Source organism: Endozoicomonas elysicola (assembly GCF_000710775.1).
GTDB lineage: Bacteria > Pseudomonadota > Gammaproteobacteria > Pseudomonadales > Endozoicomonadaceae > Endozoicomonas > Endozoicomonas elysicola.
Genome location: NZ_JOJP01000001.1, coordinates 4,221,153 through 4,336,495 on the forward strand (window position 1 = coordinate 4,221,153; position 115,343 = coordinate 4,336,495).

Here is a 115,343-nt window from a genome sequence, read left to right on the forward strand (position 1 = left end):
ATTTGTTTGCGTTGGAGAAAGCCTCTCAGAACCATCCCTTGCTGCTTGAAGCTCTGTCACTAGGTGGGCAATTGCCTCATCGTGATCTTTTTTCAATCGATCAACTAGAGATTTATTCTCCAGGTCCCGGAGCATTAGATTCTGACATTCGTTCGTTAATTCACTGACTCTTGCCCTGAGCTCTTCGATCTGCCTCCCAGAACCATCTCTTTCTGCTTGAAGCTCTGCCACCAGGCGGGCAATTGCCACTTCGTGATCTTTTTTCAATCGATCAACTACTTCTTTAGTCTCCGGGTTCCGGAGCATTAGATTATTACAATCTTTTGTTAATTCACTGACTTTTGCATTGAGCTCTCCGATCTTCCTATCATTACCAGCGCACTCTTTTACATATTTAGACAGCGTACCCTTGGCTACTTCTTCGCTCTTTTCATGCTCCGCACACTTAGCCTTGATTTTTTCCAGCTCAGCGCGCTCCTTTACCTGAATCTCATCCAGCCGCTGAATAAGGCGATCTTTGTCCTTTAACTGCGCCATGAATTGAGATTTCTGGCTTTCGAGCTTATGCTTCTGCTCCTCTACCAAGTGTTCAATTCGAGCTTGTTTGTTCTTTTCACCCTCTACCGTTGCAGCAAGCTGTGCCTCGACTTGCGCTTTTTCCTGTTGTTCTTTTTTCTGCGCCTCTACCAGATGTTGAATTCGAACCAGTTTATTTTTGTCACCCTCCGCCATTAATGCAAGCTGTGCTTTCAGGGACTCAACTTCAGATGATACTGGTGATGCAGGAGTTTGCGACACGCTCGCTGGAGCCGTCTGAGGCTGAGCTGGAGCTTGACCGTTCGCTACTGGTGCCTGGTTCTGAGCTGGCGCCTGACCGTTTGCTGCTGGCATTTGGTTCTGAACAGGAGCTTGCGGTTGGGTAACCGTCCTTGCCAACAACCCCTTGCCAGTGAAATAAGAATAAGCTCGTGCAGGTAAATAAGACACTGCCGCAGCTATAGTACAAACTGTACGCTTAAAAAAGCCGGCATCTTTACCAAAAAAACTGTTTTTCCAGATTGTCCAGGTCGATTCACTCTTTTGAGCTACCGGGGTCTGGGTCTGTGCCTGCGATACAGGGTTAGCACCAGGCACTGCAGCGCCTGTGCTAATAGGAGTTGATCCTGTCATTGTAACTTCCTCTATTTTTTGTTTGAGTATTTATAAATTGAACTGATGTCTTAGAGAGGAAAGTTATTAGTTGGTTCAATGGCCAAATATTATTATTAGAAATAAAAAAACCTAATAATATAAAAATTATGAAATTACGAACCACTTAGAGTGAATCAACACCATATAGAAGTCCTTTTTACGGAAAAATTACCCCAGAGCTGCCTCAAAAGCGCCAGAACGTATGAATAGCCGCAATTCCCTGGGCACCCCGCTGTTGAGCTATGTCAAGATCATCCAGTCCCATCCCGCCCAACCAGAATACAGGCACTTTTGCTGCCTCGGTCAATGCTAACGCTTTCACCAACCCCAACGGCTTGGTTTCAGGGTGAGACTGTGTTTTTTTGACAGGTGATAGCGTAATAAAGTCAACAGCCATTGCTTCAGCATCTTGAATCTGCTGTTCATCGTGACATGAGGCGACCAATAGCTGATCAGGATGCCGCTTCTCTGGCTTAACAGCTAAACCCAGCTGGGGAGATGTCAAATGAAGCCCATGGCACCATGGCTCTAATAGAAGAGAAAAATCCCCTTTGATGATCAGCATCCCACCTGCAGCCTTAACGAAACCTGACAGTTCCTGTGCCAATCGGAGGTATTCACTTTCCTCAAGCCAATGAGCCCGAAATTGAATCAGGCGAATACCGTTATCCAATGCGGCTGAAACTCTATTGAAGAGTGTTTCTTTTTCCTCAAAATGACCGGTAATCATATAACGATCAGGGAGTTGCAGCGCCCGGAGAATGACCTTATTGGCTTCAGGAAATTCATAATCATTAAGGCAATCTTTTTCAACCCACTGAATCAACTGACCTTCATTGCCTTTTGGCTCGCCCTGAATACCACTGACAACCCAGGTATCGAGCAATACGGACTTGTCAGGATAGTCATGGCGAATTTTGATCAGCGGGGCAAATGCTGAAACTTCAATATCCAGCTCTTCACGGAGCTCCCGGTTCAACGCAAGCTTGATATCCTCCCCTGCCTCGACTTTCCCGCCGGGAAACTCCCATAAACCACCCATGTGTTTATCTTCAGGACGCTTGGCCAGCAAAACCCGTCCATCATCCCCAAGAATCACAGCAACCGCCACATGAACAACTTTTCTTTTTTCGACCATAGTTTTATCAATCAATTCAGGTACGATATTCGGCGTTGATCTTTACGTACTCATGAGACAAATCAGTAGTCCAGATCTCTTCACTGCAACTGCCAGCTCCCAGGGAGATTCTTATAAGGATTTCTTCCTGATTCATCACCTGTTGGCCGGCTTCTTCTGTATAACCCACTGCGGGCTGCCCACAGTCAACAATGGCAGTATCACACAGCCAGATGGATACACAATCAATCAAGAGCTCAGGTATATCAGCCCGGCCAACCGCTGCCAGAATTCTCCCCCAGTTCGGGTCGCTGGCAAACAGGGCCGTTTTAACGAGTGGTGAATGGGCTACGGTATAAGCCACTTCCAACGCATCCTGATGAGACGCTGCATCTTCCACTCTTACGGTGACAAACTTGGTTGCCCCCTCACCATCTCTGACAATCGCCTGAGCGAGCTCAACAGCCACCTCTCGAAGGTTGCGTATCAGCTCCTCTGCCAATGCTGAATCACGGGAAGTAATAGCGTCATTGCCTGCAGCCCCTGTGGCAACCACCATAAAACTGTCATTGGTTGACGTATCACCATCAATAGTAATCCGGTTAAAAGATTGATTGGTTATATCCAGCAGCAGGTTTTGCAAAAACGATTGTTCAACCGCTGCATCCGTTGCGATATAAGCCAGCATGGTACCCATATTGGGCTTGATCATTCCGGCACCTTTACTGATTCCAGAGACCGTATAGGCTTTACCCTCATGCTCAAACTGCCGACTACTGCCCTTAGGGCGGGAGTCCGTTGTCATGATACCTTCAGCAGCATGAAACCAGTTATCTTCTGTCATATCAGACAGTGCTGCCGGTATCGCATCACAGAGAGTGTTGACCGGAAGCTGTTCACCAATCACACCAGTGGAAAAAGGCAAGACCTGCAACTCATCAACGCCAGACAACTTCGCCAGCTCGGATGAAGTCTTTCTGGCCGCCGCCATTCCCTGCGCACCGGTTCCTGCGTTGGCATTGCCGGTGTTAATCAGAAAGTAGCGGGGATCATCGATTAAGCGCTCACGACTTAAATGGACAGGTGCCGCACAGAAGCGATTAAGGGTAAAAACCCCTGCCACTGAGCTTCTCTTATCCCAGTTCATTACCACAAGATCCCGGCGGCCGGCTTTTCTGATACCCGCCATTGCGGTTCCCAGGCGGAAGCCCTTGACCGGTTTCACTGCAGCCCACTCCCCAGAACCCGTTGCCATGATTGACTCCATTAGTGATGTCATTACTTATTCTTGACTGTAACGCGGTGATGATTTCGCCTTTTCCCGTTTCCAGCAGATGTTGATAAATCAGGCCTAAAGGTCACTTCCTGACCACTTCAGGCTCTGTTGATATAATACCAATTGCATTTTCTAAATCCCTATTGCGCTGCCGAACTGAACAGAAATTCTGCATTGAAGCTCCTCGCCATAGCTAATACCCATAGGGCATAAAGGCTATGACCCGTCACTTAGACTTGACTTTCTGTCCAGCTCACCATGCTCATAACGGGGTTAGAAAACTTAATTGGTATAAGACGAATGCACAAATAAAAACGGGTCAGCCCGTTTGGGCTGACCCGCAGTTTAAGTTACCTGCTGTGATCAGGCAATTTTACCATGACACTGCTTGTACTTCTTACCAGAGCCACATGGACATGGATCATTACGTCCAACCTTACGGCCTTCACGAACGAATGGCTGGTGAGCTTCTTCAGAGACTTCCTGCTCCGCAGGTTCTGACTCTACACCCTGAGCCTGAGCATGCTCAAACTGCATTCTGCGAGCCATCTCCTCACGACGCTGGCGCTCCATCTCAGCCGTACGATCATCTTCCTGAACCTGAACATGGGAGATAATACGAATAGTGTCGTATTTAATATCCTCAAGCATCTGCTGGAACAACTCAAAAGCTTCACGCTTGTATTCCTGCTTGGGGTTCTTCTGAGCATAACCACGGAGGTGAATACCCTGACGAAGATGATCCATAGTGGCAAGGTGCTCTTTCCACTTGTCATCCAGAATCCGCAGCAGAATGTGCTTCTCAAAGTTACGCAGTACTTCCGCACCCGCCAGCTCTTCTTTCTTGCGGTAGGAATCAATAACACCCTGCTGAATGCGCTCACGAAGCGCTTCTTCATCCAGACGGTCATCGTCATCCAGCCATTGCTGAACCGGCATGCGCTCATTCAGCTCACTGACCAGCTTCTCTTCCAGCCCTTTAACATCCCACTGCTCTTCAAGGCTCTGAGGTGGAATATGTTGACTGATCAGCCCATTAACTACATCTTCACGCAGCGCTTCAATGCTTCCGGACACATCGTCTGCAGTCAGAAGCTCATCACGCTGGTTGTAGATAACCTTACGCTGATCATTGGCAACATCATCGTATTCCAGCAGCTGCTTACGAATATCGAAGTTACGGCCTTCAACTTTACGCTGAGCCTTTTCGATAGCATTGGTAACCATCCGGTGCTCAATGGCTTCACCCTTCTCCATACCCAGGGCTTTCATGAAGTTTTTAACGCGCTCAGATGCAAAAATTCGCATCAGGCTGTCTTCAAGCGAGAGATAAAATCTGGAAGAACCCGGATCACCCTGACGCCCTGAACGACCTCGCAGCTGGTTATCGATACGGCGTGACTCATGACGCTCAGTACCAATAATATGAAGACCACCTGCCTCCAGCACACCCATGTGGCGCTTCTGCCAGTCTGCCTTGATCTGGTCAATTTGCTCCTGAGATGGGTCATCCAGCTCAGCAACTTCCGCCTTCCAGTTGCCGCCCAGCATGATATCAGTACCACGGCCCGCCATATTGGTAGCGATGGTGACTGCACCCGGACGACCTGCCTGGGCAATGATATCCGCTTCTTTTTCGTGGAACTTGGCGTTCAGTACCTGATGGGGAATACCCGCTTTATCCAGTGCTTTGGAAAGGTGCTCGGAAGAGTCGATTGATGCCGTGCCCACCAGAATAGGTCTTTTGGCCGCAGCAGTTTCTTTTATATCATCAATAATTGCGTCGTATTTTTCCGCAATTGTCAGATAGACAAGGTCATTGCCATCCTGTCGAACCATATCTTTGTGCGTAGGAATAACGATAACATCCAGGCCATAGATCTGACGAAACTCGAACGCTTCCGTATCAGCTGTACCGGTCATACCGGACAGTTTGTCGTAATTACGGAAATAATTCTGGAACGTTGTCGATGCCAGTGTCTGGCTTTCAGCCTGAATTCGAAGCTCTTCTTTCGCCTCAATAGCCTGATGAAGACCCTCAGAAAGTCGACGGCCTGGCATAGTACGCCCAGTATGTTCATCCACCAGCAATACTTCATTGTTCTGTACAATGTACTCAACATTGCGGGTAAACAGCACATGAGCCTTCAAGGCTGAATTAACATGGTGCAAAAGGTTCAGGTTATTAGAAGCATAAAGGCTCTCACCTTCAGGCAGCAGGCCTTCTTTCTGCAGCAGCTCTTCAATAAACTGGTGTCCCAGTTCATTCAACTCAACCTGACGGGTTTTCTCATCAACAGAGTAATGCCCAGTGAGCTCAACTTCATTAGGGTCCTGATCTTCCGGAAGCGGCTCCTGCTTCTGTAACAGTGGCACCAGCTGATTCATCTTCTTATACAGTTCAGATGAATCCTCGGCCGGGCCGGAAATAATCAGTGGCGTTCTTGCTTCATCAATGAGGATCGAGTCAACCTCATCCACAACAGAGAAGAAGAGATCTCGCTGGAAACGGTCTTCTTTTCTGAAGGCCATGTTGTCCCGCAGGTAATCAAACCCAAATTCGTTGTTGGTACCATAAGTAATATCTGACTGGTACGCCTGACGCTTTTCTTCAGGATCCTGCTGTGGAACAACAATACCGACACTCATATCCAGAAATTCATAGAGTGGCCGCATCCAGTTCGCATCACGACGAGCCAGATAGTCATTCACAGTAACAACATGAACACCTTTCCCAGGAATAGCGTTCAAATAAACAGGTAGCGTTGCTACCAGTGTTTTACCTTCACCGGTGCGCATTTCCGCAATACGACCTTCATGAAGCGTCATACCACCAATAAGCTGGACATCAAAATGACGCATACCCATAACGCGCTTGCCTGCCTCGCGGACAACGGCAAATGCCTCTGGTAACAGGTCATCCAGGGTCTCACCCTTATTAAAGCGTTCACGAAACTCGGCAGTCTTTGCCTTCAGCTCGTCATCACTCAGGGCTGCCAGACTTTCTTCCAGGGCATTAATTGACTTAACAATCTTACCCATCCGTTTCAGCTGGCGATCATTCCGGCTACCAATAACTTTCTTAATTAAAGAAGCAAACATAAGTTGTTAACAGTCTCACACTCTGTTTCCGGAGCTGTCCTCCTACCAACAAATCCGGGCTGGAGCAGACAAGCGCACAATAGTCCAACATTCTATGACAATCACGGCAAAGTCTCATCTATATTAGCCGTATTTCTGTACTGTCAATTGAGCTGAGTCGGAAAAACAAAAAAACCAGCCCTAAAGGACAGTAACTGAGGAAGAAGACACTCCCCAACTTAGTTTTTCATCAGCAGATGTATATCACCTGCCATACAAGATTGGGTCGTCGAAACTAAATTCAAGTGGGGGTAGCGACAAATCAGTCAAACTTGGCAGAGAGAGTCATATTTATTACCAAACATAGCTAATTCTCTATTAGCCTGTGCATGACTTATCCTATAAAAGCGTTACAAGCCTCTATTTTCAAACCTTAATGATTCTTTAATTGCAAGCTGAAGTTTATCTTCATACGACCCTTCAACGTCATATTTTCCCAGGGGCATACATCCTCCAGCGGCTCCTTCATCATTAAAGCCTGGTGCATTCGCTCCCGCAGACAAAGGCGCTTCGTATTTTTCATTTAAGATAGCTGGCCACTCTGGCACAACGACCACTTTAATCATCAAAGCTCCCAAGCTCGAACCTGGGCTTTTTTGATCTTGTACTGCCTTAAGAATATTCCTCACATCCAAGGGAACTCTTTCACTGTGTAAGAGCATTTTTTACATCTCAGGGTCAGCATCAGCCAGTCTATAATAGACTTTCAGATTATCTCGTCCTTCATGAATACGAATATAAAAGCGATAACGACCATCACACTGAACAACACCAGCTCATACTTCATCTGAGGCATACTCTAAGAGTAACTTTCTTGAAAGTGGCTCTTGTGTCACTTCATTGATGTAGCTATGTACAGCTTCTCAATCATTAAGATCCGGTATCTTTTCCTTAGCTGGACTGAGCAAAGATCTAAACAGTGAAGCCACTTTTGCTACTTTGCCCACCACGCCCTGCGTTTCTCCAGATTTGCAACCATGATACTTACGCCCACATTCAGCCATTCCCCCCGCCTTAACATAAGTTTATGCTGGGGAGTGCTTTCTAATTGCACCACCAGTTTGGTCATTAACAGGAGTTTCTTCCACAATATTGCATACTACACAAAAAATTCACCACAACCTGTTCATACATTAAGTTAATCAGCAACGGTACAAGCACAATAAACATCATAGCCAGTCGGCAATAAAGAATAGACACCTGACATACAAACTTAGATCACAAACAAGCAATAAAGAAGAAAAGAAATCTTCCGGTGCTATTTGAATAATGGCGAAATCAAATTAGAGATGGGAAGCTGGACAGAAAGAACCAAAAAAAGCCAGTAATTACTTACTGGCTCTATAAATATACCTCGAAGGATCCTGAGGCTTACCATTTTTCAACACCTCAAAATGAACATGAGGCCCTGTTGATCGCCCTGAACTGCCCATTTTTGCAATAGCCTGCCCTCTGGTGACAATATCACCGACCTTGACCATACTTTCATCATTATGGGCATAACGTGTCAGATAGCCATTTCCATGGTTAACCTCGACCAGAAGCCCAAAGCCTGAGCGGGTCCCTGACCAGACAACAACACCGGCAGCAACTGAAATAATGTCTGAGCCGCGCTTACCCGCAAAATCAACACCATTATGCCAAGCTGCTTTACCAGTAAACGGATCTGTACGACGCCCATAGCGTGAAGACAGCCAGCCTTTTCTGACAGGAAGACCTGCTAGAAAAGCATCATCGTGAAGTGTTCTGTTAGAGATGAGGTTATCCAGTAGATCCAGCTGCTGCTCACGATTGTCAATCTGGTCTGCTAATTGATCAATGGCATCAAGTAACGTTACATTACTGTATGCATGGTCAGTTTCAGACAGCTCCTGGGGACCACCCAGTGCAGGAACTTCACTGAAATCAAATTCTCCATCGTCCAGCTTTGCTTTGGTAGTGAGACGCTCTCCAAGCGCATCAAGCCGGGTCATACGCCCCTGAAGCTCAGAGAGTCTTAGCATCAAGGCATCAAGCTGGTACTGTGTCTGCTGACGGACAAGCCCGAGATCCTGCTGCTGGGCATCTAACGCCTGTTTCCAGTTCTTCAGCCCTTCCCTTGTCAGCATCTGCTCCTGGTTACTGGTAAGCCAGCCATAGGTAACACCGGCACCTATGGCCATGGATAACAAGAAGGCACAGCACACCAGAAACCCGACTCCCTTGCCACTACCAGAGTAGGTTCGAGTTCGAGAGTGATCCTGATTAACAACAATGATTTTCATTAGCAGCCCTTAATGCCATACCAATAGCACATCCCCACTATTATATTTTAGGCACTTTACATAACAACGAAGCCAAGAGCGGATTGTACCTTTAAGGAATAATTCTCATCTACATTCTGCTTGCGATAAAGAGAAAACTCCTAATACTAATTTTATCGTTATAAAACAATATTTTTGAATACTATTAAAGCTATCCAGCATAACGTCAAAAAAACACCACTAAAAGACAAATGTACGAACACAGCTAAAACGCGAAAATTAAGATGCCCTACTTTCTGCGCCCATAAAAAAAGCCACTATAAAGTGGCTTAATTCAAGGCTAAAAAAACACCTAGCCTCATAAAAAAACGTCTCAGATCAGCGTTTACTCAACAGCAGCCGTCAAGCAGGAACCGCAACAGGCTTCTGATAGGAAATTGGAGATACCTCCGCATTTTCGAAAGTTACAATCTCCCACAGCTTCTCATTAGCCAACAAGGTTCTAACCAGCTTATTGTTAAGCTCATGTCCGGATTTGTGACCAATAAACTGACCAATCAGACTGTGCCCCAACAAGTAGAGGTCACCAATTGCATCCAGCATTTTATGCTTAACAAATTCATCATGATAACGAAGGCCGTCTTCATTGAGAATTCTGTAATCATCAACAACAACTACATTGTCAACACTGCCGCCAAGAGCAAGATTCTGAGAGCGGAGATACTCTACATCACTCATAAAACCAAAAGTACGTGCCCGGCTGACTTCCTTCACAAATGAAGTACTGGAGAAGTCGATTGATGCTGTTTGAGAGCGACTTTTGAAAACAGGGTGATCAAAGTCAATGGTGAAACTTACTTTAAACCCGTTGTACGGTTTGAAGGTTGCAGTTTTGTCGCCATCAGTAACCGTCACATCTTCTTTGATGCGGATAAATTTCTTAGGCGCATTCTGTTCCTGAATCCCTGCAGATTGCAACAGGAATACAAATGGACCAGCACTGCCATCCATAATCGGAACTTCATGAGCACTGACTTCAACGTAGGCATTATCAATACCCAGTCCAGCCAAAGCAGAGAGCAAGTGCTCAACGGTGTCAATACGCGTCCCATCTTTATGCAAAGAAGTACAAAGCGTCGTTTGCCCAACATTCAGGGCATGCGCTGGAATTTCTACCACTGGATCAAGGTCTGTTCGACAGAAAATGATGCCGGTATCTACAGGTGCAGGCTTGAGAGTGAGGTAAACCTTTTCACCGGAGTGAAGGCCCACACCTGTAGCACGAATAATATTTTTCAGTGTACGCTGTCTGATCATGATAACGCTGTTCCGCGACCTGTAAGGTCCCTATTATTTGGATGCAACGTCACATTGTAACAAAAGTAACAATTGAGACAAGTTCGCATTTCTACGCCCTGATTAATCAGCCTGACGCCTCAGGAATGCTGGAATATCAAGATAATCCACATTATCACCTGACGCTGCCGACCTTCTAGGTTCTGACCTGGGTTCTACTTCATCTTCATTTCGGCGAGGATTACGCAAAACCGGTGAAATCTCCAACCCTTCATAATTGGGAGTGCCATCTTTATTTTTTGGTGGCGACTTCTCAACAACTTTTAAGTGCTCTTTAGGGGCACTACCTGCACCAATACCGGTAGCCACAACCGTAACTCTGAGCTCATCAGTCAACTCCGGATCAATAACAGTACCAATAACAACAGTAGCATCATTGGAAGCAAACTGACTAACTACGTCGCCTACCTGATTGTATTCCCCAACAGTAAAGTCGAGGCCTGCAGTGATATTGACCAGTACACCTTTCGCCCCCTGAAGATCCACATCTTCCAATAGCGGGCTTCGAATAGCTTTCTCAGCGGCTTCTGCAGCACGTCCACTACCGGTGGCAACACCTGTACCCATCATCGCCATGCCCATTTCCGACATCACGGTACGAACGTCTGCAAAGTCAACATTAATGAGACCGTCACGAGTAATCAATTCAGAAATCCCCTGAACCGCACCAAGCAGAACATCATTGGCGGCACCAAAAGCATTTAACAGACTGACATCACTGCCCAGTACCGGCAACAACTTCTCATTGGGGATGGTGATCAGAGAGTCTACATGCTCCTGAAGCTCTTTCAGGCCTTCTTCAGCAATCGACATTCTGCGCTTGCCTTCAAAACCAAAAGGCTTGGTTACCACCGCGACTGTCAAGGCCCCCAGCTCTCTAGCCACTTGAGCGACAACAGGAGCAGCACCGGTTCCGGTCCCACCACCCATGCCAGCAGCAATGAAGACCATATCTGCACCCTTGAGCAACTCAGCAATGCGCTCACGATCCTCCATAGCAGCCTCACGGCCAACATTTGGATTGGCACCCGCGCCTAGCCCTCGTGTAATAGAGGCTCCCAGCTGCAAGTGTGTATGGGCCTGCACATGCTGCTTTTTCAGTGCCTGGGCATCGGTATTGGCACAAACAAACTCAACACCTTCCAGCTGACTTTTCAGCATATGGCAAACTGCATTGCCACCGCCGCCACCGACGCCGATGACTTTGATGACCGCTTCCTGCGGTACGTTATCCACCAGTTCAAACATGGCCATCTCCTTTTTATCACCCTCAATCTAACAAATTCTTACCAATACCGTTACTGAATTTTTCCTGCCACTCTCGTCAACTAATGCATCAACAAAAGCATCAAAAGTTCTGAAACCAACTCTTCATCCTGTCAATCAGCCCGGTATCCTGAGACTTACTGGTAACCGTTTTTTTCAATCCGTCTTTCTGCATCTTCTGACCGTAATGAAGCAGGCCAACCCCTGTCGAATAAATGGGGTTATTGACCACATCACTGAGTCCTTTTACAGCCTGGGGTACCCCGAGGCGAACAGGCATATGGAAAATTTCCTCCGCCAGCTCTATCGCACCCTCAATTTTCGAGGTCCCCCCCGTCAGTACAATACCTGCCGGGATAAGATCATCAAAACCACTGCGCCTGATTTCAGCATTTATCAACGTAAACAGTTCGTCATAACGAGGTTCGACAACCTCTGCCAGAGCCTGTCTGGATAGTTCTCTGGGCGCCCGATCTCCCACACTGGGAACCTTAATGGTTTCATCGGCACCCGCCAGCTGCGCCAGAGCACAGGCGTACTTAATCTTTATGTCTTCAGCATTTTGCGTAGGCGTTCGTAGTGCCATGGCGATATCATTCGTCACCTGATCACCTGCAATGGGGATTACAGCCGTATGACGAATAGCCCCATCGGTAAAGATGGCGATATCTGTAGTGCCACCACCAATATCAACCATGCAAACGCCCAGCTCCTTCTCATCTTCCGAGAGCACTGAATAACTGGAGGCCAGTTGTTCAAGAATAATGTCGTCCACCTCAAGACCGCAGCGACGGATACAGTTTTCAATATTCTGTGCAGCATTCACGGCACAAGTCACCAAATGGACTTTAGCCTCAAGCCTGACGCCAGACATACCATGAGGCTCTTTAATCCCCTCCTGGTTATCAATGGCATATTCCTGTGGAAGGATATGAAGAATGCGTTGATCAGCGGGAATAGCAACTGCTTGGGCAGCATCAATCACACGATCAATATCTGCACCATTCACTTCCCGCTCACGTATTGCAACGATGCCATGGGAGTTTAGGCTCTTAATATGATTACCAGCAATGCCTGCGTAAACCGAATGAATCTGGCAGCCAGCCATAAGCTCGGCCTCTTCGACAGCTCGCTTAATGGCATGGACTGTAGAATCTATATTTACGACGACGCCACGTTTGAGCCCACGTGAAATATGCGAGCCAATGCCGATGACCTCAATGTCACCCTCAGCGTTGAGTTCTCCAACAATAGCCACCACTTTTGAAGTGCCTATGTCCAACCCAACGATCAATCTTCCATTATCTGCCGCTGTCATGGCATCAATCTTCCCAAACTTCTCTATCCATTATGAATCCGAGCCTGCCTGACTGCTCTGACCCCAGGCAACCGAAGCACCATTCAAATACCGTAAATCCACCCGCTCTACCTGCTGCCAACGAGGCTCCAGCTTTGCATGGTAAAGCCGAACAAAACGCTGCAACCTTTCCATTCTTCGGTCTCGGCCAATATTGACCTCAACATGCCCGACGGTAAAGCGCCATGAGCCACTTTCACTTCGTTTCAGCGTTTTAAGTCTAAGACCCATGGGTCTTAGCAACTGGCTAATGGCCAGATATTGCTGCATGACCTCAGCTGCGGACTCTTCTGAACCTGCAAGAACCGGCATCCCGGAAAAGTCAGCAATATCCTTCGGGGCAAACACCTCACCCTCATTGCTGATAAGGTGAGTACGCCCCCATCTGGCTACCGGCTGCTGCTCCTCAAGGCTCAACTGAACACTATCGGGCCAGTGCCGCCGAACAGAGGCCTCTTTTACCCAAGGCATTTCCAGAAGTACCGCTTGCATCTGTTTCAGGTCCAGAGAAAAAAAACGCACCTGCAAAAGCGGCTGCAACTCTTTCTCAACGTCTTCTCTGGACAAATGCTCAAAAGCAGAATGCACTTCCACCCGTGCTATCGGCTGGTTCAACCAGTTCATCAGCCAGGGCGCTGAAGCTACCAATCCCGCCAACAGAAAAAGAGAACACAGAATTTGCAGTACTCTTTTCCACGGCAGCTGCCTTCTTCCTTTTCTTCCATCCTCCAGTCGCCCCCCTTTTCGAGAAGCACCACGCACCTCTCCAGGACGACTGGCAGAAATGGAAAATCCTGCTCTATCTGACATTCGCAGCTTTCAATATCTCAATGACCAGCTCATCGAAAGATAACCCTGCATCAGCAGCAGCCATAGGCATCAGACTGTGATCTGTCATTCCCGGAATTGTATTGACTTCCAGCAACCAGAACCGTCCCTGCTGATCCTGCATAAAATCAACACGCCCCCAGCCCGAACATCCCAGAGTTTCAAATGCCGTCAGAGCGACAGCCTGAAGCTCCTGCTCCTTAATAGAAGTCAGCCCACAGGGAATTGAGTAGCGGGTATTATCAGACAGATACTTGGCTTCGTAATCATAAAACTCACCCTCTGCCTCAATCCTGATGACAGGCAGTGCCTGATCATTGAGGATACCCACCGTAAACTCAGGGCCGTCGATAAACGACTCCACCAATACCGGGCCTTTGTGCTCACCTGCGCGTTGACAAGCAGCCTCCAGATCTTCTCTTCGATCTACTCTTGCCACACCAACACTGGAACCTTCCATACTCGGTTTCACAAAAGCCGGCAGTAAAGACTCCGCATGCCCAAGGTTATCTGCCCCCATTACCAGGGCAAATTCAGGAGTCGGCAGACCAATGGATTGCCACAGCAGTTTGCAACGGTACTTATCCATCGCCAGTGCCGATGCCATTACACCACTACCAGAGTATGGGATCCCCATGGTTTCCAGCAGCCCCTGCATGGTGCCATCCTCACCACCCCGACCATGCAAGGCAATAAAGGCATAATCAGGACCATATGCCTGCAGCTGTTCAACTGCATTTTCGCAGGTATCAATTAACTGGCACTTTACACCCTGCCGGGTCAGCGAAGCATAAATCCGCTCGCCACTGGTCAAACTCACTTCCCTTTCTGCGGAGTTACCACCAAAAAGTACAGCGACCTTTCCAAAAGCCTTTGGATCAAAGTGATCACAACTCCGGTCGTACTTCATGCACTGTATCCCTTTTCTAATCAATTCGTAGCTACGTTTTCAGCGCCCTTACCGTTCAGCAAGCAACCCCAGCTCACTCTGAGCAAGCCTGAGTGCCAGAGCACCAATATCTCCAGCCCCTTGAGCCAGAAGCAGGTCACCATCCTGCAGCACATCCGCCAATACCGATTCCACTTCGTCAGGCCGGGCAATAAAAATCGGGTCAACCAGTCCACGCTGACGAATACTCCGACACAGGGATCGGCTGTCAGCACCTGCAATTGGCTCTTCCCCGGCAGGGTACACTTCCATCAACAGAAGAACATCAACCCTAGAGAGAACATTAACAAAGTCTTCGTACAGGTCACGGGTTCGCGAAAATCGATGCGGTTGATAAATCATAACCAGTCGTTTATCACCCCATCCGTCACGAACCGCTTTAATCGTTGCATCCACTTCAGTGGGATGGTGACCATAGTCATCCACCAGCATCACTTCACCAGCACCGGTATTAAAGTCCCCCAACACTTGGAAGCGACGGCCAACACCGTCAAACAGGCTCAAGCCTTCAGCAATTACCTGATCCGGCACCCCCTCATCCGAGGCAGCGGCAAATGTTGCAAGCGCATTCAACACATTGTGGCGGCCCGGTATCGCAAGCTCAATAGCAACAGGGGCTTCTTCAGCATCCGTCGTAGCTCGACGAACCAGGTCAAATTTGGTTTTCATGCCCTGCTGACGAACATTCACAGCCTGGTAGTCTGCATCTTCACTGAAGCCATAGGTGATCACCTGTCGCTTAATTTCCGGTAACAATTCCCGAACCACAGGGCAGTCGATACAGACAATAGCGACACCATAAAAAGGCAGATTATGTAAAAAGTCGATAAACGTCTTTTTCAGCTTGCCAAAGTCACCATCGTAGGTGGACATATGGTCGGCATCGATGTTGGTGACAATTGAGACCATCGGTTGCAAGTGAAGAAAAGATGCATCCGACTCATCCGCCTCAGCGACCAGATAACGGCTTCCGCCCAACTTCGCATTGGTACCCGCTGAATTAAGTCTTCCACCAATAACAAAGGTTGGATCCATACCACTGAATCCCAGTACTGACGCAAGCAGGCTGGTCGTGGTGGTTTTACCATGCGTTCCTGCCACCGCAATACCATGTCGATAACGCATCAATTCCGCCAGCATCTGGGCACGAGGTACGATAGGCAAACGACGACTTTCGGCTTCAACGACTTCAGGGTTACTCCCTGCAACAGCAGTCGAGGTAACAACCACATCCGCACTGGTTACATTCTCAGCCTGATGCCCAATAAAAACCTCAACACCCAACTGCTCCAGGCGCTCGGTTACTGCCGATGCACGAATATCTGAACCAGAGATTTCATACCCCTGGTTCAGAAGCACCTCAGCGATACCACACATTCCAGAACCACCAATACCCACAAAATGAATTTTGCGGATTCGTCTCATCTCCGGTACTGCCACAACAGGAATACGACTCTTTAAATTAGGCATAGGAGACCTCCTGACCAGCCGCTTCAAGGCAGTGTCGAACCACATCACCTGTCGCCTGTGGCAGACTGGCGGCTTTTGCCGATGAGGCCATTACTTCAAGCCGGTCCGGATTATCCGCCAGCTCCAGAATCATTTTTGTCAAACCGTCTACATCCAAATCTTTTTGCTGAACCATCAGGGCAGCACCTCTGTCCACCAGATAATGCCCATTAACTGTCTGATGATCATCTACCGCATGGGGAAATGGTATCAGGATTCCAGCTTTTCCTGCCGCGGCCAGCTCAGCGATGGTTAATGCACCAGACCGGCAGAGTACCAGATCAGCCCACTCATAAGCCTGAGCCATATCATCAATAAAAGGCTCTACCCGACCAGAAACACCCAGCTGCTGGTAACCGGTTTGGCACTGTTCAAAATTTACCTTACCCGTTTGATGCCAGACCTCTACCCGGCCATCACATTTTTTCAGAACCTGTGGAACCCGTTCATTAATAGCCAGGGCACCGCGGCTACCACCAACCACCAGCAAGCGCAAAGGCGAGTGGGGTTTACAGGCAGGAACCGTCACTATATCCGACCGCACCGGATTCCCGGTCAACAGCACTTTTCTGGCCACCCCCGAAGAGACTCTGGCAAACGTTCCCGGAAATGCCTCAAGCACACGAGAGGCAATTCTTGCCAACAGTTTATTCGTCAAACCAGCAACAGCATTCTGCTCATGAACCACCAGAGGAATACCTAACAACCTGGCCGCAACACCACCCGGCCCTGTCACATACCCCCCCATACCAACAACACATACGGGTTTATGAGCTCTCAATACCCGAATCGCTTTAATCAGTGAAACCATCAGGCGCCAGGGGGCTTTCAATAAAAAGCTCAACCCTTTTCCTCGCAGCCCTGTCACCGGGATAAAACTAATATCAATCCCGTGCCTCGGAACCAGGTCAGCCTCCATGCTTCCGGGAGTACCCAGCCAATGAACACGGTACCCCTGCTTTATCAAACCATCTGCAGTAGCCAGACCGGGGAAGATATGTCCACCGGTGCCACCTGCCATAATAACCACCAGAGGTGCCTGCTCAGCCATGAATACTTCCTCCAGCAGTTCCGCTCGATTTTCTTTCCAATGTTTTCTCAGTAGCCTTTCGGCCTGCTACAGGCTTAACCTCAACCGCCTTGGCCTGTCGCCGCTCAAAATCAATGCGCAACAAAATACCAAATGCCAGGCAGTTCACAATCAAACTACTGCCTCCATAGCTGATCAGCGGTAAAGCCAAACCCTTAGTGGGGAGCAAGCCAGTATTCACGCCAATATTGATCAAAGCCTGACTGGCAAACAACAGAGCTATTCCATAGGCAACAAATCCATGGAACAACAGCCCTTTATCTTCAGATCTCGAACCTAGCTGAAGTGAGCGCCAGGCAACAAATAGAAATAAAGCAAGCAATAATAACGAACCTACAACACCGAATTCTTCCGCTAAAACAGCAAAAACAAAATCCGTATGAGCCTCAGGCAAGTAAAAAAGTTTCTGAATACTATTCCCCAGCCCTTCGCCCAGCCAAGCTCCACGACCAAAAGCAATTAATGCCTGCGTCAATTGATAACCACTGCCAAAAGCATGAGCCCAGGGATCCATATACGATGTAATACGGGCCATCCGATAAGGTTCCATCCAAATCATCAGACCAATCAGGATAATAACCCCGGCAATCATAACGAGAAACTGATGAAACCGGGCGCCAGCCATAAAGATCATACCCATTACAGCAACCGTCAGAACAACCAGCGCCCCCAAATCAGGCTCCGCAAGTAGAAGCAAGGCTAATCCGGCCATAACAAGCATTGGTTTGATAAAGCCGCTCCACTGGGTACGCACCTCTTCCAGGTGACGGACCAGATAACCCGCCAGATAAATAACCACACAAAGTTTGGCAACTTCCGAAGCCTGAAGATTGAAGAAGCCGAGTGGAATCCAACGGACACTGCCATTGATTTCCCGACCAACAATCAGTACAACCACCAGCAGGAAAAAAGCGAGTAAAAGCCCCAACCAACTCATCTGTTGCATCCGACTGATGGGCAAAAGCATCATCAGCCCCATAGCAAACAGTCCAACCCCCATAAACAGAAACTGTTTAAGGACAACTCTCAACGGATCACCAAAGGTGGCACTGGAAACATCCATGGATGCCGAACCTACCATGACCAAACCAATAGCAAGCAGAGCCAGCACAGCACCCAACAGAACCATATCAATGCGCATGGACATCGATACATCCTGTTCTGAGGCTTCTTTCTCACGAAGAAAGCTTTGGCGGACCCGTTTCAGCATAAAATCAAACCATTGACCAGCTCAGCAAATCGGTCGCCCCGATGCTCAAAGCTGTTGAACATATCAAAGCTGGCACAGGCAGGTGCCAGCAACACAGCATCTCCTTCTTCAGCCAACTCAGCAGAAATACTTACTGCCTCTTCCAGACTGCTCGCGTTATGAATCGCGACACTTCCTTTAACCGCTTGTTCGATAGCCGGCCCATCTCTTCCAATCAAAACAAGATGACTGACATATCGGTCTACTGCCGGCTTTAATTCGGTAAAATCAGCCCCCTTTCCATCGCCACCGGCAATCAAAATAATGCGGCCCTCAAGCCCTTCACCAAGACCATCAATCGCTGCAACAGAGGCTCCGACATTAGTGGCTTTAGAGTCATTAAACCAGGTAACACCCTCATACTCGCCCAGCCATTGACAACGATGTTTCAATCCAGGAAATGACACGAGTGCTTCAAACATGGCATTGGAATCAAGGCCTATCGCCTCCCCCAGAGCTAATGCAGCAAGGGCATTCAAATAATTGTGATGCCCTTTGAGTTTCATCTGCCGCGTATTCATCTGCTTTTCCAGCCCCTTACACAGCCAGATACCTTCATCATCTGGAAGAAGTCCCATCTGCCCCAGGTCCGGAGCTCCCCTGGTAAAGGTCACTGCTCCAGAAGTTACCGGTAATAAAGGCGAGGTGAGAGGGTCATCCCTGTTAAATACTGCGGTTCCACACCCTCTGTAAATGCGTTGTTTTGCCTGATGATATTCAGCCAGTGTCGGATAACGATCCATATGATCAGGGCTGAGGTTCAAAACCGTCGCTGCCGTTGCACGAAGGCTGTGAGTGGTTTCCAACTGAAAGCTGGAAAGCTCCAGAACATAAACATCGATGCTGTCATCACCCAACAAGTCAAGAACAGGAGTTCCAATATTGCCTCCTACCCCCGGATTAAGTCCGGACTGCCTGACCATTTCTCCAACCAGAGTCGTCACCGTACTTTTGCCATTGGAACCGGTAATTGCCACGATAGGCTTGTTCAACGAGCAAGTATTCACCGCCCGACAAAACAGCTCAATGTCGCCAATAGCTGTAGCCCCATTTTCAATGGCTCTGGAAATAGACGGTTCGTTCAGGGCAACACCCGGACTAACCACTAACTCATCAGCAGCCATTAACCACTGCTCATTAAAGCCACCCGTATGAAGTGGAGCATCAGGAAATAACTGACGGCACTCCTCTTCCCCGGGAGGGTTTTCTCTAGTGTCAATAACTTTGAAAGGCAACCCTTGACTATGAAGATAACGGGCACAGGACAACCCGGTCTTGCCAAGACCGATAATGACCCGGTTACAGCTGGAGCCAATCAATCCCATTGGCTCTCTTTCAACAACGCTGCTCGTCACAATCCCATTACCCATATACGCACTTAACGAATTTTCAAAGACGCCAGTCCAATCAAAACCAGCACGATAGTAATAATCCAAAAACGCACGATGACTCGCGGTTCAGGCCATCCTTTCAACTCAAAATGATGATGCAGCGGCGCCATACGAAATATACGACGACCGGTCAACTTATAGGATCCGACCTGCAAGATTACAGAGACCGTTTCCATTACAAAAACACCGCCCATGATTATCAGGACAATTTCCTGACGAACAATAACGGCAATGACACCCAGTGCAGCACCAAGGGCCAAGGCGCCCACATCACCCATAAAAACCTGAGCCGGGTAGGTATTGAACCAGAGGAAACCGAGGCCCGCGCCAGCAATGGCAGCACAAAACACCACAAGCTCTCCGGCGCCAGGAACCGCAGGAATCAACAAATACTGGGCAAATGTCGCATGTCCACTAAGGTAGGCAAAAATAGCCAGTGCTGAAGCCACCATAACGGTTGGCAAAATGGCCAGGCCATCCAGCCCATCCGTCAGATTCACCGCATTACTGGAACCCACAATGGTCAAATAGGCCAGGATTATGAAAAAAGGCCCAAGCTGAAGCGTCACATTCTTGAAGAATGGAATAATCAAAGTCGTTTCTGTGGCCGAGGGGGCTGTAAAGAACAGAAAGAATGCAGCTCCAAGCCCCGCAACTGATTGCCAGAAAAGCTTCCAGCGAGCAGGTAGCCCCCGAGAGTTTTTCTCCACCACTTTCCGGTAATCATCCACCCAGCCAACGGCACCAAAAATGCCGGTAACGGCCAATACGACCCAGACGTAACGGTTATTCAGATCGGCCCAGAGCAGTGTACTGATGGCAATACAGATAAGAATCAGGGCACCACCCATGGTGGGAGTACCGGCCTTGCTCAAATGACTTTGAGGGCCATCATCACGCACGGCCTGGCCAATCTGATAAAAACTCAGCTTCCGGATAAAATGAGGCCCCAGCCACAGACTCATGGTCAGAGCGGTTAAAACCCCAAAAATACCTCTCAACGTGAGGTATTTAAAAACCAGAAATCCATGGTAATACTGGGATAAATAATCTGCCAGCCAGACCAGCATCAGGCATCTCCCTTATAATCAGCCCCTGCCAGAGCCTGGATAATATCCAACATTTTCATCCCCTTTGATCCTTTCACCATTACTGCAACCTTTTCATCGAGGCTGCTCTGAAGTTGCGCATCCAGCCAGGCAATCAGCTCACTCTTTTCTTCGAAATGCAGCCCTGCACCAAAAGCTTCACTAGCCAAACGCGCAGAAGGACCATAACTCAATAACTGATCAATTCCCTGCTCTCTGGCGTAGCGCCCAATATCCTGATGGCGTTCATCCGATATCTCGCCAAGGTCCAGCATGTCACCGAAGACCATGATTTTTTTCCCACCACAGTCCACCAGCTGGTCAATAGCAGCCAATGTTGCTTTCGGGTTGGCATTGTATGTCTCATCAATTAAGACCGCACCGCTGGCATGAGTAAAACGCTGACCACGCCGCTGATAAGGCCGGGCATTTTCCAACCCACAAGCAATAATGTCCAGAGGCAGGCCGCTGGCTGCTGCAACGGCAGCAGCACAACAGGCATTCGCTACTTGATAGCGCCCCCAGAATGAAAGCTGGATCGATACCTGCTCTACTTTTTCTGACTCAGACTGCTTATTATTCCCACGAATATTGAGCGTGAACCGTGTGCCGACCTGGTTTGGTTCAACATCACTGGCAAAACAGTCTGCCTCAGTATTTTGGTTACTGAAGCTGACGACCCGCCGATCAGTTTCCTTTAGAACACGATCAAACCACTCACGGTAAAAGCGATCATCCAGATTCAATACAGCAATACCGTTGGCTGGAAGCGCATCCAGAATAAAGCCTTTTTCCCAGGCCACTCCCTCAACAGTTTTCAGGTCAGCCAGATGGGTTTCAGCAGCATTCGTGATCAACGAAATATCCGGACGCCCCATATTGGCAATGTATTCAATTTCACCGGGCGCACTGGTTCCCATTTCAACCACTGCAAATTGATGATCAGCGTTTATTTTCAATAACGTTAACGGGGTACCCAGGGCATTATTCAGATTACCTTCTGTTGCCAGTGTTGGGCCCGCTTCAGAAAAGATAGCCATCAGCATCTCTTTAACCGAAGTCTTCCCACAGGAACCGGTCACACCCACCAGACAGCCACTAAAGCTATTGCGATTAGCTGCGCCCAGCAGCCCCAATGCCTTTTCTGTGTTTTCAACAACGATCTGAGGTAATGGCGCATCAGTAACAAAATGCTCTGTCAGTGCAGCGACAGCACCAGCAGAGTGAGCCTGCCTCAAATAGGCATGCCCATCAAAGCGAGGGCCTTTAATGGCAATAAACAGGTCACCTGATTTGAGAGTTCGAGTATCAATACTGACACCGGTTACCGATGGCTGATCCAATAAGTGATCATGCAACTGCCCATGAACAATTTCGGCAAGCCTGGAAAGAGATATTGATTCAATCATGCCTGGCCCCTTTCTTGAACCGTTTCTTGGACAACGTTGCAGTACTGAGACTGTAAGGATGACTGAACCTGTTCTGCATCATCAAAGTGATGTCGAACACCATTAATTTCCTGATAGTTCTCATGACCCTTGCCAGCAATCACGATAATGTCGCCAGCACTGGCCGCAGTGATTGCTGAATGAATTGCTTCCGATCGGTCAGCAATCACACTCATTCGCTGACGATCCTGATTAGAAACACCTTCCAGGGCATCGGTAAAAATCTGCTCAGGATCTTCCGTTCTCGGGTTATCACTGGTGAGCACTATTTTATCCGCCCCATTAAGTGCAGCAGCCGTCATCAAGGGGCGCTTACCCCGATCCCTGTCACCACCACAGCCATATACACAGACAATATTACTGACGCCTTGTTCGCACTCTTTTATGGAACGCTTTATTAAAGAACAATGCTCTCTCAGTGATGAGAGCACACTCTCAATAGCATCAGGCGTATGAGCGTAATCCACCAGAACAAGAGGCTGACTGCCTCCACCAAACTGCTGCATTCTGCCAGGAGGTGTAGAAATTAGGGGAATTGCAGCTAAAAGGCTATCGAGCGAGTATCCCTGAACCCCCAGAGCGGCGATAACTGCCAGAAGATTTTCCAGATTGAAACGCCCCAGCAGAGCAGTGTTCAAATCACCACTTCCCCAAGGCGAATGAACGCTTGCCCTGAACCCCTGGGGAAGCGTTTGAATATCACTCAGATAGACATCTGCAGAGGCGTCCTGCAGTGACCAGGTTATTCTATTCGTCCCCTGAGGACAGGATGAAAGCATCAGCTCTGAGAAAGCATCATCTTTGCCAATAACGGCATAGCGATAACTGCAGTGTGAGAATAGTTTGGCTTTAGCTGCTGCGTACTCTTCCAGAGAGCCGTGGTAGTCCAGATGGTCTCGACTGATATGGGTAAAGAGAGCAACTTCAAAAGAAACGCCGGACACCCGTCCCTGGTCGAGTCCATGGGATGAAACTTCCATCGCCAGCGCCGGAACGCCATCAGCAACCAGGTGGTCAAGGTATTGGTGCAAAGAGACAACATCACTGGTTGTATTTAATGAAGCCTCCATCTGGCCAGGTAAACCTCGACCAACCGTCCCCATCAAAGCGCATGGCTTCCCCTGCTGCTTAAGAATTTCAGAGATAAACCAGCAGCAGGAAGTTTTGCCATTGGTTCCTGTCACGCCAATGATCTTAAGCTGTTCAGAAGGGTGCCGATAAAAGCGATTAGCAAGAGATCCAACTTTTTCCCGTAACCTTGGCACCACAAAAACAGACTCATGACCAGCAACAGAAAGCGGGTCAAAATCTTCATCGTCATCGACCAGTACTGCTGCAGCACCTTTTGACAGAGCATCTGCAATATATTTCCTGCCATCAGACTGAGCACCTGGAATCGCAATAAACAACTCGCCCCCGGTGATCTTGCGACTATCGAGGGTCAGATGATTCAACTCCTTGTCTACCGCCACAGGAGGTAACTGTAGCCCGGCGAGTACGCCATTCAGAGTATTCTCTTTCTCAGCTGTCATTGCCTTTTCGCTTCAACCTTCTTTAAACGTAGAGACAGAAGAGGCACCCGCACCTTCTGTTATTTCTTCCAACTGCAGTGCATAGGGAATAAATGCCATGCGATGACTAGAGCTTGCAGCTACCGAATCTACCGGCTCAACACCCAACAGGCGAAGTGCTCCAGCCGCTACCTTGGAAAATACCGGCGCAGCAGTCAGGCCTCCGTAATAGGTTTTTCCAGAGGGGTCATCAATAATCACAACCATTGCGAGCCGTGGATTATCAATAGGCGCCAAACCGGCAAACATGCCTATATAGCGATCTTTGATATAACCGTTAGGCCCAACCTTTCTGGCTGTTCCGGTTTTCCCTCCAACTTCAAACGCATCGATCATGGCTCGACCACCGGTGCCACCATGAACGACCTCGCGAAGCATTTTTTTCAGATCATCAGCAACCTGCTGATCCATTACCCGAACACCATCGGGTATCACATCACGCTTGATCAGGGATACCGGGCGCATAATCCCGCCAGCACCAAGCACCATGTAGGCCTGGGCCAGCTGCAAAGGAGTGACGGTCAAGCCATAGCCAAATGACAATGTTGCTATCTCAATATCACTCCAGCGATCCCGGTACGGCAAATAGCCAGGGTTCTCGCCAGGAAACCCTGTCCCGGAACTTTGACCCAACCCAACTCTCTGCAGCAGATCAAGCACTTTGTCCGGACCAATAGCCAGTGCCATTTTTGAAACCCCGACATTACTGGACTTTCTCAGTACTGTGGTCACATCAATGGCGCCATAATTCCTGAAATCCTTTACCTGATCCCTACCAAGGCGCATATATCCAGGCGTCGTATTAATTACCGAATTCTTGTAAAACTGGCCAGACTCCAAAGCGGCTGCAACGGTAAACGGCTTCAGCGTTGACCCAGGCTCAACCATATCGGTAACCACCCGATTACGCATTTTATGTGCCTGCATGCCGGCACGGTTGTTGGGGTTGTATGCCGGCTGATTAACCATCGCCAGTACTTCACCGGTCCTGACATCAAGCATGACCAGGGAACCTGCCTTGGCTTTATAGAGCTCAACCGCTTTTTTCAACTCGCGGTAGGCCATATATTGCAGCCTCAGATCAATACTGAGCATTAACTCTTTGCCAGGGCTGGCACTTTTCATCAGTTCTGCCTGACGCGCAAGCTGGCCTTTTCGGTCCTTTAATACTCTTCGCTTACCTGGCTCTCCGGACAGCCATTCATTGTAGGCTAACTCCAGCCCCTCCTGCCCGGACTCATCAATATTGGTAAAGCCAACCAAATGAGCAGCGACTTCAGCCGCAGGATAGTAACGCCGATGCTCATTGATCGATTGCACCCCTGGCACCTTCAACGCCATCACCTTTGCACCCTGTTCGGGTGTCAGCTGCCGCTTGAGGTAAATAAAGTCTCGCTTTTTGGCCACCTCAACACGGTCGGACAGCCATTTTAGAGAAACACCAAGCTCTCGAGCCAATGCCTGCCAGTGCTCACTGGCACCGTAAAGTTCTTCCGGATCTGCCCATATAGTAACGACAGGCGTACTGACAGCCAGAGGGTCACCATTACGATCAAAAATAACCCCTCGATGGGCAGCTACCGACTCATAACGGACAGAACGTTTATCACCTTCATTTTGTAAAAAATGTCGATCCAACAGCTGTAAATCAACAATACGATAACCAATTGCCAATCCGGCAACCAACAAAACACTCTGGACTACTTTCAGGCGCCACTTTTTCTTTAAAGTGTCGACAGAACCGCGCAGCCAGCCTGCCTTCTCTGAAGCAGACCGATTTTTCTGAGATACTTTCCGCCCCTGACTCATGGCAGAACCATTTCTATCTGATCAGTTTTTGGCACATCCATGCCCAGTTTCTCCCTGGCAACCTTTTCAATCCTTCCCGGAGATGTCAGCGTACTGTGCTCCAGAAGAAGTTTGCCCCACTCAACCTGAGCGCTGTTTCTGTTTTCAAGCTCCTGTTGAATCCGGTTATGGAGGCGTCGATTCTCGTAGGATACATATCCGACGGATAAACCAGACAACACCACCAAAACCAGCAGCAGGAGAGTTAGCCCATAAGAATGGATAACTTTCATCCTGAGCAGGCGACTATCCATAAACAACGCCACCATCAGACCAGCTTTTCTGCCACACGCATTACAGCACTTCTGGATCGGACATTTTCAGCCACTTCCTGCTTCGAAGGTTTTATGGCTTTACCCAAACTCTTAAGACGACGATTCAACTGGTCCTCTCTAACAGGCAGCCAACTGGGGTGTTCATCACCTTTCTGGTGCTTACGAATAAAGCGTTTAGCAATCCGGTCTTCCAAAGAGTGAAAGCTGATCACCACCAATCGCCCACCTGGCTTAAGCTTCTCCAATGCGCGATCAAGACAAAGCACAAGATCTTCAAGTTCACGATTAACATGAATTCTGATTGCCTGAAACGCACGGGTAGCGGGGTGCTTACCTTTTTCTTTGGTTGGACAGGCAGCAGCAATTATGCTTGCCAGACGCTTAGTGGTCAGGATCGGCTCAAACTCTCTCTCCCTGACGATAGCTCTGGCCATTCTGCGCGAAAACCGGTCTTCACCGTACTCCCAGATAACCCGGCTGATTTCCTGCTCTTCTGCCCTGGCCAGCCATTCGGCGGCACTTTCACCTTCCTGATGATTCATGCGCATATCCAGTGGGCCTTCCTGCATGAAGCTAAAGCCTCTTTCAGGATCATCCAGCTGAGGAGAAGAAACCCCGAGATCCAGTAAAATACCATCTACCTGCTGCTCGCCATTCACTGAATCAACATCGGTAAATGAACCATGATGAATCGAAAACCGGGAGTCCTGCTGCCCCAGTTCATGCCCTGTCGCAATCGCAGCAGGGTCCTTATCAATCCCGATCAGTCGCCCCTGTTCTGTCAGGGAACTCAAAATCAATCGACTGTGCCCGCCTCTGCCAAAAGTACCATCGACATAAACACCAGAAGGATCAGTCAGCAACGCCTCAACAGCCTCATAAAGCAACACAGTCTTATGAGCATGGGCTTTATGCATAGGGTCAGCCACCTCTTCTTCCCGGGCCTCGCCACTGCTTTCAATACGATCTAACGATTTCATATACTTTTCACAAAAACTGACGATTGCGGCCCTTCATAAAGAGAGCGTTACAAAGAAAGCGACTGCAGCTCTACCGGTATTTCTTCCGATTCACTGGCTTCTTTCAGGTATTGGTCACGGCGTTCGTTCCAGCAATGTTCATCCCAAAGCTCGAACTTCTTGCCCTGCCCCAGCAAAATACTTCGTTTTTCAAGACCTGCGTAATCACGCAACAGAGGAGGGATAAGAATTCGCCCATTACCATCCAAATCAACATCGGTGGCATGGCCAATTAAAAGCCTCTGAATCCGGCGGGTCATTGGATGAAAGCTGGGGAGCGCTTCAATCTTCTGCTGAATAAGCTCCCACTCATCCAACGGATAGATCAGCAAACAGGGCTCATCGGTATCTATCGTTGCCACCAAAGCGCCATCACAGCGATCCCGCAACACCTGCCTGTAACGGGTAGGTATAGCAAGACGCCCTTTGGCATCAAGATTAATGGCATTTACACCGCGAAACACGTCGCCTTCTCCTTGGTTCCTGCATTAGGAAACCTTACGGCACCCGTCACTTATACAACCCTTTTGAAAGCTGACTCCATCCTGCCCCACATTAGTCCACTTTGCACCACTAAAGCACACTATAGGAATCTGGAAAACCCACGTCAAGCGGGGGATCTACCTCACCTACCCGCAGCAAGAAAATGGAATGAACGTACCGTTTCTAAGTTCAGCAGCAATAAACCCCAAATATACTGACTGTATTCAAAACAGGAACAGCACAAATAAATCGAAATCACCACTGTAATTAGGAAATAAGCGTTTTGGGATTAACTGGCGTTATCGCAAAGAAACCTAGCAAGGAATAAATCTGAAAAACTTAAACTGGAAAGCAATGACCCATGGCACAAAGAAAAGCATACCTGATCACTGGAGGATGATCGGAAAATCAGAAACCAGCGCACTACTCGAAAGCAGCTTTAAAAGAAAAAAGACGCGAGCCAGCCTGTAAGCCGGGTTCTGTCCAGCCTGCCAAAGCAGGCCTGAGCAGTCATTCATCTGGGATGCCTGTCACCAGACACCTCAAGCAACCTACCCGAATCCAGTGCGGGACACACCTATAGGATTCCTATTTGGTCTTGCTCCAGGCGGGGTTTACCGTGCCATGGACTGTTACCAGCCATGCGGTGCGCTCTTACCGCACCCTTTCACCCTTACCGGCCTGCTTCTTTTCCAACAAGCGTCAAAAAAGAATACTGACTTAGGCGGTCTACTCTCTGCTGCACTTTCCGTAGGCTTTCGCCCCCCAGGCGTTACCTGGCGCCCTACCCTCTGGAGCCCGGACTTTCCTCCCTCCACTCTGATTAAACAACCAGAATGAACAGCGACTGCCCGGCCAGCTCGCGGCGGCGAATATTACTGGTAGAGCTTCAGTTAATCAACTGTATCTAACTATTTTTTGCCGGATTTTATTCTCCGGCCTTTATACTCAAACCAAGTTCATAAAGGTCTTTTTTGCGTAACCCGGTCAAATCCGCAACAACCGCAGCAGCCTTCTTAATAGGCAAATCGACCATTAAACGCTGCAACATCTTTTCAATGTCACGGCCTATCTCAGAGTCTTTCTTCTCTTTATGACCCTCAACCAGCACAACAAATTCTCCTCGCTGCTGATTAGAATCCGACTCCAAAATAGCTTGTACCTCAGAAACAGTGCCCGCCAGAATAGTCTCAAACGTTTTGGTAATCTCCCGAGCCAGGGCAATATATCTTTCACTGCCAAGCACAGTTACCAGATCATCAAGCAGCTCCATGATACGGTGTGGAGATTCATAAACACCCCAGGTGTTAGAAAAAGCAGCCAGTGACTCTATCCGCTTGCGACGACCCGCTCCTTTAGCTGGCAGGAAACCTTCGAAATAGAACCTGTCGGTCGGCAAACCACTGACCGACAGCGCGGCAATAAATGCACAGGCCCCAGGCACTGGAACCACCCGAAAGCCAGCCTCTCTCACCGACCTGACCAGATAAAAACCAGGGTCAGAAATCAATGGAGTGCCGGCATCACTGATCAACGCCACTGTTTCCCCTGCCTGCATACGACGGATAATCATCTCTGCCTGGTGACGTTCATTGTGGTCGTGACAGGGAGTCAACGGGGTATCAATACCAAAGTGATTCATCAATCGTTTGCTGTGCCGGGTATCTTCCGCCGCTATAATGTCAACCTGACGAAGTACCTCTATGGCTCTTGGGGTCATATCCCCCAGGTTACCAATCGGTGTAGAAACAATGTAAAGAAGAGAGTCAGACATGACAGAAAAGGACCGATGTAATTTCTCAGGCCGTATCCTAACACTTTTTGATTATTCCAAGACGGCAAAACAGAGCTGATAACATATTTATTGGTATCAGGAAGACCTTTCAAGGTATTTGAAAAGGTAAAACAAGGCGAAACAGCGCTAAAACAAGAGATGAACAAATGACCTGATATTATCAGTTACCCACTAGAAAAAGCACCAGCTACTTCTGATACACGGCTGACACTGAGCTTAGCACAGGGTGCTTTTGCATAAGACTGCCTATCACTAACCAATATATAAATACCATTCGGCTTCATTTCAGAGCTTGCAGAATAAGCTTCAACAGAAATGTATTTTTTCCCGTCATAAGGGTCATAGCAACTCCCATCAGGCCTCTGCATAATATAATGATGACGTTTGACACCCTGACTATTGAAAATAAAACTTCCCAAAGAATCATTAGAAACAAGAACAATCAGCCGCTCATTATTGCAAAGCTGTGGCGGGGAAGAGCGATGCACTGAACAGCGGCTTTTAATCTCTTTCCAGCGTGAAGGATCACTCTGCCGCAAGTGCCAGTCAGTCATTCTTGAAGAACAATATAGACGACTATCCAACCCAAGTATCACAGCCGCATTATTGATACCAATAGGGTCTGAGCCACCTCCATCATCCAGCCTCGTCTTCAAGCTGCCTCTTTCATCAACAAGCCTCCCAGCGACACCATAAATCGCCGCTTCAGTACTATCATCCTCAATGGACTGCCCATCAAACTTATAAAACCTGTTTTTTGGAAGAGTTTTTATTCCAAGCTCATAAGCAATTTGCCGCAAGCATTGCGCACCACAACTATTCACATACCGCTGCTTTGACAGTGCTCGATAGCGACATGAGCCAGCTAACGTTATTTTCCTGCTTTTCAGGTAAGACTTAATAAAATCTGCATCCCGCATTGGCCAGATACACTTAACTAAAGCGCTCTCCGGAACAGTCACTTTCCAGCGAAAAAGCCAATAAACAGCACCAACGAATCTACTCAACCCTTTTCTGGTATTGAAAAAAAAGGATGCCACATCACGCCCGGAAATCTGCACAGATCCATTGCCAGTAACACTCATACTCTCTTCCCTGAAAGACTATCGAAGCCCAACTCCTGTTGAGCACACTCAAGGAATCCTATACAGCATTAAAAATCAAAAACATAACCAATCAGCAAGTACTACTGACAAACCTGTTATCACACCTGCTACACCACCTTCCTATCTCTGAAAGTCAGGCTAAAACACGCTAAACTCAGCGCTACAGTCGAAAATACAATAGCTATAACCTATAGTGTCGATTCCATGCCCTGTGTACAATCAAAGCAATTAACGAAGACATTCCCAGAAGAGCTGGCCCACGACTTCAAATGATGACCCATATTACCGCTCTGCGAAATACTCTACCTAAAAAGCTGCCAGCCATCGCCATGGCAGCGCTTATTCCGGTTTTTATTACTGCCTGCTCGTCACAGCCAAAGGCAACACTTCCTCCGATGGTTTCTTCCATTAAGGGTATTGACCAACAACTGACTGAGGCTGAAAAACTCAGTTATCCAGAGCGGGCCAGCCTGACTTTGGAAATCACCAGAGAGTTGATTAAAAAAGATCCGGCCCGCACCCAAAAAATTCTGAAACAGATGCCCTATGAGCAACTGCCAAAGCGGATCCAGGCAGAGCTAGCTGTTCAGCAGGCCCAGATTGCCCAGATCAATCATCAGGACTGGGCTATCTTTGAGTGGCTCGACCGCGAAGCGGTCATCATCAGTAACGATACCTACATTAACGCCCAGACCCATATTCTGAAAGCACTGGCCTATTCAAGATTTGGTGAATATCAGGCCTCATTGGATGAGTGGCTGCTGGCTGGCCCCTATCTGACCGAAGCAGAGCGAGAACCTCATTACGATAGCTTCTGGCAGACGCTCCTGCATGTTCCTGCGGAGCGGCTGAATAACCTTTATAAGCAGGAAAAGTCACAAAAGCTTAAAGGCTGGCTGGCTCTTGCATTAATTTATCAGAGCGGTCGCAGTCTGGACCAGCAACTCACCGGACTTGAACAATGGAAGCGGGACTGGGCATACCACCCTGCGCACCAATACCTGCCCGGAGATTTTGAGGCACTGAAGAGCAGCTCCACAGAGCGCCCTGACAAAATTGCCGTATTACTGCCACTATCTGGAAGACTGGGCAAAGTAGGAGAAGCTGTTCGTGATGGCATGCTCGCTTCCCATTATGAAGCCATGAGCAGGGATGAGCCTCTTCCTGAACTCCAGTTTTATAACACCCAGAACGGCAACATTAATGACCTGGCCTCCAAAGCTATCGATGAAGGCGCACAACTGATTATTGGCCCACTGAACAAAAGCCGAGTAAAAGAGTTAAATACTGATATTACCAATCGCATCCCAGTTTTGGCGCTGAATTACCTGAATGACGTACCTAACCAGCCTTCACCTGCCGGAACCCCCATACCACTTAGCAGCTACCGAACAGGCCTTTACCAATTCGGACTCTCTGCAGAAGATGAAGCCATTATGGCAGCAGAGCGAGGACGGCTGGATGGGCACAAAACCGCAATCATCATAACCCCCAATACGGAGTGGGGTAAAAAAATTAACACCACCTTCAAGTCCAAATGGCAGGAACTGGGTGGTGAAATTGTCGGCTCTGGTGAATTTGATGCAAAAACCCAGTTCAGCAGCCTTGCTGGCTGGTTACTTCACACAGACCAGAGCGAAGCCAGACACAGACAACTTAACCGTTTACTTGGAGAAAAGCTTGGATTCCAGGCTCGGCGCCGCCAGGATGTCGATATGGTATTGATTGGTGCCAACCCACAGGAAGCCAGACAACTTAAACCAGCCCTGGCCTATCAATACGCTGGCAATGTGCCGGTGTACGCAACATCCAGTGCGTTCTCAGGCACCACTAACACCAATCAGGACCAGGATATGGACGGCATTCGGGCTCCCATTATGCCATGGCTGATTCCCGGAACCTCTAGCCAGCTGGAACAACAGATCAACACACTCTGGAAACAATCCAGAGGCCAGCTTGGAACGCTTTACGCCCTGGGCGCTGACGCCTACAAGCTCTACCCAAGACTCCAGCAGCTTTCAAGCTTACAGGGTAGTCAGCTGCAAGGACTAACAGGCTCCCTGAGCATTACTCCGAATGGAAAAGTCCATCGCGAGCTTTCCTGGCAGATATTTAGAAATGGCCGGCTTACCCCGCTCCCCATCGTTAAACCAAAAATACCCGAGAGCCAGCTCTCTGGAAAAAACAGAGCGATCAACCCAACCCTCACCAACAATCCTGCTCTCTATGTCCTGGACGCTCAATCTCAACAATAGGAAAGGAGTCCTGGCAGAAAAAAGCGCCTTGCTGTATTTAAAACAGCAAGGCCTTGTGCTTCTGCACACTAACTTTGCCTGCAAATCAGGTGAAGTAGACCTGATCATGCTGGATCAATCCACCCTGGTTTTTATTGAAGTTCGCTCTCGAGGCAGTTCACGGTTCGGTAATGCGGCCAGCACAATTAATCATATTAAGCAGCAGAAAATCCGAAAGACGGCAGCCGTTTATTTAAAGAAATATCGTCAGCACAACCACAGGATTTGTCGATTTGATGCAATATCCATTGACAATCATGACGCCAAAGGGCAAAACAGCTTAGAATGGATCAAAAGTGCTTTTTAAAAACCTTCTGATTACTATTCAGAAGCGCGCTTTTTAGAAGAGCATTATTCTAGAAAAGCGATTCAGAAGGAGCAAAGTGAAAATCCTTTGTGATTTTCATTTCAAGGTTTCAGGCATGCATGAACGTATAACGCAACATTTTTCCGACAGCATCGACGCAAAAATTCGCTCGGCAGATGCACTCCCACCGCTGATCGCCGACGCTGCAGAAATGATGGTACAGACCCTGTTAAACGAAGGGAAAATCATGGCCTGTGGCAACGGGGGGGCAGCTGGCGATGCCCAGCACTTCGTTTCCGAGTTACTCAATCGTTTTGATCGCGAGCGTCCGGCTCTGCCAGCCCTCTCACTTTGCGCCGACAGCCTGACGATGAGCTCTATCGCCAACGATTCAAGCTTCAACGAAGTGTTTTCCAAACAGATAAGAGCCCTGGGTCAGGAAGGCGATATACTGCTGGCTATCTCTGCCCATGGTAATTGCGCCAACATGGTTCAAGCCATTCAGGCAGCCCATGATCGAAATATTCAGGTGATAGCCCTGACCGGTAAAGACGGTGGAGACATGGCCCGGCTCCTGCACCCTGAAGAAGTCGAGATCAGAGTGCCTGATATTAGCCCTCATCGCATACAGGAAGTTCATACACTGGTCATTCACTGCCTTTGCGATCTGATTGATGAGTTCCTGTTTTCCGCCGAATAAACTGGAATCTCACCCTCATTTACACCAAACCATTACTTCATAACATTTATGACCTCAGGGGGAACCATGAAACCTATCGGCATTATACTTCTAACCGGTTTACTGACCCTGTTAAGTGGCTGCGCAGCATTGGTTGACTCCGTCAACGAAGAGCCTGTCAACATTGATAACAGCAAAAGGACCTGGGGATCCTGGATGGATGATCAGACCATTGAAACGGTCACAGCCGTTAACATCAACAAAGCAGACCCAGCTTTAAGGCAATCCAGAGTCAAAGTAATCAGCTTCAATGGCATTGTCTTACTCATCGGCCAGGTGCCCGATGAAAGCCTGAAAGACCTGGCTGGACGAACAGCGCAAAACGTAGAAAAAGTCCGTCAGGTTTACAATGAGCTGCAAGTTGGTCCAAACGCCGACATCCTGGTACAGAGTAATGACAGCTGGTTAACCACTAAAATCAAAACCTCAATGGTGACCAATGAAGCGGTTATAGCTGACAGAATCAAGGTCAACACTGAGCAGGGCACGGTATACCTGATGGGACTGGTCACTCCGAAGGCAGCACAGGAGGCCGTCTCCATTGCTGCAAACACTTACGGGGTATCAAGAGTCATTAAAGTTTTTGAGTACATTCAGTAAGACACTGGGAGGCCTGTTCTCGAGCAGGCCCTCTACCCCTCTTCCTCTTCCTCTTACTCCTTAGAACACAATCAAAAATCGATCATTGTTTCAGATCAATAATTCCCACCTCAACCTCCAATAAAGCACCACTTCTTTGATCTCGGCTAATACCTAGATATTGAAATTCTCATAGCTGATAGGATGTTCGTGCTATGAAAATTATCACCTTAGCCTTCATAGCGATAAGCGAGCGGCGCATTCCGATCAGGTAAGCCCTCTAAGCTGTTTGAACTTGAGTATCAAGGGATCAATATAATGAAAGGCATTCAGATTACTGCCAGCGAAAATACCGCTCTGGTTAACTCAATCTGGCTGATGGATGAAGCTGCTGGCGAAGCCCGCCTGATCTGCGCCAAAACCGATGAATTCAAGCAGGATGAAGTGGTTTCTCTGGAAACACTGGGTCAGTTTGAATCCCGCGAGCTGGATCTGGAAGTTCAGGAAACCACCATCCGTGAAGGCGGCCAGCACTTGAACGTAAATGTTCTTTCCCGTGAAATGCTGGAAGATGCCGCTGCAAACCCAGAGAAGTACCCATCTCTGACGATCCGTGTTTCCGGCTACGCTGTACGTTTCAATTCTCTGACGTCAGAGCAACAGCGCGACGTGATTACCCGCACCTTCACTCAAGACCTGTGATTGCGCACTAAATGTAATTTAAGCCCTTCCGCCCGCGCCCCTATGGCACAGGCGGTTTTAAATAATTACGAACAATATTACTACAGCCCGAACACCTTCTGCCCCCCCAGCATTCAACACACCGCGTCAGCCCTACACATTCCAAATATCTACTCATCAAAAGGAACTTATTCTAACATGTAGAATCTATGAGGTTTTGGGTCTAAAGTTTGTTTTTAATATAAATACCAGTAATTCAATAGCCAGCAAAAATTAACTTAGAAGATTCAACACAATGGATAGCACATCTTCTCCCCCAGAAGTACATGGTGAGCAAGCAACATCCGCACTACGAACCTGTCATGTAAGCGAACCAAAGAATTATAAACTCTCTGGAAAAACTGATTCTGGAAGGCAAGTAGATCCCAATAATGAGTCGAGTAATACAACCCCTCCAGCCTCTGTCCATCATCAAGGAAAAACCACTTCGACCTGGAAAAAAACAGATATATCTGATCGAAAAGTCGACACCTCATCTCAGGCTAACAATGAAGATACTGACATAAGCACTTCCAAACCCCCCGGTTATCTTAAAGATCTAGATCTCCCTCCCGAGATGCATGCACCTTTAGCTAGAAGTATTGAGATGGCAGAAAAAGGCAATTTAACACCTGAACAACTGCTTGATATCATATTCAATATCAATATGGGGAAACAATTTCAGCGGAAACTTGACAAAGAATTTAAAAAACACAAAGCACCTAATGACCGCTACTCTAAAATGCACTCCAAGTCTAAAAAAGCGCTCTCTGCATACCAGGAGCAGGCTGCATTGCACTCGTCCAGCACCAGTCTGAAAAACGTCTTGGAGTCTACTGAGAGCCCAGAAAGCGTGCTACCCATTCCACAAGTTTCAGACCCTCACAACAATCCATTTACCCGACAAATATCAGACAATAAAGTCACAGCTCTACTCGATGAGCTACAGAAAAAAAGTGAACTTCAAAAAAGTAAGGATCTAAAAAAAATCACTGTTTGTTTAGCAAAAAAATTATTAAATAATGAGCCAAGTGGACTCTCTGACTTGGACAAAAATAACATAAGAAGATGGTTTTTCGCCATTGTTAAACTCCATCGAGACATAGAGAGCCCAAGAAAAGGAAGTGAGATCGCCACCACAGCAATATTGGAAAACAGCATACTAATACTTAAGCAAGCACTAGCCCAGAGTAACGCTTTAATCAACCCTGACCTTATTGCTTATACAATGATACCCACATTATTAAAATGCTTAGATAATATTGTATCTCGAAGTTCAACACCAAAACGAATAAGGCTTACTTTCCGCCCACTTATAGCTCAGCTATGCACATGCTTCATTAAGTCTGACTGCGCTTTGGACGAAAGGCTCGCAAAGGAGAGAGCCGTAGTTCATAGAGTTCATTTAAAGTCTTTACTGGAAACAAACATACCCTCACATCAGTCTATAGATCTTTTAGCCATCTTGATCAGGGAGGGCAATAATCCTCAAGATCTATTTTCTCTCATAAAAATAATAGTAAATTTCCATGACATCTCAGACTTTAGTGACGAAACCTACCTTAGAAATATTATAGAAGCTCTTCCAGACCCAGACTTAGCAACAGCACTTAATGCTATTTTGGCAGATGACGATCTACCTCTTGAACTCCAGAGCTCCATGAAAACTAACCTTCTATGGATCAGAGCGACCATAGCCACTCAACACAATGACCTCGAACTTGCCGAAAAGTTATTACGTACTGCAGCAGAGCAGGAAAGTTATATGGGCCTTGAGCTTGCCCTGTTTTACCTTGATAACTGGCCAAACCCAGATAAAGCACGTATCAAACTCACACATAATGCCCTACTCGATGCCGAAAAGAGCATTTCAGAACTTGACCAGCACTTATGGCAACAGTGCATGGCAAAAGTTTCATCTCTCGGCTTTTTCAATGAAACGAGTGATAAAATGAGACATCAGCCAAGATCAACCAGAAAAGAACCCACACATGAACTCGGGCATTCAGAGAAGCCCTCTCCCACAGAAGCATTAACACAGTCGCTGCCATATTCTCCAGAAGCGGTCGCCGACGAGAACGACTCTCTTGCAACGTTATCTTCAGCCATTAATTTAGCCAAAGAAATCATTAAGAAATATCAAAGAACACACCAAATACTAAAACCAGCTATTGAGCACATTCAATTTACAGTTGTTGGCTGGAAAAACAAAACTTTCTCAACATTTGAGGCAATGAAACCATCCAGCCGAAATCCAAGAATTAATAAATTAGTTTGGTATATTCATCGATGCAGGGCTCTCAACGATCTTACTCAAGAAATAAGATCTTACAAATTTCTAATCAATGAAGATTTAGGCTTTGTGTTACATTTCGACCGTCTTCTTGAAGAACTGGTATGGACACTGTTACACAGCCTGAACGACCCTCAAGCAGGTGGGTTCAAGGCATCAGCGGAGGAACAAATTCGAGCCGCCAACCTTGCCAAAGAGTTAATGATGGTTTGCATAGAGTACACGATCAAACCACATGGCATTGTTACTAAAGGAAGACCGTTGTCCGACATCTTTGATGAAATAGTCTCATGGCTCAACAACATAGAGAATTTCAACAATGATAAAGAACTACAACAACATATGCGAGAAACTCTTCGCTACCGAGCAGGAAGCACACTGGGGCATATATACCGCACGATTGCATCAATTAGTAATAGGCCTGAAATGGAAGATAAAGCTTATTTTTGTTTTCAGGCAAAGACATGTTTCGATCCGAGTTACAAAAAGAAGCCATCTACTGCCAATAAAGGAGGCCTTTTACCAGAATAACCCTCATCTTAATAATTTCTCCTCCCCTACTTTATTAAGTAAAAAATGACATAATCGGTACTTATTTCATAAATACAAAGACGCTAACAATAAAAATGAGAGAAAAAGATACTCTATAGGCGCTACAAGCGTTACCATTTTTACCCCCCCCCAGGGAGGGACTTATTAATAAGTTGAATGTGACTATAAAATCAATGGAGACCCTTACAACCTGTTTTCGCAACTCTCACCCAGAATCCATACAAACTCAAATAATGCACTCAGCACGAATAAAATAAAAACTTTAAGCATCTCTAATGTAAGGATAGAATTCACCAAATATCTTCTGAAACCTCTTGTTACGGAAAATAAATCTGAGCCAGATGATTGTTGGAACGAACCATTAATGAAACCGAAAAACAAGCGCCTCGCGCTTCAGGACATCGCCGACCGGGTCGGTGTTACCAAAATGACGGTCAGCCGTTACCTCAAAGACCCCACACAGGTTTCAAAAGCAACCGGCGAAAAAATTCAGGCAGTCATCGACGAAGTAGGATACGTTGCCAGCCGCGTTCCGGATATTCTTTCCAATTCCACCAGTAAAGCCATTGGCATTCTGATTCCATCAATCTCCAACCAGGTCTTTTCCGCTGTTGTCCAGGGCATCGAAAGCGTTACCGAACCATCAGGCTATCAAACCATGATCGCTCATTATGGTTATGACAAGGAGGTTGAGGAGAAACGCATTGAATCCATGCTTTCCTATCAGGTAGACGGTCTGATTCTTTCTGAGTGTGAACACACCGACAAATCCCTCCGTATGATCGAAAACGCTGGCATCCCTGTCGTCGAAGTAATGGACTCTCGCCTCCCTCCCATTGACCTGGCTGTCGGCCTGGACCATCTGGCTGCCAGCGAAGCGATGATCAACCATATACTGAACAGAGGTAAACGACACATCGCATTTATTGCAGCCCGAATGGATATTCGTGTAAAGCAGCGACTTCAGGGTTATCACAACATCATGAAAGCTATTGACTGTAAGCCTGTTGTACTATCCACCCCATCAAACTCCTCATTTACACTGGGAGCTAAATTGATGGCAGAGGCCTTGGATAATCACCCTGAGCTGGATGGTGTTTTTTGCTGTAATGATGATCTCGCAATTGGTGCAATTATGGAGTGTCAGCGACGAGGAATATCCGTACCGAGCCAAATGGCAGTGGCAGGATTTAATGCACTGGACATAGGGCAATCCATCACGCCAAAACTGGCCAGCATTGAAACCCCAAGATGGGAGATTGGTTGCCGTGCAGCAACCATGCTTCTGGAGAAACTGGCAGGCACACCACCCAGTGAATCTGTCGTGGATCTGGGCTTCACCTTGTTTGAAGGTGAGAGTATTTAATAAAAACCAAATAAAAACAGCACACACTTCTCAGTGAAAATATATGTGCTGTTTTTCAGTAATATCAGGAAACCAAAGCAACCGCTTCTGCCGCCAGGCGTGAGATCTCTGGCCAGTTGCGGGCAGCAACTACATCTGCAGGCAACATCCAGGAACCTCCAATAGTTGCCACGCAGCTCAGTGCCAAGTATTCCTTGATATTATCAGGCCCGATCCCACCGGTTGGACAGAAACGAACTTGCGGCAGTGGTGCAGAAATCGCCTTCAGCGCCTTAACACCACCATTTACTTCAGCGGGGAAGAATTTCAGATGATCATAGCCATGTGACAGCGCCTGCATTACTTCTGAAGGCGTCGCACAACCGGGAATTAGTGGAGCAGAGCTCTGGCTGGCATGAGCAAGAAGCTCAGGCGTCATTCCCGGAGATATCACAAATCTTGCACCTGCGGCTACAGCTGCATCATACTGAGAAGCATTTATTACCGTTCCAGCACCCACCATGGCATCTGGCATCGCCTCAGCAATCTGACGAATGGCCTCCAGGGCAGCATCAGTACGCAGAGTGATTTCAAATACCTTGATCCCCCCCTCGCTCAATGCCTGCGCCATCGGCACCGCGTCCTCTATGTGATCAATCACCATAACAGGAACAATTGGGGATGCAGCAAACACAGCAGCTGGTTGAGTTGCCCACTGACTCATTTAACACCTCGACAAAAAAGGATGGATGCGCCTTCTTCCGCACTGGAAACCGATTGACGACAACCATTGAATAATTCGCGACCATATCCATGGTGCAGATCTGATAAATCAGGGCGACTCGCCTCTCTTGAAGAGAGGTCGGCTTCTACCGTAATTTCACCAGTAACCGCATTCACTGTTATTACATCCCCATTCTGCAGATAAGCCAGCGGACCGCCCAACTGCGCCTCCGGAGTCACATGAATCGCTGCTGGCACCTTACCAGACGCACCGGAGAGACGACCATCCGTTAACAAAGCCACTTTATGGCCTGCTTTCTGCAAATTACCCAGAATGGGCATCAACATATGGAGCTCTGGCATACCATTGGCAGCAGGACCATTGAAGCGAACAACAATGATAGCATCCTGATTTAATTCACCTGCCTTGTATGCTGCCTCAACTTCGTACTGAGAGTTAAAGACCAAAGCCGGTGCTGTCGTAGTGAAATGCTCTTCCGCTACCGCACTTATCTTGATGACAGCACGTCCCAGATTACCGGACAGAACTTTCAAGCCACCAGTAACCGCAAAAGCCTGCTCAAAGCCAGCAATCACTTCCGAGTTACGCGTTTCAGCAACAGCCTTCCAGATCAACTGCCCATTTTCCAGCTCTGGCATTCTCAGGTAGTCTTCCATCGTCCCATAACACGGCACCGCATCCATATGCAGCAAACCACGCTCAGCCAGAGCAGCTAACAGAACAGGCACACCACCTGCCTCTTGAAACTGATTAATGTCTGCAGGACCGTTGGGGTATACACGGGTAAGTAGCGGCACCACCTGTGAGAGTGCATCAAAATCATCCCAGGTCAGAATAAAGCCAGCAGCCCGGGCAACCGCAATCATATGGATTGAATGGTTGGTACTACCCCCAGATGCCAATAAGGCCACCAGACCGTTCACCAGGCTGCGCTCATCAAGCACTTCATACAGCGGGCGGTAAGCAGGAGCACCGTGAATTTTACTGGCAATATCTTCAGCAATTTCACAAGTCAGAGCTTCACGCAATTCAGTTCCCGGTGGAATAAATGCAGACCCCGGCAACATAAGACCCATGGCTTCAAACACCAGCTGATTGGTATTAGCTGTACCATAAAATGTGCAGGTACCCGGCGCATGGTAGGCATTACACTCCATGGCCAGCAGTGCATCCTTACCCACCTCACCTGCAACATACTGTTGACGGACTTTTACTTTTTCATCATTGGAAATTCCCGTTGGCATTGGGCCAGACGGGACAAAAGCAGTAGGCAGGTGACCAAACGACAGCGCACCAATAAGCTGGCCTGGCGCAATTTTGTCACAAACACCCAGCAACAACGTTGCATCAAATGTGTTATGGCTAAGACTGATCGCCACGCTCTGGGCAATAACATCCCGGGAGTACAGGGACATATCCATGCCCGGCTGACCCTGGGTGACACCATCACACATGGCCGGCACACAACCTGCCACTTGAGCACTGTGCCCCTGTCGAGCCAGCGTTTCCTTGATAGTAAACGGGTAGTCCTGATACGGCTGATGGGCACTCAACATATCGTTATAGGCTGAGATAATGGCCACATTGGCACGGGTAAAATTCAGAATATTGTCTTTCTGTTGCGAGCCACAGGCCGCAACAGCATGAGCAAGATTACCACAGCTCAGAGACTGGCGAATTTTACCAGTACTGGCCTGATGCTCCATTCGATCTACATAATTCTGACGAAGCGCCGCACTGCGTTCCGCAATTTTTTGCGTAACCTCAAGCACGATAGGATTCATGCCGCAACCTCTCTGCTAAAACCGACAGAAGCCTCAACAGCCATGGCAACAACCTCATCAATATCACAGGAGATATCGACACGAGCCACACCATTTTCATCAGCGCCGGGTACTTCAAGCGTGCTGAACTGACTCTGCAGCATACTCTCTTTCATAAAGTGCCCCTTACGAGCCTTCATTCTTTCCAGAATCAGATCATAGCTACCATCAAGAAAGATAAAATACACCTGATCATTACCCTCACGGATAATATCCCGGTATTTCTTTTTCAGAGCAGAACAGACGACAACACCAGTTTCATTTTTTGCCTGCACACTGAAGCAGACATCACGAATTCTTTCCAACCATGGCTGACGATCATCATCGTTCAGTGGATTACCACCGGCCATCTTTTCAATATTAGCCCTGGGATGAAGATCATCACCATCAATAAACTTTGCACTTATAGCCCGGCTGAGTGACTCACCTACCGTAGACTTGCCAGAACCGGACACACCCATTACTACAAATGTTTTGCCACTCACTTTTTTGATCTCGATCAATAGTTATCGAAAAAATACAGAAAATAAACTTCTTCAAACACCATGTTACGGGTAACATGTTACCCGTAACATTGAATCATGAAAAGTTTTTAAATTTTTTGAGACGAATCAATCATGTCGGATCTTTCTCTGATCTATACCGCAGCCGGCTCCATTCTGCTGCTCCTATTTCTGGTAATGAAGGCCAGACTGCACGCTGTAGTGGCACTGATCCTGGTGTCCATGATTGCTGGTATCGCTACCGGTATGAATCCAGCTGATATCGCCGCCACCATCCAGAAAGGAATGGGTGGCACTCTGGGCTTTGTTGCTGTTGTGGTAGCACTGGGTGCCATGTTCGGAAAGGTCATGGAAACCACCGGGGCCCTGGACCGCATTGCTCAAACACTACTGGCCCGCTTCGGTAATGAGAAAGCCAACTGGGCAATTACCATCACCGGCTTTATCTGTGCACTGCCACTTTTCTTTGACGTCGCCGTTGTACTATTGATCGGTGTCGTTTTTGCCATCGTCAGAAAGAGCAAAGAAAGCGTTGTTAAAATGGGTATAGCCTTGCTGGCCGGCATCGCCACCTGTCAGGCATTCCTGATCCCTGCACCCGGCCCTATTCTGGTTGCTTCTCAGCTGGGTGCCGACTTTGGCTGGATGATTCTGATTGGTCTGTCTGCCTCTATTCCCGCCATGATTCTCGCTGGCCCAATGTTTGGCTCTTTCATCAGCAAAATTGTTGATGTACCCCTGCCTGCACATGCTGCTGCCAGCGAAGAGTTCAAAGACCGTAACGGCACCTTGCCCTCTTTTGGACTGGCATTCGCCCTAATCATCCTGCCTCTGTTGATGATCGGCCTGCAGACCATCGGCTCCCGTTTTGTTGAAGCTGGCTCTACCGTTCACGGCTGGCTGACATTTATTGGCCACCCTTTCACTGCCATCATGGTTGCCTGTCTTGCTGCCTGCTATCTGCTGGGCATCAAGCGCGGTTATACCAAAGATGAAGTCATGAATATCTGCGGATCTGCCCTGCAGCCTGCTGGCGTTATCATTCTGGTAACCGGTGCCGGCGGTGTATTCAAACAGGTTCTGGTGGATTCCGGTGTTGGTCAGGCTCTGGGCAACATGCTGGCTGGCACAGGTCTACCGATTGTTATTCTGGCCTTTATTCTGGCAGCGGCTGTCCGTGTTATTCAGGGTTCTGCTACTGTAGCCATGCTGACTGCCTGCGGCCTTATCCTGCCAATGCTGGAGCCTCTGGCACTGTCCGGCGCCCAGCTGGCAGCCGTCACCGTCGCTATTGGTGGTGGTTCAATCGTACTGTCACACGTTAACGACTCAGGCTTCTGGTTGGCAAACCGCTATCTTGGTCTGAACGAGAAGCAGACTCTGCAAACCTGGACCGTGATGGAAACCATTATCGGTACAACAGGTGCCGCTGTTGCCGTGATCTTCAGCTTGTTTATCTAAGCTGCCTTCACAAAAAACTCCAGCAATTGCTGGAGTTTTTTTATTTTCAGATTTTTTTACATTCCATTCCGAAACGTCTTGTGATCAACCACCCCACTCTCTCTAACCTGAGTGAGTCCTGTGGAATATGCTTTAAGCAGATTAAGGCAATATTCTGCTCTCTCCCACAGATGCTGATCCCCCTCAGGATCATCCCCAGTAAACACCTGACCCACATGACGAACAATAAGGTGATCTGGTAAATAGCAGATCCTGCTGTTTTTATAGCTGCTAGTTCTGAGCTCAACGACCGGGTATGCACCACCCTGCCCAGCAGAAATAGCGGTAATCAGTGCCGGCTTATGCCCAAGTTCAGCAGTACCAAACAACAGAAAAAAGTTCTTAAGTCCGGCAGGCACCATACCATTCCACTCTGGTGCCACCACAATCAATGCATCTGCCTCTTTCAACTTCTGCCTCCAGGGTGCCAGCCGAGCCTTCCACTCCTCATCACCGGACCAGATGGACTCATCCCATAGAGGCAGAGGGTTCCCAGCGAGAGAAAGTATCTCCACTGAATCAAACAGCGAAAGCTCATTCACTCGATCTGCCAACGCTCGACTGATCCGCTCACTTTGCGACTCGAGACGATGACTGCCACTGATAATTGCTAGCTTCATTTTTCTTCCTGTTCTGCACCATACAATCTGTATTTCAAACTTTAACAGAGAAAATAACAGGCCGAACAATTAATACAGACAAATAGTAGCATTAGAGCCATTTGAACTGCTCACCTACATGATAGACATGTAATTCTGGAATATAAGTCAGCCAAAACAAGGAAACATACAGAAAACCCACAATATTAAGCGCAAAAAAAAGAGCCGCATAGCGACTCTTTTCAGGGATCAGACAATGAAAACTACTTAACCACTTTCAAGTGAGGACGCCCGGGCTTTTTAGGTGGCGAAGGTGGCTCATCTTCAACCACCTCTGCTTGAACTGCTTCAGGCTCTTCCTGATCTTCAAGAGGCTCGGCCTCAAAGACCATCCCCTGACCATTTTCCTGAGCATAGATTGCCATCAATGCAGGGATAGGCACCGTAATCGTCAACGCTCGACCACCAAAACGCCCATCAAACATGATGTAATCATTACCAATATTAATAGCCCGTACCGCCGTTGGCGAGATGTTCAGAACAATCTGACCATCCTTAACGTATTCCTGCGGAACCTCTACGCCACGGCGATGAGCGTCCACCAGAATATAAGGGGTACAATCATTATCAAGAATCCATTCATACAGTGCTCTGGCAATATACGAACGGCTACTGGTCATTGTCATAACAGCCTCCGGACAAATACTTCACGCCGCCAGCCAGGGTTACTCACGCATTTCCTTTTCAATCTCAGAAAGGCTCTCCTGGAACGACTCACGCTCAAATAAACGCTCAGCATAGTCCAGAATTGACTTACCCTGCTTGGGTAATTCAACACCCAGCGCAGGCAAACGCCAAAGGATAGGCGCAACACAGCAGTCCACCAGAGTAAACTCTTCACTCATAAAGAACGGCATTTCAGCAAAAATAGGCTCAACAGCCATCAGACTTTCCCTCAGCTCTTTACGAGCTCGGGCAGCAGGTGTTTCCTTGGTTCTGGGATCCAGTATCGTATCCACCAGAGCACACCAGTCTTTTTGAATACGGTGCATCATCAGTCGGCTCTGGGCACGGCTGACAGGATAAACAGGCAGCAACGGTGGATGAGGGAAACGTTCGTCCAGATATTCCATCATGACGTTTGGCTCATACAGAACCAGTTCCCGGTCAACCAGCGTAGGTACATTATTGTAGGGGTTCAGATCGGAAAGCTCCCGAGGAAGGTTTTCCGGATTAACATTCTGAACGTCAACAGCAACGCCCTTTTCTGCCAGAACAATACGAACCCGGTGACAGTAATGGTCAGCTGGATCCGAGAAAAATATCATGGATGACTTTTTGGCAACTACAGCCATGAAGTACCCCCGCCTTCATGCAAAGGATGAGAGAGTTCGGCAACAAGCCCAGCCATGACAATAACCAGCTTTAACCACAGGCTACTGCATAACGGGTAAATCAGCCGCCCGCGAAATAACGAACTATCATAGCAAACTTTGCACCTGCCATAATAGCCCTATTAACGCAAATACTTACCTCAAGCAAAAGATACCGAAAGACAATGGCTGCCATATCAATTCAATAAAGTGATGAAAAAAACAACATAGCCTTACTAACTTCTTCAAACAGAAGTTAACCTGCTCATAAAATCCGCCTAATGAGAATCACCTGAAAAAACTACGCTAAACTAAACTGAGCTCTTGATTCTCTCACTGCCTCTGCACTTGGTTACTCCTTTGAAATCCTTTCTTGCATTTGCACCGTATGCGTTCATTTGATAGCAATAAGAGATGGATACGCTGTTTTTCTATAAGGAAGCACGCACCGCAATAAACCTATACCGCCGGTTCTGCTGACTGACCACTGATTGCTGAACACACAAACATCACTACTCAGGAGAGGAAACGTGGCTGAGAATACTGCGAGTCACATAGACTACAGTGTCACCCCAGATGTTAATCAGGAAAAAGTAATTCGAACCCTGGTTCTGAACGAAGGTAACCCCGAGAGCAAACGACAAGAGTTGTTGAATTATTTCCACCAGACTTTTGATCAGTATGACCTGCTATTTGAAACTCTGGCGCGCGAAGAAGCCTGGTATGAAAAAGCAATCCCCCTACGGCACCCTCTGATCTTCTATTACGGGCATACTGCTGCTTTTTTTATCAACAAACTGATCACCGCTAAACTGATCCCAGAACGCGTTGACCCTTATATTGAGTCCACTGTCGCAATTGGTGTTGATGAAATGTCCTGGGATGATCTGGACGACAACAATTACAAATGGCCAACCGTTCAACAGGTTCGCGACTACCGCAGCAAAGTCAGGACACTGGTTTCCAGCTTTGTCCAGGACATGCCATTAGAGATACCCATCACCTGGGAAAGCCCAGCCTGGATCATTCTGATGGGTATTGAACATGAGCGCATTCACCTTGAAACTTCATCGGTACTAATTCGTCAGCTTCCAATCTCATACGTCCAGCCGCACAGCTCCTGGCAACACTGCACTGAAACAGGGTCAGCACCGGAAAACCGCCTGATTGATATTGATAGTCGATCGCTTCGTCTTGGCAAGGATTACGATAATTCTCTCTACGGCTGGGACAACGAATATGGACATTTCGAGGTTGAGGTCGCCCCCTTCAAAGCCAGCGAATATCTGGTCAGTAATCAGGAGTTCAAAACTTTTATGGATGCTGGCGGCTATGACAACGAACGTTGGTGGACGGATGAAGGCTGGGCCTGGGCAACGTTCAGCAACAGTGATGGCAAAGCCCGCCATCCCGAATTCTGGGTACCCGATGGGGATAGGTATCGCTACCGCACCATGCTGGAAGAAATCGACATGCCCTGGAACTGGCCCGCCGACGTTAACTGCCATGAAGCCCAAGCCTTTTGCCGCTGGAAGTCAGAAGTGACCGGAAAAAAGATCCAGCTACCCAGTGAAGCCGAATGGTACTGCCTGAGAGAAGCCATCGATACTGACCAGCCCTGGTGGGATAAAGCCCCTGGAAATATTAATCTCGAATATTGGTCCTCATCCTGCCCGGTTGACCGCTTCAGAACCGGACAACTGTGCGACATTATTGGCAATGTCTGGCAATGGACCACTACCCCCATTGACAGTTATGAAGGGTTCCGTGTTCACCCCTGCTACGATGATTTTTCAACTCCAACCTTTGATGGACGCCACAACCTCATTAAAGGAGGCTGCTGGATCTCAACAGGCAACTACGCCATTAAAGATTCACGCTACGCCTTCCGCCGTCACTTTTTCCAACATGCAGGTTTCCGCTACGTTGAGTCCAACACTATGACCAACACCTCTAACAACCCATACGAAAGCGACTCACTGGTTGCACAATACCTGGCATTCCACTTTGGTGAAATCTTCTTTGAAGTTCCCAACTATCCAGAAGCCTGTGCACGTATATGCTATGAAGTCAGCGGAGATACGCCTCGTACCCGAGCGCTGGATCTGGGCTGCTCCGTCGGACGCACCAGCTTCGAACTGGCTCGCTGGTTTCAGCATGTGGATGGCATCGACTTCTCCGCACGCTTTATCTCAGCCGCAGCAGAATTGCAGGAACGGGGAAAAGTTCGCTACCACGTACCAACAGAAGGTGAACTGGGTGATTATTTCATTGCAGATATGAATGAAATCGGACTGGGTGATATCAATACTAATAGAGTCCGCTTTACCCAGGGGGATGCCTGCAACCTGAAACCAATTCATAATGACTACGATCTGGTATTTGCCGGTAACCTGATTGATCGACTGAATAATCCAGCTCTATTCCTGGGCATGATTCATGAGCGCATCCGCCCTGGCGGCATCCTGGTTATCACTTCACCCTATACCTGGCTGGAAGAGTATACGCCCAAAGAGAACTGGCTCGGTGGAATCCGTGAAAATGGAGAAGCCGTTGACACCCATACAGGACTGCAGAGAGCGCTGAGCACACATTTTGAGGAGGCACGCCCAGCTTTTGATATACCATTTGTAATCAGAGAGACTGCCCGAAAATATCAGCATACGGTAGCTCAGTGCACAATATGGAAGAGAAAAAGCGAATAGACTGAATTTCTGAACACAAGGAATTATACGTAATCAACCTTATTAGTCTAGCCCCCTCTTTCGGGGGCTAGACTCTGTTGACATAAGTCTCCTTTCTCAGCTCCAGCCAAGTGCTTCTGGTTAGGAGCAAGAGCACAGGGACAACCTAAAGAGCACAAGTACTAGTACCTTTCAAGTTCTTGCAACGACGGTAGAAGCAGTATTCCTGCTCGTAAATTCGCCTTCCAGCTTCGTTGCACTGGTTTTGATACATCTGCACCAGTTCGCCTTGTGAAATACGGCTTTACGAGCCACTGAGCCTGGAGCCATATGTCAACAGAACCCAGGGGCTATCAGAGAATAGACGACCCTACTGCGGTGACAGCAAATTGTTCTAAAAATCCGCACTACAAACACAATCAAAAAAGCTTCTAAGAGCATTTATTAAGGAATGCAGAGATATTGACAACCATGTTTCTTCAAGTAGTGGTATGAATATGACATGCGTAATGATAAACAATGATCAATTGATAAAAGCTGAAGAAAAAAGTGATGAGGAAGAGGCAAAATTTAATGCATTCATTGCCTAAGAAGAAGGTCAATGACTATCAACTGAATTTGTAAAACACCATTCCTTCCACCCTCAAAGAGTCAACATGCTTCTACGAACGAAAGAATATAGAGTTAAGCTTGGTTTTAATTAATTTCGATCAATCAGCAAGGAAGAGTAGCTCTTCCTTGCCTTTAGGCACTTAACTTCAGGAATAATAGCTTCACGTCGCCAGTTAGATGCGCTTACGAATCAGATACACAAACTGATTACCTTGCTCATTCTGTAACAGCAGCGGGTGTTCCAGAAAATTACAGAACTTTGGGATATCACGTTTGGTGGAGGGGTCGGTAGCCAATACCCGGACCACCTCACCTGGCGACATATCCCTGATTTTATTGTGCAGCATCATCACGGGTTCCGGGCAAAACAGTCCACAGGTATCCAGCTCATGCTGCACTTCAACCTCTTCAATACTCTTTTCAAGCAACACGTCAGACATCAAGCCCCTCAAACCAGCCTTTCATATAACGTCATGTCGGGTAGCAAACCAGACATCATTCTTACTAAATCGGCGATAAACCCAGATCAACCCAAGGCTCCGGGCAGTCATAAATACGGTATAAGCCAGCCACAACCCCTGATTCCCCATATCACGAAAAAGAAACCAGACTGGCAGAAAAACCAGAAACGTGGCGATCAATACGGTGTTCTGCATCATATCCGTTCTGACCGCACCAATAAAGACACCATCCAGCCAGAAACACCAGACTGCAATCAGAGGCATGGCTACCAGCCATGGTAGATAAACAGACGCTTGTTCTGCAACCTCTGGAATATTGGTCAACCAGCCCAACAAAGAGTTCCCGCCAAGACCAAGAAACAGACAGAACAGCCCTCCACAGATCAAAGAACACCAGCCGGTCACTCTGACCACCTGATAAAACTGCCCGCGGTCTCCTTTGCCAATCGACTCACCTGTCAACGCTTCTGCTGCATGGGCAAAGCCATCCAGGCCATTGGAAATCAGCATCATCAAATTCAGAAGCAGTGCATTGGCAGCCAGCACCTCATCTCCCAGACGGGCACCCTGGGCAGTAAAAAACGCCTGTATCGATAACAGACACAATGTACGAACAAATAAGTGGCGATTCAGCATGATCAACCGACGAAAAGCGGCAATATCAAACACCATTTCACGACTGAACTGACAGCCATCACCCGCCAGAATCCGCCTTACCATTAACAACCCAAGAGCCAGTGCCAGATAATCAGCGATCACCGTTGCCATCGCAGCACCCTGGGTCGCCCAGCCCAAACCGAGAACAAACAGCAAATCCAGCACAATATTGACTGCATTACCCAGCACCAGAATAAACAAAGGCCCCTTCGGCTTTTGCAAACCAATCAACCAACCAATCAGCGCAAAATTGACTAATACGGCTGGTGCCGAAAATATCCGGGTCTGAAAATAGATTTCAGCCTGCCTTGCCACAACCTCACTGGCTTCAAAAAATGGCAAAGCAAAATGTAAGATCAACGGGGAACAGAGAATCAGCACCAAGCCTGTTAGAGCAGCAAAAACCACGGACTGTAACAGCCACTTTCTGAGGGCATAATTGTCATTTCGACCCTTAGCCTGGGCAACAAGTCCAGTGGTTCCCATTCTCAGAAAACCAAAAGCCCAGAAAATCATACTGAACAGGGTTGCCGCTACGGCTACACCACCCAGGTATTCCGGAGAAGAGAGATGACCAAGGACTGCAGCATCCACCAGCCCCAGCAGCGGTACTGAAATATTGGAGATAATGGCCGGCCAGGCAAAGTGCCATACACGCCGATAAGTTGCCGAAGCCGTTAGCAAAGTACCAACTCCTTTTGTGCCTTAATCAAAAAAGAGCATTGTATAAAGCATTTCTGTTAACAGAAATAAGTAATCATTCACAGCAGAGTATTAACATGCTCTATTACAAATGCCTTATAGCTTTGAGCTGCAGATGTGATAAGGTTCTCCGCTGCCATCGACTCCCCTGCTTCTCGATAATTTCAAACCAGGCAGACAGCTTCATAAGCTGTTCGGAATCAGGATTCTCAGAATTAAGTCCCACCTTCACAGCACTCAATACAGTATCAAACTTCCCACTCGGGGGGTAAAAATATAATTGACTCAAAGCTTGGACTTTTCTTTTAAACGCCTGCCCTTTTCCTCCATATTTCTGGCAAAACCCTATGCTGTCAAATGCTTCTTTCAATATATCAAAATCTATTTGCATAGGATCACTTAATAGTTTTTCTATTTCTGCCATATGCTGCTTAGCAATTTTTGCCAGACATGAATGGATGTTGCCATTCTTTGGATAAAAAGCATTTAGCTTTTCCAACAGATTAAAATACTTACTCAGATTACATTCTGGCCTTTGCTCTGCTATTGATACCAGCTCCTGACATTTTCTTTCACTTAACGCTTCAAGCTCATTCTTAAATTTTTCTCTCTCACTAATGAGTTCATCAAAACATGCATACGCACTTTCAAGTACAGACAAACGGCCACTTTTATCCCCAAAAGCATCCAGTGCAAATTTTGCTCTCAATAAGTGCAACTCCGCTTGATAGCATGCAATTACGCTATTACCTGGATACTCACTATGAATAACTTCAACTGCTGAAAAGCAATCCTCAAGCAGCATTACTGCATCACTCTGTGCTTTTTTAAACAGCCACTCACATTTTTTAGACTTTGCTTTTTCTATTTTTCCTAAAACATCTGAACTATCGGTACCATCCAAGCCTTTAACTTGCTGAAAAGCATCTATTGCTTGATCGACATCTTTCTCACCACGACACTTATCAAGATAAACATCTCCAAGCATAAGGCTTGCCTCCATATATAGTTTTTTTAATCCACTTCCATAATCAATCAGCTGTCGCAAAAAATTTATTTTCCTCTGAAATCCGTCAAGACATTTGTATTCAACTTGTCCACCTTTACACTTTAATACTAACTGATGGACAGAGTGATAAGTTTTATCAATCTTTATCCAATCACCAAGAACTTTCCGTATTTCATCACAACGCCCTATTTTTTTTCCATATAATGAAAACTCACTTTCAGTACAACCCTTCACTTTCTTATAAAGACATTCAGTATGAATAAGATGAAGCTTATCTAGACCACAAGAAGTAGGAAATACCACTCGAAAAATATGAAATCCTCTCGCATATTCCTCTTGCAATCTAACACCATTTTCTCTGGAAAAATTTTTATCACATTGAACACATTTTTTTTCCACATCTGTCTTATATTTTCCTGATCCTTCAGTCGTTATTTGATCAAAATTTGCAACCCCAAAAGGCACAGATACACTTGGCATAAAACCCCTCAAAAATTATTGATATTAAATCCACTTCAATACAAAGAGCATAGCCAAAGCGAAAAAATTTCAAACACTAAATTTTATGTTCTGCAAAATTCGGTTCAAAAATAAAAATCATTTTCTCATCCTGTATCATCCCCCCCCTACCTTTTATTTAAAAAATCAGAACTTCAGAATACTGATGAATCCTGAAATACATTATCTTTCTCCTTTTCGAAGCCATAATGAGCTAAAAAATAGAACCTTTTCATTACAAAACTGTCTAGTTAACGATGAGCAATTACTGAACAAATAAATACATGAACTTAAGAAGCCTTCTTTCATACTGTTTACCGTGTGTAACAGAGCCTTACCCCCCCACTCTCTCTCATACAAGCCAACCGATCTCGCCAGAAAATACCTCTCAGCCAGGCGTCATCGCTCTAACAAATTTCGATTCACAAGTGGAAGCTAACAACAATGCTTTTTGGGAAGGAAGAACGGTGGATCAAATGGTTACATTGCCCGAGTGCACTTATACATCTTTAAAATCCTTAGAACTACCGACTGCTACTCCCCCCCTAAGTAGCGTATGGGATCGAGCAAAGAGTAGTCGAAATATTCATATCCCAGATAGTGAACCGACAAAATTACATCGTCACCCTGTTGCCCAAAGCACTGATCTCGCCATGTCTGACACCGGATTTTTCAAAGGTACTCATATACTGGAAGTTGAATGGCCAGCCACTATGCGAGGTACCCATGCTGTTATTGGGGTGGCAATGCAAGAAATGCCCCTTAATGGAACAGGCTATACAAACCTTCTTGGTAGCACAGAGAGCTCCTGGGGCTGGGATATAAAGAGAAACGAGTTACTTCATAATGATCAGATTCTTGGAAATTACCCAAGAGACAAACCAAAGGAAACATTTGCAGCTCCGGAAAAGATAAAATGCATAATAGATATGGGCCAGGGAATCGTAGGATTCAAAATTGATGATACCTATTTAGGAGATGCTTTTACTGAGCTAAAGGGGAAAACAGTTTTTCTCGCCGTATCTGCCGTTTGGGGACATGCAGAAATTAAAGTGCAGTACATAACAGGAGAGGAAAACTATACTCCATTGTCACTACAGGCTATGACAAAACTTTCATTACGAAGTCTCGTTAGTTTTGAAGAACAAGCTCTTTCCCTTCCTGCTGCCCCACCTTTACAGAGATATATTGCAGATAAAGAAGCAACGGACTCTGATAACCAAGCACAGGAAAATGACCAGCAGAGTATTTGATGCCTACTGGTCATTTTATTCTCTTTTAATTTCGACTAACCTTAATCACTCCGCCAGTAGTACCCTGCCAATAGGTTTGCCTAAAGCCTGCATTACCTGCCAGCTGCAATGTATTAAATATACGTCCACTGCCCATTAACTGAGCATCAAGTGTTTCCCCAGTATGGAAATCAATAGCCATAAAGGAGTAATCATCACCCTGTCGATCTACGGTATAAATCAACTGATCAGAAACAGAGAGTTTAGGTACAGCAGAAGAATGGACAGGGTTTTCCCAGACAATGCTGCAAACAGATGGATCACTCTCCTTAACACCCTTGCCCGGTTTATAGCCTTCACTGACATCAACGCGGAACATTCCACCCACCATGGGTGCTGAAGAAGGCACTGAAGGTGGCAAAGTGTCATCAATAGGGTACGGATAACCATACGTTGAAGAGACAATAGCAGTACGCCCCAGACCAATCGGTGAATTCTCACTGGCAAAGACACCTTCAGCAACGGGCAGGTTAACCTCACAAACCAGGGGATCACGCTTTCCTTTGACTTCGGTATCAAAGATCAACAGCTGCTCACCATCATCAGCATTGTCCGCAATCGTCAGGAACTCTGTACCAGATACCGGACCAAAAAAGGTGGGGCTGGATCCTGTTCCATGGGAAAGTTTTCCAGGCTTTCGATGAGAGCCAGCTTCATATTCCTCACGCCATACTACTTCAATCTCATCATCGTCATATTCAAGCAGGTACAACGCCCGGTCGGTTGCGATAGCCGCTTTACCATCACCAGAGTTGGCAAAAGAGTTGTGTACGGTTTCACCCTTGCCTAAACGCAAGTTAACCGTCTCTTTTTCTTCAGGATCATAGCGTCCCACCATCGCCTGATCGGTCACAAACCATACACCACCCTCAGCATCAGGGTTCAGCGCATTAATGTACTCCTCTTTTGGCACCGCTCTGGATAAGTTAACCCGTTTCTTCTTTTTCAGGCTCCACTGACCATCCTTCTGTTTTGCTTCAACCCATAACAGAGCATCAGCACCATCAGCAATCACCACCCGATCACTGTAATCCAGGTAAGCATAGATCCCCCCCATGGTAGAACCCAACTCAACACGCATCTGAGCCATAACCGCACTGGTATTCTGATCCAGCAGATAAATCATGGGTGACTGATCACCAAAGTCACTGCATACCACCAGCGGATTGCCATCTCTGCGCACCAGCACCGTAGAACAAACACCATTAAGAAAAGCAAATTCCGTTTTAAAACCTTCTGCACCCGGCCCGGAAAGATAGGTTGTATCCGAAGCTGCGGAGTCACTGTGCATCGCAGCAGCACCATCAAGTCCCATTGACAGATTGACGGGTGGGCGAGGCCCCATTAAACCCGCCTGAGCTGCCGTAATCGACGACAACGCCAATGCGAGAACAGTGGTAGGGATCAATTTCATATACAGCACTCCTTCAAAGCAGACTTCTGCTGTAATCACTCACTGGCCAGCCATTCATGTTTGGATTTATGCTTATTAATACAAAAAAAGACTGCATTGATCCCTGACAGTAATAAGGGCTCAGTGGTGATAGTATAATGATCAATCCATCAAAACCGGTGACGGCTCACCTGGAAAAACAAAAACCTCCAGAATGTTGAATACCCACCGACATCATTTTGATGCATTGTCTGACCGCCCTTGCAGCGCAAGGTTGAGAGGCAGTCTACAAAAGCAATAGTGAACTGGAAACAGGCTAAAGAAGAAGACAGCCCCAACGGTTCACAAATGTGACGGACAACTCAATTCATAGACTTTTCAAGGTTTAAGACCATGCCAACGCCTCAGTCCGGCATCACTCCGGATGCCAATAGCGACGCTCAATTTCTGGTACTAACGATCAAAGAAAACAGCGACAGCAGCCTGTCGCAGATCCGTCAGACACTGTCCGCTATTCCGAAACTGACTCAAACATTAGTTGACCAGTATCCCGACGCACGGCTCAGCTCAACCATCAGTATTGGCAGCAATGCCTGGGATCAACTCTACCCAGACAGCAAGCCACTAGCGTTACGTCCGTTCATAGCAGTAAAAGACGGTGACCGCGAAGCTCCGTCAACAGCAGGCGATTTACTGTTACACACCCGATCAAACCGTAAGGATGTTAATTACATCCTGATGAGCCAAGTGCTTCGTCAACTTGGAAATATTGTGCAGGTTCAGGAAGATGTCAGTGGTTTCCGGTATCTGGACAGTCGCGACCTCACCGGATTTGTCGATGGCACTGAAAACCCGGAAGGCGATAACCGGGCGACGGTTGCCCTTGTGGGAGAAGAGGACAGCGCATTTGCCGGCGGCAGCTATATCCATACTCAACGCTATGTTCACCACTTAAAAGAGTGGGAACAGTGCCCGTTGAAAGATCAGGAAACCATTATTGGCCGTACCAAAGCGGACAACATTGAGTTCAGTTCTGAAGAGAAAGCACCCGTTGCCCATATCAAACGGGTTAACCTGAAAGACGAACATGGCAAGAGCATGGAGATCCTCCGCCACAGCATGCCCTATGGCGATTCAAAGGAATCTGGCCTGTTTTTTATTGCTTACGGAAGAACACCAAAGCATTTTAATCTGATGCTGAAAGCAATGGTTAAGGCTGACAGTGAAGGCCACTATGATCACCTGATGAATTTTTCCACTCCGGTGACTGGCTGTGCATTTTTCGCCCCTTCCATTGAGTTCCTGAAAGAAACTCAATAATTCATACAGCACCTCTGTTTAAATGAGGTGCTTTTTTCTATCTTCCCGGTTGTAAGCTGGCAATATCAACCATCCACCGCCCTGTCTAATTCATCCATAAATACCTGAACCCGATCTTCTGGTAAATAGCTGGCTCGAAATCCATTTTTTACCAGTGCTAGAACGTCAGTTTTATCAAGATCAAAAGCATCTATCAGCGCATGGTAATTATCATTCAGAAAGCCTCCGAAATACGCAGGATCATCAGAGTTCACAGTAACCAGCACATCTTTTTTCAATAAATCAATAATGTTGTGATCTTCGATTTTATCGAAAACACGAAGGCGAACATTGGAAAGAGGACAAACCGTTAAAGGAATCTGATGATTTTTCAAATGATCTACCAGCAGAGGATCGTCAGTACAGCGGACTCCATGATCGATACGTTTTACCTGCATAGCCTCCAAACTACCCCAGATAAGATCAGCCGAGCCTTCCTCTCCAGAATGAGTCTGAAGGTTATAACCTCTGCTTTTACCAAGCTCATAAAGCCGTTGAAACTTATTCGGCGGATTACCTATCTCCGTGCTTGCCATTCCCAGTGCTACAAAGTCATCCGAATAGTCATCCGCCATGTTCAAAACAGCAATACATTCATCTTCCGTCGTATGCTTAAGCAAACTGAGAATCAATAAAATACTAATCCCCCATTGTGACTTGGCGTCCGCAATGGCTCTTTTAAAGCCTGACATGAACACATCAAAACCGATGCCATTAGCCAGATAAGTCTGGGGCTCCACCATTATCTCCGCATGGACAATATTGTCTTCCCGACATTTAAGCAGGTAATCCATCATCAAATGATAGAAGTCATCCTCTTCCCGAAGGACAGAAGCACCCAGGTAGTAAAGATCCAGAAAACTCTGCAAATCCTTGAACTGGTATGCATCCTCAACCTCTTCAACGGTGCTATAGGGCAGATCAATGCCATTTTTTTTCGCCAGCTGCAACATACGTTCTGCTTGCAGGCTACCATCAATATGCATGTGCAACTCAGCTTTTGGCAGCACAGATAACCACTCTGAAGTCATCATCATAATCAGCCCCGCACCATTGAATCTCTTATCAGCTCTGGATTACCAGAACCCTCTTTTCCATCATTTCGAGGATTATTGAGAAAGTCAAATGACTAACTAAGAGGGGAAAGCACATGATCAGCCCTGACTCAACACCTAGCTCTTGCCGAGCGTCACACTGAGCACGGTGAACTCCCGAAATCACAATTTCAAAGTCCACACCCCGCGAAGTATGAGCCTGAGGATCGGAAAAACTCCAGCATAGACACTCCCTTATGAAGCTGCTTTCTGAAAATACCGATAAGTAAGATCGTAGAAGTCCAGCCCTGTCAGCAGAACCTGCATTCCAAGATAATTAAGCTGAGAGGAAAGAAGACAAGTCATTTAAGATAAGATCGAATGATGACTTCTGGCGTATTGTGCTGCAATTTAATGCCATTCCTATTGCCCCACTCAAGGCAATGCTCAGGCTCCAGAGTACCTTCAATATGGATATGCAATTCCGCTTTTGGCAATCCTTTAATAAATTAACGCAAACCAATACACCTCATCAAAGAAAGCCCATTAAAAACTTCACTTTCGTTACATTAAACACCCATTTATTCAGCGAACCACCAACATAGCTTAGAGGTGCCTGGAGAGTGATTACTAAAGAACCGGATCAACTATCAGCAAATTGTTTGATACGCTCAACAGCAAGATTCAAGTGACCATCCTGAGTATGGCCGGAAGAAACTCTGGGTTTTAAATCATGATTACCATCAGGCAACCAGCTTACCTTGACTTTAGGTGATAGAAGATAAGAGCTGACAATTTCAAGGCTACCCATCGCATCACGCTCCCCCTGAAGAATCAGCACTGGTGTTTCTATATGCTCGAGATGCTCAATGCGGGGCTTGTCGACTTTTCCTGAAGCGTAAAAAGGATACCCAAGACAAATAATCCCTTTTACAGGCAAGAACCCTGTGCCTGATTGCTCAGCCGCCAGCAGGGTCGCCATTCGCCCTCCCATGGACTTACCACCAATAAAAACTGGCTTTTTCACTTCCTCATACACTCGCTCGATTGCCTGATTCCAGGAGACCAGCAGCTTCGGCTGTCGATCAGGCGGACGCTTTGACCCCGCTTCACGCCGTTGCTGCATATAATCAAACTCAAACCGTACGACAGTAATACCTGATTGACAGAGCAGTTCTGCCATACGCTCCATAAACATACTGTCCATGCCTGCACCCGCTCCATGAGCAAGAATCAGAACCTCTGAATCATCACCAGCTTTATTCCATTTTAGTTTCAAAGGTCACCTCAGTAAAAACGTGAATTTTTATTTCAAAAAAGTCTGATAAGACTGCACCATTATGGTTCAGCCAGATGCCTTTATACATGCAGCCTCCAACGACATCGGCCTTCACAAGATCAAACAGAACGTACCAGTAAAGACCGAAAAAGCATTAGCGAGCATCCTTATATTTCTGTATGATTGCCGCGGGATTAGCGGATCATTTCGTATATGTTCCCGATAACCAGATGAGGATATAAGAAGTCAGGACTATTGGTACACCAAAGCCTGTTTAGTAGGTTAATAAGGGGAAAAGCAGGAACTGGTGCTTTTAATTTTCCAATGGGGTTGTGCATTCAATGCTCTGGCAGTAAAGCCAGAGAGATAACTCAACAAGCACCATCATACGGGAAAAACGATAAAAAACAGCACATACATTCTGCTTTTTCAAACTGTTTACAAGGACGCAGTCAGCAGTTTTAGGGAACTATTCCCAACGTTGCTGAAATCAAGAACTGATTATTTTTTAACCACAAAACGGCCAACTCTATAGTCACTGTTTTTTACAAGCACGTTTAAAACAGAAGCAACTGGCTCATTTTTTGACCGGACATTGATCCGTATCAATACAATCCCATTTCGGTTTACCCACAATAACCATCAAATCTCATAAGTATAACCCGAAGGTAACATGGAGCATGAGCACTGCAACGTTACAGCCGACCTATAACTACAAAGTAGTTCGGCAGTTTGCCATCATGGCCGTGGTCTGGGGAGTTGTTGGTATGGCGGTAGGCCTGCTGATTGCATCTCAGATGGTCTTTCCCGAACTCAACCTGGGCTTACCCTGGACCAGCTTTGGACGTTTGAGGCCACTGCATACCAATGCGGTGATTTTTGCGTTTGGTGGCTGTGTTCTGTTTGCTACGTCCTATTACATCGTTCAAAGAACCTGTCAGACGACACTAGCTATGCCAGGGCTTGCCGCCTTCACCTTCTGGGGATGGCAGCTGGTGATTGTCGCTGCTGCCATTACCCTTCCCCTGGGAATGACGTCCTCTAAAGAATACGCTGAGCTTGAATGGCCTATTGATATCCTGATCGCTGTGGTCTGGGTCAGCTACGCTCTGGTATTTTTTGGCACCATCATGAAGCGCAAGAGCAAGCACATATATGTAGCCAACTGGTTCTTCGGCGCCTTCATTATTACGGTTGCCGTGCTCCACATTGTAAACAGTGCTGCACTTCCAGTAAGCCTGACCAAGTCATACTCAGCGTACGCTGGAGCCATGGACGCTATGATCCAATGGTGGTATGGACACAACGCTGTAGGATTCTTCCTGACTGCCGGCTTCCTGGGCATGATGTATTACTTCGTTCCAAAACAGGCTGAACGTCCGGTTTATTCATACCGGCTGTCTATCGTGCACTTCTGGGCACTGGTTGCCATCTACATCTGGGCCGGCCCACATCACCTGCACTACACCGCTTTGCCTGACTGGGCCCAGAGCCTTGGTATGGTCATGTCCCTGGTACTTCTGGCACCTTCCTGGGGTGGTATGATCAACGGCATCATGACGCTTTCCGGCGCCTGGCACAAACTGCGGACAGACCCGATTCTGAGATTCCTGGTGGTATCGCTCTCCTTCTATGGCATGTCCACCTTTGAAGGCCCCATGATGGCCATCAAGACAGTTAACGCTCTGTCTCACTACACCGACTGGACCATTGGCCACGTTCACTCCGGCGCACTCGGCTGGGTTGCCATGGTTTCCTTTGGCTCGCTCTACCACCTGATCCCAAAACTGTATGGTAAAGAGCAGATGTTCAGTGTCAGCCTGATCAATGCACACTTCTGGCTCGCGACCATTGGCACGGTTCTTTACATTGTCGCCATGTGGGTGAACGGCATTACTCAAGGCCTGATGTGGCGTGCAGTCAATGAAGACGGAACACTGACTTACAGCTTTATTGAGTCCGTAGAAGCCAGTGGATTCGGCTACATTGTTCGCGCTATCGGCGGAGGGTTCTTTGTACTCGGCATGCTGGTGATGGCGTACAACGTTTACCGCACAGCCAGCGAATCGGAGGACCAGTCTCAGGATAAGAAGGACCTCGACCAGACAGCTCTCGACACAGCTCAGTCGGTTGCAGGGAGATAATAACAATGGCTATCAAACACGACATTATTGAAAAAAACATTGGTCTGATGGTGATTCTGGTGGTGGGAGCCATCAGTTTTGGATCCCTGGTTGAGATTGTTCCTCTCTTTTTTCAGAAAGAGACCACTCAGCCAGTGGAAGGTCTGAAGCCTTACACGGCAATGCAACTTGAAGGCCGCGACATTTACATACGGGAAGGCTGCGCAGGCTGCCACTCCCAGATGATCCGTCCACTGCGTGCGGAAGTTGAGCGCTATGGCCACTACTCTGTTGCCGGTGAATCAGTTTACGACTACCCGTTCCTCTGGGGTTCCAAACGCACAGGCCCTGACCTTGCCCGTGTTGGTGGTCGTTACTCTGACGACTGGCATCGTGCACACCTGATCAACCCTCGGGATCTGGTACCTCAATCCATTATGCCGGCCTATCCATTCCTGGCGGAAAATACACTGGACGGCAAACTGACAGCCCGCAAGATGGAAACATTGCGCACCCTGGGTGTTCCCTACACCAATGAAGATATTGCCGGTGCAAAAGATGCTGTGAAAGGGCAAACCGAGCTGGATGCTCTGGTGGCTTACCTCCAGGGATTAGGCACTGTAATTACGAGTAAACGCTGATGGATATCAATACGATTCGAGGACTGGCGACAGTGGTCGCCCTGATCGCATTTCTGTCGGTGGTTTTCTGGGCATACAGTAGCAGACGAAAAGGTGACTTTGATGAAGCCGCCTCTCTGCCATTTGTTGATGACCCGGAAGCAGGTACTCTTGATTCAGATGCAACAAACAGCCACCGGGAAGCCCATAAGAACTCCCAGAAAAGAGGAGTAGCATAACGATGAGTAATTTCTGGCACTGGTGGATCGTCCTACTGACCACCGCTTGCCTTGTACTGGTCACCTGGGTTCTGTTTTCAACTCGCAAGGCTCAGCGCAAGGAAATGACCGAAGAGACCACCGGCCATGCCTACGATGGTATTGAAGAGTACGATAACCCTCTTCCTCACTGGTGGTTCATTATGTTTATAGCCACCCTGGTATTTACCGTAGGCTACCTGATTCTTTATCCCGGCATGGGTAAGTGGGAAGGCGTGCTTGGCTGGACTCAGGTTGGTGAACTGGAGCGTGATCAACAGAAGCATGAGCGCAAGTATGCACCTGAGTTCGCCCGCTATGCCGCCACTCCGATTGAAGAGCTGATTAAAAATCCAAAGGCTCTGAAGATGGGGGAACGGGTATTTATCAACAACTGTGCACTCTGTCATGGTATGGATGCTGGCGGTAATTTTGGCTTCCCGAACCTTGCTGATAATGACTGGCTTTACGGCGGCACACCTGATGCGATCAAAGCAACCATTGCCCACGGCCGCCAGGGTCAGATGCCTGCCTGGGGCGCTGTTATCGGCGACAAAGGTGTAAAACAAGTTGCCAGCTATGTTCGCGAACTGTCCAGTATTGATACTGGAGCCAGTGAAGCCGACCTGGTTACAGGTAAGAAAATCTTCAATACGACTTGTGCCGTCTGTCACAACGCGGATGGAACCGGCAACTTTGCCCTGGGTGCTCCGAATCTAACCAACAATGTATGGCTCTATGGATCAAGCCAGGCTCAGGTGGAATACACAATCCGACAAGGACGTAATGGCGTGATGCCGCCATGGGACAACATTCTTGGTGATGAGAAAGTTCATCTGGTAACTGCTTACGTATACAGCCTGACCCATAAGGCTGAATAGCCTTATTTTAAGGTGCATAAAGAGGATCCTTTGTGCACCTGTATCCTTCCAGGGCTCATACAGGCCCTGCAGGGGTTCTCACTGAAAACCATAAAAACCTTACCGGTATATTTGGGCTCTATGAACAAACACAATGCCAATCAGGAACCGGAACTGATCGACCTCTACCAGAAGCCTGATAAGATTTACACAAGAAGCTTCTCAGGTCGCTTTCGAACGCTACGCCTGGCTGGTGGTACATTTCTTTTCTTACTTTTTTTTGGCACCTGCTGGATCAATCTGAATGGTCGACAGGCCATCCTGTTTGACCTGCCTGCCAGGCAATTCCATATTTTCGGAACAACCTACTGGCCTCAGGACTTCATTCTACTCTCCTGGTTATTAATCATCTGTGCCTTTGGACTTTTTGCGCTCACGGTATTTGCAGGACGAGTCTGGTGTGGCTACACCTGCCCCCAAAGTGTTTTCACCTGGGTCTTTATGTGGGCAGAACGGGTAACCGAGGGCGAGCGAAACCGGAGGATGAAGCTTGATAAAGAGCCGATGTCTGCCGAAAAATTTTTACGGAAAAGTGCCAAACATACTCTCTGGCTTGCCATCGCTTTTGGTACTGCTCTCACTTTCGTAGGCTATTTCATTCCGGTCCGCGGCCTGGTCGTTGACATTTTCACGCTTGATGTGGGTTCCTGGGGTGTTTTCTGGCTTGGATTCTTCACTCTGGCCACCTATGGTAACGCCGGTTATCTAAGGGAGCAGGTCTGTATCCACATGTGCCCTTACGCCCGATTCCAGAGCGTCATGTTCGATAACGACACACTGGTCGTTGCCTACGACACAAACCGTGGAGAACAGCGCGGGCCCCGCAAGAAAAGTGCCGATCACAAAAGCATGGGACTGGGTGACTGCGTGGATTGCAGTGTCTGCGTTCAGGTCTGCCCGACCGGTATTGATATTCGCAATGGCCTCCAATATCAGTGCATTGATTGCGCTGCCTGTATTGATGCCTGTGACACCATCATGGATAAGATGGGCTACGAGAAAGGCCTGATCCGCTATACCACCGACAACGAACTGGCGGGTCAGAAGACCCATTGGCTTCGCCCCCGTCTGATCGGGTATAGTTCAGCATTATTTATCATGATCTGCCTGTTTATCTTCAGTCTTGGCCATCGAATCCCGCTGGAACTGGAAGTACTCAGGGATAGAAATGTCCTTTACAGGGTCATACATGATGACCAGGTAGAGAATATCTACACACTGAAAGTCGCTAACAAAGACCAGCAGCCCCATGAGATCCAAATACAGGTGGCTGGTATTGAAAATCTGAAAATAGCGGGCAAGACCTCCATTGTGGTAGAGCCAGGCAGTGTGGAGCAGGAAATTATCAGGGTAATCGCTCCCCTCATTGATGGAGCCCCCATCACACGGCCGGTTCGCTTCAGCATCAGCTCCAGTCATCCCGGACTGGAAGCCATTACTGCTGAAAGCCGATTTATGGTGCCCGGACGATAGAGGAAGCCCTGTACCATGACACAACCCGCATCAAACAGAGACACTGTAACAGTAAATAAGCCTCTGGCTGACAATGAGCCATTTACCCCTTGGTACCGTGAGCCATGGGCCTGGTATATCGTGGGCATTCTAATGGTCACTTTTGCCTGGGGAAGCTTTCAGCTCTATACCGCGTTTACCCATCAGGACAGCGTTGTTATCGATGACTATTACAAAAATGGGAAAGCCATCAATCAGGACATGACCCGGATTAAAAATGCCCACATGCTCAACGTCGAGGGAGTCCTTACCATCGATGAACTGATCGGTGAAGTCAGAGTAAAAATGCAGGGAAATCCTGAGAATTGGCCACAACAGCTAAAACTCAGCTTTCTCTCACCAGTCTTCAAAGATAAGGATAAAGCCGTCACGCTGACCCGTTCTTTTGGCATCACCCCTGACGTAGCTTCAGGCGTAAAAAAACCTGAGCAAAGCCCAATCTATGTTGGCCAATTGGAAGCGCTGGTTTCCGGCCGTTACTACCTGCAACTGGAAACACTGGATGAATTGATTCCAGAGGTAGGCTATGAGTCCGGCTGGAAAATCACCCTGGAAGCAAAAGTCTCCCCAGGAGCCCCCATAACACTGAAAAATCCAGAGGCCTGATGACCGATACCCGTTGCTTTCATTGCACACTGCCGGTCAGTGAACCGGCTGTTTTTTTTGCAGAAGTTGAAGGAACACAACAGCCCATGTGCTGCCCTGGCTGCAAGGCAGTTACTGAAGCGATTGTTGCTGGAGGGCTCGAGAATTATTATCAACACCGGACAGAAAGCGCCAATCAGGTAACTGACCTAAACCGGCGACTCCAGGAAGAGCTGCAGGTCTACGACCGTAAAGAGATCCAAAAGGATTTTGTACGACCTGCAACCCCCGCCTCTGACAGTCAGAATGATCGCTTTACTGCCAGCCTGTTGATCGATGGGATTACCTGTGCGGCCTGCGTCTGGCTTTTGGAAAATCATCTGGAAGCTCTGGATGGTGTTGAACAGGTCAGTGTCAACCTCAGCACCCATGAAGCCCAAATCACCTGGCGTCGAAGCGAGACTGCGTTAAGCACCCTTCTCCTGGAAATCCACCGCATCGGTTACAAGGCATTCCCATGGCGGGCGGATCAGCAAGAAGCACTGCTGAAAAAAGAGAACCGCTTATTTATACGACGGTTGGCGGTTGCTGGTATTGGTACCATGCAGGTCATGATGTATGCCATTGCTCTCTATTCAGGAGCAATCAGTGAAGACATGCCGGAAATTTACCGGGATCTGATCCGGATTTTCAGCGCTATTGTCGCAACCCCTGTTATTTTTTACTCAGCAGCCCCCTTTTTTAAGGCTGCATGGAGGGACATCAAAATACGCCATCTTGGTATGGATGTTCCGGTATCCATAGCTATTGGCGGTGCATATCTGGCCAGTCTTTGGGCCACATTCTTTTCCAACGGCGAAGTCTATTACGACTCTGTCTCCATGTTTACCTTCTTCCTGTTAACTGGCCGATACCTGGAGCTTCGGGCACGCCATGCAACAGCCAGAGCCGCTAGAGCATTAACCAACCTGTTACCCCCCAGCTGCCTGAAAGAAGTAAATGGCCAGTATGAGCGGGTTCCTGTTGCAGAGCTGCAACCAGACGACAAAGTAAGAATTCTTCCCGGTGATGCCATTCCAGCAGATGGCGTGCTACTCAACGGCTCCACCAGTGTGAACGAATCAATGCTCACCGGTGAGTACCTGCCTATCGAAAAACAGCAGGGCGATACCCTGCTGTGCAGCAGTATCAACGTAGACCACCCAGTTGACATCAAAGTCACCAAAGTAGGTGAAGAGACCAGAGTCGCCAGCATCATCCAGCTACTGCAGCAGGCTCAGCAGGATAAGCCGGCTATCGCCAAACTTGCCGATAAAGTGGCTGGCTGGTTCGTTGCCTGCGTTTTACTGGTAGCGATTTTTGTTTACTGGGGCTGGTCCGGTATCGCTCCAGAAGATGCCTTCTGGATCACTCTGTCAGTACTGGTTGTTACCTGCCCTTGCGCTCTCTCACTGGCGACACCCGCAGCTCTGACGGCTGCCACTGGCTACCTGCACCGCATGGGACTCTTGGTTACTCGAGGGCATGTGCTGGAAGGCCTGCAAAGCATTGACCATGTCATCTTTGATAAAACCGGCACGTTAACCAAAGGTGAGTTATCACTGACACAGGTTATTCCTTTCGATGGATGCAGCTACTCTCAAGAGCAGCTTACCCATCTGGCAGCGGCGATGGAAGCTCACTCAGAGCACCCCATCGCCAGGGCATTTATCGTTCACAGTGACTCAGACCAACAATCTTGCCAACAAGACGCCCGCGATGTAAAAAACCATCTTGGCCAAGGTATTGAAGGAACTATTAACGGCACACGATACCGCATAGGGCGGCCTGACTTTGCGGTGCCATCCGATAGACTGGAACCCCCTGAGCATGACGGACAGTGGCTACTGATGTCTTCGAACGATCAACCTCTCTGCTGGTTTCGAATTACCGATAGCCTACGCCCGGAAGCAGTGAACACTGTTCAACGTCTTCACCAGATGGGTAAAACTGTCACACTACTGAGCGGAGATGCCGAACCCGTTGTTGCGGCAACTGCCGAATCACTTGATATACGTCACTGGAAGTCTGAAAGCAGCCCTGATGACAAACTGTCATTTATTCAGGCGCTTCAGAAGCAAGGCCACAAGATTCTGATGATTGGTGATGGGATTAATGATGTACCGGTTCTGGCGGGGGCTGATATATCCATGGCCATGGGCAATGCATCCGACTTGGCGCGCACCAGCGCAGATGCTGTTCTGATCTCCGGTAACCTGGAACGCCTGGCGGATGCCTTTAATCTCACGATCAGAACCCGTAAAATTATCCGGCAGAATCTAGCCTGGGCTCTTGGCTATAATCTGGCTGCCCTTCCCTTGGCAGCAGCTGGTATGATTGCCCCATGGATGGCTGCGACAGGTATGGCACTCAGCTCGCTGATTGTCGTTGCCAACGCTCTGCGATTAAACCGAACGCGAGAACTCGCAACCAAACCACACCAACCAACCACCCCCTCTGATGCCGGTAACGTTGGTGTAGCAGGAGCGACTGCCTGAATATGGAAAGCTTAATAATCCTTATACCCCTGGCACTGATCCTGATAGCAGTCGCTATTAAAGTATTCTTCTGGGCAGTGGATGATGGCCAGTTTGATGACCTTGAGGGACCGGCTCACAGCATTCTCTTTGACGAACCTCAGCGCCCCAAAATACCAAAGAAGGCCTCGAACAAGGTTAACAAGCCCTGAACCCAAGGTCACAAAGCTTTCTTAGGCCGCTATACCCGAAAAAAGAGCATCTTTTACGCTTTCATGTCTTTGTGGTTTCGTTCTTTAAGGGCCTTTATGACAATCTCCAATGAGTGATACAAGGCAGTATGTATGACCATGAATGAAGTACCTACCCTGATTTCAGCAGTAACTCTGGGGATACTGGGCAGTGCTCACTGCATCGGAATGTGTGGTGGAATTACTTCTGCACTCAGTCTTTCTTTGGAAAGTCGATCGCGATCACAGATCTTCTGGCTGATGTTGACTTATCACCTTGGTAGAGTCTCCAGTTATGCCATTGCCGGATTTCTATTAGCCAGCATTGGCTGGTACCTGGGTGGCATTAGTCCGGGTGTAAAAATGGGACTTCGCTATTTTGCAGCCATTATGCTGATCGCTATGGGACTTTACCTGACCGGTTGGTGGCGAGGGCTGACTCATCTGGAAAAGATCGGCCACAAGCTCTGGCAATATATTCAACCCATGGCAAAAGCCTTACTGCCTATAGAGAGTTTCCCCAATGCACTGGCTGTTGGCATGCTCTGGGGCTGGCTTCCCTGCGGCCTGGTGTACAGTTCTCTGGCATGGAGCGCCAGTCAGGGACAGCCTATTCAAGGCGCCCTGCTTATGGCTTCATTTGGTCTCGGAACAATACCGTCAGTATTCCTGCTGGGCGCATTCTCACGCCAGCTGAGTGGTATTATTCAGGCCAGCATTACCCGCAATCTGGCAGGTTTGATGATCATTCTTTTTGGCTTGTGGTCTATGCCTGGAGCCCACCAGAAGTGGTTGATGTCAGTATTGCATGGGCTGATGGGTTAAAAAGCAGGGATGAGCGGAGCTGACACTGATCATTCATAACGTTTAGTAAGGCGCAGCCCCACGAATCGGGTAGTTATTTTTCGGGTTGCGAATCCAACTCAAACCATTCATCAGGGCTTCAAGCTCAGGACGCACAAACGGATTATTGGAAATATCAACCACCTGGACAGCCCCTTGCTCATTAACCACGAAAAGCCCGGGCTCAGAAAAATTGTGGTCCGTTTCCTGATCAGATCTTGGCACAGAAATATAAAGCCCCAAGTCTTTCATCTGCCCTTCTGTTAGGCCATAAAGCAAAGGGTAGGATACAGTAAGCCTGTTCATATGCTCCTGTAGCTGAGTTTCACTATCACCAGACACCGCAACAATATCAATGCCAATCTCTGCCAGCTGCTCCTTATAACCCTCAAGCTGATTGAGATATTTAGTGCACAGAGGGCAATGCCTGCCACGATAAACGACAACCAACTGCCAGCTTGCACCCCCACCCGGTTTACCCAGTGTATAATGCCTGTCTCTCAAATCAGTAAGCACTATCTCTGGGAACAGACCACCTGCTGCAAGTTTATTGGTGTGGATCATCATTGGCCTCCAGTATGGCTTGAAATAACCTGACTATTAATGCTCACAACCTGCACCCAAGATAAGCAGTAAATTAAGCCAATGACAATTTCATCCTCTCCACTTGAATCTGTTGTCAAAGAGCCTGTCGGACTTAACACTGACCTACTGCTCGATTAACAACCAAAAGAAAGATATAATCACTGCCCTCAAAAATTCTCACGCCTTTTGCGACACAATCCCTCACGCTGGGAACGGAAAGACGAACTCTCAACATCAAGCATGCTCGGTTCTTACCTATTGACATTGATCAAAGAACACCATCGAAAATCTTTCTAAACTATCCTGACGCATCATGGCGCAATTCAGTCTGTTTTGTCCGATACATTCACAACCTGCAAAACAGAGCTGATAGCGAGACCACTGACACAAGACATGAAGAATACAGCTTGAGAGAGATGATGAATAATGCACCTGTTTGGGATAAAGACCTGATCCACCGCTACAATCAGTCGGGTCCCCGCTACACCTCCTATCCCACAGCCGTGCAGTTCGATAGTCATTTTGATATTCAGAAATATCACGATAATGCGCAGCTGAGCGCCAACAGCATTAAACCTCTGTCACTCTACTTTCATATCCCTTTTTGCTCCCATGTCTGCTACTACTGCGCCTGCAACAAAATTGTTACCAAGCACCGTGAACGCTCCAATATCTACCTGGAATACCTTTACCATGAAATAGAGATGCAATCAGCACTGTACAGTCACGAGCAAAAGGTCGAACAACTCCACTTTGGCGGTGGCACCCCCACATTTCTGAGCCGAGAACAGATTACCGGACTGATGAAACACATCAGCCAGCATTTCCACCTGACCCACAGCGATACTGCAGACTACTCCATTGAGCTGGACCCCAGGGAAGTGGACTGGCCTATGATGAGCACGCTGAGAGACCTGGGATTTAACCGGATCAGCATGGGTGTTCAGGACCTGAACCCCAGAGTGCAGGAAGCAGTCAACCGGGTACAGCCTGAAAGCATGATCCTGTCAGTTCTCGATGCTTCCAGGGCGATGGCATTTCGATCGGTACACATGGACCTGATTTATGGCCTGCCGTTCCAGACGACCAGCAGCTTTATGGAAACCATTGACCGGGTGATCGACATGGCCCCGGATCGGTTATCCCTATTCAATTATGCGCATCTGCCACACCGCTTTAAGCCACAACGCAGAATTAGCGAGCAGGACCTGCCAGCCCCGGAAGTGAAACTGGAAATCCTTCAACGAGCGACTGAAAAGCTGCTGGATCAGGGATATATCTATATAGGCATGGATCATTTTGCCTTGCCAGATGATGAACTGGCTATTGCCCAGGAAGAAGGATCGCTTCACAGGAATTTCCAGGGCTACACAACCCACAGTCATTGCGACCTGATCGGTATGGGTATTTCTTCCATCAGCCAGGTAGGCGACACTTATATTCAAAACAGTACCGACGAAGCACAGTACTACTCAATGATTAATGAGAAGCAGCTGCCGATGGTTCGCGGCTTGAAAATGACAACTGACGACAAAGTCCGTCAGGCCGTTATCACCCAACTTATCTGCCACTTCCAACTGAAACTCAGCCACATTGAGAATCAGTTCGGTATCCAGTTCCGAGATTACTTCCGCGACGAGCTGGGCAGGCTTGAACCAATGATAAATGACGGTCTTGTTAGCCTGAGCAGCGACAACATTCTGGAAGTACTCCCTAGAGGGAAAATACTGATTCGCAATATTTGTATGCAATTTGACCACTATCTCAACCAACCACTAATGAAAGAAAGACCTCTCTACTCAAAAGTTATTTAAAAAAATCCTCCATAGCTGTATGTATCCAGAGCTATGGAGGACACTTCCTCCCCTGAAAATAAGCCCTGCGATAGCAGTCCAGATAAATCCAGAGACGCACTAAACAGCCACTTATCAGAAAAAAACTGAAACTGACTACTATTTGTCACGACTCTCACATTGATTTACTTGAAACATAAGTGCAAAATCTGCCACGTCAGTCAAATACCATGAACGAAGATTCAATCCTGTGACCCAAGACAACCGCAGGTGGATTTTCTCAGGATAGTGACGCACAACCACCAGAACTGCTAAAAGGTATTGATACCTGAAACAATTCTGAGATGGATAGACGACACAGCAAATGAAAGCTCATCGGAAAAGCCGTAGCTTATGGAGCTCTATATGATGCTCGACTGGAACAGCACTAAACACTTACTTTAGCTCTGCCCAGTTGCGTATATACCTGACTTACACTCCGGTAACATTTCCCATAAACTCGTGTCTTCCATAAAACAGTGTCGAATTTCGCAAATACGACTTTGAGGCCTCTCAATGACGTCAAAGCCCAACGTCCGACAGCCGAGCCATGTGGCCTGCAGAGACTGCAGCCTCAGCTCACTGTGCCTACCACTGGCACTAAGCATTAAGGATATTGATCAGCTGGATCACATCATCAAGCGTGGACGTCCTTTGAAAAAAGGCGAACACCTGTTTCTGGAAGGCGACCCCTTCACCAGTGTCTTTGCTGTTCGATCAGGGGCTATCAAAACCTACACGGCAACAAATGAGGGCGAGGAGCAGATCACCGGCTTCTACCTGCCCAGCGAAATTCTTGGCCTGAGTGGCATGGATACCGATACCTATCCGGTTTCTGCCCAAGCCATGGAAACCACCATGATCTGCGAGATTCCTTTCGAGCAACTGGAAACGCTTTCAGACCAATTCCCAGAGCTTCGCCGGCACCTGATGCGCTTGATGAGCAAAAGAATCCGCGAAGATCAGCAAATGATGATGCTGCTATCCAAGAAAAATGCTGATGAGCGTATTGCAACATTCCTGATCAACCTTGCCAGCCGCTTCCGTCGTCGTGGCTTTTCTTCGCAGTCTTTCCGGTTGTCCATGTCCAGAAATGAAATGGGCAACTATCTGGGACTGGCAGTAGAAACTGTGAGCCGGGTATTCACTCGATTCCAGAAAAACGGGCTGATCTCGGCTGTCGGCAAGGAGATTGAAATCCGCAACTCTGTTGAGCTGTGTGCTCTGGCAGGCGGAAAAACGCTGGAACCCAACCCGATTGCCACCAGCGCCTGACTTTATTCTTTAAAGACGCTACTCTTTGGGGTAGCTTCTTCCTTTTATCATATCGACTGATAGCGGCATGCACTCTCTCATGCATACAAACGAAAGCTCATCCGTTCAGGAATACCTTCAATCCCAAATCAGAACCATACCGGACTGGCCCCACAAAGGCATTCTGTTTCGGGATATCACCACACTCTTTGAAAATCCAGAAGCATGGCGCAAGACCGTCGACGTCATGGTTCAGCGATACGAGAAGCAAGCCTTTGACCGAATCGGTGCACTGGATGCCCGTGGCTTTTTATTAGGTTCAACGCTCGCCTATATTCTAAACAAGCCACTGATTCTATTTCGTAAAAAGGGAAAACTCCCTGGCAAAACCATCAGTGTTGAATATGATCTGGAGTACGGTAAAGCCATTCTTGAAATGCATGAAGACACCATTCTGCCCGGGGAAAAAGTCTTGCTAATGGACGATTTGATTGCCACTGGTGGTACGCTACTGGCAGCTGACCAGCTAATTCAAAAAGCCGGCGCCAGCACACTGGAAGCCGCTGCGATTATAAACCTCCCTGATCTCAAGGGTGCTGACAGGCTTAATGCTGCCGGCATTCCAACATACGCCCTGTGCAATTTTGAAGGCGAATAGGGTCTCAGGTTCAGAATTTCAGGGATGATACGATATTTCTCTTAGGTTCATAGAAATAGATTTTTAACAGGACCTATACCCAAAGGATTTCAAGTTGCTGCGCGGCGCGCAAATAAGCGAAGTCCCGGGAGCCTAGCAATACTAAGTGACCGGGCCGGGCTGGCGCTCCAGTGAGAGAAGGCAGCCAACCAAGTAACAACTTGAAAGGCAATGGGTGCAAGAGACTCTCCGGCGGGCATTACAGAAGCCCACAGCCGGAACACTTAACCTCCCCCATAAAAAGGACTTTTTCACATGGGAATCTGCGCCAAGGAGCTAAGGCACTATGTTGTCCGCCCCGCCCTGAAACATTTGGGTATGTGGAGTCCAACCGGCGAAAACCTGCTTCTTGGTACAGCTGCCAGAGAAACAGGGCTTGGTTTCCACCTGAAGCTTGCCAATCATCAGGCCCTTGGCATTTATCAGATATCACCACGCATGCACCGAAATATCTGGGATTATTTCCTGGCACCACAGCCCGATCTATCCAGTAAAGTCCGCGGACTGGCCAGCCAGAGAGAGTTTCTTTCCCACCCTCATCATGAGCTGGCAACCAATCTGGTCTACGCCACTGCCATTGCCTGGCTTGTCTATCATCGCGCTGGCATCAACATAGCGAAAATAGATAAAGACGATATTCTGTCGATGGGCAAGTTGTGGCACAAATACTTCCACAGCAGAAACCCGGGCACTGCCCAGAGTTTCTGTGACAGTTACCAAAACATGATCATTGAGTCAGGAAGTTCCAGAGAAGAAATAGACTATTTCAATAAAGCCGCAGCCAAACCTGCTTAACGTTTATTTGAATCAAGAAAGATTTGAACCAAAAAGCATCCGAAGAGAACGATAATGCCGACGCAGCAATCAGACTCTTCAGGCGCTTCAATTATTTAAATACACCGCTCGCTATAACCCTTTGGCCTCAGCACACCTAACACACAGGTCAGCATAAGGCATAACCTCCAGACGCTGCTCCGGAATCTCCTTTCCACAAGCAGAGCAAAAACCATAATCTCCCTCATTCATACGGTCAAGCGCACGATTGATTTTGCCAAGCTCCATTACCGCCTCATTTCCAAGAGCGTCGATAACTTCATCATTCTCCCTTTCCTGAGCCTGTTCTGACCAGTCAGCACTGTTTTTACGAGTGGCATCCTTTTTAATACTACCCAGACGGGTATTCAACTCATCCCTGCGAGCCAACAACCAACGTTGCAATTTATCATGATCTGTCATTTCGCTACCCCTGCTCCAAACACTGGACTGCATCGCTTTTATTCTTAAAAGAACTGCATTGTTAAAAGGTCAAAGGTCACTCTTTACCATAACATAAAACGGGTATGCCTTACTGCAGTCAACCAACAGCTAAACCAAACCAAACCAAACAAAAACACTGTTTTCAACTCATGGTAATTTGATTGTTTTCGAAAATCCTGAATGCAAATAGTAGATCATTGATACCGGAAGCGTAATACTCTCTACAAAGAAAATAATCTTCCCCCCAATCCAGTGTCCAATAGCTACTAATGACTTTCCGATAAACACTGACTTGGTGGAATCATAACCGGCAGATATAATCTGTCGATTTACACTGACGGCTAACACAACCCCTATGACCTCCACCAACCTGACTGGTTCTGAAAAATACAGTTTCAATAAGCTCCAGAAAAAGCTCAGACGTCTTACAGGAAGAGCCATTGAAGACTTCAATATGATTGAAGAGGGTGACAGGGTCATGGTTTGCCTGTCGGGGGGGAAAGACAGCTATACTATGCTGCATATTCTCATGAGCCTGCAGAAAAGCGCCCCGATTCACTTTGAGCTGATTGCTGTCAATCTGGACCAGAAACAGCCAGGTTTCCCAGAGCACATCCTGCCAGAGTATCTGGATGGCCTTGGAGTTCCGTATCATATCATCAACCGGGATACCTATTCCGTAGTTAAAGAAAAAGTACCTGAAGGCAAGACAACCTGTGGCCTCTGCTCACGACTACGAAGAGGCACCCTGTACGCATTTGCTGAAGATATTGGTGCTACCAAAATTGCCCTGGGCCATCATAAGGACGATATCGTTGAAACCATGTTCCTCAACATGTTCTATGGTTCAAGGTTATCTGCCATGCCTCCAAAACTGCGCTCCGACGATGGTCGAAACATTGTTATTCGTCCTCTGGCCTATTGCCGGGAAAAAGACATCACCCGCTTCTCGGAGCAATTGGAGTTCCCGATTATTCCCTGCAACCTGTGTGGCTCCCAGGAAAATCTGCAACGACAGAATATTAAAGCGATGCTGACAGAATGGGAGAGGAAAAACCCCAGCCGTATAGAGTCAATTTTTACCGCTATGCAAAATATTGCACCTTCACAAATGGCGGACACCGAGCTGTTTGATTTTAAAAATCTGGAGCTTGACAGAAGCGGAGATCGTAAAGATTACGAACATGCTGATAATCAGACCATTTTTTCCGGTAATATCAGCATTCTGGAGAAAGACAATGGGGTTCAGGTTATTAATTTTGAACCTTAATTGATCATTTGGGGCTGCTGCTGGATTCAAGCAATAAGCGCAGCCTCAAAACTACCAAATTAGGGCCTGTATTCATTCAGCTTCCAATTGTAACGATAGCTGGTCCGCCCCCTGTAGTCTTCCAACTTTTTCTTTAAGTCACCACTCGCAAAAGTCTTTAACTCTTTCATTACATTATCTTCATCAACAAAATCATCTTCGTACCAATCAAAAATACTTGAAAGCACCAGGCGACCACTCACAAAAGAAGCCCCTTTTCTCTGATTTATAAAACGCCTCGCAGCAGCGTCAAGCTGCTCATCAATACTCTCTCCTTGATAGACATCTGGCAATAAATCAGGACACCCGATACTGGCACAGTTCAGAGCGTAGTGAATTCGGGGGTTATTCCATATTGGCCGGAGAATGCGGTGCTCTATATCATGCAGGGAGATCTTTTGCCCTGCAATCGTAATGAGCTCATCCCGCCAGGGCCCCATACGGAACCACCCCTTACCTAGCTTGGTAATGGACTTGACCGGGTAATAATCAAGAATCAGGTCAACGGTTAACGCGTTATATAGATTGATCCAATAAGCCAGCTGCTCACTGCGATTAAGCTTTCTGGGGTCCTGTCCTGCAAGACTCTTGAGATAAACATCTAACGCTTCTTTATCAGACTTTTTAACACGTCCATATTCGACCATATACATCTCCATTGACTCAGAGTGCTTTACGTAACGGTCAAGAAAGCGCTGCCACATAGAGTGATCAACAGCTAACTCACTTTTCTTGTCAGTTTTATCCCAGTATGACCAGCGGTCCGGGGAGGGTACCGCCTGAGCAGTAATACTGAGCAAAAGAAGTAAAGCCGAGACGAAGTATCTAGCCATTCGTGGCACCTTCTCAGTGTTTTTAGACAGCTATTGATTATTGACAACCCTGATAATGAAACCCACTGATCTAAATAACGGATATCAAGAAAGTTGATCGGCAGTGAGGTGAACTACTTCAACTCATTCAACCCCCAGTTATACTGATACTGAATCACTCCTGTATATTTCTTAAGCTTTCTGGCTGTTGCCACAGAAGCAAACTGGCGTAAATGCAATACAACGCCCTCCTGGTCAATAAAGTCCTTTTCATACCATTCATAAATGCGGGAAAGCGTTAGCCTTCCATCTATCCAGCTCACGCCTTTTTCCTGGCGAATAAACCGCCTGGCAAGCTCATCCAGCATTTGATCGGTCGTTGTCGCAGAGAAGACTTTACCGGACAGATCAGGACACCCAAGACTTGCACAGTTCACCGCATAATGAATCCGACTATCTTCCCATAAAGGCCTGAGAATCCTGTGCTCAATATCATTCAATGTCAGTTTTTGTCCCGCTACACGGGTAATATCGCTATCCCATGGACCAAAACGGTACCATGGACCAATCTTAGTAATGGACTTAACAGGGTAATGCTCAAGGATCAGATCAACCGTTAAGGCATTGTAAAAATTAATCCAATAAGCTTTCTGTTCCGCTTTTGAGTAGTTTCTGGGGTCAAGAGAAGACATTTCCCTGAGGTACTTATCAAGTTTATCCCGGCCTTTCTGACTGACATTCCGATAACGAAAACGATTTCCATCTGGCCGAAGCACCAGATATTTATCCAGAACCTCCTGCCACATATCATGATTTATCACAGCTGAAGAATCAGGATTGCTTTTATCCCAGTATGCCCAGTACTTACTGGCAGGGGCAGCTATAGCCACATGAGAGAGAGTAGATACAAGAGTAAAAAGTATGAACGTCATTGCTCTACGTCGTAGATTTGCCAAGCAATAACGCAACGAGGCGAGTTTAGCCAAAGAGAAGCGCATGGGAATTCCATCTCCCTAATCAATATTCAATCACATAAGCTATTGTGGTAATTGCCAGTTAACCCTGATCACCTAAATCATATTGCAGCAACTTATTGCTATTGATCATGGAGAGCAGCTCTTCAATATACTCAGCACCACGGATGGAATAAGCCTGCAAGCCGTGAGCCAGGTCGGCTCCAGTAAACTGTTCCTGACTTACCCTTCTCTGCTCTCTCAACTCTCTCAAAGTCCGATACTGGTGATTTGTATTCAGATTGTGCATGTAAGCACTGACCGAAGCAGCGACATCCTCAAACTTCTGGACTTCATAGGTCTCACCCTCCGGACGAGACCCTGGAACAATTCCACACCCCGGACTGAAACACCACTGGCCAAAGAAATTGTTGCCTTGTCTGGCAAATCTGGACGTACCCCATGCCGTTTCATTAGCAGACTGAGCCAAAGCAAGAGAGGCTGGTATCGTATCAACACGGGTAAGCAACGCCTGGAAAAATGCTTCATCAAAGACTCGAACATCCCGAAGACGATACTTTTTGGCCATTTCAGCAAGCCATACCTTGTCTTGTTCTGAGAAACCAGACAGGGAAGATAAGGCAATAACCCTCTCACGATTTTTCAAAATCGTGTCATTCTCCTGTTGAACCATTGGCAGCAAAAAGCCAAAGAAAGCGCTCTTTTTGGCTTTAACATCCAGCATATCGCTAAAATCAGGTATTGCAGTTATCGGTTTTTCTTGTACTTCTTCAACAACCTCATGAGCTGTGACTTCTGGCTCAACCGGCAACTCCCTCTCACCTCTCCAATGGACTCCCCCAGACAACACCAGCAAAGCCAGTAAAACACCCAGCATTATTTTATCAATCTTATTGAGCATGCATTCCTCAGCAAAACAGTGCGGTTAACAATAGGATAAAGGCTTATAGCCAGAAAAGGCAGAAAAATCATTAAAAAACACCCGAATTCTTTACAATCCGGACAAATTGTGCCAACACTTGGAGGACGGCTTAATGCGGTTTCGCAGTGGAAAATCCCTGTGGAGAGCCAATAATAATAACAAAGATTAACCGCCGGTCAGTATCAGTATCCACCACTTCAGTGGAAGAAGCGGCCTGGTACCCTGCCGAATACATGGAGGCACTGTTATGATCCTAAGCCATTTCTGGGGCTTGCTCACGGAGCCCGATAACGAATGGATCAGCATTCGAAAGAACCCACCCGGACTGATTCAGCTCTACCTTGGTCAAATTATCTGGTTGGCAGCTTTACCCGCCATATGCGCTTACATTGGCACCACAATGGTTGGCTGGAGCCTTCCTGGTAGCACCAATGTTGTCCGGCTCACCCCTGAAAGTGCACTATGGATGTCAATACTCGCCTGGATGGCCATGATCTGCGGGGTAGCCGTGATAAGCTGGTTTATTCAATGGATGAGCAATAGCTTTAACAGCGACCCTACTCTCACTGACTGCACAGCATTTACCTGCTATACCGCCTATCCACTGTTTTTGATTGGTATCTGTGGCCTTTACCCATCAATATGGCTGGCCATTATTGCCGCCACAGTGGCCGTATCTGCCACAGCCTACCTTCTTTATAGTGGACTTCATGTCTTTATGAAGATTCCCAAGGAGCAGGGCTTTATCTATGCCAGTTCAGTACTCTGTATCGGGTTGGTGGTTCTGGTATCGATTATGATCACTACCGTTATTTTCTGGGGCATGGGTATTGGGCCTGAGTACGTGCAAGTGTACTAACAAGTTAAAATGGGCTTTGGTGAAAGAAATCAAAGTCCATTCCTAATTTAAATTACTCATAAAGCAATTATTGAAAACAGTTATCAAACAAAGTTCGAATAAATATAAAGTCACCAATCATAAAAAATCATCACAGATATGTATTTTTCAAACCAATATTTCATAGATACATCACACTCAATTTGAAAACCCTGTTTTTTCATCTCTGAAGTCAATTCCTACTACGTTTCTCACACAAATAGTATGGTTAATAACGCAAATGAAATTGTGACAATCAAACTATGATCCAAAAAAAGAGATGAATCATGATATCTATCCCCACCCAGATTTCAGACTTAGCTCGTTATGAAACAGCATTATCAAAAACCGGAATTACTCCGGCAGAAATTTTTCAAGTTGGACTTTCACTAGATAGCCATATATTAAATGCGAGAGGAAAACGCCTTCAAGTTTCAATAAGTAGAGATATTGAAAGATTCACGAGTGAAACTGAAACTACTTTAAAACATACTAAAGATATGCGTGTGCTATCAAAAAAAACAATCAGAAAAATCAAGGATCAATCACCAATAACTCCAGAGCTTAGCGACAAAACCCACATTAATGAATCAATACTTCACAAAAAAAGAGTTAATCAACAGACAGTAATTACTACAGAAATTGGAATAAGCTATACGATCAGTGGAGATCAACTAGCCCCCCCTCCCCCATCCGATAACACCACAGGTCATCGTAGACCCAGCCACAGAGAACAAAATGAGAGTGTATCAGATCACTCCCTGTCCTCTCTTGAAAAAGAGTCATCCGATCTAACAATCTCATCCACTACTCCGCCCTCCCAACCATCAAGATCAGAATTCCCTTCAGCAGATTTAAGCAACACCAAAACAGATGAAGTAAGCGCACATCATTCAGGTCCATTCCTACAAGAAAGTCCACCACCGCATCCAGAAAAATCACACGAAACAACTTCAGCTTTTTCTGAACGAGCTTCCACAGAGAGCCCATATGAACCAGTGAGCAATGAATTAACCCAAGCTCTCTCTGCAGCCCCCCTCCCCAATCAGGATAACAGTTCAGTTCAGGTAGCCGGCTATGGTTGCCTAGAACCATTTGATAAATGTCAACAAAGCTTTACTTTAGCTTCACTCGGAGAACTACAGCCAACAATAGAAATGTCCAAACACGCTACTGAAATGGGTCAGGCACAAGCGACCCGTGCAATCGTTACTACTGCCAGTGGGCAAGTACATGTAAGCACAAGATGCTCTCAGGTAAAGAAAACCGAAACCCTGAAAGCGAGTTATTCTTTTGAAACGCTACCTAGGGCTTTGAAAATACCTTACCCCAGAGATACAGGGCAACCTTCGAAAGCAGAAGGCACGAGCCGCCAGGCTAACTTACCAGACCTCACTTCAGAACCTCGACGATACAGTGCTTCAACTTCTGGCTATCTCAGGCTGACTGGTGAGGACACCCGCGGCAGGTCCTGTCAAAGCTCAGAGATAACAGGAGACAACGATGACTGGACCTCTGCTGGCGCAGAAGCAAGTACAACTACCAGCCCAATAAAAAGAGTACAATTTGGTGAGAACGAGTACAGGACGTTTGTGAATAAATCAAAAAAGCACAGACACCATCATGAATCATCCGGATACGATCCAAGTATGGAAAACTGGTTGCCTGGCCGGACCGCTAGATATGATCAAACATCTGTCGATCATAAAAAAGCCCGACACCGACCGGAAGCAAACAGACAGGTTCCTGAAATCTCAGATCAATACGGTCAACTGTCCGACGAACCTAATGATTTCAGCACCAGTGAGCCATCTGTTCGTCCCAAAAAGCAGCCAGCGGAGGAAGAGAAAACACCAAATCCCGACACTTTTAGCGAGACCGAACCGAAATATCCCCTACAAGAACCCGGTAGTCATGTATCAATGGATACATCTCCGACCCTCGAGGGCTATGACTCGTCGTCAGAGTATCCGTTCCATGCTGATCTGGAAATTAAGGAACCAGACCATGAATTCATTACTGTAGCCGGAAAAGTGCTCCCTACCGGGGCAAGCAAGACATATCAACTCACTGAACGTCCGCTAGAGCCCTCCTCAGCCCATTACAACCCACTACCTGATACGCTTAAAAAATACTGGGCAGACAAAGCAAATGAACGACAGCTCTCTCCAGTTAATCAAGACTGGTCAGGCGCTAAAGAGGAAAAAGAACCCAAGGGTGTATCAATACAGATTGATCGTGCAGCTGTTCAATATATGCGACGGGCCGAAGCTCACTATCAATACAAACAAGGTCAGCAAGACATATCCCTACATCGCCAGCTCGTAACTCAAGCCCGCTCAGGCACTCTGACAATAGTGCAAAACCCTTCTGATCCTAAATCAGATTATCATGAAGTACGCTTAAGACTAAGAGCTGCAAATCATAGACATGACAACGCTTTCAGGGAGATACGAATGCTCAGGAATTATGAGGAAAAAGTCGACAGTAAACGAATTAGTACGAATGCATCAGATATAGAAAAAGAGTTTCCTAAATCGCGTGTCATGCAAAACAAGGAAGATGAAATAATACGTAAAGCAGTAGAAGCTGAGAAACCAGTAGACAAGAAGTTGCTGAAGAAACTCTCACTCGAAGGGCAAAGCGATTTGATCAAAAAACGTTGCGCTAAACTAGAAACGGCCTTTAGACATGAGTCTGGTGAAATAAAAGAACTCCAAAATCATCAGCTTTCTCTATTACAAACTCTGGCATCACAGTCCAGAAAGGAGGGAAGAAAGGATCGTTTTGAAAAACAATGGGCCAAACTGGAGAGACAGCAAGCACGTTATGAGCAAGAAAAAGAAGGACTGCTAGCCTGGGCAGAACAAGGAAGACAACAGATGCTTAGACAAGAAGCCGTTAGAAGAATACAGAAAGGCTACTCAGTAATGCGCGATAGCGATTTAACAAAGTCCGAACACAACAAGATGGAAAACAATCTAAAAGAAAAAGAAGGGAGGGTAGCCCAGGCTGAACAGGGTGACTCTCGCCCCTTTGACAAGAAGTTCTACAGAAAGGAAACTCCATTATAAGCGACAGAAATATGGGTTAAATAAAATGACACATCGTAGTGAGGTAACAATAAGTTACTCTTCATAAGCTCATTTATCTTAAGCCACAGTTCACCGGTTTCAGATGAGCTGCGGCTTACTGTGATATCTACAACTTGAGAGTTATATCGGCTATGATTCAGCATCGAATTCATCTTAAGAACAGGAAACCATTTGTCCTCAGATCTCCACCAAATTCAACAGCGAGTTATTGAGTTATACGCTCTGGCCGAACAGTTATTGCAAAGATCCTTTCGAAAGCCTTATCTTCGTCTTGACCTGAAAGGTGAAACCGCTGGACAGGCTTGGATAGAGAAGCGACAGCTTCGTTTTAACCCTGTGCTTTTAAAAGAAAACCGAGAGCACTTTCTGAAGCAGACGGTAGCTCATGAAGTAGCACACTTGCTGGCCTATGATATCCACGGCTCAAGAATCCGTGCACACGGTAGGGAATGGCAGTCAATAATGACTGATGTATTTCAATTGCCTGCGGACCGCTGCCACAGCTATGACACCCACCGAAGCGGGCGAAGGCAGTGGCTCTACCAATGTCGGTGTGAAGGAAAAACTATTGCCCTAGGCACAACGCGCCATAACCGCTATCACAAAGGAACTGTTTACCTCTGTACAACCTGTAAAGCACCACTCAAGTATTACGGCAGAGTTCAAGCCGATTCAGAAGAAACATAATCTTCCAGTGCTTTCAGCAACGCATCACCGTATTTTTCCAGTTTATACTGACCAATTCCCGATATCTGCGATAGTTCAACCTGAGTACGGGGCCGGTATTTCACCAGTTCCATCAGCGTTTTATCGTTTACAATCACATACGCAGGTACATTCTGCTCCTCAGCCAGACTCCGCCGTAACTGCCTGAGCTGTTCCCACAGCGTCTGATCATGCTCCTCCACCACGACACGCCCAACCTCCCGATACTCCTTCTCATATTTCCGGGATGGTTCATAACGGTCACGACGAAGTTCAATTTGCTCATCACCTTTCAACAGGGATCGGCAATTCTCATTCAGCTTCAGAGCCCCGTGGCTGTCATGGTCAACATTCACATAGCCTCTGGCCACCAGCTGACGATAGACAGAGCGCCAGTTTCCCTGGTCCAACTCCTTACCAATACCAAATGTACTTAAATGATCGTGGCCGAAACGACGGGTTTTATCAGTACTTTTACCCAATAGAATATCTACAAGATGAGCAACCCCAAAGTTCTGCCCACTGCGATAAATACAGGACAACGCCTTCCGGGCAACCTCTGTTCCATCCCAAACCTCTGCGGGCTCAAGACAAAGATCGCAATAACCACAAGGTTTATCCAATGGCTCATCAAAGTAAGTCAACAAAATCTGACGCCGGCATCCGGTAACCTCACACAGAGCCAACATCGTTTCCAGTTTTTGCTGCTCTATTTGCTGGATTTGCTGACTGGCGCTGGAGCGAGCCTGTAGCTGTTTCAGAAGAACCACATCTTGTAAACCATAAACCATCCAGGCAGTAGCGGGAAGACCATCCCGCCCGGCACGCCCCGTCTCTTGGTAATAGGCCTCAATGCTTCTTGGTAGATCCAGGTGAGCAACAAAGCGCACATCTGGTTTATCGATTCCCATACCAAATGCGATGGTCGCTACAATAATGATGCCTTCTTCTGCAATAAAGCGATGCTGGTTTGAGCGACGCTCTTCTGGGGATAAACCCGCATGATATGGCAGCGCCTTTCGCCCTGCCTGAGCCAACCATTCAGCAGTCTGCTCAACTTTCTTACGGGACAGGCAATAGACAATACCAGAATCTTCCGGGTGTTCTTTATTCAAAAAGTTAAGAAGCTGCTGCTTGCCCTGCTTTTTCTGGCTAATTCGGTAGAAGATATTGGGCCGATTAAAACTGTCTGTGAAAACCCGTGCAGATTCCAGCCCTAATCGCTCCCTGATCTCCTGACGGGTTCGCAAGTCAGCAGTTGCCGTCAGTGCAATCCTGGGCACTCCCGGAAAGCGGGTCTGGAGACGGGAAAGCTGGAGGTATTCCGGGCGAAAGTCGTGCCCCCACTGGGAAACACAGTGCGCTTCATCAATGGCAAACAGGGCTACTTGAATTTGATCCAACAGCCTTTGCATCGACTCAGTAAGGAGCCGTTCAGGAGCCACATACAATAAGTCGAGATCACCGAGCAAAAGCTCCCGCTCAACCTGAGCACGATCTTCCGGCAACATGGCAGAGTGCAGACAGTCAGCACGAATCCCCAACTCCCGGAGACTGTTTATCTGATCATCCATCAAGGCGATCAAAGGAGAAACGACAACTGCCGTACCACCTCTAATAAGCGCTGGGATCTGGTAGCACAGGGACTTCCCTCCGCCCGTAGGCATTAACACCAGAGCATCATGACCAGCGACAACCTCACCGATCACATCAGACTGAAACCCCCGAAAAGACTGGTAACCAAATGTACTTTTTAAAATATCCAGAGCAGGATCAGACATCTACAGACAAAGCATCAGGTAAAGCCTACAGTATAAGGACTCCCATCATCAATTTCACCTTAAGTTCTATACTTTAAACAACTTGTCACACAGTTGTTCCCAAAGCTCCCAGGCAGCACTCTCTCAAATCCTTGGCTAACTGTTTGTAGTTATTGTTACTGCTGTTAACAGCTTCAATGGCCCAGCAAACCTCTATAAACCATTCTTTATCATGCAACCCAGCCTTCCGTGCTATCACTGCAAAGGTTTTCTTTATCAAGAGGTCGCACAGTTTACTGCCAGCAGATGAATCATTATTTATAACACTGACGACATCCATAACATCTTGAGGAATGCTCACAGGTTTTTGTGGGACACTTGGGCTCTTTCCATACGGCTCTCTGTAGCTATTAACTGCCTCGACCACGTCACACTTAAGACGGGCAATGGTCAAAAGATCATCAATAACATCTAAATGCTGAGAACCAGAAGCTCGAGACTCAAAGGCTTTCAATTCTTTCACCAGCCCCCGTATCCTTATATTAGCCTGTTGACGAATACGTATAAACGCCACTACCTCCTCAAATGATTCCAAACATTCAGACCTCGGCAAGTTAACAGAAACCTCGCCACCCTGTTCAGCCAAATCATCTTTATACCGATGAACCTCATAGTCTTTGCTTGCAACCTGAAAAGTCCGTTCCCACAGGTTCTTAGACTGACTAACCAGCTTTGATTCAAACTCTTGAAAACCAGTTGGATACTTATTCCTGATATCATCAAGCCATTGGGAAAATTTCTCTCCTCCTGGGTAATATTTATGAAGCTTTGAAAGCCTATCTGCAATCTGATAGCCATGTGGAATAATAACCCTTTCAACAGAATCAACGGCTAGCTTCTGAGCCATCATTTTCGACTCCAATAACTCTTTATACTCAATAAGCGATGCTTCAGCAGCAACAAAGTCCTTAATTCGTGACTGGCTTAAATTTGTTAGAAACAACCCATCCCCAACCCACTGAGCACAATTTTCTTTTGGCAAGGTCATAACTCTACAACTGGCAAGCTCATCCAGGCTCTGAGACCTCATGTGCAATGCCTTCTTCGGCTTTCTTATGTCAAGAGTCGAATGGGAAACACCCACCTCTTTTTTCTTTTTCTTTTTCTTTCTACCAAAGAAGTCTTTTTCCTTTTTTTCTTTCACATGTAAATCATATTGAATATCCAATTTTTCTGGTTTCCAGAGACCATCATTCCTTTTCAAAAACACAACCAGTCGTATTTTTGATGTAGGAATATCCATTTTTCTACCTAGGGAGTCAGCAACCTGATCATAATCTACCTCCGCAGAAAAGCAGCAATGATCAGTATCAAAACACGCCAAGTCCTGCTTATAACCCACATCACCTTTACCTGAATTTGTAAGCCCAATATCCATATAGTTTTTCAACCATAAATAAAACGGATTCATAAGATCCTGGCGAAGAAGCAGCCTGATTACAGACTCAATACCGGGAGCCAACTGCTCAGAAGCATCTAGAAAACCAATATTTTTTGGAGAAACGTTAACTGCATGGGTCTCTGAACAATTTTCCGTAGAAAAACACTCAACCCAGCCCCCTTCTGAGGGTTGTGTATGAATTGACAGCCTGCCTCTGGCCAGATCACTGGAAGATTTCGTCTGCTCCGAGGCTGAAGTTAGACCAACAAGCTGAACACTTACAATATCACCAAGTACACTATCTTGAAAAAGACTGACTAACTCCTCCTTAGAAACAGGTATTCTCTTAAACCTATTCTTTAACTCCAGTTCAATAGGCGCATAATACTCAACTCTCTCCATTAGCGATTGGTTAAAGCCTGCTTCCGGATACTTGACTGGTAAATCTACGCCATCAGCCTTTAAATGTTGTGATGCCTCGATCACACTCCTGCTGTGTAACAGTTTAGGAGGGTCAGGAGTGTGCGCTCCCTTAAATAGAGTTTCTACTTTAACTCTATTTTGAAATATAGGGTCAGCACTTCTAGACCTTCTGTGAAAGGCTTTCGTAGCATCACGATCACTATTTCGCTCCCGCCCTCTATAAAAAAAATCTCCTGGAGATGCTCCAGAAAGAGCCATTTCAAATGACATATTCTGCCTCAATTACTGCCACTGAGTCATAGATTAGTCATGTTTGAGTGGGTTTTGGTAAAATTGTCAAATCAAAAAGGGATGGGTATACCAAATCAAAAAATCATCATTTAAACCAAGGTAAAATACATCCATTAAAGTGGATTGGTTCTACTTTTTCAGTGCTCTCTATTTTCCATAATTACTTCTCAGGAAAAGCAATGAAAAACTCAAGAATAGCAGAGCGGAGCTGCTCCAGCGTCACAGGCTTGGCAAGATAAGCATCCATCCCAGACGCTAGTCCTTTCTTTTCATGATCTTTCATCGCGTGAGCACTTAACCCTATAACGACGGGCTGAACCTTATGATGACTCTGTTTGCGAATCAACTGAGTAGCCTTCAGACCATCCATTTCAGGCATTTCACTATCCATCAGGATTAATTGAGGAGAATACCTTTCACAGTGCTCCACTACTTGTTTGCCATTTTCGAGAATATGCCCTGAGATACCCAGTTTTTCCAGGTACTTTCTTATCACCATCTGGTTAACGCGGTTATCCTCTGCAACCAGAACATCATGACAGACTGCACTAATCCATCGGTCAGCTGCTATAGCTTCTCTCGCTGGTTTGAACTCTTCAGAACATTCCCTTGCACTCTGACTACCTGGTATCCTACCTACTTGATCACTATGAACAGTTCTGACAGGAATTGTTAGTTCAAAACGGGTTCCTTTTCCGGGCTGACTATGGAGATTTATCACACCTTCCATCATCTCAATCAGTTGCCGGGTAATCGAAAGACCCAAGCCGGTTCCTCCATATTGACGTGCAGTAGAGTTATCAGCCTGCTGAAAGGCAATAAACACTCTTTTGCACTGCTCTTCTGTCATACCAATACCAGTATCTTCAATGGATAGAGTCAGCCTGTCGCCTGATGCACCTTGCTGAAAACCTGCATTGAGGAAAATGCTTCCACTCTCGGTAAATTTCAAAGAATTACTCATTAAATTAATAATGATCTGTCGTATTCGAGTAGGGTCTACATATATAAGAGGAGGGATATCCGAACTGCACTCTACTGAGAGTTGAATGTTTTTTTCTTCTGCCTGAATCCTGAAAATATCAAGACTCTCATTGAGTAATTCGTTTATATCACATGCAATAACCTCGAAACTCAACTCTCCCGCTTCTATTTTGGAGTAATCCAAAATATCATTAATGATATTAATCAAACCTCTGGCAGAAGAATGAATGGTTTGGATATAGCTTTGCTGCCTGGCAGGCATTTCCTCTAAAAGCATAAGTTCAGCCATACCAATAACACCATTGATCGGTGTTCTTATTTCATGGCTCATATTGGCAAGAAAAGCACTTTTATAATCACTGACTTTCTCTGCCTGTTTACAGGCATCATTCAATGCCTGCCTGGTATGCTCAAGATTGCTAATGGTTTCATAAAGCTCACTCTGAGCTGCACTAAAGCTTTGAGTCACTTGGTTATATTGAAAAGCAACCTGCCCGATTTCCGTGTAAGGCTCTATACGCACCTTACGGGAAAAATCACCGGTAACTTGCTGGTGCTTCATATCCTGTAGCAAGTCGTAAAGCTCTGTTCGTGCACCATGCTCTGTAAAGTTTAAACCAGCTTCCTCTCCTTTCAGGCTAACCCTCAGTGGTATAAACCGGTTAAAAACTGTGAGCAGAATCCAACCAACTGCGCCTCCCCAAGCCAGAATCGCAAGAACACCTTCAAGCTGGACCATTAACCATTCCATACGACTCAATGATTCAGGAATCACATCAGTGTTCGCAAAAAGAGCAACTGCCAGAGCTCCCCAGATACCACCGAGAAGGTGCACCGGAATACCTCTTACAGGATCATCAACCTTCAGCCAATCAAGTACACGCCAGCCAATAAAGAACAAAAGACCTCCGCAGGCTCCCACAACGACAGATGCCGTTGCCGAAAAAATATTGCAACCCGCCGTTACGCTCACCAAACCGGCAATGATTCCATTGGCCAACATCAAAATATCCAACTTATCACTCTTAGCCAGCTCCAGAGCCAGTACGCCAAACCCTCCAGCGGCTCCAGCAATGGCTGTATTCATTAACACTGATGGAAGTTGATGAACATCGGTTAGAGCAACACTGCCACCATTAAATCCAAACCAACCAAGCCATAGAAATAAATACCCCAGTATCGCCATCACCATGCTATGGCCCGTAAAACCGTCTAAACGTTTATGCTCATAGCCGATTCTCGGACCAATAATTACCGCTGATACCAATGCAACAATACCGCCTGTTACGTGAACAACAGATGAACCGGCAAAGTCATAAAATCCCGCCCTCTCCAGCCATCCGGCTTCTGAGTCAGTATAAATCCCCCCCCAAACCCAGTGACCAACTACTGGATAAATAACAAGCGTCATCGTCGTTACGATGACCAGGTATCCCTTGAGAGAACAGCGCTCAGCTACGGAACCAGAAACAATCGTTGCTGCAGTGGCAGCAAACATGGCCTGAAATAGAAAAAACAAAGGCTGGAATAGATCATTGCTACTCTCGTGGAAAGGTGAAAGTTCACCAACAAGGCCAAAACTGGTGCCACCAAACATTACCGAGTAACCAACGAACCAGAACAGCAGAATCACCAACAGCAGGTCCATCAAGTTTTTTGCCGCAACATTGATACTGTTTTTAGATCGGACAATACCACTCTCCAGGCACAGAAACCCAATCTGCATCAGCATCAATAACCCTAAAGAAACGAACAGGATCAGATAACGAACAGTCTCCACTGGCATTTATGCATCCTTGCAATATCTTCCTGATAAAATAATGATTTAGACTTTAAGGGCCTATCAATAAAACTCTAGTTGATAGCACTGCTTCAAGCGTGGGTGAGCAGGAATTCAGCACTCCCCTCTTAATAGAACGTTAAGATTTTGTCTGTAGGGCAGGGCCTGCCAAAACTTGCGTAGATAAAAGCCTGATTTTGGTCAGTATTGCAATTTGGCAACAATGAGCCTTTTATCAAGCATATCAATTCATTAAGTCTGCTGGATAAAAAGCCGACATTTAAAAAAGTAATGAGAAAAACAGGTGAAGCATGCACCAGATGGGTCAAAGACATAACCGTAATGCAATGCAGCTTGCCTGCTTCATGATCATACTTTTCTTTACCCCAATCGCTATCTGGCAGTTTGCTGCATGGCTCTTTACCCCTTCTGCTCCTGCACCCGAGCAAACAATCAAGGCGATCATTGCCCTGGATAGCTCAGAACTCTATATCTGGAGAGTGTGCCCCAGAGGCAGTCCTTGCTATGACAAGTTCCGGTTATGTATAAAGTCCCGACAACTCCCATCACCGGAAAGCAATTACTGCTTCATTAGTGCCAGCCCTATTCCCGAAGAGCTAGATCAGCTTGAACCTGGCACTATTGCCAATATTCGAATAGCCCCTGATTTAGACATCGGACGTATAAAAGTGCTGCGATTCTGGGAGATGAAAGTAGAAGGCCAGCCTTCATTAAGTTTGGCGCGTATTAGCCAAGAGCATAATGATGAAAAAAACAATCGTCTTGTGCAGAGCCTTATGATGCTGGGCTTTAGCATGCTTGCTGCAGCACTCTATCGACGCTCACGAAGGCAAGCTCGCAGGTACTGAGCTTTTATCCACATTAAAGCCAGAGTAGAATCCCCGTTTACATTTCAGGATAGCCACTATGTCCAATACTCGTGCTTCTGTGGAAGCGCTACTGCAGCCTTTTACTGAAAAAAATGAAGGAACCCTTGACTACCATGGGCTTCATGGCTTCCTGACTGCCCTGACCATTTGCCCTACTGTTCTTACAGAACAAGAGCGCAATGAGAATATTTTTGATAGTGAAGCAAAACTGCCAGTGGCAACAGCTAAGGAGCTGAACCATCTCATTGCACACATGCAAACCGCCATTGACCGTGGTTTTAATAATGAAGAAGAAGGATTCTCTTTATCCTGTGAGGCAGAACTGGAAGATCACGATGATGAAGCGCTTGCCAACTGGTGCACTGGTTTTATGGTGGCTCATTTCCTGAATGAAGATGCCTGGTTCAGTACGAACGAACAGGAAGTCTGCGAATTGCTTCTTCCTATTATGCTGGCATCAGGCTTATTTGATGATGAGCAGGAGTTCAAGGATATTCGTAAGGACAGTAAGCTCACAGAGGATATGTGCAGCCAGATTCCAGAAGTACTGATGGAGCTTTACCTGATCTTCAATGCTCCCGAAGAGAAAAAGCCCCACAACACAGGCAAGCGCCGCTTATAATCGAAACTGATTGGCAGCCGGAGAGCCTTCTGGTTGCCTAGCCAGTATTTCGACCTGTGTTCCCTGCTTTACCCAGACCTCTACACGCCGATCACGAATCTGCCGAAGTTTACTGACTGCCAGTTCACGATCCACCTTTGGAACAAACCCTTCGATAACGATGCTCTTTCTGGGAGCTCCTGCTCGAATCAGCTGCCGTTTAACCACATCAGCTCTCAGTCTAGCCAGTGTTTGAGAGAAGGTTGAATCATCGTTGGTCTCACCAAAACCAATCAACTTAATGTTCACCGAGTTATCATTGAGATAGCCCGCTAATCGTTCTATATCTCTTCTGGCCTTGTTATCCAACCGGGCCTTTCCCTGCTCAAAACGGAAGTTAACGGAGAGCCGATCGAAGGAATCAATCATTTGCAGATACTCTTCTGGCATCTGGCTCTGATCAGATTTCTGGCGGTTGATCTGCTGGGCTACATAGCCAACATCACTGACCACTGACTGCCCAGAATGACTGACAACAAAGTCGAGGAATGATCTGGCAATATCTTTTCCTGAGTTATCGGAAATATACATATACAGACGGCGGCTCAGCACATAATCTTCTGTAGAAACATTCATAACCGTTGGTGCCAGGCTTTTACCTGCGGAATCTGCCACATTCACAGCCTTCGTGACACCGACAGTATTCAAACTGACAAAACCAATGGCACCAGGTTTTTCTAACACTCTGGCAGATAGAAGCTCATTGGACTCAAACCGCTCTACACCATGGGCAAGCTGATATTTCTTAGACAGAACCATACTCTTAAAAGTATCCCATGTTCCAGAATGATCGTCTCTGGCATAGGGAGTTACTGTAAGATCAGGTCCATCTAACTGTCGCCAGTTGGTAATCTCTCCGGAAAAAAGCTGTGCTATCTGACTAACTTCAAGTGAATTCACAGGGTTATCTGGATGAACAATAATAGCCAGACCATCAAGGCCAATGACATACTCTGACTGATCACTGAACAGATTACCCTGCTCCTGCAGTAACTTTCTCTCCTCTGGCTTGGCACGCCTTGAAGCTGCAGCAATGTCCGCTTTTTTCTGATGAAGGCTTTTGAAACCCGTAGAGGAGCCATGGGAAGCCACGTATATACTGACAGTTCTTTCTTCTAAAGGGAGGTAACCTGTTATTCTACTCTCGTTAACCCCATCACTTGGGAGAGTTAATATTCTTTCTGCCCCCAGATCATCAAGAAAACGAGCTGCCAGCGCAGGTGCCAGCTCTGCTCCTACGGTATTGGAGCCATGCACAGTAAACAGAAATTCTTCAGCAAGACTTTTTGTACACCAGATCACCTGATAAAGAATCAAAACCAAAAGAACGGGCTGAAAAAACAGGCTTCTTGTTGTCATCATCACCCCCAACTGTCAATAAACTGCCACTATCAGCAATAGGCAATGGTAAGTTGTCTGTATGACAGAAAAATTACAAAGACAATTAAGTAGAAATCCCCCAAGAGCAGACAGGGAGAGATATCTGACAAAACAGCATTTCGATTTTAAGCTGAAGTAAAAAGAATGAGCATTTCACGGATGAAATACAATGGATAACAGACCTGTAAATACTTCGCCCCAAAACACTCATCGTGGGACGAATACCACACTGGGCACAGACCCAGTCTCTCAAAAAGAAATGCTTCAACTTTCAGGAAAACATTATAAGGTCAGCAAAGCTGTAATATGGGGATTGAAAATCTGCCGGACACTATTCAGCCTTGGTGGAACAATCAAGCGCCCTGAGAACTATTTCAACCGCCTGATTGATGAAAAACAAAATGGGCCTCAGCAGAAGCCTATTACCGAAAGAAATGTAACTCATACACAGATTAGCTCTGGCTTCGACTATAACAGGCCGTTTCCACACAGGCCTCTTCCACTAACACCGGGACAACAGGTCACAGCTAACCCATCTCAGATGCAAAAGCTCCCAATGCAAAATACAATAGATTACAGCAACCAACACCAATATGGAGATGATGAGTTCCCTGACAGCATGGATGTTTTTGACCCAAATTTATCAAACTCAACAGCTAATCAAGAGTTATCTCCAGAAGGAAAAGACATTCAACACTCTGTTTTATCAGCATTTTCTTTACTTGAAACTTTCCCACCAGAACTTAACAGAGTATTTCCAGAAAAAGCACAGGATGAAAAATCAATTAAGGGCTTCAAAATTTTAAATAATCAAAGTGACAAAATAGCCATACCTCCAGAAAAAAGTCTTAATAGTCTGGATAATAAGACAAAAGAAGCTGAGCGTTTTAGAAGCATTGCAGATCCTAAATACAGAAACATTCACTGTCATAAGGAGTTTTGCGCTTCAACAACCTATCAATATCACGCTACCAAAATTGATATGCCCAATGGTCAATATATTGCTGCCCAGGGCCCTATCAGCACAACCGAAGAAAACTACCTGCACCTTCTCAAAGAAAATAACAGCCCAATTTCTGTAGCCCTGATTGGTGAGAGTGATTTACTATACACAAGAGGTTCAAAAATCGGTACGGAAAAAAATATGCTAAGAATTGGGCCGATTGATGTAGGAAGGCCACAGACTATTCCCGCCCAAGAAGATGAAAATAAAAATATCATATCTGAGGCATTTGAAATTGAGCTGATCGAAACCATTGAGATACCTTCTCTTGATTTTCGTATTGACAAGTTAAGGATTGATGGAAAAACACATTTCAGAGTCAGTGAAATGGGCTGGAAAGATTTTTCTGCAGGAAACCCTGCAAGACTGGTTGCTGTTGCATTGATTGTTGAAAAATTAAGACATAATCCGGAAGTAGTCGATAGAATTGATGAGCGAATTGTCATCAATTGTAATGCGGGGGTGGGTAGAACAGGGTCTTTTATTACCACTGATGACACTGTTCGACAATATTTAGAACAAGGTGGTCAGTTTGAATCAGACTTTGATCAGAAAATTCTTGGAGCTCGAGCACGTAGAAATAACTTCGTTCAGACAGATGGTCAGTACAGCACTCTTAACACAGTGCACCAAAATCTTGCCGCAATAGCTGAGCCAATCATTGATGCTTTAGAGATGCGAAAATTACCTGAATCTCAAGAGGCATTTGCAGAAACACAGTTACCAGTTGATGTTAATGACGATAATATCTCAGTAATTTCTGGAAGCTCATCCATATCTGAGGAGTCAACCGACAGCGAATACGCCTCTGTATCGGGAACACAATTCTCACGATTATTTGATGAATTCAACGGAGCTGAAATTATAAATGATAAATTCAAGAATGAAGCTGAACTGGTATCAAAACTTGAAGCTCTTTCAATAGCCAATATTCGAAGATTAATTGTTTCTGGTGACAAAAATTCGGTAGCACGGAACATTTCCGACAACAATATTAAAAACAAGGCTATAACTCTCGTCGCATCAATATATGGAAAAAAGAAGGCTGTTAAATATATCAGTGACTTCGATAATAATTTTCAAAAGGCCAAAGAAAAAGTTGAAAACGAGTATAAAACAAAAAATAATGAAACCCATACCAGAGTAAAAAATGCTGCATTGCAGGAAATTAACAGACAATCAGCCCTTAACCAGCCACCAGCAATTCCTGAGCAAAAATCATTTGAGCCTGAAACCCCTTATGAAAACTTTCAGGGTTATCGTAGGCGGGAATCATCAGATGTCGATTTGGACACAGTATCAGTAGCATCCTCAAGTTCAGAAGAAGATGAATTATCGGTAGAGAGTTCAAGGTTGCCCCCTAAGCCAAAACCACGTGGTATAACCAGCGAGCAACTGGCGACACTATCAGAAAAAGTGACCGCTGAAACGATAATGAGGAAAATCAACAGTAGAGCTTATCAAGATTGGGAGCAGTTATATAAGGACCTTGGTAGAGTGAAGAGTAAGATGGATTTAAATAAGCTGACTATGGAGTTTTCAGCACTGAAGAATCAGGCAACTGAAGAGAGGGTAGCGCAAGCCTGGGAACAGGCAATTAACTATATTTCAGTGCTTCGGGAAAGAATGGACATAGCAGGCCCAGAGAATTTAGTCGATCAACCCTGGCGAACTCCTGGGTCCCAGAAGTTCTGAACATTTGGTGATTTACAGTAAAATAATTGAAAACTTAAGTCATTAAAGAAGCTTACGACAAGATATCTATAACTTCCTCTAATTCAGATATGGCTTGCTCAATTTCAGTGCGGTAATTGAGCTTTTTCTGTTTTACTGCATTACGCTTAAGCTGAGTGCGAGCCCCATCAATGGTAAAGCGCTGGTCGTATAAAAGACTGCGGATCAATCGCACAAGATGTACGTCTTCGTGGCGGTAATATCGCCTGTTCCCCCGACGAACTGGCGAGAGTTGAGGAAACTCCTGCTCCCAATAACGCAGCACATGAGACTTTACAAAGCAAAGTTCACTTACTTCGCCAATGGTAAAATAGCGCTTGCCAGGGATGGCTGGCAGATCACTCGTCCTGAGTTCCATGTCCTGCATAGGCTTCCACTCTTGCCTTGAGTTTCTGACCGGGTTTGAAGGTCACAACACGACGCGGAGTTATCGGTATTTCTTCACCCGTTTTCGGGTTCCGCCCGGGCCTTTGACTCTTATTCCTTAGATCAAAGTTGCCAAAACCAGACAGTTTGACCGATTGATTATTTTCGAGAGACTGGCGAATTTCCTCAAAAAACAGCTCGACCATCTCTTTGGCTTCGCGTTTATTAAGACCAAGCTCTTCATTGAGTCGCTCAGCCATATCGGCTTTCGTCAGGGCTCCCATGAACCAATCCCCTTTTTTGTTTTTCCCATGGTAATAGCTGTATCGGTTTTCTCAGAAAAAAAATAACAGGCTATTACCATGATCTTATTATTTACTCTAAGGCCATTGACTGGCGTTTACTTACGCAGGCTCGCGTTGAATTCCTGTTTCAACCGCGTAACAACACGATCAACCAGCTTATTAACCTCGTCATCCTTTAGAGTGCGGGAAGGATGCTGTAAGGTCAAGCCCATAGCGAGACTCTTGCAGCCTTCTTCAATACCTTTACCCGCATAAACGTCAAAAGTATTGACCCTGCGCAGCAGCTCACCAGCCTCACTCTTAATCAGCTGTTCGATATCACCTGCGGCAGCTGAAGCCTCAACAACCAGAGCCAGATCACGTCGCACTTCAGGGTATTTCGACAGAGCGGAAAAACCGGCCACCTTACCTTCAGTCACCGCTTTCAGGTTTAGCTCAACCAGATAAACCCCACCCGGCATATCCAGCTTTTTAGCCAGGGAAGGATGGAGCGCCCCCATATGACCAATAACGTTTCCAGCACGAACGACCTCGGCACACTGGCCCGGATGCATGGCAGGGTGCTCTCCCTTATGGAAGGTAAATTCATTACCTGCCAGACCCAGTTCAAAAACAGCTTCGATGTCGCCTTTCAGATCAAAGAAGTCAACAGACTCTGCCTTATCCTGCCAGCTTTCAGGATGACGACTACCGGTAATCAATGCGGCCAGCATAGGTTCCTGCTTGAGTTCATCGCCCTCTTTAACAAAGGTCAGACCCGTTTCAAACAGACGAACCCGGCTCTGCTGACGATTCAGGTTATAGCCTGCGGTTTTCACCAGACCAGGCAGCAGCGTCGTACGCATTACTGACAAGTCGCTGGCTATAGGATTAGACAGGGCAACCGCCTCATGCTCAGGATCAAACAGCTTGTGCAATTCTGGAGCAATAAAGCTGAAGCACACTGCTTCCTGATAACCACGGGCAGTCAGTACACGACGGATGTCTGACTCCTGAACCAGAGACTCATCCACCTGCTTCATCTTTAACAGTGCAGTAGGTGTGCTTTCAGGCAGGTTGTTATAGCCGTAAATACGTCCGAGCTCTTCCACCAAATCTTCTTCGATGGAAATATCAAAGCGCCAGCTCGGCACAGATACCTTCCAGCAACCTTCTCCGTCAGACGTCAGGCCAAGACCCAAACGAGACAGCAATGCCTCAATATGGCTGTTTTCAATCGCCATACCAAGCAAGGAGGTTACCTTTTCAGAACGAAGCGCTACTTCACGCAGCGCAGGGAGGTAAGCCTCACTGGCTACTTCAGTGACAGGGCCTGGTTCACCACCGCAAATCTCTACAATCAGAGCAGTCGCACGCTCAACGGCCTTTTTCTGCAACTGGAAATCGACACCACGCTCAAAGCGGTGAGAGGAGTCCGTGTGCAAACCATAAGAGCGTGCCTTACCGGCAATAGTGATTGGATCGAAGAAAGCACTTTCCAGGAAGATATTACGGGTATTTTCACTAACCCCGGAACCTTCACCACCCATAACACCGGCAATTGCGAGAGCCTTCTGATCATCAGCAATCACCAACGTATTGTCGTTCAGTGTCACTTCCTGACCATCCAGCAGGGTCAGCTTCTCTTCAGTTTTGGCCATGCGAACATGGATACTGCCAGAGAGCGTATCCAAGTCAAAACCGTGCATGGGCTGACCCAGTTCCAGCATGACATAGTTGGTCACATCCACCACAGGATCAATGGAGCGAATGCCGGAACGACGCAGACGCTCAGTCAGCCACAGTGGAGCAGAACGGGAAACATCAACGTTACGAACGACCCGGCCAACATATCGTGGACAGCCCTGAGGTGCATCAATATGAACCGAGAACGTGTCATCAATGGCTGGTGCCACTGCAACTACCTGCTCCTCGGTCACATCCGCCAGAAAGTTTGCACTGACTTCACGTGCCAGACCCGCAATACTGAGGCAGTCACCACGATTAGGTGTCAGGTCAACATCAATAATTTTATCATCCAGCGACAGGTATTCGCGGATATCCTGGCCAACCGGTGCATCCAGAGGCAGCTCCATCAGACCATCGGAAGATTCTGCCATGCCCAGTTCTTCTTCGGCACACAGCATGCCCAGTGACTCAACACCACGGAGTTTCGCTTTCTTAATCTTGAAATTGCCAGGCAACACGGCGCCCACAGTAGCAAAAGGCACCTTAATGCCGACACGGGCATTAGGGGCACCACAAACCACCTGGAAAGACTCGTTGCCGGTACTGACCTGAGTTACACGCAGTTTATCGGCGTCTGGATGCTGCTCACAGGCAACAATTTCACCAATCACAACACCGGTAAACTCACCCGCAACGGATTCAACATCATCAACTTCAAGCCCGGCCATGGTGATCTTGTCCACCAGTTCCTGGGTATCAACTTCAATATTGACCCACTGCCGCAGCCACTTTTCACTGAATTTCATGTTATTTACTCAATCCTGCTAAAACCATTCTTAAAAGTTTGAAAATGCCTTCTCTTCAGCTCTCAACGGAACTGGTCAAGGAAACGCAAGTCGTTCTCAAAGAACTGGCGCAGGTCATTGACGCCATAACGCAGCATGGCAAAACGCTCAACACCCATACCAAACGCAAAACCGGTGTACTTCTCAGGATCAATACCCGAGTAGCGGAATACTTCAGGATGAACCATACCGCAGCCAAGTACTTCCAGCCACTTGATGGAACCATCTTCATTACGTCCCCATTCTATATCCACCTCAGCAGAAGGCTCAGTGAACGGGAAGTAAGATGGGCGGAACCGAACCTGCAGGTCGTCCCGCTCAAAAAAGACTCTCAGAAAATCAATCAGAACACACTTCAGGTCTGCAAAACTGACTTTCTCAGCAACGTACAAACCTTCCACCTGGTGGAACATAGGGCTGTGAGTCTGGTCAGAATCACAGCGATACACCTTGCCCGGGCAGACAATAGCAATAGGCGGGTTTTCGTTATTCTTTACAAAACGCTCCATAGTACGAACCTGAACCGGTGAGGTATGGGTTCTCAGTACGGTGGAGTTGTCAAAATAGAACGTGTCGTGCATGGCACGGGCCGGATGGTGTCCGGGAATATTCAGGGCTTCGAAGTTATGGTAGTCATCTTCGATTTCAGGTCCCTGCTCCACAGTAAAGCCGATACGACCGAAATAGTCGGTAATCCGCTCCATCGTACGGGTGATCGGATGAACCGTACCCAGTTCCTGACCACGGCCAGACAGCGAAACATCAATCGCTTCACTAGTCAGTTTCGCATCCAGGGCCTGCTGATCAATCATTGCTTTCTTATGATTGATCGCATCCTGAACCTGCTGTTTGCCCTTATTAATCAGCCCACCCGCTTTTGGTCGTTCTTCAGCAGAGAGCTGGCCAAGGGCCTTGAGCAAAGAGGTCAGCTCGCCTTTCTTACCAAGGTATTGGACGCGAATTTCGTCCAGACCTGAGGCGTCAGCAACGGCTTCAACGGCACTGAGTGCGCTGGCCACCAGCTTATCAAGCGTGTTATCCAGATTCTCCATGGGGTTTCCAAAACAGATGAGCTACAGAAAATAAACGCTCAATTCTAACGGCTGAGCAGTGCCTTGGATAGAGTTGTAACAGGCAATAATGCAGAAGCTTGGTATCTATTTGATATTTGCGAACACAACCCTGCGCCAGATCATTTGTCAAACACAACACTCTTTCTTTAGAATCGTGTCTTTCTTAAAGGACTCGCACCATAAAGCCCATGCAGATCAAGGTGAATAATCAGCCAATGGTCGTGGAGACCGCCCTCAGTCTTGATGCGCTGTTGAAACAATTAAACCATCTTGAACAAGGTGTAGCGCTTGCTGTCAACAGAAAGATCATCAGCCGTTCCCAATGGGGTTCGTATCAGCTGAATGACGGGGATAACATTACCCTTATAAAAGCCACTGCAGGTGGCTAGGCCATCTGAAGGCTTTCTAACGCTTCTGCCTTTGGACCGACAACTAACTTTAGCTCTTTATAAAATGTAAGGCTGGCATGCTGAAAATTGCGGATAAAACTTTTTCTTCACGACTGTTTACCGGAACCGGAAAGTTCAGTAACAGCCAACTAATGGCAGATGCCATCATTGCATCTGGCAGTGAGCTGGTCACTATGGCACTCAAGCGTGTCGATCTGAATGAACAACAAGATAATATTCTTGGCCCCCTCCTGGATAGTCAGCTTGAGCATAATCTGAACCTGTTGCCAAATACTTCAGGAGCCCGAAATGCTGAGGAAGCTATTTACGCAGCGCAACTGGCCAGAGAAGCACTTGGAACCCATTTCGTAAAAATCGAAATTCACCCAGATCCAAAATACCTTCTGCCAGATCCAATCGAGACTCTGAAAGCCTGTGAAACACTGAGTGCTATGGGGTTTGCTGTACTACCTTATGTTCATGCCGACCCGGTCCTCTGTAAACGTCTTGAAGAAGTGGGCGTTGCGGCTGTCATGCCCCTTGGCTCCCCCATTGGCAGTAACCTGGGCCTAAAGACCAAAGATTTTATTCAGATTATTATTGAGCAGAGCTCTGTCCCTGTGGTGGTTGATGCTGGTATCGGAAGCCCTTCAGATGCAGCCCTTGCCATGGAGATGGGTGCCGATGCCGTTCTGGTTAACTCAGCTATTGCCGTAGCCCGCGACCCGGTTCAGATGGCCATTGCCTTTAAAGACGCGGTCATTGCCGGCCGCCGTGCCTTCAAAGCGGGACTTGGCGGGCGCTCTCTGCAGGCTAAGGCCAGCAGTCCATTAACCGCATTTCTGGATGATTTTTAATGACATTTCTCGACCACTTCAATCAGATCCAGTGGGATGAGCTGAAAATGTCGATCCACAGCAAAACCCCTGTGGATGTAGAAAATGCCCTGCAAAGCAGCAGGCTGACCCATGGTCAGTTTCTGGCACTAATCTCTCCTGCAGCAGAGCCTTATCTTGAGGCTATGGCACAAAAGAGCATGCAACTGACCCGGCAGCGATTCGGTAACACCCTGCAACTCTATATTCCACTCTACCTATCCAATAAGTGCACCAATATCTGCACCTATTGCGGCTTCAGCCTAGACAACAAAATCCGCAGAAAAACCCTGAAGATGGAAGAGCTTGACCGGGAAGTGGCTGCGATCAAAAAAATGGGCTTTGACCATATTTTGCTCGTTACTGGAGAAGCCCCCGGAACAGTAGGTGTCAGCTACATCAAGTCTGTGATTGAACGGCTACGACCACACTTCTCCCATATCAGCATTGAGGTTCAACCTCTGGATCAGGAAGATTATGAAACCTTGATGAAAGAGGGTCTGGATGCCGTTCTGGTTTATCAGGAGACCTACCATCGAGCGGCCTATGAGAAATACCATCTCAGAGGCAGCAAAATGGATTTTAACTATCGACTGGAAACCGCTGACCGACTGGGCCGTGCTGGCGTTGATAAAATTGGTGTAGGTGCCCTGATTGGTCTGGAAGACTGGCGAACCGACTCAGCCATGGTTGCCGCTCATCTGGACTATCTGGAAAAGACGTACTGGCGGACTCGCTACTCCATTTCCTTCCCCCGGCTTCGCCCCTGTGAAGGTGAGTTCCAACCGGTATCTATCATTTCAGATCGTCAGCTGGTTCAGTTGATCTGTGCTTACCGCCTGTTCAAGCCAGAAGCAGAACTCTCCTTATCCACCCGTGAATCTGAAAAGTTCAGGGATAATGTCCTACCTCTTGGCATTACCACCATGAGTGCATACTCCAGCACTCACCCGGGAGGTTACGCTGATGATAATATCCTGGGTAATGAAGACTTGGAGCAGTTTACTATCGACGACAACCGCCGTCCAGAGGCGGTAGCGGAGGCTATTCGAGCCAAAGGGCTTGAGCCGGTCTGGAAAGACTGGTCACACTGCTTCAGTCATTCTTAACAGATGCTGACGAAAACCCAGTGAGGAGGAACCCTGTTTTTGGGGTTCCTCCAGTCAGCAAAAAATACATTACTTTGCTGCTGATACCACATCAATGAGATCACTTCTTTCTCCCGAGCAAAGCCACTCCCATTTAAGCTCAACTTGGCCAGTACTAACAGTCAGAATCATGAAGTGTGAACCTTCATTACTCTGCACGCTGATCAATAGACTGTGTTCATCTTCTGCGGGTGGTATGTAGTGCGCAGGCTGGTCATCTGCATAAAAAATATATTTGGTGAGTCTACTGACATTTTCTTTGTCAGCACTCAGCACTTGAAGATGATAGAGAATATCTACAAACACCCAACGCTCATACAGCGTAATTTTTCCGGGAAATCGGCTCAGAAGATATTGTCTGACCGGATCAGCTATTTCGTCACGGTCTGATACAAAATCCATAACGTCTCTTAACTGCGGCGTCTTCATTGAAACCTTCAAAGCATCATTTTCCCAGTGACGCTTGAAAGTCCATCGCCCACTCTCAATCGAGATTAATTCAAAATGCTTACCGCAAGGAATCTCTTCTGCCGCAATACTTAATAAATAATCGCCTGACTGGGCCACATCCTGACAACCTGCAGGTATTGTATGCTCTGTGATTTGTTTTATTTCTACCCTGTCCATAGGTGAAGAGGTCCCGTCTACAGAACGGATGTCATATGTCTGCAAGGCATATTGTTGCAGCTTGGCAATATTAGAATCTGGTTTCGTTTTCAATTTTTATTCTCTATGCATTTAAAGCTAGAAAATTAACAACTATTAAAAAGCAATATCCAATCTCAACAATAGCTCAGTGCTCAAATACCACCAACTAGTAAGCACAGCACCTTAACTATAGAAAAGCATCACTTCATCAATGTGACTTCAGAGCATTGCTCTAAGTTCCTTTTTGTATAAATTCCCATAGCCACAAGCGCCAATAAACACACCAGCCAAAGGCAAAGTACACCTCCAAACCAACCGTAATAGCCACTCAACCATTGAGCCACCATCGGGGAGGGGCTGGAAAACAGGCTCAACCCAACAGCCCAGGGCAATGCAATGCCTGTACAGCGAATATGGGCAGGGAACAGGTCAAAAAGGAGTTTGAACATGGGAGCCTCAAATGTTGCCACCCCCAAAGCAAACAGAACCATGGTCAACATGCTGATATGAGTGACACCCCGTTGTGCCATGTAAAAATTTAGGTAAGCTCCCAGTAACGTGACTAACAGGCCCAGCAACATAATAGGTTTGGCACCCACCCTAAAGGCCAGAACAGCCATTAAAGGCAACGTAATAAACTCAACCCCCATATCTACTGAGGCAATAACGTTTGCCTGGCTCTGAGAAAAAAAGCCATTACTAACAACGTAACTGCACCAGAACATATTCCCGGCATAAAGAGAAACCCCGGCAAACGCCCCCACCAGAACAACGGCCAGACAGCTGCCTTTATACCGTAAAGCCAACTCTTTGAGCACACGATAAGGGGTAAGTTCTCTGGCCGTTGTCGGTTGAAATGCCGGAGACTCTTGAATTCGACAGCGAATCCATAGTGCCAGCAAACTCGTGATACAACTGAGCAGAAAGGGTACTCTCCAGGCCCAGTCCGGCATATCGGGCAGGCTGACCAGTGCCGTTACCAGTGCTCCCATGGCTACCCCCAGGTTAGCCCCCCAGTTAGCCCAGGAGCCGGCAAGGTAAGGATTCCCCTTACCCTGTTCAATCATAAAGACTGCAGCATTGGTAAACTCTCCGGCAATAGCTCCTCCCTGGAGTATCCTTAATAGCAACAATAACAGTGGTGCCATCAAACCAATGCTGTTCCATGTTGGTAGAACCCCAATACCAGTGGTAGCCAGCGCCATGATCAAGACAGACAACGTCAGTGCTAGCCGCCTGCCATAGCGATCACCGACATACCCAAAAATGAAACCACCTATTGGCCGGGTAAGGTACGAGATGGCAAACAGGCCAAAAACCGAGATCAGTGCAGTGGAGGGGTCCTGCTCAGGAAAAAATAACTCTGCCAGTCTTGGAGCCAGATAGAGGTAGGCAGAAAACTCCAGCCACTCGGCAACAGCTCCAGAGCAGATAATAATGATCGTACGGTGTTGCAGGAAAAAGCGCATACCAGTAACCAGACGGTTAGCTCAAAAACAAGCAGAAAAGTCTAGCTGGTTATTTTTTCCTCACCAGAATACTGCAACCGATTAATGGGACCGCTTCTCTTGACCGGTTCCAGTTGCAAGTCGCCCATCAATAAATAACTAGGACTGGCTATCAAAGAAAACACATCTCATTGATTTTAATGGAATATCCATAATTTTCGGGGGAAGTGAATAAAAAATATCCGATCTTGGTTTACAGAAATCCTATCTATTGACCTTGGAAAATATGACAAACCAATAAGATGCATCTAATATACATCTTATAAGATTCATAATAAATGCATGTTTATGTTGATGAGGTGTCCAATATGAAAAGCACTTTGAAACGCATCGAACAAGGTGAGACGACAAATAGAATCCAACAGTTTTTTAACCTCGGAAACGTGCTCATCGCATTATCATCGGGTGCAATATTGCTCGCTACTCTATTGGCCTACTTTCTTCACCATCAACTTCATCTAACCATCACCGAGCAGGTGATCGCCCACTTCGTTATTATTGTTGCACCCGGCGTAATAAAAGTTGGTTACGTAATGAGACTCGCAGCAGAGCATGCATTCACTTTCAATAGCTAAAGGATGAATGCCTCAGCCTTAGTAAACATACTTCGTCCAATAGAGGGCACCTTCTCTTCTTCAGTTGAACAATCAAAAGCACTGATCATTCTTTATGGCCATAACTACACCTATGGAAATACAATACAAGCATCAAAAAACAGTGAAAACTGCTGTTATCTCTGTCCACTTGGTCAGTTATCAGGCTATGAGCAACGCAACAAACAATGATGACATCTCTGCATTTCTGAAAGAGATGGAAGGGGTAACCCCATTAAAAAAGAAAGCAACAGCTGATACTCAGAAAGCTCAGCGGATTACCCCAGGCCAGGAGATTCGCAAAGCCGCAGCAGAAGACACGTTTACCGACCCTAACTTTCTCTCTCTACTCAACCCAAAAATGGTGAAGCCCCATGACTTTCTGGTCTGGAAGCGGGATGGTGTACAGGAAGGGGTCTTCAAAAAACTTCGCCTGGGTAAATATGACATTGAGGCACGGCTCGATCTCCACCACAAGACCGCCCGGGAGGCACGCGATCACGTTTTCCAGTTTATCAATGATTGCCGTGAACACGAGCTGCGGACCGTATTAATCGCTCACGGGCGTGGTGAGAAAAGCACCCCTCCCGCCATGCTGAAAAGTTATCTCTATACCTGGCTGCCCCAGATGGAGGCGGTACTGGCTTTTCACAGTGCATTAAAAGTCCACGGAGGCTCTGGAGCACTTTATGTGATGATCAGAAAAAGCGAGCGGGAAAAATTGGAAAACCGAGAACGGCATGCGAAGCGAGGGAGCTGACACTCTCTAACGTCCAGTTCCTCGAATATGTAAAAGCATGCTTTAACTCGATTACCATTAACAGGCAGATTACCACTACAGTCTGCCTATAATGGCTGCTTAACGTCCAATAAACTGTGGCAAAAATAGATTTCAGTATGTGTTGATAATAAAGTATTCTCTTTTCCAAACGAAACCGGCTGCTTTGATTATAGGCAAGTACTTGACCAGATAATATTACAGGTTCCTGAAGAACGGTTTCAGACAACCATTCAGGCGGCAGTCTCTCATTCACCAAAGTCCATTATTTATAATAAAATCAACTATCAGTTCTGCAAAGATTAATCATCACCTGCCGCCAAGCCTTACAGGCTTCTTGGGTTACATCCTTACAATGCTCTTTACTGCTGAATCAGAGAATAACCACGGTGGCCAGGGGGTGTAATAACAGTCAGGGCCTGTATTTGAAAGAGCTGATTCTGTCAGCGTTACTTTAGCGTTTTAACAGCATAAGAAAACTGAATAAATAAATTATGAAACATTCCTTTTTAATTATGGTCTGAAATATATGAAAGCACCTGACCAACTATTTATTACATGTAAAAACACAAAAAAACAATATTAGATGATGGTTTAGAGGGATTTTGAACCGTCTTCATCAATAGCGTATATAGATGTTCTGCTAGTTTTGTTACACCCAGATGATGACAGGAATCAGAGTTCTGTTTTTAGGTGAAAGCCTTATCAGAAATTATCAAAGGAGGAGTTTAATACAAGTTTTCACTGAACTGAGAGGTGCGATTGTGGATTCGATTCAGTTGTCAAGATACTCCCCTGTACCGGGCTCGATAGGAAGTATGAAACCGGCCTGCAATGAGGAACAGGTGAAAGCTGCCTGGCAGCTTTGTTATCTTGAAGAAGGCCAAGCGAAGATGAGCCAAACTGTAAAATACATCACTCCACACACGGTCGAGAACAACTACTTGCTCAATGCCCTTGAAAGGCAGGCAATGAAACCAGATAAAGCCATAAGCGTTCGAAAAATCCGGGAAAAGGAGCGCGAGTACGCAGAAAATTTATATTCTTGTGCAATGGTTTATATCAATCTATTTAAAGATGGAGGTCTCCCAAGCTCTATCCCCCCTGATTCTTACCAAATTATCAATCAGACCCTGGTGATCCTGGAGAGCTATCGAAACCCTTATATTACTCAGACTCTGCTAATGACTCTCCTGGCAGGAGAGATGGGAAACATTAGAGAAGGTCGATATCACTGCATGAGCATGCATTCCTGCAGTATTCTGTTAGAAATGGTCCATCGCTTGAAAGTCCCAAAAAACAGCAGCTGTCTGAATGTTTTTGACAGGACAGTGTTTACGAATTCTGTCTGTTTAGCGGCAATAAGTCAGCTTTTTCTGGATAATCTCATTGGCCGACAGCTGGATCTGCTTATTTTGGATCCGAAAAGCGTTATTCAACAGCTAATGGAACAATATAAGTTGATGGCTGATCAGTATCAGGGAGATCGTTTAAAGCGACTGTTGCTCAATCACGTCAGTGAAGAAGGCAATCCTGAATTTAATAAAATCGATCAACTATGCCACTCATTACTCTTAAATGAAGTCTATGTCATTAGTGAAGTACTACAGAGAATTCGCAGCTATCACCATTATCTGATTAATAACCCAGACTCTCCATTCCCTGACAATGAACCGTACTTACCTCGTTGCCTGAGTGCTCTGTATCTGTTGTCATGTCGGGCGATAAATGATGGCTGTTCGGCTAATGAGTTCAACGATATTTTGGAGGCATACGAGATCTTTCAAATGACAACCTGTGAAGACCAGGCAAATTTATTGAAGGTATCCATTCTGGCCAACCTTTCTGAAACTCGGCAGGACTGGCAGGAAGCTATTACTCTGTATCAGATAATGTTGAATGATCTCCCACAGGAAGTTCCGGTTTATGAGCCCCTTCTTCATTGCCTGGAACAGTGTGGTCGATATGACCAAATGCATGAAGTTTGCCTTCAAGCTATGGCTTTCTTTCAGAAGGCTAATATCCCCATAAAGGTACAGTATTTTGAGCGAAAGGCATTTTGGATCCTGACATTAAAAAAATCTCATGAAAACCTAGCCTCTCCAATTGTAGGACAAACTGGAGTGATACCTTCACAATCATTGGATCCCCCCCCCCGAATTCATGAAGTTCCTGAAGATATAGACCAGCTGCTCATTTTTCTTGGCGAAGAGTCTACTCCAACTCAAGCATCAGTAAGACCCAAAAACAGGAAAAAAAAAAAACGGCCGCATGGCCATACAACCCAGGATTTACCCCCTGCCAAATTACTGGAAGTAGACCAGGTCACCAAATACAAGCCGGCAGCCGTGCATGTTTCGCACTGCCCTACAGAAGTGATCTGTATTGGTGAAAGTCGAAAAGCCCCTCTCCCTCCCACCAAAGTAATAACACCTGTTATGGGTTTGACAAATAATAGAAGGCTCGGTGATGATTTTATTGCCAAAAGCGCCTGGAGTCATTTTCAAGATTTGCAGGATATTAATAATGACATCAGTTTGTTTTTGGGGAAAAAACGTAAAAAGGAAGCTCAACAACAAGCTCGCCAGGCCATAAAAGCATACCCAAAAGATTCATGGTTGCAGCACAGCGCTGGGTGGACCTTCTACCTGGCTGATAACCTCGTGCAGGCGAAGCAGTGCTTTTTCCATGGGTTATCACAGTGCCTTTATGACTATAAAGACATCCAGCCAATGCTGAATCAGTGGAAACAAAAACCCAGAGCTCGGAATTTCATGGACCTTTCAACGGCAATCACCAATCTAAATATTACCACCGGCAGCGAAACTGCATTGCATGTATCTGCATTTTTAAGGTCGTTAGCTCATGTGCTTGACAAGGAAAATGACACAGATAACAGCAAGTTCCTGCGTGATCTGTCAAAAAGACTCAATCCAGAAAGAGAAAAACAGAAAAAGAGTCCTACTTTTAATAAAAAAATTGAACTTGTTAGCCAACAACTATTTTCTGCTTTGAAAAAAAGCATTTATGATGATCAGCATAGTCTCCAAGGTATGCTGCTTTCATGATCAATATAGGCAGTTGCCAGTTTTATAATCCGCGCCTGAAAATATAATACCTTACAAATGACCTGCATACTGACTGGGATAAATATAGATGTAGAATTCAATAAACAACTAGAAAAACTGCAGCGATAATATAGGGCATAGTAGTTAGAAAGCCGGTTTTATATGGACTGACTCAATACCTCAACCAGCCCTTGTAATAAGTATCAGCGTTTGAAGGAACTATTTTTCTGTGGATCACCCTTTAATACCGACTGACAGATATTGACCGGCATATTGGTCGATACCATCTTACCTTCCACATAACAAACCGATGAGGGAATCCCACCAGTTGCTGAAGCAGCACCAGCCATCAAAGAAAGGGTAACGCCTAACGCAAAGGAAGATAGTTTTTTCATAGGACTGTCCATAGTGTTAAGAATGATTGCAGACAGACCAATACTCCCTGTGCGATAACTGCACATCGGAACTGCCTGCATTTGATGATGCCTGCTGAATACAGGCTCGTCCAGTATCAGGTGCCGTATACCTTCTGGGCAGGCACAGCTTCAGCCACCAGCTCGGCAACTGCACTGCCAACTTCTGATGGTTCCCAGCGTGCACCCTTGTCTTTTTCGGGGCCACGACGCCAGCCATCAGCAATCGAGATCTTGCCACCTTCCACTTCAAAGAGCTTACCGGTCACATTGGCACTCTGTTCTGAGCCCAGCCAGACCACCAGGGGAGCCACATTTTCCGGAGCAAAGAAGTCGAAGCCATCTTCAGGCTTTTTCATCACATCAGCAAAAACGTCCTCAGTCATGCCGGTGCGTGCAGCTGGAGCCAGACCATTTGAAGTAATGCCGTAACGAGCCAGCTCAGCCGCCTGAACCAGCGTCAGGGAGGCAATACCACCTTTTGCTGCAGCGTAGTTTGACTGACCAATGGAACCCTGAAGACCAGCACCGGAGCTGGTGTTAATGATACGGGCACTGACGGCTTTACCGCCTTTAGACTGCTCACGCCAGTATTTAACCGCATGACTTGCAATACAGAAATGTCCCTTCAGGTGAACCGCCATCACGGCATCCCAGTCGGATTCTGACAGGCTGGCAAACATGCGGTCACGACAGATTCCGGCATTATTCACAACCACATGCAGATCACCAAACGCATCGATGGCCTGCTTCACAATCAGGGCAGACTCTTCATAGTCGGTAATGTCATTGGTATTAACCACCGCGTCGCCACCAGCTTCTTTAATGGTCTCTACGACATCCGATGCCGCTTTCTCATTAATATCATTAACAATCACCCTGGCACCTTCGGCAGCAAAACCCAGTGCATAGGCCCTGCCCAGTCCACCACCGGCACCGGTCACAATCACAACACGGTTTTCACAAATGGCCATCATTTAATCCCCTGTTATTATTCTTTTTACAGTCGTTCAATAATCGTGACATTGGCCTGACCACCGCCTTCACACATGGTTTGCAGCCCGAAGCGACCACCCGTACGTTCCAATTCATGCAGCAACGTGGTCATCAGCTTGGTACCAGTAGCTCCAAGAGGGTGTCCAAGCGCAATTGCACCACCATTGACGTTTGTTTTCTGATGATCGTAGCCAGTCTCTTTCAACCACGCCATGGCAACAGAGGCAAACGCTTCATTGATTTCCACCAGGTCAATCTGATCCAGCGTCATGCCCGCCTTTTTCAATGCATACTCAGTAGCAGGAATTGGAGCCGTTAACATCCAGATAGGATCAGCGGCACGAACACTCATATGATGAATTCGAGCTCGAGGTGTCAGATTGTATTTCTTCAGAGCTGCCTCTGAGACAATCAGAACGGCAGAAGAACCATCACAGGTCTGGCTCGACACACCGGCAGTGACTTTTTCACAACCAAACAGGTAATCCAGTTCAGCCATTTTCTCCAGAGTGGACTGTCGAGGCGTTTCATCAACAGACACACCTTCCATTGGTACAATCTCTCGACCGAAGCGCTGCTCTTCAATCGCCTGAAGTGCACGTCGATGGGACTCCAGAGAGTAACGCTCCAGATCTTCCCGTGAAAAACCCCAATGGTCAGCAATCATCTGGGCAGACTTGAACTGCGTGGGCGGCTCAGCGCCATAGCGTTCAACCCAGCCTTTTGAGCCAGAGAAAGGGTCAGTAAACCCCAAGGGTTCCGCCGCCATCATTGCTGAAGAGATGGGAATCTGGGTCATGGTCTGAACACCACCGGCAATCACCACATCCTGCGTTCCACTCATAATGGCCTGAGCAGCAAAATGAACCGCCTGTTGGGAAGAACCACACTGACGGTCAATGGTGGTTCCGGGAACCTCTTCAGACAAGCCCGCTGCCAGCCAGGCTGTGCGGGCAATATCCCCCGCCAGAGGGCCAATAGTATCGACACAACCAAAAATAACATCGTCGTATTCATTATCCGGAATACCGTTACGCTCGACGATGGCCTTTAACACATGAGCGCCAAGATCAGCTCCGTGCACATGAGCTAAACCACCTTTACGCCGCCCCGTTGGAGAGCGGACAGCATCAACAATATACGCTTCTGGCATTATTCTTATCCCCTCGGAGCCTATGCGAAAGTACTTCCAGCACCCAGCTGAGCTTCGTCAGCCAATATAAACTGCTTAATACGCTGCTTATGGAAACCCTGTGTTCCGTAAGAAGAAGCCAGAGCCCAGGCCCGCTTCATAAAGATCTGCAGATCGACTTCCCAGGTATACCCCATGGCACCATGAGACTGGATACCATTTTTCGCCCCGAGCATGGCTGCATCGGTGGTCACCAGACGGGCATGAGATACGTCTTTAGCGCGGCTGTTTAAGCCATAAGCAACCGAGTAAGCTGCTTTATAGAGGGGTGACTTGGCAAACTCAATCTGCACTGCCACGTTGGACATCAGATGCTTCACTGCCTGAAATGAACCAATGGGCTTGCCAAACTGTTTGCGCTCAAAGGTGTAATCAACGGACAGATCCACCATTTTTCTGGCCAGACCCAATTGCTGTGCAGCAACCGCCAGTGCACCACGATCCAAGGCATCCTGCCATAACTGCTTTCCGGCAGTGCCATCAGCAATCCCAGCTCCTGAAATAAGAGTTTCAGTGGATGGTGTCCACTCAACAGTGAACAGTTTACGACTGGGGTCAACGGACGGATTTTCTGTCAGCTGAACCTGTCCCTGGGACAGCGCATGCACCTCATCGCCATTGGCAAGAAGCAGAAGGTCTGCAACATGAGCATCGGGAACCAGAGGATTATCCGGATGGCCAACAGCGACACGAGCCTCGCCAGTCGCAATTCGGCTCAACCAGGACTCTTTAAACTCAGCCTGTTCATCGCCCAGGCTGCTTATTAGTGGAACTGCAACCATCACCGTTTCAACAAGGGCTTCTGGCAAAGCGGTATAACCACACTCTTCAGCCAGCAGCACAAAGTCCAGTTCATTCATGCCAAGGCCACCAAATGCCTCAGGCACGGTCATCGCGGTCAGGCCGAGTTCAGCCAGCTGCCCCCAAAGCTCACTGGAACGGCCAGTATCGCTTTCCCAGAGCTCACGAATTCTTTCCGGTGTGACTTCATTGGTCAAAAATGACTTCACACTGTCGTGGAACATCAGTTGATCTTCAGTAAAAGTAAAATTCATTGCTGCACCCTCACGCTCTGGGCATGCCCAGCATACGCTCGGCAATGATATTACGTTGAATTTCGTTGGTACCGGCATAGATCGGACCGGCCTGTGAAAACAGGAAACCATCCAGCCATTTACCCACCTCGCCTGCGGCTGGGGCATGAGGCCAGAGTTCGGCTCGTGCCCCCAGAATACTCATGGCGGTTTCATGCATTTTCTGATCCAGTTCAGACCAGAAAATCTTATTGGTTGATGACTCAGGGCCAATCTTTCCACCCTGTACCAACCGGGATGCGGTCATGTAGGTATTCAGGGTATAAGCTTCAGCATCCATCCAGGCTTTCATCACCGCATCGCCAACAGCAGGATCAATATCTGCAGAGCTCTTTATTTCGCTGTGGCCGAGGTTAGCCTTGTAAAGCTCAACCAGTCGACGGGCCGTCTCCTGAAAACGGGCAGGAGAACGAAGCATCAGACCACGCTCAAAACCGGCAGTGGACATGGCGACATGCCACCCCATGCCTTCACCACCCAGAACGTTTTCCACCGGAACTTTAACGTTGTCAAAGAAGATTTCAGCAAATCCTGGCAAGCCATCCAGCTGTGGAATTGGGCGTACAGTGACGCCTTCTGCGTCCAGAGGCACAAGAATAAAAGTCAGCCCTTTGTGACGACTGGATTCAGGATCGGTACGAAAAATACCGAAGGTCCAGTCTGCCCATACCGCCCGGGTCGACCAGGTTTTCTGGCCATTAATGACATAATGGTCGCCTACCCGCTCGGCCTTTGAGCGAATGGCCGCCATATCTGAGCCTGCACCGGGCTCAGACCAGCCCTGGGCCCAAACCTCTTCACCAGTAGCCATCTTTGGCAGGAAGCGAGCCTTCTGCTCTTCTGTGCCAAACTCCATCAACGTAGGGCCAAGAAGGAAGATACCGTTTTGATTAACCCTCGCCGGTGCGCCGGAACGGTAATACTCTTCTTCAAAAATCAGCCACTCAATCAGGTCACAGCCACGGCCTCCGAGAGCTTCTGGCCAGGTCACCATGCCCCAGCGTCCATCATTCAGCTGGGCTTCCCACTCACGGTGCTGACGAAAGCCTTCTTCCGTATCAAAGGATTGCAGAGGCTGCGCAGGTACATTTTGAGCCAGCCAGTTGCGCACTTCCTCACGGAAGGCGTTTTGACTGTCGGTATAACTAAGATCCATATTACGCCTCCGTGGCTTCCTTAGCGTTTGCGTCTTTTGACGAGAACGATGCATCTCGTTTTTCAACAAATGAGTCTCTGGCCTCCTGAGAGTCCGGAGAGGTATAAGCCTCCAGAGTAAAACCCTGTTCCCAACGATATTTCGCTTCAAGGCTGCCATCTTCAATGCCGGTCAGCGCTTCTTTTGCCAGCTTGATCATTTTTGGACTTTTGGCCGCAATCTTGGTCGCTATTTCACGAGCGGTATCCAACAGCTGATCTTTTGGGACAACCCGCTCCACAGCACCAAGTCGATAAGCTTCCTGGGCATCAATCATGTCACCGGTAAAATACATGTAACGCACTTTCTGAACCGGGAACATTCTCTGCAAATGGGCACCACCACCCATGGCTCCACGGTCGACTTCCGGCACACCAAAGCGTGCACACTCTGAAGCAACAATGATGTCAGCCGCACCGGAGATACCGATACCACCACCAAGAACAAAGCCATGTACCGCCACAATGACCGGTTTGGGATTCAAATGGATCGCTTCAAAGGTGTCATAGTTACCCTTGTTCACTTTAACGATCAGGCTTCCATCTTCTGCCAGCTCTTTAATATCAACACCGGCACAGAAGCCCCGACCTTTGGCACCGATGATAATCACACGCACTTCGTCGTTTTTGCCCAGCGCTTCTATCTCAGTGGCAATATCAGCCCAGCCCTGACTGGTGAATGCATTGACAGGCGGGTGATCAAAAATGAGTTCTGCAACCCCCTGCTCGATGGATACATTAAATGGTTTGCTCATTATTCTTATCTCAATGTAGGCCGGTTCCTGATGGGAGCCGACGATATAGACTGCAATCACTTGCCGGCTCCAGACTGAGAGCCGACCTACGCTGAAGCGCTTTACGCTGGCTCAACAGCCTTAACTTTTTCCAGGCTGTTCAGCCTGGCCATTTGCTGCCGGGCTTCCTGCATGATTTCCTGAATCAGCTCTTCACAGCTCAGCAGACTGTCAATAGCTCCAGCTACCTGTCCGGCCGGCAATACGCCTTCACTCGGCCGCCCATCCACCATGGCCTTCTGAATCACCATTGGCGCATTGGCCGCCATAATGGTCTGCGCTGCGGTCATCTGGCCTTCCCCTCTCATTTGCAGGGCCGTTTTCAACAGGCTGACCACGGACATGCCCGTGTATTTTCTGAAAGCCAGACCATTTTTGATCGCCAGAATCAATTTTTTCAGAGCCCCGGCCTTTTCCAGCTCTGCCAGGAATTCATTGGTGATCATTCGCTGAGGCATACCATCAATGGCCTTACTGACAATAATGCTGCCCGGATTGCTGGTTTTTACATAACGATCGAGTGTGGCTGCCGGCACGGGACTGTCTTTGGTCATCAAAAAGCGGGTTCCCATGGCAATGCCTTCTGCCCCGTAGGCAAGGGCTGAGATCAGGCCTTTTCCATCCTTAAAGCCACCCGCCGCAACAACCGGTACATCCAGCGCATCAACCACCTGGGGTAACAGAATGGAGGTCGGTACCGATCCAGTGTGACCACCACCTTCACCACCCTGAACCGTGACCGCATCAGCGCCCATCTCTACCGCTTTGATGGCATGCTTGAGTGCCCCAACGGTCGGAATACAGACGACACCTGCATCCTTTAGCTGAGCCACCATTTTCTTACCGGGCGAACGGCTGTAGCTGACAGCTCTGATGCCATGACGCACCACCATGTCGACAATCTCAGCTGCATTGGCCTGATACATATGAAAGTTCACACCAAAAGGCTTGTCCGTCAGCTTTCGGGTTTCAAGAATGGCTGCCTCCATTTCTTCTGGAGGAATCGTGGCGCCGGCCAGAAAACCAAAACCACCAGCATTACAGGTTGCAGCCACCAGTTTTGGGTCTGCGACCCAGCCCATGGCAGTCTGTATAACCGGATACTGGCAGCCCAGTAATTTCGTCAGACGGGTCTCCATTATGCCTCCGCCTTCTTTTTATCTTTTGACGTTTCCC

97 protein-coding genes and 1 other RNA gene (2 of these 98 cut by a window edge) are annotated in these 115,343 nt (G+C 47.1%); 37 read left to right on the forward strand and 61 right to left on the reverse strand.

Annotation, left to right across the window (positions count from 1 at the left end; genetic code table 11):
- The 25 genes from GV64_RS17830 to GV64_RS17945 all read right to left on the reverse strand — a co-directional run.
- Positions 1–1,170, reverse strand: partial view of a hypothetical protein gene (locus GV64_RS17830; RefSeq protein WP_152554113.1) — the 5' portion only. 474 nt of this gene lie to the left of the window's left edge; only the first 1,170 of its 1,644 coding nucleotides appear in the window; its start codon is at positions 1,168–1,170; the stop codon falls past the left edge of the window.
- 205 nt (positions 1,171–1,375) lie between these two features.
- The gene (locus GV64_RS17835) at positions 1,376–2,329 is read right to left on the reverse strand and encodes a Nudix family hydrolase (RefSeq protein WP_020584846.1); all 954 of its coding nucleotides are present in this window, start codon (positions 2,327–2,329) and stop codon (positions 1,376–1,378) included.
- A gap of 16 nt (positions 2,330–2,345) precedes the next feature.
- Positions 2,346–3,563: a bifunctional glutamate N-acetyltransferase/amino-acid acetyltransferase ArgJ gene (gene argJ / locus GV64_RS17840; protein ID WP_020584847.1), complete on the reverse strand. Its 1,218-nt coding sequence runs from the start codon at positions 3,561–3,563 to the stop codon at positions 2,346–2,348.
- 384 nt (positions 3,564–3,947) lie between these two features.
- Complete coding sequence (gene secA, locus GV64_RS17845; RefSeq protein ID WP_020584848.1) at positions 3,948–6,686, reverse strand: preprotein translocase subunit SecA; 2,739 nt, start codon at positions 6,684–6,686, stop codon at positions 3,948–3,950.
- A gap of 389 nt (positions 6,687–7,075) precedes the next feature.
- Entirely contained in the window at positions 7,076–7,360 is a 285-nt protein-coding gene (locus GV64_RS17850) for a hypothetical protein (protein WP_152554114.1), read from the reverse strand.
- Positions 7,361–8,053: 693 nt separating this feature from the next.
- Positions 8,054–8,989 carry a M23 family metallopeptidase gene (locus GV64_RS17855; protein ID WP_020584852.1) on the reverse strand — a complete coding sequence of 312 codons (936 nt, stop codon included), beginning with the start codon at positions 8,987–8,989 and terminating at the stop codon, positions 8,054–8,056.
- 381 nt (positions 8,990–9,370) lie between these two features.
- Positions 9,371–10,285: a UDP-3-O-acyl-N-acetylglucosamine deacetylase gene (gene lpxC / locus GV64_RS17860; protein ID WP_020584853.1), complete on the reverse strand. Its 915-nt coding sequence runs from the start codon at positions 10,283–10,285 to the stop codon at positions 9,371–9,373.
- Positions 10,286–10,387: 102 nt separating this feature from the next.
- On the reverse strand, positions 10,388–11,572 hold the full coding sequence (ftsZ, locus tag GV64_RS17865; RefSeq protein WP_020584854.1) for a cell division protein FtsZ: 1,185 nt from the start codon (positions 11,570–11,572) through the stop codon (positions 10,388–10,390).
- Positions 11,573–11,672: 100 nt separating this feature from the next.
- Positions 11,673–12,908, reverse strand: a complete 1,236-nt coding sequence (gene ftsA, locus GV64_RS17870; RefSeq protein WP_020584855.1) for a cell division protein FtsA — start codon at positions 12,906–12,908, stop codon at positions 11,673–11,675.
- 30 nt (positions 12,909–12,938) lie between these two features.
- A complete protein-coding gene (locus GV64_RS17875; protein WP_020584856.1) occupies positions 12,939–13,757 on the reverse strand; it encodes a cell division protein FtsQ/DivIB in 819 nt (272 codons plus the stop codon).
- Positions 13,747–14,685, reverse strand: coding sequence for a D-alanine--D-alanine ligase (locus GV64_RS17880; protein WP_020584857.1), 939 nt, complete (start codon positions 14,683–14,685; stop codon positions 13,747–13,749). Before GV64_RS17880 ends, GV64_RS17875 begins: the two co-directional genes overlap by 11 nt.
- Positions 14,686–14,733: 48 nt before the next feature.
- Positions 14,734–16,194, reverse strand: a complete 1,461-nt coding sequence (murC, locus tag GV64_RS17885; RefSeq protein ID WP_020584858.1) for a UDP-N-acetylmuramate--L-alanine ligase — start codon at positions 16,192–16,194, stop codon at positions 14,734–14,736.
- Positions 16,187–17,284: an undecaprenyldiphospho-muramoylpentapeptide beta-N-acetylglucosaminyltransferase gene (murG, locus tag GV64_RS17890; RefSeq protein ID WP_020584859.1), complete on the reverse strand. Its 1,098-nt coding sequence runs from the start codon at positions 17,282–17,284 to the stop codon at positions 16,187–16,189. The genes murC and murG overlap by 8 nt, the downstream gene beginning before the upstream one ends.
- Positions 17,277–18,533, reverse strand: a complete 1,257-nt coding sequence (ftsW, locus tag GV64_RS17895; protein WP_020584860.1) for a putative lipid II flippase FtsW — start codon at positions 18,531–18,533, stop codon at positions 17,277–17,279. The genes murG and ftsW overlap by 8 nt, the downstream gene beginning before the upstream one ends.
- Positions 18,527–19,927, reverse strand: a complete 1,401-nt coding sequence (gene murD / locus GV64_RS17900) for a UDP-N-acetylmuramoyl-L-alanine--D-glutamate ligase (RefSeq protein ID WP_330218056.1) — start codon at positions 19,925–19,927, stop codon at positions 18,527–18,529. The genes ftsW and murD overlap by 7 nt, the downstream gene beginning before the upstream one ends.
- A 23-nt stretch (positions 19,928–19,950) precedes the next feature.
- A complete protein-coding gene (gene mraY / locus GV64_RS17905; protein ID WP_020584862.1) occupies positions 19,951–21,033 on the reverse strand; it encodes a phospho-N-acetylmuramoyl-pentapeptide-transferase in 1,083 nt (360 codons plus the stop codon).
- Positions 21,033–22,460, reverse strand: coding sequence for a UDP-N-acetylmuramoyl-tripeptide--D-alanyl-D-alanine ligase (locus GV64_RS17910; protein ID WP_020584863.1), 1,428 nt, complete (start codon positions 22,458–22,460; stop codon positions 21,033–21,035). The genes mraY and GV64_RS17910 overlap by 1 nt, the downstream gene beginning before the upstream one ends.
- Positions 22,457–24,031 (reverse strand): UDP-N-acetylmuramoyl-L-alanyl-D-glutamate--2,6-diaminopimelate ligase, encoded by a 1,575-nt coding sequence (locus tag GV64_RS17915; protein ID WP_020584864.1) that lies wholly within the window; start codon positions 24,029–24,031, stop codon positions 22,457–22,459. Before GV64_RS17915 ends, GV64_RS17910 begins: the two co-directional genes overlap by 4 nt.
- A 12-nt stretch (positions 24,032–24,043) precedes the next feature.
- Entirely contained in the window at positions 24,044–25,879 is a 1,836-nt protein-coding gene (locus GV64_RS17920) for a peptidoglycan D,D-transpeptidase FtsI family protein (RefSeq protein ID WP_020584865.1), read from the reverse strand.
- Positions 25,876–26,172, reverse strand: coding sequence for a cell division protein FtsL (ftsL, locus tag GV64_RS17925; protein ID WP_157237119.1), 297 nt, complete (start codon positions 26,170–26,172; stop codon positions 25,876–25,878). The genes GV64_RS17920 and ftsL overlap by 4 nt, the downstream gene beginning before the upstream one ends.
- A 14-nt stretch (positions 26,173–26,186) precedes the next feature.
- The gene (gene rsmH, locus GV64_RS17930) at positions 26,187–27,173 is read right to left on the reverse strand and encodes a 16S rRNA (cytosine(1402)-N(4))-methyltransferase RsmH (protein WP_020584867.1); all 987 of its coding nucleotides are present in this window, start codon (positions 27,171–27,173) and stop codon (positions 26,187–26,189) included.
- A 47-nt stretch (positions 27,174–27,220) separates the two neighbouring features.
- Positions 27,221–27,676 (reverse strand): division/cell wall cluster transcriptional repressor MraZ, encoded by a 456-nt coding sequence (mraZ, locus tag GV64_RS17935; protein WP_020584868.1) that lies wholly within the window; start codon positions 27,674–27,676, stop codon positions 27,221–27,223.
- A gap of 471 nt (positions 27,677–28,147) precedes the next feature.
- Positions 28,148–28,558: RNase P RNA component class A (gene rnpB / locus GV64_RS24085), an RNA gene on the reverse strand.
- A gap of 65 nt (positions 28,559–28,623) precedes the next feature.
- Positions 28,624–29,469, reverse strand: a complete 846-nt coding sequence (rsmI, locus tag GV64_RS17940) for a 16S rRNA (cytidine(1402)-2'-O)-methyltransferase (protein WP_020584870.1) — start codon at positions 29,467–29,469, stop codon at positions 28,624–28,626.
- 185 nt (positions 29,470–29,654) lie between these two features.
- Positions 29,655–30,575, reverse strand: coding sequence for a hypothetical protein (locus GV64_RS17945; RefSeq protein ID WP_020584871.1), 921 nt, complete (start codon positions 30,573–30,575; stop codon positions 29,655–29,657).
- Positions 30,576–30,865: 290 nt separating this feature from the next.
- On the opposite strand from GV64_RS17945, the gene GV64_RS17950 reads away from it, so the two are divergent.
- From GV64_RS17950 to GV64_RS17980, 7 genes are all read left to right on the forward strand, one after another.
- Positions 30,866–32,851 carry a penicillin-binding protein activator gene (locus GV64_RS17950; RefSeq protein WP_020584872.1) on the forward strand — a complete coding sequence of 662 codons (1,986 nt, stop codon included), beginning with the start codon at positions 30,866–30,868 and terminating at the stop codon, positions 32,849–32,851.
- The gene (locus GV64_RS17955; protein ID WP_026258617.1) at positions 32,823–33,197 is read left to right on the forward strand and encodes a YraN family protein; all 375 of its coding nucleotides are present in this window, start codon (positions 32,823–32,825) and stop codon (positions 33,195–33,197) included. Before GV64_RS17950 ends, GV64_RS17955 begins: the two co-directional genes overlap by 29 nt.
- Before the next feature lie 115 nt (positions 33,198–33,312).
- Positions 33,313–33,897 (forward strand): phosphoheptose isomerase, encoded by a 585-nt coding sequence (locus GV64_RS17960; RefSeq protein ID WP_020584874.1) that lies wholly within the window; start codon positions 33,313–33,315, stop codon positions 33,895–33,897.
- Positions 33,898–33,963: 66 nt separating this feature from the next.
- The gene (locus GV64_RS17965; protein WP_020584875.1) at positions 33,964–34,536 is read left to right on the forward strand and encodes a BON domain-containing protein; all 573 of its coding nucleotides are present in this window, start codon (positions 33,964–33,966) and stop codon (positions 34,534–34,536) included.
- A gap of 297 nt (positions 34,537–34,833) precedes the next feature.
- Positions 34,834–35,217 carry an autonomous glycyl radical cofactor GrcA gene (grcA, locus tag GV64_RS17970; protein ID WP_020584876.1) on the forward strand — a complete coding sequence of 128 codons (384 nt, stop codon included), beginning with the start codon at positions 34,834–34,836 and terminating at the stop codon, positions 35,215–35,217.
- 274 nt (positions 35,218–35,491) lie between these two features.
- Complete coding sequence (locus tag GV64_RS17975; RefSeq protein WP_020584877.1) at positions 35,492–38,059, forward strand: hypothetical protein; 2,568 nt, start codon at positions 35,492–35,494, stop codon at positions 38,057–38,059.
- A gap of 385 nt (positions 38,060–38,444) precedes the next feature.
- Positions 38,445–39,446, forward strand: coding sequence for a substrate-binding domain-containing protein (locus GV64_RS17980; RefSeq protein ID WP_020584878.1), 1,002 nt, complete (start codon positions 38,445–38,447; stop codon positions 39,444–39,446).
- A 64-nt stretch (positions 39,447–39,510) separates the two neighbouring features.
- Here the strand turns inward: GV64_RS17980 and GV64_RS17985 are convergent, their stop codons facing one another.
- The 3 genes from GV64_RS17985 to GV64_RS17995 are packed head-to-tail and all read right to left on the reverse strand — an operon-like array spanning position 39,511 to position 42,478.
- Positions 39,511–40,149 (reverse strand): bifunctional 4-hydroxy-2-oxoglutarate aldolase/2-dehydro-3-deoxy-phosphogluconate aldolase, encoded by a 639-nt coding sequence (locus GV64_RS17985; protein WP_020584879.1) that lies wholly within the window; start codon positions 40,147–40,149, stop codon positions 39,511–39,513.
- Positions 40,146–41,954 carry a phosphogluconate dehydratase gene (edd, locus tag GV64_RS17990; RefSeq protein ID WP_020584880.1) on the reverse strand — a complete coding sequence of 603 codons (1,809 nt, stop codon included), beginning with the start codon at positions 41,952–41,954 and terminating at the stop codon, positions 40,146–40,148. Before edd ends, GV64_RS17985 begins: the two co-directional genes overlap by 4 nt.
- Positions 41,951–42,478 (reverse strand): gluconokinase, encoded by a 528-nt coding sequence (locus GV64_RS17995; protein ID WP_026258619.1) that lies wholly within the window; start codon positions 42,476–42,478, stop codon positions 41,951–41,953. The genes edd and GV64_RS17995 overlap by 4 nt, the downstream gene beginning before the upstream one ends.
- Before the next feature lie 132 nt (positions 42,479–42,610).
- Here GV64_RS17995 and gntU point away from each other — a divergent pair, with 132 nt between their 5' ends.
- Entirely contained in the window at positions 42,611–43,957 is a 1,347-nt protein-coding gene (gntU, locus tag GV64_RS18000) for a gluconate transporter (protein ID WP_020584882.1), read from the forward strand.
- Positions 43,958–44,013: 56 nt separating this feature from the next.
- Here the strand turns inward: gntU and GV64_RS18005 are convergent, their stop codons facing one another.
- The 3 genes from GV64_RS18005 to GV64_RS18015 all read right to left on the reverse strand — a co-directional run bounded on the left by GV64_RS18005 (position 44,014) and on the right by GV64_RS18015 (position 45,950).
- Complete coding sequence (locus tag GV64_RS18005; RefSeq protein WP_020584883.1) at positions 44,014–44,616, reverse strand: NADPH-dependent FMN reductase; 603 nt, start codon at positions 44,614–44,616, stop codon at positions 44,014–44,016.
- Positions 44,617–44,858: 242 nt separating this feature from the next.
- Positions 44,859–45,275, reverse strand: coding sequence for a ClpXP protease specificity-enhancing factor (locus tag GV64_RS18010; RefSeq protein ID WP_034844604.1), 417 nt, complete (start codon positions 45,273–45,275; stop codon positions 44,859–44,861).
- A gap of 45 nt (positions 45,276–45,320) precedes the next feature.
- On the reverse strand, positions 45,321–45,950 hold the full coding sequence (locus GV64_RS18015; protein WP_020584885.1) for a glutathione S-transferase N-terminal domain-containing protein: 630 nt from the start codon (positions 45,948–45,950) through the stop codon (positions 45,321–45,323).
- Between the two features lie 548 nt (positions 45,951–46,498).
- On the opposite strand from GV64_RS18015, the gene ovoA reads away from it, so the two are divergent.
- On the forward strand, positions 46,499–48,673 hold the full coding sequence (ovoA, locus tag GV64_RS18020; RefSeq protein ID WP_020584886.1) for a 5-histidylcysteine sulfoxide synthase: 2,175 nt from the start codon (positions 46,499–46,501) through the stop codon (positions 48,671–48,673).
- A gap of 764 nt (positions 48,674–49,437) precedes the next feature.
- Here the strand turns inward: ovoA and tusA are convergent.
- The 3 genes from tusA to GV64_RS18035 form a co-directional block, all read right to left on the reverse strand.
- Positions 49,438–49,704 carry a sulfurtransferase TusA gene (tusA, locus tag GV64_RS18025; RefSeq protein ID WP_020584887.1) on the reverse strand — a complete coding sequence of 89 codons (267 nt, stop codon included), beginning with the start codon at positions 49,702–49,704 and terminating at the stop codon, positions 49,438–49,440.
- Between the two features lie 21 nt (positions 49,705–49,725).
- Complete coding sequence (locus tag GV64_RS18030; RefSeq protein WP_020584888.1) at positions 49,726–51,066, reverse strand: MATE family efflux transporter; 1,341 nt, start codon at positions 51,064–51,066, stop codon at positions 49,726–49,728.
- Positions 51,067–51,169: 103 nt separating this feature from the next.
- The gene (locus tag GV64_RS18035) at positions 51,170–52,573 is read right to left on the reverse strand and encodes a hypothetical protein (RefSeq protein ID WP_020584889.1); all 1,404 of its coding nucleotides are present in this window, start codon (positions 52,571–52,573) and stop codon (positions 51,170–51,172) included.
- A 494-nt stretch (positions 52,574–53,067) separates the two neighbouring features.
- On the opposite strand from GV64_RS18035, the gene GV64_RS18040 reads away from it, so the two are divergent.
- Positions 53,068–53,844 carry an SPRY domain-containing protein gene (locus GV64_RS18040; protein WP_236633007.1) on the forward strand — a complete coding sequence of 259 codons (777 nt, stop codon included), beginning with the start codon at positions 53,068–53,070 and terminating at the stop codon, positions 53,842–53,844.
- 25 nt (positions 53,845–53,869) lie between these two features.
- Here GV64_RS18040 and GV64_RS18045 read toward each other — a convergent pair whose 3' ends face one another.
- Positions 53,870–55,297, reverse strand: coding sequence for a hypothetical protein (locus GV64_RS18045; protein ID WP_026258622.1), 1,428 nt, complete (start codon positions 55,295–55,297; stop codon positions 53,870–53,872).
- Positions 55,298–55,669: 372 nt separating this feature from the next.
- Between GV64_RS18045 and GV64_RS18050 the strand changes: the two genes are divergently transcribed.
- Positions 55,670–56,596 (forward strand): Dyp-type peroxidase, encoded by a 927-nt coding sequence (locus tag GV64_RS18050; RefSeq protein ID WP_020584892.1) that lies wholly within the window; start codon positions 55,670–55,672, stop codon positions 56,594–56,596.
- A gap of 65 nt (positions 56,597–56,661) precedes the next feature.
- Here the strand turns inward: GV64_RS18050 and GV64_RS18055 are convergent, their stop codons facing one another.
- The 3 genes from GV64_RS18055 to GV64_RS18060 form a co-directional block, all read right to left on the reverse strand.
- Positions 56,662–57,672 (reverse strand): adenosine deaminase, encoded by a 1,011-nt coding sequence (locus tag GV64_RS18055; RefSeq protein WP_020584893.1) that lies wholly within the window; start codon positions 57,670–57,672, stop codon positions 56,662–56,664.
- 359 nt (positions 57,673–58,031) lie between these two features.
- Positions 58,032–58,166 carry a hypothetical protein gene (locus GV64_RS26290; RefSeq protein WP_407919922.1) on the reverse strand — a complete coding sequence of 45 codons (135 nt, stop codon included), beginning with the start codon at positions 58,164–58,166 and terminating at the stop codon, positions 58,032–58,034.
- 146 nt (positions 58,167–58,312) lie between these two features.
- Entirely contained in the window at positions 58,313–58,948 is a 636-nt protein-coding gene (locus tag GV64_RS18060) for an alpha/beta family hydrolase (protein WP_020584894.1), read from the reverse strand.
- A gap of 680 nt (positions 58,949–59,628) precedes the next feature.
- Between GV64_RS18060 and ccoN the strand changes: the two genes are divergently transcribed.
- From ccoN to GV64_RS18105, 9 genes are all read left to right on the forward strand, one after another.
- Positions 59,629–61,092 carry a cytochrome-c oxidase, cbb3-type subunit I gene (ccoN, locus tag GV64_RS18065; protein WP_020584896.1) on the forward strand — a complete coding sequence of 488 codons (1,464 nt, stop codon included), beginning with the start codon at positions 59,629–59,631 and terminating at the stop codon, positions 61,090–61,092.
- Between the two features lie 11 nt (positions 61,093–61,103).
- Positions 61,104–61,712 (forward strand): cytochrome-c oxidase, cbb3-type subunit II, encoded by a 609-nt coding sequence (gene ccoO / locus GV64_RS18070; protein ID WP_201772565.1) that lies wholly within the window; start codon positions 61,104–61,106, stop codon positions 61,710–61,712.
- Positions 61,712–61,930 (forward strand): CcoQ/FixQ family Cbb3-type cytochrome c oxidase assembly chaperone, encoded by a 219-nt coding sequence (locus GV64_RS18075; protein WP_020584898.1) that lies wholly within the window; start codon positions 61,712–61,714, stop codon positions 61,928–61,930. Before ccoO ends, GV64_RS18075 begins: the two co-directional genes overlap by 1 nt.
- Positions 61,931–61,932: 2 nt before the next feature.
- Positions 61,933–62,829 carry a cytochrome-c oxidase, cbb3-type subunit III gene (gene ccoP / locus GV64_RS18080; RefSeq protein ID WP_020584899.1) on the forward strand — a complete coding sequence of 299 codons (897 nt, stop codon included), beginning with the start codon at positions 61,933–61,935 and terminating at the stop codon, positions 62,827–62,829.
- 120 nt (positions 62,830–62,949) lie between these two features.
- On the forward strand, positions 62,950–64,341 hold the full coding sequence (gene ccoG / locus GV64_RS18085) for a cytochrome c oxidase accessory protein CcoG (protein ID WP_051087864.1): 1,392 nt from the start codon (positions 62,950–62,952) through the stop codon (positions 64,339–64,341).
- A 15-nt stretch (positions 64,342–64,356) separates the two neighbouring features.
- Positions 64,357–64,986, forward strand: coding sequence for a FixH family protein (locus GV64_RS18090; protein ID WP_020584901.1), 630 nt, complete (start codon positions 64,357–64,359; stop codon positions 64,984–64,986).
- Positions 64,986–67,502 carry a heavy metal translocating P-type ATPase gene (locus GV64_RS18095; protein WP_020584902.1) on the forward strand — a complete coding sequence of 839 codons (2,517 nt, stop codon included), beginning with the start codon at positions 64,986–64,988 and terminating at the stop codon, positions 67,500–67,502. The genes GV64_RS18090 and GV64_RS18095 overlap by 1 nt, the downstream gene beginning before the upstream one ends.
- Before the next feature lie 2 nt (positions 67,503–67,504).
- Positions 67,505–67,693, forward strand: a complete 189-nt coding sequence (gene ccoS / locus GV64_RS18100) for a cbb3-type cytochrome oxidase assembly protein CcoS (RefSeq protein ID WP_020584903.1) — start codon at positions 67,505–67,507, stop codon at positions 67,691–67,693.
- Positions 67,694–67,825: 132 nt separating this feature from the next.
- A complete protein-coding gene (locus tag GV64_RS18105) occupies positions 67,826–68,536 on the forward strand; it encodes a sulfite exporter TauE/SafE family protein (RefSeq protein ID WP_020584904.1) in 711 nt (236 codons plus the stop codon).
- A gap of 42 nt (positions 68,537–68,578) precedes the next feature.
- On the opposite strand, the gene GV64_RS18110 is transcribed toward GV64_RS18105, so the two are convergent.
- Positions 68,579–69,121, reverse strand: coding sequence for a redoxin domain-containing protein (locus GV64_RS18110; protein WP_236632969.1), 543 nt, complete (start codon positions 69,119–69,121; stop codon positions 68,579–68,581).
- Between the two features lie 434 nt (positions 69,122–69,555).
- On the opposite strand from GV64_RS18110, the gene hemN reads away from it, so the two are divergent.
- The 4 genes from hemN (at position 69,556) to GV64_RS18130 (ending at position 73,717) form a co-directional block, all read left to right on the forward strand.
- Positions 69,556–70,953, forward strand: a complete 1,398-nt coding sequence (gene hemN / locus GV64_RS18115) for an oxygen-independent coproporphyrinogen III oxidase (RefSeq protein WP_020584906.1) — start codon at positions 69,556–69,558, stop codon at positions 70,951–70,953.
- 534 nt (positions 70,954–71,487) lie between these two features.
- Positions 71,488–72,246, forward strand: coding sequence for a fumarate/nitrate reduction transcriptional regulator Fnr (gene fnr / locus GV64_RS18120; RefSeq protein ID WP_026258626.1), 759 nt, complete (start codon positions 71,488–71,490; stop codon positions 72,244–72,246).
- Between the two features lie 79 nt (positions 72,247–72,325).
- On the forward strand, positions 72,326–72,883 hold the full coding sequence (locus GV64_RS18125; protein ID WP_026258627.1) for an adenine phosphoribosyltransferase: 558 nt from the start codon (positions 72,326–72,328) through the stop codon (positions 72,881–72,883).
- Positions 72,884–73,177: 294 nt separating this feature from the next.
- Positions 73,178–73,717, forward strand: coding sequence for a hypothetical protein (locus GV64_RS18130; RefSeq protein ID WP_020584909.1), 540 nt, complete (start codon positions 73,178–73,180; stop codon positions 73,715–73,717).
- 111 nt (positions 73,718–73,828) lie between these two features.
- On the opposite strand, the gene GV64_RS18135 is transcribed toward GV64_RS18130, so the two are convergent.
- Positions 73,829–74,158 carry a TraR/DksA family transcriptional regulator gene (locus tag GV64_RS18135; protein ID WP_020584910.1) on the reverse strand — a complete coding sequence of 110 codons (330 nt, stop codon included), beginning with the start codon at positions 74,156–74,158 and terminating at the stop codon, positions 73,829–73,831.
- A gap of 376 nt (positions 74,159–74,534) precedes the next feature.
- Between GV64_RS18135 and ttcA the strand changes: the two genes are divergently transcribed.
- On the forward strand, positions 74,535–75,449 hold the full coding sequence (ttcA, locus tag GV64_RS18140; RefSeq protein WP_034844384.1) for a tRNA 2-thiocytidine(32) synthetase TtcA: 915 nt from the start codon (positions 74,535–74,537) through the stop codon (positions 75,447–75,449).
- A gap of 59 nt (positions 75,450–75,508) precedes the next feature.
- Here the strand turns inward: ttcA and GV64_RS18145 are convergent, their stop codons facing one another.
- The 3 genes from GV64_RS18145 to GV64_RS18155 form a co-directional block, all read right to left on the reverse strand.
- Positions 75,509–76,321 (reverse strand): DUF547 domain-containing protein, encoded by an 813-nt coding sequence (locus tag GV64_RS18145; RefSeq protein WP_020584912.1) that lies wholly within the window; start codon positions 76,319–76,321, stop codon positions 75,509–75,511.
- A 113-nt stretch (positions 76,322–76,434) separates the two neighbouring features.
- Positions 76,435–77,232 (reverse strand): DUF547 domain-containing protein, encoded by a 798-nt coding sequence (locus GV64_RS18150; protein WP_020584913.1) that lies wholly within the window; start codon positions 77,230–77,232, stop codon positions 76,435–76,437.
- Between the two features lie 124 nt (positions 77,233–77,356).
- Complete coding sequence (locus tag GV64_RS18155; RefSeq protein ID WP_020584914.1) at positions 77,357–78,175, reverse strand: glucosaminidase domain-containing protein; 819 nt, start codon at positions 78,173–78,175, stop codon at positions 77,357–77,359.
- A gap of 268 nt (positions 78,176–78,443) precedes the next feature.
- On the opposite strand from GV64_RS18155, the gene GV64_RS18160 reads away from it, so the two are divergent.
- The 3 genes from GV64_RS18160 to GV64_RS18175 all read left to right on the forward strand — a co-directional run bounded on the left by GV64_RS18160 (position 78,444) and on the right by GV64_RS18175 (position 82,855).
- Positions 78,444–79,055, forward strand: coding sequence for a Yip1 family protein (locus GV64_RS18160; protein ID WP_020584916.1), 612 nt, complete (start codon positions 78,444–78,446; stop codon positions 79,053–79,055).
- A gap of 305 nt (positions 79,056–79,360) precedes the next feature.
- Positions 79,361–82,147, forward strand: coding sequence for a hypothetical protein (locus GV64_RS18170; RefSeq protein WP_152554116.1), 2,787 nt, complete (start codon positions 79,361–79,363; stop codon positions 82,145–82,147).
- A gap of 192 nt (positions 82,148–82,339) precedes the next feature.
- The gene (locus GV64_RS18175; protein ID WP_020584919.1) at positions 82,340–82,855 is read left to right on the forward strand and encodes a SprT family zinc-dependent metalloprotease; all 516 of its coding nucleotides are present in this window, start codon (positions 82,340–82,342) and stop codon (positions 82,853–82,855) included.
- Here the strand turns inward: GV64_RS18175 and recQ are convergent.
- The 3 genes from recQ to amt all read right to left on the reverse strand — a co-directional run bounded on the left by recQ (position 82,831) and on the right by amt (position 89,558).
- Positions 82,831–84,654, reverse strand: a complete 1,824-nt coding sequence (gene recQ / locus GV64_RS18180) for a DNA helicase RecQ (RefSeq protein ID WP_020584920.1) — start codon at positions 84,652–84,654, stop codon at positions 82,831–82,833. The genes GV64_RS18175 and recQ overlap by 25 nt on opposite strands.
- An 85-nt stretch (positions 84,655–84,739) precedes the next feature.
- Entirely contained in the window at positions 84,740–86,767 is a 2,028-nt protein-coding gene (locus GV64_RS18185; protein ID WP_152554117.1) for a hypothetical protein, read from the reverse strand.
- A 181-nt stretch (positions 86,768–86,948) separates the two neighbouring features.
- Positions 86,949–89,558: an ammonium transporter gene (amt, locus tag GV64_RS23965; protein ID WP_020584923.1), complete on the reverse strand. Its 2,610-nt coding sequence runs from the start codon at positions 89,556–89,558 to the stop codon at positions 86,949–86,951.
- A 314-nt stretch (positions 89,559–89,872) separates the two neighbouring features.
- On the opposite strand from amt, the gene GV64_RS18195 reads away from it, so the two are divergent.
- Both GV64_RS18195 and GV64_RS18200 read left to right on the forward strand, forming a co-directional pair.
- Entirely contained in the window at positions 89,873–90,421 is a 549-nt protein-coding gene (locus GV64_RS18195; RefSeq protein WP_152554118.1) for a hypothetical protein, read from the forward strand.
- 58 nt (positions 90,422–90,479) lie between these two features.
- Positions 90,480–91,064 carry a YecA/YgfB family protein gene (locus GV64_RS18200; RefSeq protein WP_020584925.1) on the forward strand — a complete coding sequence of 195 codons (585 nt, stop codon included), beginning with the start codon at positions 90,480–90,482 and terminating at the stop codon, positions 91,062–91,064.
- Here GV64_RS18200 and GV64_RS18205 read toward each other — a convergent pair.
- Entirely contained in the window at positions 91,059–92,465 is a 1,407-nt protein-coding gene (locus GV64_RS18205) for a substrate-binding domain-containing protein (protein WP_081622229.1), read from the reverse strand. The two genes, GV64_RS18200 and GV64_RS18205, sit on opposite strands and share 6 nt — an antisense overlap.
- A 187-nt stretch (positions 92,466–92,652) precedes the next feature.
- Here GV64_RS18205 and GV64_RS18210 point away from each other — a divergent pair, with 187 nt between their 5' ends.
- On the forward strand, positions 92,653–95,181 hold the full coding sequence (locus GV64_RS18210) for a protein-tyrosine phosphatase family protein (RefSeq protein WP_020584927.1): 2,529 nt from the start codon (positions 92,653–92,655) through the stop codon (positions 95,179–95,181).
- Between the two features lie 52 nt (positions 95,182–95,233).
- Here GV64_RS18210 and GV64_RS18215 read toward each other — a convergent pair whose 3' ends face one another.
- The 4 genes from GV64_RS18215 to pheS all read right to left on the reverse strand — a co-directional run bounded on the left by GV64_RS18215 (position 95,234) and on the right by pheS (position 99,456).
- A complete protein-coding gene (locus GV64_RS18215; RefSeq protein WP_020584928.1) occupies positions 95,234–95,578 on the reverse strand; it encodes a MerR family transcriptional regulator in 345 nt (114 codons plus the stop codon).
- Entirely contained in the window at positions 95,559–95,870 is a 312-nt protein-coding gene (gene ihfA / locus GV64_RS18220) for an integration host factor subunit alpha (protein ID WP_020584929.1), read from the reverse strand. The genes GV64_RS18215 and ihfA overlap by 20 nt, the downstream gene beginning before the upstream one ends.
- Positions 95,871–95,986: 116 nt before the next feature.
- Positions 95,987–98,365, reverse strand: coding sequence for a phenylalanine--tRNA ligase subunit beta (pheT, locus tag GV64_RS18225; protein WP_020584930.1), 2,379 nt, complete (start codon positions 98,363–98,365; stop codon positions 95,987–95,989).
- 62 nt (positions 98,366–98,427) lie between these two features.
- Positions 98,428–99,456, reverse strand: a complete 1,029-nt coding sequence (pheS, locus tag GV64_RS18230) for a phenylalanine--tRNA ligase subunit alpha (RefSeq protein WP_020584931.1) — start codon at positions 99,454–99,456, stop codon at positions 98,428–98,430.
- Positions 99,457–99,677: 221 nt separating this feature from the next.
- Here pheS and thiS point away from each other — a divergent pair, with 221 nt between their 5' ends.
- The 3 genes from thiS (at position 99,678) to thiH (ending at position 101,850) form a co-directional block, all read left to right on the forward strand.
- Entirely contained in the window at positions 99,678–99,866 is a 189-nt protein-coding gene (gene thiS, locus GV64_RS18235) for a sulfur carrier protein ThiS (RefSeq protein ID WP_201772500.1), read from the forward strand.
- A gap of 77 nt (positions 99,867–99,943) precedes the next feature.
- Positions 99,944–100,723, forward strand: a complete 780-nt coding sequence (locus tag GV64_RS18240; RefSeq protein WP_020584933.1) for a thiazole synthase — start codon at positions 99,944–99,946, stop codon at positions 100,721–100,723.
- Positions 100,723–101,850: a 2-iminoacetate synthase ThiH gene (thiH, locus tag GV64_RS18245; RefSeq protein ID WP_020584934.1), complete on the forward strand. Its 1,128-nt coding sequence runs from the start codon at positions 100,723–100,725 to the stop codon at positions 101,848–101,850. The genes GV64_RS18240 and thiH overlap by 1 nt, the downstream gene beginning before the upstream one ends.
- Positions 101,851–101,919: 69 nt before the next feature.
- Here thiH and GV64_RS18250 read toward each other — a convergent pair whose 3' ends face one another.
- Positions 101,920–102,609: a hypothetical protein gene (locus GV64_RS18250; protein WP_033403664.1), complete on the reverse strand. Its 690-nt coding sequence runs from the start codon at positions 102,607–102,609 to the stop codon at positions 101,920–101,922.
- A 128-nt stretch (positions 102,610–102,737) separates the two neighbouring features.
- On the reverse strand, positions 102,738–104,006 hold the full coding sequence (locus GV64_RS18255) for an MFS transporter (RefSeq protein WP_020584936.1): 1,269 nt from the start codon (positions 104,004–104,006) through the stop codon (positions 102,738–102,740).
- Positions 104,007–104,353: 347 nt separating this feature from the next.
- On the opposite strand from GV64_RS18255, the gene GV64_RS18260 reads away from it, so the two are divergent.
- The 3 genes from GV64_RS18260 to GV64_RS24860 all read left to right on the forward strand — a co-directional run bounded on the left by GV64_RS18260 (position 104,354) and on the right by GV64_RS24860 (position 108,484).
- Entirely contained in the window at positions 104,354–104,620 is a 267-nt protein-coding gene (locus GV64_RS18260) for a transmembrane sensor/regulator PpyR (protein WP_152554119.1), read from the forward strand.
- 187 nt (positions 104,621–104,807) lie between these two features.
- Complete coding sequence (smrA, locus tag GV64_RS18265) at positions 104,808–105,398, forward strand: DNA endonuclease SmrA (RefSeq protein WP_033403720.1); 591 nt, start codon at positions 104,808–104,810, stop codon at positions 105,396–105,398.
- Between the two features lie 1,991 nt (positions 105,399–107,389).
- Positions 107,390–108,484 carry a hypothetical protein gene (locus tag GV64_RS24860; protein ID WP_152554120.1) on the forward strand — a complete coding sequence of 365 codons (1,095 nt, stop codon included), beginning with the start codon at positions 107,390–107,392 and terminating at the stop codon, positions 108,482–108,484.
- Positions 108,485–108,687: 203 nt separating this feature from the next.
- On the opposite strand, the gene GV64_RS18275 is transcribed toward GV64_RS24860, so the two are convergent.
- The 8 genes in view from GV64_RS18275 to GV64_RS18310 are tightly spaced (at most 41 nt apart) and all read right to left on the reverse strand, a layout consistent with a single transcriptional unit that may run on beyond the window.
- On the reverse strand, positions 108,688–108,960 hold the full coding sequence (locus tag GV64_RS18275; RefSeq protein ID WP_020584940.1) for a hypothetical protein: 273 nt from the start codon (positions 108,958–108,960) through the stop codon (positions 108,688–108,690).
- A gap of 35 nt (positions 108,961–108,995) precedes the next feature.
- Positions 108,996–109,874 (reverse strand): SDR family oxidoreductase, encoded by an 879-nt coding sequence (locus GV64_RS18280; protein ID WP_020584941.1) that lies wholly within the window; start codon positions 109,872–109,874, stop codon positions 108,996–108,998.
- Between the two features lie 23 nt (positions 109,875–109,897).
- Positions 109,898–111,046 (reverse strand): acetyl-CoA C-acetyltransferase, encoded by a 1,149-nt coding sequence (locus GV64_RS18285; protein ID WP_020584942.1) that lies wholly within the window; start codon positions 111,044–111,046, stop codon positions 109,898–109,900.
- Between the two features lie 20 nt (positions 111,047–111,066).
- A complete protein-coding gene (locus tag GV64_RS18290) occupies positions 111,067–112,140 on the reverse strand; it encodes an acyl-CoA dehydrogenase family protein (protein WP_020584943.1) in 1,074 nt (357 codons plus the stop codon).
- 10 nt (positions 112,141–112,150) lie between these two features.
- Entirely contained in the window at positions 112,151–113,335 is a 1,185-nt protein-coding gene (locus GV64_RS18295; protein WP_020584944.1) for an acyl-CoA dehydrogenase family protein, read from the reverse strand.
- Position 113,336: 1 nt separating this feature from the next.
- Positions 113,337–114,188, reverse strand: coding sequence for an enoyl-CoA hydratase family protein (locus tag GV64_RS18300; RefSeq protein WP_020584945.1), 852 nt, complete (start codon positions 114,186–114,188; stop codon positions 113,337–113,339).
- A 41-nt stretch (positions 114,189–114,229) separates the two neighbouring features.
- Entirely contained in the window at positions 114,230–115,306 is a 1,077-nt protein-coding gene (locus GV64_RS18305) for an NAD(P)H-dependent flavin oxidoreductase (protein WP_020584946.1), read from the reverse strand.
- Positions 115,306–115,343 carry the end of an enoyl-CoA hydratase gene (locus GV64_RS18310; RefSeq protein WP_020584947.1) on the reverse strand. It continues 859 nt past the right edge of the window, so 38 of the gene's 897 nt are visible here — the last part of the coding sequence; its start codon lies off the right edge, out of view — the gene reads right to left on this strand; the stop codon is at positions 115,306–115,308. Before GV64_RS18310 ends, GV64_RS18305 begins: the two co-directional genes overlap by 1 nt.

Excerpts from the sequence above, each read along its gene's own strand:
- GV64_RS17835 (WP_020584846.1), bottom strand. The coding sequence starts at position 2,329 with ATGGTCGAAAAAAGAAAAGTTGTTCATGTGGCGGTTGCTGTGATTCTT.
- argJ (WP_020584847.1), bottom strand. The coding sequence starts at position 3,563 with ATGGCAACGGGTTCTGGGGAGTGGGCTGCAGTGAAACCGGTCAAGGGC.
- secA (WP_020584848.1), bottom strand. The coding sequence starts at position 6,686 with ATGTTTGCTTCTTTAATTAAGAAAGTTATTGGTAGCCGGAATGATCGC.
- GV64_RS17855 (WP_020584852.1), bottom strand. The coding sequence starts at position 8,989 with ATGAAAATCATTGTTGTTAATCAGGATCACTCTCGAACTCGAACCTAC.
- lpxC (WP_020584853.1), bottom strand. The coding sequence starts at position 10,285 with ATGATCAGACAGCGTACACTGAAAAATATTATTCGTGCTACAGGTGTG.
- ftsZ (WP_020584854.1), bottom strand. The coding sequence starts at position 11,572 with ATGTTTGAACTGGTGGATAACGTACCGCAGGAAGCGGTCATCAAAGTC.
- ftsA (WP_020584855.1), bottom strand. The coding sequence starts at position 12,908 with ATGACAGCGGCAGATAATGGAAGATTGATCGTTGGGTTGGACATAGGC.
- GV64_RS17875 (WP_020584856.1), bottom strand. The coding sequence starts at position 13,757 with ATGTCAGATAGAGCAGGATTTTCCATTTCTGCCAGTCGTCCTGGAGAG.
- GV64_RS17880 (WP_020584857.1), bottom strand. The coding sequence starts at position 14,685 with ATGAAGTACGACCGGAGTTGTGATCACTTTGATCCAAAGGCTTTTGGA.
- murC (WP_020584858.1), bottom strand. The coding sequence starts at position 16,194 with ATGCCTAATTTAAAGAGTCGTATTCCTGTTGTGGCAGTACCGGAGATG.
- murG (WP_020584859.1), bottom strand. The coding sequence starts at position 17,284 with ATGGCTGAGCAGGCACCTCTGGTGGTTATTATGGCAGGTGGCACCGGT.
- ftsW (WP_020584860.1), bottom strand. The coding sequence starts at position 18,533 with ATGCTGAAACGGGTCCGCCAAAGCTTTCTTCGTGAGAAAGAAGCCTCA.
- mraY (WP_020584862.1), bottom strand. The coding sequence starts at position 21,033 with ATGCTGGTCTGGCTGGCAGATTATTTATCCCAGTATTACCATGGATTT.
- GV64_RS17910 (WP_020584863.1), bottom strand. The coding sequence starts at position 22,460 with ATGATTGAATCAATATCTCTTTCCAGGCTTGCCGAAATTGTTCATGGG.
- GV64_RS17915 (WP_020584864.1), bottom strand. The coding sequence starts at position 24,031 with ATGACAGCTGAGAAAGAGAATACTCTGAATGGCGTACTCGCCGGGCTA.
- GV64_RS17920 (WP_020584865.1), bottom strand. The coding sequence starts at position 25,879 with ATGAGTCAGGGGCGGAAAGTATCTCAGAAAAATCGGTCTGCTTCAGAG.
- ftsL (WP_157237119.1), bottom strand. The coding sequence starts at position 26,172 with ATGGATAGTCGCCTGCTCAGGATGAAAGTTATCCATTCTTATGGGCTA.
- rsmH (WP_020584867.1), bottom strand. The coding sequence starts at position 27,173 with ATGAAATCGTTAGATCGTATTGAAAGCAGTGGCGAGGCCCGGGAAGAA.
- rsmI (WP_020584870.1), bottom strand. The coding sequence starts at position 29,469 with ATGTCTGACTCTCTTCTTTACATTGTTTCTACACCGATTGGTAACCTG.
- GV64_RS17945 (WP_020584871.1), bottom strand. The coding sequence starts at position 30,575 with ATGAGTGTTACTGGCAATGGATCTGTGCAGATTTCCGGGCGTGATGTG.
- GV64_RS17950 (WP_020584872.1), top strand. The coding sequence starts at position 30,866 with ATGATGACCCATATTACCGCTCTGCGAAATACTCTACCTAAAAAGCTG.
- GV64_RS17955 (WP_026258617.1), top strand. The coding sequence starts at position 32,823 with ATGTCCTGGACGCTCAATCTCAACAATAGGAAAGGAGTCCTGGCAGAA.
- GV64_RS17960 (WP_020584874.1), top strand. The coding sequence starts at position 33,313 with ATGCATGAACGTATAACGCAACATTTTTCCGACAGCATCGACGCAAAA.
- GV64_RS17965 (WP_020584875.1), top strand. The coding sequence starts at position 33,964 with ATGAAACCTATCGGCATTATACTTCTAACCGGTTTACTGACCCTGTTA.
- grcA (WP_020584876.1), top strand. The coding sequence starts at position 34,834 with ATGAAAGGCATTCAGATTACTGCCAGCGAAAATACCGCTCTGGTTAAC.
- GV64_RS17975 (WP_020584877.1), top strand. The coding sequence starts at position 35,492 with ATGGATAGCACATCTTCTCCCCCAGAAGTACATGGTGAGCAAGCAACA.
- GV64_RS17980 (WP_020584878.1), top strand. The coding sequence starts at position 38,445 with ATGAAACCGAAAAACAAGCGCCTCGCGCTTCAGGACATCGCCGACCGG.
- GV64_RS17985 (WP_020584879.1), bottom strand. The coding sequence starts at position 40,149 with ATGAGTCAGTGGGCAACTCAACCAGCTGCTGTGTTTGCTGCATCCCCA.
- edd (WP_020584880.1), bottom strand. The coding sequence starts at position 41,954 with ATGAATCCTATCGTGCTTGAGGTTACGCAAAAAATTGCGGAACGCAGT.
- gntU (WP_020584882.1), top strand. The coding sequence starts at position 42,611 with ATGTCGGATCTTTCTCTGATCTATACCGCAGCCGGCTCCATTCTGCTG.
- GV64_RS18005 (WP_020584883.1), bottom strand. The coding sequence starts at position 44,616 with ATGAAGCTAGCAATTATCAGTGGCAGTCATCGTCTCGAGTCGCAAAGT.
- GV64_RS18010 (WP_034844604.1), bottom strand. The coding sequence starts at position 45,275 with ATGACCAGTAGCCGTTCGTATATTGCCAGAGCACTGTATGAATGGATT.
- GV64_RS18015 (WP_020584885.1), bottom strand. The coding sequence starts at position 45,950 with ATGGCTGTAGTTGCCAAAAAGTCATCCATGATATTTTTCTCGGATCCA.
- tusA (WP_020584887.1), bottom strand. The coding sequence starts at position 49,704 with ATGTCTGACGTGTTGCTTGAAAAGAGTATTGAAGAGGTTGAAGTGCAG.
- GV64_RS18035 (WP_020584889.1), bottom strand. The coding sequence starts at position 52,573 with ATGCCAAGTGTATCTGTGCCTTTTGGGGTTGCAAATTTTGATCAAATA.
- GV64_RS18040 (WP_236633007.1), top strand. The coding sequence starts at position 53,068 with ATGGTTACATTGCCCGAGTGCACTTATACATCTTTAAAATCCTTAGAA.
- GV64_RS18045 (WP_026258622.1), bottom strand. The coding sequence starts at position 55,297 with ATGAAATTGATCCCTACCACTGTTCTCGCATTGGCGTTGTCGTCGATT.
- GV64_RS18050 (WP_020584892.1), top strand. The coding sequence starts at position 55,670 with ATGCCAACGCCTCAGTCCGGCATCACTCCGGATGCCAATAGCGACGCT.
- GV64_RS18055 (WP_020584893.1), bottom strand. The coding sequence starts at position 57,672 with ATGATGATGACTTCAGAGTGGTTATCTGTGCTGCCAAAAGCTGAGTTG.
- ccoN (WP_020584896.1), top strand. The coding sequence starts at position 59,629 with ATGAGCACTGCAACGTTACAGCCGACCTATAACTACAAAGTAGTTCGG.
- GV64_RS18075 (WP_020584898.1), top strand. The coding sequence starts at position 61,712 with ATGGATATCAATACGATTCGAGGACTGGCGACAGTGGTCGCCCTGATC.
- ccoP (WP_020584899.1), top strand. The coding sequence starts at position 61,933 with ATGAGTAATTTCTGGCACTGGTGGATCGTCCTACTGACCACCGCTTGC.
- ccoG (WP_051087864.1), top strand. The coding sequence starts at position 62,950 with ATGAACAAACACAATGCCAATCAGGAACCGGAACTGATCGACCTCTAC.
- GV64_RS18090 (WP_020584901.1), top strand. The coding sequence starts at position 64,357 with ATGACACAACCCGCATCAAACAGAGACACTGTAACAGTAAATAAGCCT.
- GV64_RS18095 (WP_020584902.1), top strand. The coding sequence starts at position 64,986 with ATGACCGATACCCGTTGCTTTCATTGCACACTGCCGGTCAGTGAACCG.
- ccoS (WP_020584903.1), top strand. The coding sequence starts at position 67,505 with ATGGAAAGCTTAATAATCCTTATACCCCTGGCACTGATCCTGATAGCA.
- GV64_RS18105 (WP_020584904.1), top strand. The coding sequence starts at position 67,826 with ATGACCATGAATGAAGTACCTACCCTGATTTCAGCAGTAACTCTGGGG.
- GV64_RS18110 (WP_236632969.1), bottom strand. The coding sequence starts at position 69,121 with ATGATGATCCACACCAATAAACTTGCAGCAGGTGGTCTGTTCCCAGAG.
- hemN (WP_020584906.1), top strand. The coding sequence starts at position 69,556 with ATGATGAATAATGCACCTGTTTGGGATAAAGACCTGATCCACCGCTAC.
- fnr (WP_026258626.1), top strand. The coding sequence starts at position 71,488 with ATGACGTCAAAGCCCAACGTCCGACAGCCGAGCCATGTGGCCTGCAGA.
- GV64_RS18125 (WP_026258627.1), top strand. The coding sequence starts at position 72,326 with ATGCATACAAACGAAAGCTCATCCGTTCAGGAATACCTTCAATCCCAA.
- GV64_RS18130 (WP_020584909.1), top strand. The coding sequence starts at position 73,178 with ATGGGAATCTGCGCCAAGGAGCTAAGGCACTATGTTGTCCGCCCCGCC.
- GV64_RS18135 (WP_020584910.1), bottom strand. The coding sequence starts at position 74,158 with ATGACAGATCATGATAAATTGCAACGTTGGTTGTTGGCTCGCAGGGAT.
- ttcA (WP_034844384.1), top strand. The coding sequence starts at position 74,535 with ATGACCTCCACCAACCTGACTGGTTCTGAAAAATACAGTTTCAATAAG.
- GV64_RS18145 (WP_020584912.1), bottom strand. The coding sequence starts at position 76,321 with ATGGCTAGATACTTCGTCTCGGCTTTACTTCTTTTGCTCAGTATTACT.
- GV64_RS18150 (WP_020584913.1), bottom strand. The coding sequence starts at position 77,232 with ATGACGTTCATACTTTTTACTCTTGTATCTACTCTCTCTCATGTGGCT.
- GV64_RS18155 (WP_020584914.1), bottom strand. The coding sequence starts at position 78,175 with ATGCTCAATAAGATTGATAAAATAATGCTGGGTGTTTTACTGGCTTTG.
- GV64_RS18160 (WP_020584916.1), top strand. The coding sequence starts at position 78,444 with ATGATCCTAAGCCATTTCTGGGGCTTGCTCACGGAGCCCGATAACGAA.
- GV64_RS18170 (WP_152554116.1), top strand. The coding sequence starts at position 79,361 with ATGATATCTATCCCCACCCAGATTTCAGACTTAGCTCGTTATGAAACA.
- recQ (WP_020584920.1), bottom strand. The coding sequence starts at position 84,654 with ATGTCTGATCCTGCTCTGGATATTTTAAAAAGTACATTTGGTTACCAG.
- GV64_RS18185 (WP_152554117.1), bottom strand. The coding sequence starts at position 86,767 with ATGTCATTTGAAATGGCTCTTTCTGGAGCATCTCCAGGAGATTTTTTT.
- amt (WP_020584923.1), bottom strand. The coding sequence starts at position 89,558 with ATGCCAGTGGAGACTGTTCGTTATCTGATCCTGTTCGTTTCTTTAGGG.
- GV64_RS18195 (WP_152554118.1), top strand. The coding sequence starts at position 89,873 with ATGGGTCAAAGACATAACCGTAATGCAATGCAGCTTGCCTGCTTCATG.
- GV64_RS18200 (WP_020584925.1), top strand. The coding sequence starts at position 90,480 with ATGTCCAATACTCGTGCTTCTGTGGAAGCGCTACTGCAGCCTTTTACT.
- GV64_RS18205 (WP_081622229.1), bottom strand. The coding sequence starts at position 92,465 with ATGATGACAACAAGAAGCCTGTTTTTTCAGCCCGTTCTTTTGGTTTTG.
- GV64_RS18210 (WP_020584927.1), top strand. The coding sequence starts at position 92,653 with ATGGATAACAGACCTGTAAATACTTCGCCCCAAAACACTCATCGTGGG.
- GV64_RS18215 (WP_020584928.1), bottom strand. The coding sequence starts at position 95,578 with ATGGAACTCAGGACGAGTGATCTGCCAGCCATCCCTGGCAAGCGCTAT.
- ihfA (WP_020584929.1), bottom strand. The coding sequence starts at position 95,870 with ATGGGAGCCCTGACGAAAGCCGATATGGCTGAGCGACTCAATGAAGAG.
- pheT (WP_020584930.1), bottom strand. The coding sequence starts at position 98,365 with ATGAAATTCAGTGAAAAGTGGCTGCGGCAGTGGGTCAATATTGAAGTT.
- pheS (WP_020584931.1), bottom strand. The coding sequence starts at position 99,456 with ATGGAGAATCTGGATAACACGCTTGATAAGCTGGTGGCCAGCGCACTC.
- GV64_RS18240 (WP_020584933.1), top strand. The coding sequence starts at position 99,944 with ATGCTGAAAATTGCGGATAAAACTTTTTCTTCACGACTGTTTACCGGA.
- thiH (WP_020584934.1), top strand. The coding sequence starts at position 100,723 with ATGACATTTCTCGACCACTTCAATCAGATCCAGTGGGATGAGCTGAAA.
- GV64_RS18255 (WP_020584936.1), bottom strand. The coding sequence starts at position 104,006 with ATGCGCTTTTTCCTGCAACACCGTACGATCATTATTATCTGCTCTGGA.
- GV64_RS18260 (WP_152554119.1), top strand. The coding sequence starts at position 104,354 with ATGAAAAGCACTTTGAAACGCATCGAACAAGGTGAGACGACAAATAGA.
- smrA (WP_033403720.1), top strand. The coding sequence starts at position 104,808 with ATGAGCAACGCAACAAACAATGATGACATCTCTGCATTTCTGAAAGAG.
- GV64_RS24860 (WP_152554120.1), top strand. The coding sequence starts at position 107,390 with ATGCATGAAGTTTGCCTTCAAGCTATGGCTTTCTTTCAGAAGGCTAAT.
- GV64_RS18275 (WP_020584940.1), bottom strand. The coding sequence starts at position 108,960 with ATGCAGGCAGTTCCGATGTGCAGTTATCGCACAGGGAGTATTGGTCTG.
- GV64_RS18280 (WP_020584941.1), bottom strand. The coding sequence starts at position 109,874 with ATGATGGCCATTTGTGAAAACCGTGTTGTGATTGTGACCGGTGCCGGT.
- GV64_RS18285 (WP_020584942.1), bottom strand. The coding sequence starts at position 111,046 with ATGCCAGAAGCGTATATTGTTGATGCTGTCCGCTCTCCAACGGGGCGG.
- GV64_RS18290 (WP_020584943.1), bottom strand. The coding sequence starts at position 112,140 with ATGAATTTTACTTTTACTGAAGATCAACTGATGTTCCACGACAGTGTG.
- GV64_RS18295 (WP_020584944.1), bottom strand. The coding sequence starts at position 113,335 with ATGGATCTTAGTTATACCGACAGTCAAAACGCCTTCCGTGAGGAAGTG.
- GV64_RS18305 (WP_020584946.1), bottom strand. The coding sequence starts at position 115,306 with ATGGAGACCCGTCTGACGAAATTACTGGGCTGCCAGTATCCGGTTATA.